This is a genomic window from Tessaracoccus antarcticus (assembly GCF_003688855.1).
GTDB lineage: Bacteria > Actinomycetota > Actinomycetes > Propionibacteriales > Propionibacteriaceae > Arachnia > Arachnia antarctica.
The window spans coordinates 1-112,397 of sequence record NZ_REFW01000001.1 but is presented as its reverse complement, the minus strand read 5'-3'; the positions used below and the strand labels follow the sequence as shown (position 1 = coordinate 112,397).

The 112,397-nt window shown below is 68.3% G+C and carries 109 protein-coding genes, 1 tRNA gene, 1 pseudogene and 1 riboswitch (1 of these 112 running past the window's edge); of the genes and pseudogenes, 62 read left to right on the top strand and 49 right to left on the bottom strand.

The features are described 5' to 3' along the window. A protein-coding gene (locus tag EAX62_RS00550; RefSeq protein WP_121899750.1) for a bifunctional proline dehydrogenase/L-glutamate gamma-semialdehyde dehydrogenase crosses the window boundary here: on the bottom strand, window positions 1–3,400 show its 5' portion. It extends 53 nt beyond the left edge of the window; only the first 3,400 of its 3,453 coding nucleotides appear in the window; the start codon lies at window positions 3,398–3,400; its stop codon lies beyond the left edge, outside the window. A gap of 126 nt (window positions 3,401–3,526) precedes the next feature. On the opposite strand from EAX62_RS00550, the gene EAX62_RS00545 reads away from it, so the two are divergent. From EAX62_RS00545 to EAX62_RS00535, 4 genes are all read left to right on the top strand, one after another. Next, entirely contained in the window at window positions 3,527–5,782 is a 2,256-nt protein-coding gene (locus EAX62_RS00545; RefSeq protein ID WP_121900912.1) for a DEAD/DEAH box helicase, read from the top strand. Window positions 5,783–5,950: 168 nt separating this feature from the next. Continuing rightward, entirely contained in the window at window positions 5,951–6,178 is a 228-nt protein-coding gene (locus tag EAX62_RS00540; RefSeq protein ID WP_121899749.1) for a DUF4244 domain-containing protein, read from the top strand. Window positions 6,179–6,243: 65 nt separating this feature from the next. Further along, entirely contained in the window at window positions 6,244–6,576 is a 333-nt protein-coding gene (locus EAX62_RS16600) for a TadE family type IV pilus minor pilin (RefSeq protein ID WP_158600418.1), read from the top strand. Next, a complete protein-coding gene (locus EAX62_RS00535) occupies window positions 6,560–6,958 on the top strand; it encodes an Rv3654c family TadE-like protein (protein ID WP_158600417.1) in 399 nt (132 codons plus the stop codon). Before EAX62_RS16600 ends, EAX62_RS00535 begins: the two co-directional genes overlap by 17 nt. Before the next feature lie 36 nt (window positions 6,959–6,994). On the opposite strand, the gene EAX62_RS00530 is transcribed toward EAX62_RS00535, so the two are convergent. Next, window positions 6,995–7,216 carry a hypothetical protein gene (locus EAX62_RS00530; RefSeq protein WP_121899747.1) on the bottom strand — a complete coding sequence of 74 codons (222 nt, stop codon included), beginning with the start codon at window positions 7,214–7,216 and terminating at the stop codon, window positions 6,995–6,997. A gap of 98 nt (window positions 7,217–7,314) precedes the next feature. On the opposite strand from EAX62_RS00530, the gene EAX62_RS00525 reads away from it, so the two are divergent. The 10 genes from EAX62_RS00525 (at window position 7,315) to EAX62_RS00480 (ending at window position 21,111) form a co-directional block, all read left to right on the top strand. Then, window positions 7,315–8,817 (top strand): DUF7059 domain-containing protein, encoded by a 1,503-nt coding sequence (locus tag EAX62_RS00525; protein ID WP_121899746.1) that lies wholly within the window; start codon window positions 7,315–7,317, stop codon window positions 8,815–8,817. A gap of 45 nt (window positions 8,818–8,862) precedes the next feature. After that, entirely contained in the window at window positions 8,863–11,589 is a 2,727-nt protein-coding gene (topA, locus tag EAX62_RS00520) for a type I DNA topoisomerase (RefSeq protein ID WP_121899745.1), read from the top strand. Window positions 11,590–11,599: 10 nt separating this feature from the next. Beyond that, the gene (locus EAX62_RS00515) at window positions 11,600–12,973 is read left to right on the top strand and encodes a hypothetical protein (RefSeq protein WP_121899744.1); all 1,374 of its coding nucleotides are present in this window, start codon (window positions 11,600–11,602) and stop codon (window positions 12,971–12,973) included. Then, window positions 12,970–13,584, top strand: a complete 615-nt coding sequence (tmk, locus tag EAX62_RS00510) for a dTMP kinase (RefSeq protein WP_121899743.1) — start codon at window positions 12,970–12,972, stop codon at window positions 13,582–13,584. The genes EAX62_RS00515 and tmk overlap by 4 nt, the downstream gene beginning before the upstream one ends. A gap of 40 nt (window positions 13,585–13,624) precedes the next feature. After that, a complete protein-coding gene (locus tag EAX62_RS00505) occupies window positions 13,625–14,776 on the top strand; it encodes a DNA polymerase III subunit delta' (protein WP_121899742.1) in 1,152 nt (383 codons plus the stop codon). A 91-nt stretch (window positions 14,777–14,867) separates the two neighbouring features. Further along, window positions 14,868–16,562 carry a DoxX family membrane protein gene (locus EAX62_RS00500; RefSeq protein ID WP_121899741.1) on the top strand — a complete coding sequence of 565 codons (1,695 nt, stop codon included), beginning with the start codon at window positions 14,868–14,870 and terminating at the stop codon, window positions 16,560–16,562. A 97-nt stretch (window positions 16,563–16,659) separates the two neighbouring features. Next, a complete protein-coding gene (locus tag EAX62_RS00495) occupies window positions 16,660–18,324 on the top strand; it encodes an alpha/beta hydrolase (protein WP_121899740.1) in 1,665 nt (554 codons plus the stop codon). A 54-nt stretch (window positions 18,325–18,378) separates the two neighbouring features. Then, window positions 18,379–18,451, top strand: a tRNA-Thr gene (locus EAX62_RS00490). Window positions 18,452–18,643: 192 nt separating this feature from the next. Continuing rightward, window positions 18,644–19,993: a flavin monoamine oxidase family protein gene (locus EAX62_RS00485; protein WP_121899739.1), complete on the top strand. Its 1,350-nt coding sequence runs from the start codon at window positions 18,644–18,646 to the stop codon at window positions 19,991–19,993. A 29-nt stretch (window positions 19,994–20,022) separates the two neighbouring features. Beyond that, on the top strand, window positions 20,023–21,111 hold the full coding sequence (locus tag EAX62_RS00480) for a winged helix DNA-binding domain-containing protein (RefSeq protein ID WP_121899738.1): 1,089 nt from the start codon (window positions 20,023–20,025) through the stop codon (window positions 21,109–21,111). On the opposite strand, the gene EAX62_RS00475 is transcribed toward EAX62_RS00480, so the two are convergent. The 4 genes from EAX62_RS00475 to EAX62_RS00460 form a co-directional block, all read right to left on the bottom strand. Next, a complete protein-coding gene (locus tag EAX62_RS00475) occupies window positions 21,112–22,566 on the bottom strand; it encodes an NAD-dependent succinate-semialdehyde dehydrogenase (protein ID WP_121899737.1) in 1,455 nt (484 codons plus the stop codon). 25 nt (window positions 22,567–22,591) lie between these two features. Further along, window positions 22,592–22,930 (bottom strand): P-II family nitrogen regulator, encoded by a 339-nt coding sequence (locus EAX62_RS00470; RefSeq protein WP_121899736.1) that lies wholly within the window; start codon window positions 22,928–22,930, stop codon window positions 22,592–22,594. Beyond that, window positions 22,927–24,255, bottom strand: coding sequence for an ammonium transporter (locus EAX62_RS00465; RefSeq protein ID WP_121899735.1), 1,329 nt, complete (start codon window positions 24,253–24,255; stop codon window positions 22,927–22,929). Before EAX62_RS00465 ends, EAX62_RS00470 begins: the two co-directional genes overlap by 4 nt. 238 nt (window positions 24,256–24,493) lie before the next feature. Next, complete coding sequence (locus EAX62_RS00460) at window positions 24,494–25,468, bottom strand: acetylxylan esterase (protein WP_121899734.1); 975 nt, start codon at window positions 25,466–25,468, stop codon at window positions 24,494–24,496. 179 nt (window positions 25,469–25,647) lie between these two features. Here EAX62_RS00460 and EAX62_RS00455 point away from each other — a divergent pair, with 179 nt between their 5' ends. Then, on the top strand, window positions 25,648–26,037 hold the full coding sequence (locus EAX62_RS00455; RefSeq protein WP_121899733.1) for a PadR family transcriptional regulator: 390 nt from the start codon (window positions 25,648–25,650) through the stop codon (window positions 26,035–26,037). After that, window positions 26,034–26,567 carry a hypothetical protein gene (locus EAX62_RS00450; protein WP_121899732.1) on the top strand — a complete coding sequence of 178 codons (534 nt, stop codon included), beginning with the start codon at window positions 26,034–26,036 and terminating at the stop codon, window positions 26,565–26,567. The genes EAX62_RS00455 and EAX62_RS00450 overlap by 4 nt, the downstream gene beginning before the upstream one ends. Here the strand turns inward: EAX62_RS00450 and EAX62_RS00445 are convergent. Together EAX62_RS00445 and EAX62_RS00440 are read right to left on the bottom strand one after the other, a co-directional pair. Next, a complete protein-coding gene (locus EAX62_RS00445; RefSeq protein WP_121899731.1) occupies window positions 26,559–27,251 on the bottom strand; it encodes an SDR family NAD(P)-dependent oxidoreductase in 693 nt (230 codons plus the stop codon). The two genes, EAX62_RS00450 and EAX62_RS00445, sit on opposite strands and share 9 nt — an antisense overlap. Window positions 27,252–27,460: 209 nt before the next feature. Next, complete coding sequence (locus EAX62_RS00440) at window positions 27,461–28,153, bottom strand: HAD family hydrolase (protein ID WP_121899730.1); 693 nt, start codon at window positions 28,151–28,153, stop codon at window positions 27,461–27,463. 82 nt (window positions 28,154–28,235) lie between these two features. Here EAX62_RS00440 and EAX62_RS00435 point away from each other — a divergent pair, with 82 nt between their 5' ends. Together EAX62_RS00435 and EAX62_RS00430 are read left to right on the top strand one after the other, a co-directional pair. Then, the gene (locus EAX62_RS00435) at window positions 28,236–29,252 is read left to right on the top strand and encodes a lactonase family protein (protein WP_158600416.1); all 1,017 of its coding nucleotides are present in this window, start codon (window positions 28,236–28,238) and stop codon (window positions 29,250–29,252) included. A 46-nt stretch (window positions 29,253–29,298) separates the two neighbouring features. Beyond that, window positions 29,299–30,549 (top strand): alpha/beta fold hydrolase, encoded by a 1,251-nt coding sequence (locus tag EAX62_RS00430; RefSeq protein ID WP_121899728.1) that lies wholly within the window; start codon window positions 29,299–29,301, stop codon window positions 30,547–30,549. Window positions 30,550–30,613: 64 nt separating this feature from the next. Here the strand turns inward: EAX62_RS00430 and EAX62_RS00425 are convergent, their stop codons facing one another. Next, window positions 30,614–31,216 (bottom strand): HAD family hydrolase, encoded by a 603-nt coding sequence (locus EAX62_RS00425; protein ID WP_121899727.1) that lies wholly within the window; start codon window positions 31,214–31,216, stop codon window positions 30,614–30,616. Window positions 31,217–31,327: 111 nt separating this feature from the next. Here EAX62_RS00425 and EAX62_RS00420 point away from each other — a divergent pair, with 111 nt between their 5' ends. Further along, window positions 31,328–32,143: a TSUP family transporter gene (locus tag EAX62_RS00420; protein ID WP_233557746.1), complete on the top strand. Its 816-nt coding sequence runs from the start codon at window positions 31,328–31,330 to the stop codon at window positions 32,141–32,143. 20 nt (window positions 32,144–32,163) lie between these two features. Here EAX62_RS00420 and EAX62_RS00415 read toward each other — a convergent pair whose 3' ends face one another. Further along, window positions 32,164–33,384 carry an alpha-amylase family protein gene (locus tag EAX62_RS00415; protein WP_121900910.1) on the bottom strand — a complete coding sequence of 407 codons (1,221 nt, stop codon included), beginning with the start codon at window positions 33,382–33,384 and terminating at the stop codon, window positions 32,164–32,166. Window positions 33,385–33,448: 64 nt separating this feature from the next. Then, window positions 33,449–34,006, bottom strand: coding sequence for a GNAT family N-acetyltransferase (locus EAX62_RS00410; protein ID WP_199711046.1), 558 nt, complete (start codon window positions 34,004–34,006; stop codon window positions 33,449–33,451). Window positions 34,007–34,091: 85 nt separating this feature from the next. On the opposite strand from EAX62_RS00410, the gene EAX62_RS00405 reads away from it, so the two are divergent. Continuing rightward, the gene (locus EAX62_RS00405) at window positions 34,092–34,706 is read left to right on the top strand and encodes a YczE/YyaS/YitT family protein (protein ID WP_121899726.1); all 615 of its coding nucleotides are present in this window, start codon (window positions 34,092–34,094) and stop codon (window positions 34,704–34,706) included. A gap of 44 nt (window positions 34,707–34,750) precedes the next feature. Next, entirely contained in the window at window positions 34,751–35,557 is an 807-nt protein-coding gene (locus EAX62_RS00400) for an MOSC domain-containing protein (RefSeq protein ID WP_121899725.1), read from the top strand. 55 nt (window positions 35,558–35,612) lie between these two features. On the opposite strand, the gene EAX62_RS00395 is transcribed toward EAX62_RS00400, so the two are convergent. Beyond that, window positions 35,613–35,834 (bottom strand): response regulator transcription factor, encoded by a 222-nt coding sequence (locus EAX62_RS00395; protein ID WP_121899724.1) that lies wholly within the window; start codon window positions 35,832–35,834, stop codon window positions 35,613–35,615. 83 nt (window positions 35,835–35,917) lie between these two features. Between EAX62_RS00395 and EAX62_RS00390 the strand changes: the two genes are divergently transcribed. Both EAX62_RS00390 and EAX62_RS00385 read left to right on the top strand, forming a co-directional pair. Further along, window positions 35,918–37,537 (top strand): DNA-3-methyladenine glycosylase 2 family protein, encoded by a 1,620-nt coding sequence (locus EAX62_RS00390; protein ID WP_121899723.1) that lies wholly within the window; start codon window positions 35,918–35,920, stop codon window positions 37,535–37,537. Continuing rightward, on the top strand, window positions 37,534–38,064 hold the full coding sequence (locus EAX62_RS00385) for a methylated-DNA--[protein]-cysteine S-methyltransferase (protein WP_121899722.1): 531 nt from the start codon (window positions 37,534–37,536) through the stop codon (window positions 38,062–38,064). The genes EAX62_RS00390 and EAX62_RS00385 overlap by 4 nt, the downstream gene beginning before the upstream one ends. Here EAX62_RS00385 and EAX62_RS00380 read toward each other — a convergent pair. Continuing rightward, complete coding sequence (locus EAX62_RS00380; RefSeq protein WP_121899721.1) at window positions 38,061–38,831, bottom strand: alpha/beta hydrolase; 771 nt, start codon at window positions 38,829–38,831, stop codon at window positions 38,061–38,063. The two genes, EAX62_RS00385 and EAX62_RS00380, sit on opposite strands and share 4 nt — an antisense overlap. A gap of 350 nt (window positions 38,832–39,181) precedes the next feature. Here EAX62_RS00380 and EAX62_RS00375 point away from each other — a divergent pair, with 350 nt between their 5' ends. After that, window positions 39,182–39,679 (top strand): SixA phosphatase family protein, encoded by a 498-nt coding sequence (locus tag EAX62_RS00375; RefSeq protein ID WP_158600415.1) that lies wholly within the window; start codon window positions 39,182–39,184, stop codon window positions 39,677–39,679. A 4-nt stretch (window positions 39,680–39,683) separates the two neighbouring features. Here the strand turns inward: EAX62_RS00375 and EAX62_RS00370 are convergent, their stop codons facing one another. The 5 genes from EAX62_RS00370 to EAX62_RS00350 all read right to left on the bottom strand — a co-directional run bounded on the left by EAX62_RS00370 (window position 39,684) and on the right by EAX62_RS00350 (window position 42,903). Continuing rightward, a complete protein-coding gene (locus tag EAX62_RS00370; RefSeq protein WP_121899719.1) occupies window positions 39,684–40,685 on the bottom strand; it encodes a TRM11 family SAM-dependent methyltransferase in 1,002 nt (333 codons plus the stop codon). 261 nt (window positions 40,686–40,946) lie between these two features. Then, a complete protein-coding gene (locus EAX62_RS00365; protein WP_121899718.1) occupies window positions 40,947–41,309 on the bottom strand; it encodes a fluoride efflux transporter FluC in 363 nt (120 codons plus the stop codon). Next, a complete protein-coding gene (locus EAX62_RS00360; RefSeq protein ID WP_199711045.1) occupies window positions 41,306–41,788 on the bottom strand; it encodes a fluoride efflux transporter FluC in 483 nt (160 codons plus the stop codon). Before EAX62_RS00360 ends, EAX62_RS00365 begins: the two co-directional genes overlap by 4 nt. Further along, window positions 41,779–42,315 (bottom strand): universal stress protein, encoded by a 537-nt coding sequence (locus EAX62_RS00355; RefSeq protein WP_121900908.1) that lies wholly within the window; start codon window positions 42,313–42,315, stop codon window positions 41,779–41,781. Before EAX62_RS00355 ends, EAX62_RS00360 begins: the two co-directional genes overlap by 10 nt. 57 nt (window positions 42,316–42,372) lie before the next feature. Continuing rightward, window positions 42,373–42,903, bottom strand: a complete 531-nt coding sequence (locus EAX62_RS00350; RefSeq protein WP_407703302.1) for an inorganic diphosphatase — start codon at window positions 42,901–42,903, stop codon at window positions 42,373–42,375. Window positions 42,904–43,019: 116 nt separating this feature from the next. Between EAX62_RS00350 and dacB the strand changes: the two genes are divergently transcribed. From dacB to tilS, 3 genes are read left to right on the top strand one after another with little or no spacing between them, the layout of a single operon-like run. Further along, window positions 43,020–44,441 (top strand): D-alanyl-D-alanine carboxypeptidase/D-alanyl-D-alanine endopeptidase, encoded by a 1,422-nt coding sequence (gene dacB, locus EAX62_RS00345; protein WP_147453955.1) that lies wholly within the window; start codon window positions 43,020–43,022, stop codon window positions 44,439–44,441. Next, window positions 44,441–45,412, top strand: coding sequence for a zinc-dependent metalloprotease (locus EAX62_RS00340; protein WP_147453954.1), 972 nt, complete (start codon window positions 44,441–44,443; stop codon window positions 45,410–45,412). The genes dacB and EAX62_RS00340 overlap by 1 nt, the downstream gene beginning before the upstream one ends. Beyond that, on the top strand, window positions 45,399–46,340 hold the full coding sequence (tilS, locus tag EAX62_RS00335) for a tRNA lysidine(34) synthetase TilS (protein ID WP_121899714.1): 942 nt from the start codon (window positions 45,399–45,401) through the stop codon (window positions 46,338–46,340). The genes EAX62_RS00340 and tilS overlap by 14 nt, the downstream gene beginning before the upstream one ends. A 9-nt stretch (window positions 46,341–46,349) precedes the next feature. On the opposite strand, the gene EAX62_RS00330 is transcribed toward tilS, so the two are convergent. Both EAX62_RS00330 and EAX62_RS00325 read right to left on the bottom strand, forming a co-directional pair. Beyond that, window positions 46,350–46,541: a hypothetical protein gene (locus tag EAX62_RS00330; protein WP_121899713.1), complete on the bottom strand. Its 192-nt coding sequence runs from the start codon at window positions 46,539–46,541 to the stop codon at window positions 46,350–46,352. Window positions 46,542–46,634: 93 nt separating this feature from the next. After that, a complete protein-coding gene (locus tag EAX62_RS00325) occupies window positions 46,635–47,867 on the bottom strand; it encodes an arginine deiminase (RefSeq protein WP_121899712.1) in 1,233 nt (410 codons plus the stop codon). A 195-nt stretch (window positions 47,868–48,062) separates the two neighbouring features. On the opposite strand from EAX62_RS00325, the gene hpt reads away from it, so the two are divergent. The 11 genes from hpt (at window position 48,063) to EAX62_RS00270 (ending at window position 59,659) form a co-directional block, all read left to right on the top strand. Continuing rightward, a complete protein-coding gene (hpt, locus tag EAX62_RS00320; RefSeq protein ID WP_121899711.1) occupies window positions 48,063–48,596 on the top strand; it encodes a hypoxanthine phosphoribosyltransferase in 534 nt (177 codons plus the stop codon). Window positions 48,597–48,615: 19 nt separating this feature from the next. Next, on the top strand, window positions 48,616–50,487 hold the full coding sequence (locus EAX62_RS00315; protein ID WP_233557745.1) for a DUF5107 domain-containing protein: 1,872 nt from the start codon (window positions 48,616–48,618) through the stop codon (window positions 50,485–50,487). Window positions 50,488–50,600: 113 nt separating this feature from the next. Next, entirely contained in the window at window positions 50,601–52,643 is a 2,043-nt protein-coding gene (gene ftsH, locus EAX62_RS00310; RefSeq protein WP_121899709.1) for an ATP-dependent zinc metalloprotease FtsH, read from the top strand. Beyond that, window positions 52,643–53,206, top strand: a complete 564-nt coding sequence (gene folE / locus EAX62_RS00305; RefSeq protein WP_121899708.1) for a GTP cyclohydrolase I FolE — start codon at window positions 52,643–52,645, stop codon at window positions 53,204–53,206. The genes ftsH and folE overlap by 1 nt, the downstream gene beginning before the upstream one ends. A 15-nt stretch (window positions 53,207–53,221) precedes the next feature. Continuing rightward, window positions 53,222–54,010 carry a dihydropteroate synthase gene (gene folP, locus EAX62_RS00300; RefSeq protein ID WP_121900906.1) on the top strand — a complete coding sequence of 263 codons (789 nt, stop codon included), beginning with the start codon at window positions 53,222–53,224 and terminating at the stop codon, window positions 54,008–54,010. A 77-nt stretch (window positions 54,011–54,087) separates the two neighbouring features. Next, window positions 54,088–54,465 carry a dihydroneopterin aldolase gene (gene folB, locus EAX62_RS00295; protein ID WP_407703294.1) on the top strand — a complete coding sequence of 126 codons (378 nt, stop codon included), beginning with the start codon at window positions 54,088–54,090 and terminating at the stop codon, window positions 54,463–54,465. Continuing rightward, a complete protein-coding gene (folK, locus tag EAX62_RS00290) occupies window positions 54,446–55,006 on the top strand; it encodes a 2-amino-4-hydroxy-6-hydroxymethyldihydropteridine diphosphokinase (RefSeq protein ID WP_121899707.1) in 561 nt (186 codons plus the stop codon). Before folB ends, folK begins: the two co-directional genes overlap by 20 nt. Continuing rightward, entirely contained in the window at window positions 55,003–55,506 is a 504-nt protein-coding gene (locus EAX62_RS00285) for a DUF3180 domain-containing protein (RefSeq protein WP_158600413.1), read from the top strand. Before folK ends, EAX62_RS00285 begins: the two co-directional genes overlap by 4 nt. A gap of 64 nt (window positions 55,507–55,570) precedes the next feature. Further along, window positions 55,571–56,191 carry a hypothetical protein gene (locus tag EAX62_RS00280; protein ID WP_147453953.1) on the top strand — a complete coding sequence of 207 codons (621 nt, stop codon included), beginning with the start codon at window positions 55,571–55,573 and terminating at the stop codon, window positions 56,189–56,191. Window positions 56,192–56,720: 529 nt separating this feature from the next. Beyond that, window positions 56,721–57,047 carry a histone-like nucleoid-structuring protein Lsr2 gene (locus tag EAX62_RS00275; RefSeq protein WP_121899704.1) on the top strand — a complete coding sequence of 109 codons (327 nt, stop codon included), beginning with the start codon at window positions 56,721–56,723 and terminating at the stop codon, window positions 57,045–57,047. A 113-nt stretch (window positions 57,048–57,160) separates the two neighbouring features. Continuing rightward, window positions 57,161–59,659 (top strand): ATP-dependent Clp protease ATP-binding subunit, encoded by a 2,499-nt coding sequence (locus EAX62_RS00270; protein ID WP_121899703.1) that lies wholly within the window; start codon window positions 57,161–57,163, stop codon window positions 59,657–59,659. 58 nt (window positions 59,660–59,717) lie between these two features. Here EAX62_RS00270 and EAX62_RS00265 read toward each other — a convergent pair whose 3' ends face one another. After that, window positions 59,718–60,074, bottom strand: coding sequence for a DUF202 domain-containing protein (locus EAX62_RS00265; protein ID WP_121899702.1), 357 nt, complete (start codon window positions 60,072–60,074; stop codon window positions 59,718–59,720). Beyond that, entirely contained in the window at window positions 60,071–60,433 is a 363-nt protein-coding gene (locus EAX62_RS00260; RefSeq protein ID WP_121899701.1) for a YidH family protein, read from the bottom strand. The genes EAX62_RS00265 and EAX62_RS00260 overlap by 4 nt, the downstream gene beginning before the upstream one ends. A 69-nt stretch (window positions 60,434–60,502) precedes the next feature. Between EAX62_RS00260 and pgsA the strand changes: the two genes are divergently transcribed. After that, window positions 60,503–61,105: a phosphatidylinositol phosphate synthase gene (pgsA, locus tag EAX62_RS00255; protein ID WP_199711044.1), complete on the top strand. Its 603-nt coding sequence runs from the start codon at window positions 60,503–60,505 to the stop codon at window positions 61,103–61,105. A gap of 24 nt (window positions 61,106–61,129) precedes the next feature. Here pgsA and EAX62_RS00250 read toward each other — a convergent pair whose 3' ends face one another. The 6 genes from EAX62_RS00250 to EAX62_RS00225 form a co-directional block, all read right to left on the bottom strand. Further along, window positions 61,130–62,113 carry an ABC transporter ATP-binding protein gene (locus EAX62_RS00250; protein ID WP_199711043.1) on the bottom strand — a complete coding sequence of 328 codons (984 nt, stop codon included), beginning with the start codon at window positions 62,111–62,113 and terminating at the stop codon, window positions 61,130–61,132. Then, entirely contained in the window at window positions 62,107–63,810 is a 1,704-nt protein-coding gene (locus EAX62_RS00245) for an ABC transporter permease (protein ID WP_233557744.1), read from the bottom strand. Before EAX62_RS00245 ends, EAX62_RS00250 begins: the two co-directional genes overlap by 7 nt. Then, entirely contained in the window at window positions 63,774–64,847 is a 1,074-nt protein-coding gene (locus EAX62_RS00240; protein ID WP_121899697.1) for a thiamine ABC transporter substrate-binding protein, read from the bottom strand. The genes EAX62_RS00245 and EAX62_RS00240 overlap by 37 nt, the downstream gene beginning before the upstream one ends. A 34-nt stretch (window positions 64,848–64,881) precedes the next feature. Then, window positions 64,882–64,989: riboswitch (TPP riboswitch) on the bottom strand. A gap of 134 nt (window positions 64,990–65,123) precedes the next feature. Continuing rightward, window positions 65,124–66,185, bottom strand: coding sequence for a DNA integrity scanning diadenylate cyclase DisA (gene disA / locus EAX62_RS00235; protein ID WP_121899696.1), 1,062 nt, complete (start codon window positions 66,183–66,185; stop codon window positions 65,124–65,126). Between the two features lie 7 nt (window positions 66,186–66,192). Then, window positions 66,193–67,584 carry a DNA repair protein RadA gene (gene radA / locus EAX62_RS00230; protein WP_121899695.1) on the bottom strand — a complete coding sequence of 464 codons (1,392 nt, stop codon included), beginning with the start codon at window positions 67,582–67,584 and terminating at the stop codon, window positions 66,193–66,195. A 75-nt stretch (window positions 67,585–67,659) separates the two neighbouring features. Continuing rightward, entirely contained in the window at window positions 67,660–68,295 is a 636-nt protein-coding gene (locus EAX62_RS00225; RefSeq protein WP_121899694.1) for a VOC family protein, read from the bottom strand. A gap of 78 nt (window positions 68,296–68,373) precedes the next feature. Here EAX62_RS00225 and EAX62_RS00220 point away from each other — a divergent pair, with 78 nt between their 5' ends. From EAX62_RS00220 to EAX62_RS17010, 14 genes are all read left to right on the top strand, one after another. Then, the gene (locus EAX62_RS00220) at window positions 68,374–69,168 is read left to right on the top strand and encodes a sugar phosphate isomerase/epimerase family protein (RefSeq protein ID WP_233557743.1); all 795 of its coding nucleotides are present in this window, start codon (window positions 68,374–68,376) and stop codon (window positions 69,166–69,168) included. 22 nt (window positions 69,169–69,190) lie between these two features. Next, entirely contained in the window at window positions 69,191–70,078 is an 888-nt protein-coding gene (locus EAX62_RS00215) for a proline dehydrogenase family protein (RefSeq protein WP_147453952.1), read from the top strand. Next, window positions 70,078–70,851, top strand: coding sequence for a CPBP family intramembrane glutamic endopeptidase (locus tag EAX62_RS00210; protein WP_121899692.1), 774 nt, complete (start codon window positions 70,078–70,080; stop codon window positions 70,849–70,851). Before EAX62_RS00215 ends, EAX62_RS00210 begins: the two co-directional genes overlap by 1 nt. Window positions 70,852–70,930: 79 nt before the next feature. Further along, window positions 70,931–71,950, top strand: coding sequence for an aspartate-semialdehyde dehydrogenase (locus EAX62_RS00205; RefSeq protein WP_121899691.1), 1,020 nt, complete (start codon window positions 70,931–70,933; stop codon window positions 71,948–71,950). Then, window positions 71,947–72,789 (top strand): pyrroline-5-carboxylate reductase, encoded by an 843-nt coding sequence (gene proC, locus EAX62_RS00200; protein ID WP_121899690.1) that lies wholly within the window; start codon window positions 71,947–71,949, stop codon window positions 72,787–72,789. The genes EAX62_RS00205 and proC overlap by 4 nt, the downstream gene beginning before the upstream one ends. Before the next feature lie 114 nt (window positions 72,790–72,903). Next, window positions 72,904–73,005 carry a 30S ribosomal protein bS22 gene (locus EAX62_RS00195; RefSeq protein ID WP_002550589.1) on the top strand — a complete coding sequence of 34 codons (102 nt, stop codon included), beginning with the start codon at window positions 72,904–72,906 and terminating at the stop codon, window positions 73,003–73,005. Window position 73,006: 1 nt separating this feature from the next. After that, window positions 73,007–73,303 carry a glutaredoxin family protein gene (locus EAX62_RS00190; RefSeq protein WP_121899689.1) on the top strand — a complete coding sequence of 99 codons (297 nt, stop codon included), beginning with the start codon at window positions 73,007–73,009 and terminating at the stop codon, window positions 73,301–73,303. Window positions 73,304–73,322: 19 nt separating this feature from the next. Next, window positions 73,323–74,918 (top strand): bifunctional uroporphyrinogen-III C-methyltransferase/uroporphyrinogen-III synthase, encoded by a 1,596-nt coding sequence (locus EAX62_RS00185; RefSeq protein WP_147453951.1) that lies wholly within the window; start codon window positions 73,323–73,325, stop codon window positions 74,916–74,918. 32 nt (window positions 74,919–74,950) lie between these two features. Next, window positions 74,951–75,610, top strand: coding sequence for a histidine phosphatase family protein (locus tag EAX62_RS00180; protein ID WP_121899687.1), 660 nt, complete (start codon window positions 74,951–74,953; stop codon window positions 75,608–75,610). Beyond that, entirely contained in the window at window positions 75,607–76,173 is a 567-nt protein-coding gene (locus EAX62_RS00175) for a TlpA family protein disulfide reductase (RefSeq protein ID WP_199711041.1), read from the top strand. Before EAX62_RS00180 ends, EAX62_RS00175 begins: the two co-directional genes overlap by 4 nt. Continuing rightward, a complete protein-coding gene (locus tag EAX62_RS00170) occupies window positions 76,170–76,925 on the top strand; it encodes a cytochrome c biogenesis CcdA family protein (protein WP_121899686.1) in 756 nt (251 codons plus the stop codon). The genes EAX62_RS00175 and EAX62_RS00170 overlap by 4 nt, the downstream gene beginning before the upstream one ends. Further along, window positions 76,895–78,535, top strand: coding sequence for a cytochrome c biogenesis protein ResB (resB, locus tag EAX62_RS00165; RefSeq protein ID WP_407703301.1), 1,641 nt, complete (start codon window positions 76,895–76,897; stop codon window positions 78,533–78,535). Before EAX62_RS00170 ends, resB begins: the two co-directional genes overlap by 31 nt. Then, entirely contained in the window at window positions 78,532–79,431 is a 900-nt protein-coding gene (ccsB, locus tag EAX62_RS00160) for a c-type cytochrome biogenesis protein CcsB (RefSeq protein WP_121899685.1), read from the top strand. The genes resB and ccsB overlap by 4 nt, the downstream gene beginning before the upstream one ends. Window positions 79,432–79,443: 12 nt before the next feature. Continuing rightward, a complete protein-coding gene (locus EAX62_RS17010) occupies window positions 79,444–80,904 on the top strand; it encodes a GerMN domain-containing protein (protein WP_233557740.1) in 1,461 nt (486 codons plus the stop codon). A gap of 41 nt (window positions 80,905–80,945) precedes the next feature. On the opposite strand, the gene EAX62_RS00150 is transcribed toward EAX62_RS17010, so the two are convergent. Further along, on the bottom strand, window positions 80,946–81,704 hold the full coding sequence (locus tag EAX62_RS00150; RefSeq protein WP_121899684.1) for an SDR family NAD(P)-dependent oxidoreductase: 759 nt from the start codon (window positions 81,702–81,704) through the stop codon (window positions 80,946–80,948). Between the two features lie 45 nt (window positions 81,705–81,749). Here EAX62_RS00150 and EAX62_RS00145 point away from each other — a divergent pair, with 45 nt between their 5' ends. Beyond that, window positions 81,750–83,162, top strand: a complete 1,413-nt coding sequence (locus EAX62_RS00145) for a mycothione reductase (RefSeq protein WP_121899683.1) — start codon at window positions 81,750–81,752, stop codon at window positions 83,160–83,162. Window positions 83,163–83,404: 242 nt separating this feature from the next. Further along, a complete protein-coding gene (locus EAX62_RS00140; RefSeq protein ID WP_121899682.1) occupies window positions 83,405–84,415 on the top strand; it encodes a glycoside hydrolase family 3 N-terminal domain-containing protein in 1,011 nt (336 codons plus the stop codon). Window positions 84,416–84,449: 34 nt separating this feature from the next. On the opposite strand, the gene pstB is transcribed toward EAX62_RS00140, so the two are convergent. The 8 genes from pstB to EAX62_RS00100 all read right to left on the bottom strand — a co-directional run bounded on the left by pstB (window position 84,450) and on the right by EAX62_RS00100 (window position 93,141). Continuing rightward, complete coding sequence (pstB, locus tag EAX62_RS00135; protein ID WP_121899681.1) at window positions 84,450–85,229, bottom strand: phosphate ABC transporter ATP-binding protein PstB; 780 nt, start codon at window positions 85,227–85,229, stop codon at window positions 84,450–84,452. Window positions 85,230–85,245: 16 nt separating this feature from the next. After that, the gene (gene pstA, locus EAX62_RS00130; RefSeq protein ID WP_121899680.1) at window positions 85,246–86,316 is read right to left on the bottom strand and encodes a phosphate ABC transporter permease PstA; all 1,071 of its coding nucleotides are present in this window, start codon (window positions 86,314–86,316) and stop codon (window positions 85,246–85,248) included. After that, window positions 86,316–87,275: a phosphate ABC transporter permease subunit PstC gene (pstC, locus tag EAX62_RS00125; protein ID WP_121899679.1), complete on the bottom strand. Its 960-nt coding sequence runs from the start codon at window positions 87,273–87,275 to the stop codon at window positions 86,316–86,318. The genes pstA and pstC overlap by 1 nt, the downstream gene beginning before the upstream one ends. A 115-nt stretch (window positions 87,276–87,390) precedes the next feature. Next, entirely contained in the window at window positions 87,391–88,497 is a 1,107-nt protein-coding gene (gene pstS / locus EAX62_RS00120; RefSeq protein WP_121899678.1) for a phosphate ABC transporter substrate-binding protein PstS, read from the bottom strand. A gap of 148 nt (window positions 88,498–88,645) precedes the next feature. Then, window positions 88,646–89,521, bottom strand: a complete 876-nt coding sequence (locus EAX62_RS00115) for an NUDIX hydrolase (RefSeq protein ID WP_121899677.1) — start codon at window positions 89,519–89,521, stop codon at window positions 88,646–88,648. Continuing rightward, the gene (locus EAX62_RS00110; RefSeq protein WP_121899676.1) at window positions 89,518–91,626 is read right to left on the bottom strand and encodes an RNA degradosome polyphosphate kinase; all 2,109 of its coding nucleotides are present in this window, start codon (window positions 91,624–91,626) and stop codon (window positions 89,518–89,520) included. The genes EAX62_RS00115 and EAX62_RS00110 overlap by 4 nt, the downstream gene beginning before the upstream one ends. A 10-nt stretch (window positions 91,627–91,636) precedes the next feature. Beyond that, on the bottom strand, window positions 91,637–92,491 hold the full coding sequence (gene mshD, locus EAX62_RS00105; protein WP_121899675.1) for a mycothiol synthase: 855 nt from the start codon (window positions 92,489–92,491) through the stop codon (window positions 91,637–91,639). Next, the gene (locus tag EAX62_RS00100) at window positions 92,488–93,141 is read right to left on the bottom strand and encodes a winged helix-turn-helix transcriptional regulator (protein WP_121899674.1); all 654 of its coding nucleotides are present in this window, start codon (window positions 93,139–93,141) and stop codon (window positions 92,488–92,490) included. The genes mshD and EAX62_RS00100 overlap by 4 nt, the downstream gene beginning before the upstream one ends. A 129-nt stretch (window positions 93,142–93,270) precedes the next feature. Here EAX62_RS00100 and EAX62_RS00095 point away from each other — a divergent pair, with 129 nt between their 5' ends. Further along, window positions 93,271–94,041: an NADase-type glycan-binding domain-containing protein gene (locus tag EAX62_RS00095; RefSeq protein WP_147453950.1), complete on the top strand. Its 771-nt coding sequence runs from the start codon at window positions 93,271–93,273 to the stop codon at window positions 94,039–94,041. A 14-nt stretch (window positions 94,042–94,055) separates the two neighbouring features. Here EAX62_RS00095 and dtd read toward each other — a convergent pair whose 3' ends face one another. Continuing rightward, window positions 94,056–94,493, bottom strand: coding sequence for a D-aminoacyl-tRNA deacylase (gene dtd, locus EAX62_RS00090; RefSeq protein ID WP_121899672.1), 438 nt, complete (start codon window positions 94,491–94,493; stop codon window positions 94,056–94,058). Window positions 94,494–94,617: 124 nt separating this feature from the next. Between dtd and EAX62_RS00085 the strand changes: the two genes are divergently transcribed. Together EAX62_RS00085 and ygfZ are read left to right on the top strand one after the other, a co-directional pair. Beyond that, complete coding sequence (locus EAX62_RS00085) at window positions 94,618–95,118, top strand: FABP family protein (RefSeq protein WP_233557739.1); 501 nt, start codon at window positions 94,618–94,620, stop codon at window positions 95,116–95,118. Between the two features lies 1 nt (window position 95,119). Then, a complete protein-coding gene (ygfZ, locus tag EAX62_RS00080) occupies window positions 95,120–96,067 on the top strand; it encodes a CAF17-like 4Fe-4S cluster assembly/insertion protein YgfZ (RefSeq protein WP_121899671.1) in 948 nt (315 codons plus the stop codon). Between the two features lie 19 nt (window positions 96,068–96,086). On the opposite strand, the gene EAX62_RS00075 is transcribed toward ygfZ, so the two are convergent. The 3 genes from EAX62_RS00075 to EAX62_RS00065 form a co-directional block, all read right to left on the bottom strand. Next, complete coding sequence (locus EAX62_RS00075) at window positions 96,087–97,037, bottom strand: N-acetylglucosamine kinase (protein WP_121899670.1); 951 nt, start codon at window positions 97,035–97,037, stop codon at window positions 96,087–96,089. Window positions 97,038–97,128: 91 nt separating this feature from the next. Beyond that, entirely contained in the window at window positions 97,129–97,626 is a 498-nt protein-coding gene (gene tpx / locus EAX62_RS00070; RefSeq protein WP_121899669.1) for a thiol peroxidase, read from the bottom strand. Between the two features lie 58 nt (window positions 97,627–97,684). Continuing rightward, window positions 97,685–98,317, bottom strand: coding sequence for a SatD family protein (locus EAX62_RS00065; RefSeq protein ID WP_121899668.1), 633 nt, complete (start codon window positions 98,315–98,317; stop codon window positions 97,685–97,687). A 180-nt stretch (window positions 98,318–98,497) separates the two neighbouring features. Between EAX62_RS00065 and EAX62_RS16795 the strand changes: the two genes are divergently transcribed. Genes EAX62_RS16795 through EAX62_RS00050 form a run of 3 tightly spaced genes read left to right on the top strand, consistent with a single transcriptional unit; the run spans window position 98,498 to window position 100,056 of the window. Then, window positions 98,498–98,959 carry a hypothetical protein gene (locus EAX62_RS16795; RefSeq protein WP_233557738.1) on the top strand — a complete coding sequence of 154 codons (462 nt, stop codon included), beginning with the start codon at window positions 98,498–98,500 and terminating at the stop codon, window positions 98,957–98,959. Next, window positions 98,956–99,561 (top strand): HD domain-containing protein, encoded by a 606-nt coding sequence (locus EAX62_RS00055; protein WP_147453949.1) that lies wholly within the window; start codon window positions 98,956–98,958, stop codon window positions 99,559–99,561. Before EAX62_RS16795 ends, EAX62_RS00055 begins: the two co-directional genes overlap by 4 nt. A 30-nt stretch (window positions 99,562–99,591) precedes the next feature. After that, window positions 99,592–100,056 (top strand): SRPBCC family protein, encoded by a 465-nt coding sequence (locus EAX62_RS00050; protein ID WP_121899666.1) that lies wholly within the window; start codon window positions 99,592–99,594, stop codon window positions 100,054–100,056. Between the two features lie 56 nt (window positions 100,057–100,112). On the opposite strand, the gene typA is transcribed toward EAX62_RS00050, so the two are convergent. From typA to dhaK, 6 genes and pseudogenes are all read right to left on the bottom strand, one after another. Further along, on the bottom strand, window positions 100,113–101,975 hold the full coding sequence (gene typA / locus EAX62_RS00045; RefSeq protein ID WP_121899665.1) for a translational GTPase TypA: 1,863 nt from the start codon (window positions 101,973–101,975) through the stop codon (window positions 100,113–100,115). Between the two features lie 141 nt (window positions 101,976–102,116). Then, window positions 102,117–102,551: a DUF3151 domain-containing protein gene (locus EAX62_RS00040; protein ID WP_121899664.1), complete on the bottom strand. Its 435-nt coding sequence runs from the start codon at window positions 102,549–102,551 to the stop codon at window positions 102,117–102,119. Window positions 102,552–102,608: 57 nt separating this feature from the next. Then, window positions 102,609–104,579, bottom strand: coding sequence for a phosphoenolpyruvate--protein phosphotransferase (ptsP, locus tag EAX62_RS00035; RefSeq protein ID WP_325048793.1), 1,971 nt, complete (start codon window positions 104,577–104,579; stop codon window positions 102,609–102,611). A 24-nt stretch (window positions 104,580–104,603) separates the two neighbouring features. Next, window positions 104,604–105,011 (bottom strand): annotated as a pseudogene (gene dhaM / locus EAX62_RS17350) (dihydroxyacetone kinase phosphoryl donor subunit DhaM); the annotation flags it as partial. Next, window positions 105,008–105,649: a dihydroxyacetone kinase subunit DhaL gene (dhaL, locus tag EAX62_RS00030; protein ID WP_407703293.1), complete on the bottom strand. Its 642-nt coding sequence runs from the start codon at window positions 105,647–105,649 to the stop codon at window positions 105,008–105,010. The pseudogene dhaM and the gene dhaL, both read right to left, overlap by 4 nt. Further along, window positions 105,646–106,641, bottom strand: coding sequence for a dihydroxyacetone kinase subunit DhaK (dhaK, locus tag EAX62_RS00025; protein WP_121899661.1), 996 nt, complete (start codon window positions 106,639–106,641; stop codon window positions 105,646–105,648). Before dhaK ends, dhaL begins: the two co-directional genes overlap by 4 nt. A 256-nt stretch (window positions 106,642–106,897) precedes the next feature. Between dhaK and EAX62_RS00020 the strand changes: the two genes are divergently transcribed. Further along, window positions 106,898–107,851 carry an SDR family NAD(P)-dependent oxidoreductase gene (locus EAX62_RS00020; protein ID WP_121900899.1) on the top strand — a complete coding sequence of 318 codons (954 nt, stop codon included), beginning with the start codon at window positions 106,898–106,900 and terminating at the stop codon, window positions 107,849–107,851. A gap of 39 nt (window positions 107,852–107,890) precedes the next feature. On the opposite strand, the gene EAX62_RS00015 is transcribed toward EAX62_RS00020, so the two are convergent. Beyond that, on the bottom strand, window positions 107,891–109,924 hold the full coding sequence (locus tag EAX62_RS00015) for a multicopper oxidase family protein (protein WP_121899660.1): 2,034 nt from the start codon (window positions 109,922–109,924) through the stop codon (window positions 107,891–107,893). 124 nt (window positions 109,925–110,048) lie between these two features. Beyond that, complete coding sequence (locus EAX62_RS00010) at window positions 110,049–110,951, bottom strand: cytochrome b5-like heme/steroid binding domain-containing protein (protein WP_158600410.1); 903 nt, start codon at window positions 110,949–110,951, stop codon at window positions 110,049–110,051. Window positions 110,952–112,397: the final 1,446 nt, after the last annotated feature.

Genomic DNA, 112,397 nt, shown 5'->3' with positions numbered 1-112,397 from the left:
CCGACTGCTCCCGCAGGACCGTGAGCAGCTCCCGACGCCCTGTGGCCAGCACCGGACCCGCCGATACGTCCACACCCGAGCCGGACAGCGCGTCGTACAGGCCGGTTGCATCACCGAGTCCGCGGACCCGGGTGCCGGGCGTCGAGTGCTGGACCCAGTCCTCCATCCGGCCGTCGGGAACGACGCGCTGGACCGCCAGGGCATCTGCGAGGGCACGCCCGGGGCCCGAGGACCCGAGCAGCGCGTCCAGCTCAGCCGCGACGGCTGACCCCAGGCTGAGCAGCACCGGGGTCCCTGCCAGTGACGCCGCGGCCAGTACGCGAGCGAGCTCCACGAACCGCGTCCCGTCCTCGCAGTGCAGCACCAGCTGCGGCACCGGGCAGTAGCGGAACTCGTTCTGTTCGCTGACGAGACCGGAATCGTCCCTCGCATGCCCGAACTCCGTTTCCCAGGCGTGCGCATCCGATTCCAGCGCCGCGTCGAACCACTCCTTCTCCGACGGGGTCCGCACCAGCGGCGCCAAGCTGCGGGAGAGTGCAGTGATCCGGGGAAGTGGGCGTCGACGTAGACGCGGGAGCCCGTCCGGGGCCCATCCACCGAGGCTGGCCACGTAGTTGGGCCCGCCAGCCTTCGCGCCCGGTCCCACGGACGAGTCCTTCCAGCCGCCGAACGGTTGGCGTCTCACCATGGCGCCGGTGGTGCCACGGTTGATGTAGGCGTTGCCCACCTCCACCCGGCTTGTCCAGGTGCGGATGTCGTCCGGGTCCAGGCTGTGCAGGCCGCCCGTGAGGCCGAACCTGGTCGCGTTCTGCCAGGTGATCGCCTCGTCAAGCGTGCTGGCATGCATGAGACCCAGCACCGGTCCGAACACTTCGGTGTGGTGGAAGAACGACCCCGGTGCCACGCCCTCCTTGAGGCCGGGAGACCACAGCCGACCCGAACCGTCGAGCTGGTGGGGCTCGACCAGCCACCGTTCCTCGCCGTCCAGGGTGGTGAGGGCGCGCAACAACTTGCCCTCCGGCGGCTCGATGACGGGTCCCATGGTGGCCCCGGGATCCTCCGGCCAGCCCACCCGGAGCGAGCGGACGGCGTCGACGAGCTGCCGGCGGAAGCGACGCGACCTGCCCACGGATCCCACGAGGATGCCCAGCGACGCGGCCGAGCACTTCTGCCCAGCGTGCCCGAAGGCCGAGGCGACGAGGTCCACGACTGCCAGGTCGATGTCGGCGGCCGGTGTGATGACGAGCGCGTTCTTGCCGGAGGTCTCCGCATGGACCCGGGGCCCCGAGCTGCGGCCGGTGCGCCACGAGGCGAACAATTCCGCGGTCTCGACGGCCCCGGTCAGTACCACGGCGTCCACCCCGGGATGGGCCACGAGGTGCTGGCCCACACCATGTTCGTCGGTCCGCACCACGTGCAGCACCTCGCGAGGGACCCCCGCGGCCCACAGCGCCTCCACCCCGATCTCGGTGCAGCGGGGGACCGCCTGCGCGGGCTTGATGATCACGCAGGACCCCGATGCCAGCGCCGCCAGCACCCCGCCCAGGGGGATGGCGACGGGGAAGTTCCAGGGCGGCGTCACGAGCGTGACCGCTGCCGGCTCGAAGCGGGCGCCGTCGGTCATGGCGTGGCCGGGGCCGAGGTCCTCGGCTGCGTCGGCATAGAAGCGGGCGAAATCGATGGCCTCGCTGACCTCCGGGTCGGACTGGGCGATGGTCTTGCCGCCCTCGGCGGCCATGGCGGTGACCAGGTCGCCCCTGCGGGCCTCCATCTGGCGTGCGCCCTCCCGCAGGATGGCCGCGCGCGCGCAGGGCGTGCGCCCCGCCCACCCCGGGGCCGCGTCTCTGGCTGTGGCCACCACGGCGTCGATGTCTGCTGTGGAGGCCAGCGGGGTGCGCGGCTCTCCGGGGCGCGCGGCCACGGCCGCCAGGGCCCACCGTCGGGTCTCGGACAGGGCGGGGTCGGAGTCTGGGGTGTTGGCGAAACGGTCGTCGACAGCCGGGCGTCCCGGAGTGCGCCGTCGACGGGAAGGCGTTGCATCCATGGCGGCCACGGAGTCCCGGAACCAGCGTTCCTGCCGGGCCATGGCGGGGCTGGAGCCGCCTTCGTCGCTGGCCATGGCGTGCAGGAAGTTCTGTGGCTGGGCGTTCTCCTCCAATCGCCGCACGAGGTAGGAGACGGCCACGTCGAAGTCCTTCGGCGCCACCACCGGGGTGTACAGCACCATGGTGTGGACGTCGGAGCGCACCACACGGGCCTGGGCCGGCGACATCCCCTGCAACATCTCCACGTCCAACCGGTGCCCCGCGCCACGGCGTTGCGCCAGGAGGTGCGCCGCCGCGACGTCGAAGAGGTTGTGGCTGGCCACCCCAAGCCGGATGACGTCGGTGGCGTCGGGCCGCAGCGCGCGCTCCACCACGCGCAGGTAGTTGGCGTCCACGTCCGCCTTCGTGTCGTAGGGGGCGGTCGCCCAGCCGTGCACTTCGGCCTGCACCGACTCCATGGCCAGGTTGGCGCCCTTGACCACCCGGACCTTGATGCCGGCGCCGCCACGATCCCGTCGCCGGGTCGCGAAGTCGATGAGTTGCTCCAGCGCGCCCAGCGCATCCGGCAGGTACGCCTGCAGCGCAATGCCTGCCTCCAGGTGCAGGAACTCCGGCTCCAGGAGCAGGGTCTCGAAGACCGCCAGCGTCAGGTCCAGGTCCGCGTACTCCTCCATGTCCAGGTTCACGAACCCATGAGGGCTGCGGGCGGCCGCTGCACGATAGATGTCACGCAGGGGTTCCGCAATTCTTGTCACAGTGCCGGCGGTGTCCCAGGGTGAGATCTGGGACACCAGCGAGGACACCTTCACCGAGACGTAGTCCACGTCGGCGCGCTGCAGCAGATCGATGGTCCGACGGACCCTGGAGGCGGCCTCGGCCTCCCCGAGGACGGCCTCGCCGAGCAAGTTGACGTTGAGTGTGACGCCGTCTGCACGGGAGCGGGCCAGGTGTCGCGCCAGGGCCGGGTCATTCGCGTCCACCAGCAGATGGCCCACCATCTGGCGCAGCCGCCGACGGGCCAACGGCACCACGAGCTGCGGCGCCAGCGGAGCCACCATGGCGCCCGCCCACAGCAGGAGACGGTCGGCGGGTCCAAGGAATGAGGCGCCACCACGGAGGGTGGCGAGCACCTTCGCGGCCACGTGCACGTCCTCGGCGCGGGCCACCTCGTCGACGAACCGCACTGCCAGCGCCAAACCGGCGTCATCCGACAGCATCCCCGCCAGCTGTCCGTTCGTGGCGCGTTCCCGGGGCGTCTCCTCGGACGCGGCCCGCCTTCGCCACTCCAGGGCGAGGGCGACGGCGCCGTCGACCACCTCGGCCACCGCGGCCTGACCGTGGGTGCACTGGGACATGGCCCCAGTCTGGTCCCGGAACGTGCCGGACGGGCGGGATACGGAATCGCTGCATGCCCGTGGAACACACAGGGGCGGCCGGGGCGTCGGGAAAATTCGTCTGGCCGTGGTGGCACAGTGGAGGCCGTGGACTGGGACTGGGTACTGGAGAGCGACGAGGTGGTGGCCTCGCGTCGACGCGAGGCGTGCGACGGCGTCCCTGCCGGATGGCCCCACTGGCTGCCGGCGGAGTGCGTCGGCTCCTTGCAGGCGGCCGGTATCGAACAGCCCTGGCAGCACCAGGTGGATTTCGCGGAGTTGGCCCACGCCGGCCGACACGTCGCCATCTCCACGCCCACCGGATCCGGGAAGTCCCTGGCGTACCTGATGCCCGTTCTGGCGGCCACCATGTCGGAGGCAGCGCTTCCGTCCGGCACGGCTGCCCGGCCGCGGTTCACCCGGGCCCGCCCCACGGCGCTCTACATCGCCCCCACGAAGGCACTGGCGCACGACCAGTTGCGCGCCGCCACCGCGTTGGCCCCTCGGACATGGAGGGTGGGGGCCCTGGACGGGGACTCCGACGTCGCGGAGCGACGGTTCGCCCGGGAACACGCCAGCCTCGTGGTGACCAACCCGGACATGCTGCACTTCTCCGTGCTCCCCAACCACCAGCGCTGGTCGTCGTTCCTCGCAGGGTTGCGCTACATCGTCATCGACGAGGCCCACCGCTACAACGGGATGTTCGGTGCCCACGTGGCGGCCGTGGTTCGTCGCCTGCGCCGGGTGGCCGGGCTCTACGGCGCCGCCCCCACCATGCTGCTGTCCTCGGCCACGGCACCGAACGCGGCCGCATTCGGCGGTGCGCTCGTGGGGGAGGAGGTCGTCGACGTGGTGGACGTCTCCACGGCACCGGTGGGTCCCCGCACCGTGGCCCTGTGGCAGCCGGAGACGTCGCTGCGCCATGACACCTCCCGACTGCTGGCGGGGTTGTCGGACGACGGGGCCCAGACCCTGGCGTTCGTCGCGTCCCGGGCAGGGGCGGAACTCGTGTCGGTGGGGGCGCAGGAACTCTCCAGCGATCCAGCCCGGATCGCGTCGTACCGCGGGGGCTACCTGGCCATGGAGAGGCGGGCGCTGGAGGCGGCCCTGCAGACAGGGGAGCTCGGAGGCCTCGCCACCACGAATGCCCTGGAGTTGGGGATCGACGTCTCCGGGATCGCCGCCGTCCTCGTGTCGGGCTATCCGGGCCGGCTGTCAGCGTTCTGGCAGCAGGCCGGGCGGGCTGGCCGCACAGGTCAGGAAGCGCTGGTGGTGATGCTGGCTCGGGAGAACCCGCTGGACGTCTACCTGTTGGAGCACCCCGAGCTCATCTTCGACGCACCCGTGGAACACCTCGTGCTGCACCCGTCCAACCCCCACGTCCTCGGGCCTCACCTGGCGGCGGCTGCGCAGGAACATCCGTTGTCGCCCGAGGACGTCCGGTGGTTCGGCCCGACGACGGTGGACCTCGCGGAGGCGCTGGCGCGGCAGAAGGTGCTGCGGGACCGCGGTAACCGGTGGTTCTGGACCCGGGCGGATCGCGCCGTCGACCACATCGACCTGCGCGCCGCCGGGCCGAAGCCGGTCGAGATCATCGAGCAGGAGACCGGGAGGGTGGTGGGGGTCATCGATCGTGACGCAGCGGATCGGACCGTCCACCCGGGCGCCGTCTACCTCCACCAGGGGCAGACGTGGCTGGTGACGTCGTTGGACCAGGACGACGGCCACGCCTTCGTCTCGGCCACCGCGGAGCCGTACTACACGCAGCCGCAGTCGCGTTTCGAAATCGATTCGCTGTCGGTGACCCGGCGGCGCGTGGTGTCGGGCATGGACCTCACCCTGGGGAAGGTGAGGTTGACCTCGCAGGTGACCGGCTACCTTCGGCGCGACGAGGTGACGCACGAGGTGCTCGACGCCTCACCCATCGACCTTCCCGCCCACCGCATGCTCACCGACGCCGTGTGGTGGAGCGTTCCCGCACGGCTGGAACGCGACCTGGGGTGGGCGCCGCTGGAGATGGGCGCTGCTGCCCATGCCATTGAGCACACGGCCATAGGACTCCTTCCCGCCTTCGCGCCCTGCGACCGATGGGACATTGGCGGTGTCAGCACCCCCCTGCACCCGGAGACCGGTCTGGCGACGATCTTCGTGCACGACGGTCTACCCGGCGGGGCGGGGTTCGCGGCGCACGCCTTCGATGTGGCGGAGCGGTGGCTGTCGGCAACTCTGGAGCGGCTCGAGGGGTGCGAATGCGTCAGCGGGTGCCCCGCGTGCATCGTGTCGCCCAAGTGCGGCAACGCCAACCAGGTGCTGGACAAGGACCGTGCCGCCCAGTTGCTGCGTGCACTGCTGCAGGACGGCTGAGACGGCGGGTCGGCGCGTGTCCACAGGAGAAGTGTTGTCCGTGTCCCGGCATCCGACGCGTCTCCACAGGGCCCCGTGGGATGGGTGATCCCTGCCGTCATCCGCCCAAGGTGGTGGGTGTCGCCGGGTGAGGAGCACCCGGGACTCCTACTACAAGGGGAGAGTCACATGAGTCACACCGAACTCGTCGAATCCGGGGTGGAGACGCCCGGGGCGGGCAGGGGGCGCCGCGGCCTCGCGGAACGCGGCCTCACCACCGTCGAGTACGCCATCGGGCTGGTGGCGGCAGCCACGGCCGCCCTCGTCCTGCTGAGGGTCTTCAACGACAACGCCTTCTTCCAGGCGCTCATGGACTGGATTCTCGCCATCTTCCAGAACTTGGTGGGAGTGCGGTGACCCCCCGGCGTGGGGAGGCGCGAACCGCAGCCCCGCGCCTCCGCCGTGCACACCACAGCCGTGGCATGGTCACCGTGGAACTGGCCGTGGGTGTCGTGACCGCAACGTTGCTTGCCGCCGCGCTGGCGGGGGTCGTCCTCCTGGGGGTGGTGCAGGCGGCGTGCCAGCGAACCAGCAGTGAGATGGCCCGTCAGTTGGCCAGGGGTGACGGGACTGCGTCACACGCTGCCGAGTTGCAGGGACCCCAGGGAGCCCGCTCAGAGGTCGACCGCGATGCCCAGGGGGTGGAGGTTCGGGTGTCCGCGGTGGTGCAGGTTTTCGGCATCGCCCCCCTCACTGTGTCCGCCCACAACTGGGCGGCGTGGGAGCCGGGGATGGGCGATGAGCAGCACAGGTGAGGCGCCACGAGGCGCTGCAGACGGCTCCCGGGGTCAGCGGGGCGCGGGGACGCTGCTGACCGCGGGCGTGTGCCTTGCGCTGCTCGCCACGGCGTCAATGGCGTCGGTGCTGGTGCTCTGGGTGGGTCAGGTGGGTGCGGCACAGGACGCAGCAGATCTGGCCGCTCTGGCGGCGGCAGGTGCTCACGCCGGGGGCGGCAAGTCCTGCGATGCGGCGCGCAGCAGCGCCGTTCACAACCACGCCACCCTGGTGGGGTGCCGGGTGGAGGGGGATACCGACTCCTTCGTGGTGGAGGTGACGATCAGGCGTGCCCTGGAACCCACGCTGCCGGGGGCGCCCACAAGTGTGGAACGGGTGGCGCTGGCCGGGTCACTCCAGTGAGCTGGCGTGTTCACCCCAGCCGGTGTGTCCGACGCATCAACGCTCCCGTTGTGGTGTCGGCAGGCTCACGGCCGACACAATCCCGGCCACCACCACGGCCACGCCGGCGCCGATGAACCCGGAGGTGCCCGACTGCAATTGGACAGCAAAGTACATGACGAGGAAGGTCACCACCCCAGCCACGACGGCGGCGATGACAGCGGTCACGAGAGATGAGCGCTTCTTGCTGCGCGCGGGCTTCGGATCAAGACGTTCCATTGTCGAATCATCTCATGGGGAGGGCCAACCGCGACATTGTTCTCGACGCGGGCTGTGCCAGGTGGGGATGGGGATGGGACGGGCCTAGTCTGGGTCGCATGACAGCTTCGGATCTGCTCGCCGATCTCCTGCGGGCGAACTACACCACCGACGCCGTGCTGGACCTCATTGGTGAGCTCGGCCAGGCGGGTCTGGGGCGCAACAGCACCATTCCTGCGGACGTGGCGCTCGCGGGCCGTATGGACCCGCTGCCGTGCCTCGTGCGGCTGTTCATCCTCCAGCAGTGCGTCCCGCTGGCGGCTGCGGCTCAGGCGCTGGACGTCCACGCAGCCGCCCATGCGGAGTGGGTGGCCATCGATGGCGATCAGGTCCGGGCGCTCGTCGACATCCGTCCCTACGGTTCCCCCGACGACGGCGCCTCAGGTTTTCTCGTGAGCGACCTGACACCCGGCATGGACCAACAGAGCACACCCACCCGTGCCGACTACGTTCTGGGGGCCTCACCCGCTTCCCTGACGCTGGCGCAGATCACGATGCGCGAGAGCGTCGGCCGGGCTCTGGACCTCGGCACCGGATGCGGGGTCCAGTCCCTGCACCTCGTGCGGCACGCCGACGACGTCGTTGCCACGGACCTGAACCCGAGAGCCCTCCACCTGGCACGGCTCAGCGCCGACCTCAGCGGTGCGGCCATCGACTATCGCGAGGGGTCACTGTTCGATCCGGTCGCGGACGAAGAATTTGACCTCATCGTCTCCAACCCGCCCTACGTCATGAGTCCGCCCGAGGGGACCCGTCTCACCTACAGGGAGGGTGACCTCGTTGCCGACGGACTGGTGGAGGCCATCGTCCGGGCGGCCCCGCACCACCTGCGCCCGGGCGGCAGCCTCCAGCTCCTCACCAACTGGGCCGTTCTGGAGGGCGTGGCATGGGAGGACCGGCTGCGGGGCTGGGTGGAGGGCACTGGCCTGGACTGCTGGGTCATCGAGCGCGAACGACTCGACGTGTTCTCCTACATCGAGATGTGGCTCACCGACGCCGGCCTCGCCGGCTCACAGGACTGGGAACCGGCCTACAGGCGTTGGCTCCAGTACTTCGCTGGGCTCGGCATCACCGAGGTCGGCATGGGCTGGCTGCTCCTGACTGCCTCCGGGCGAGCGCAGCCGCACCTGAGGTTTGAGTCGTGGCCCCACGCCGTCGCCCAGCCCGTGGGCGGCGTCTTCGCCCGGCATCATGCGGCAGTCGACGCCGCCACCCTGCCGCTCGCGGAACTGCTGGCCAGCAGGCCGCGGCTCGGTGATGTGGTGCAGGAGACCATCGGCGAACCCGGCGCCGAGGACCCCACCCACGTGGTCCTGCGGCAGCGCACTGGACTGCTCCGTGCCATCCGGGTGGGTACCGCCGACGGTGCCGTCCTCGGCGCCCTCGACGGGGAACTGACGTTGGGGCAGGTCATCGCAGCAGTGGCCAGCGTCCTGTCACTGGACGCCGCCGAAGTGGCGGCCCAGGTGGTGCCGGTGGTGCGCGACGCACTGCTCGACCAACTACTCCTGCCCGGCACCGGCGTTGACCGCGCGTCAAGCACCCCTGCGGGTGTGGGCTAGCATCGTCCCGTCCAACCCATCAGAAATAGCAGGAGAGAAGGTTGCATGGCCGGCACCGTCAAGCGTCTCGTGATCGTCGAGTCTCCCACGAAGGCCACGAAGATCGCCGGGTACCTCGGCGAGGGCTACATCGTGGAGTCCAGCCGCGGCCACATCCGCGACCTCCCCAAGGGTGCGGCCGACGTACCCGCCAAGTACAAGGGTGAGAAGTGGGCACGGACCGGGGTCAACGTCGACGACGGATTCCAGCCGTTGTACGTGGTGGCTGCGGACAAGAAGGCCACCATCAAGGACCTCAAGGCCAAGCTGGCCGGCGTGGATGAACTCCTGCTGGCCACCGATGGTGACCGCGAGGGTGAGGCCATCGCGTGGCACCTGTTGCAGGAACTGAAGCCGAAGGTGCCCGCGCTGCGCATGGTGTTCCACGAGATCACCCCCAGCGCCATCGCGGAGGCCGTGTCCCACCCCCGCGAACTGGACGTCGACCTCGTCGACGCGCAGGAGACCCGCCGCATCCTCGACCGACTGTACGGCTACGAAGTCTCGCCTGTTCTGTGGAAGAAGGTCATGCCGAAGCTGTCGGCGGGCCGTGTGCAGTCCGTGGCAACCCGACTGATCGTGGACAAGGAACGGCAGCGCATCGCCTTCGTGCCCGCCTCCTACTGGGACCTGGACGCCGTCCTGGACGGCGGCGAGGGTGCCGAGCCGCGGAACTTCCCGGCCCGTCTGGGTTCTGTCGGCGGCTCTCGCGTGGCACAGGGACGCGACTTCAGTGCCGACGGAGTGCAGACGTCGAAGGACGCTCTGGTTCTTGACGAGGCAGCAGCCAAGGCTCTCGCCGAGGCCCTCGGCTCAGCCACGCTGACCGTTTCGTCCGTGGAGGCCAAGCCGTACACCCGGCGCCCCTACGAGCCCTTCCGCACCACCACGCTGCAGCAGGAGGCCGGACGCAAGCTCGGCTTCACGTCGCAGCGCACCATGTCCGTTGCCCAGGAGCTGTACGAGAAGGGCTTCATCACCTACATGCGTACCGACTCGGTGACGCTGGCGGCATCGGCCGTCACCGCTGCCCGAGCCCAGGTGGCTGAGCTGTTCGGTGAGAAGTACCTGCCGGCCAAGCCGCGCGTCTACGTGTCGAAGGTCAAGAACGCCCAGGAGGCTCACGAGGCCATCCGCCCTGCAGGCGACACCTTCCGCCACCCGGACAGCACGGGCCTCCACGGGGATGCCAGCCGTCTCTACCGGCTCGTGTGGATGCGCACCATCGCCTCGCAGATGGCCGACGCCAAGGGCGAGCAGCTCACCGTCAAGATCGATGCCCGCACCCAGTCACCCGTTGCGCTGGCGACGGGGCCCGTGGAGACGGCCGAGCTCATCTCTTCGGGCCGCACCATCTTGTTCCACGGTTTCCTCAAGGCGTATGTCGCCGGCGTGGATGACGATTCAGCCTCCGACGACTCCCAGTCGCGCCTGCCGCAGCTGCAGGAGGGCCAGGAGGTCTACGCCGAGTCCATCACGGCAGCCGGCCACGAGACCAAGCCGCCTGCCCGCTTCACCGAACCCTCCCTGGTGGCGAAGCTTGAAGAGCTGGAGATCGGGCGCCCCTCGACGTACGCGTCGATCATCCGCACCATCACGGCTCGCGACTACGTGTTCAAGAAGGGCTCCGCGCTGGTGCCGACGTGGCTGGCCTTCGCGGTCACCCGACTGCTGGAGGAGCACTTCGCCGAACTGGTGGACTACAAGTTCACCGCCCAGCTCGAAGAACTCCTGGACGAGATTGCCTCCGGCAACGCCGACCGGCTCAAGGTCCTCACCGAGTTCTACCGCGGACCCGAGGGCGCAGAGAACCAGGGCCTCGCCGCTCTGGTGAGTGAGCTCGGGGACATCGATGCCCGCGGCCTGTCCACGTTCCCCCTCAAGGACTCGGGCATCGACGTGCGGGTGGGTAGATACGGCACCTATGTCGAGTCCTCCGACGGTCGCCGCGCCAACGTGCCCGAGGACCTCCCGCCCGACGCCCTGACCCCGGAGGTGGCCGAGGAACTGCTCAGCACACCGCTGGACGAGGAGCACGAGTTGGGCGTCGACCCGGACACCGGGCTCCTGGTGGTGGCGAAGAACGGCCGCTACGGTCCCTACGTCACCGAGGTGCTGCCCGAGGACGCGCCGAAATCCCGCAAGCCGAGGACGGGGTCGCTGTTCGCGTCCATGACGCTGGACACCATTGACCTGGAGGCCGCCCGGCAACTCCTGAGCCTTCCCCGCATCGTCGGCAACGACCCCGACGGGGCGGAGATCACCGCGCAGAACGGCCGCTACGGTCCCTACCTGAAGCGGGGTAGCGACTCGCGTTCTTTGACGAGCGAGTCGCAGATCTTCGACATCACGCTCGAGGAGGCGCTGGCGATCTATGCGCAGCCCAAGACGCGTGGTCGTGCCGCGGCGGCGCCGCCACTGAAGGAATTCGGGGAGGACCCTGTCTCCGGCAAGCCGGTGGTGTTGAAGTCCGGACGTTTCGGGCCCTACGTCACCGACGGCGAGACCAACGCCACCCTGCGCCGCGATGACTCCCCGGAGGACGTCGACCCGGCGCGTGCATTCGAGCTCCTTGCCGAAAAGCGGGCCAAGGGACCGGCCAAGAAGCCGGCCGCGAAGAAGCCCGCCGCCAAGAAGCCCGCCGCGAAGAAGCCGGCTGCCACCAAGGCGCCCGCCAGAAAGCCGGCCGCCACCAAGGCGCCCGCCAAGAAGTCGGGTACGACGAAGGCTTAAGTGAGATCCCATGCCCACCAAACGCGCCCCGGAGATGCGCTTCGACCTTGATTTCGGTGCCCCGTCGCCGGCCATGACCTCAGCGGCGGTGGGCATCGATCGGGTGTCGCACCGCTCCGTCACGGCGCAACACCGGGACATCACCATCTTCGACGCGCCGGACGAACGCCTCCTGAGGGCGGGCGTCGTGGTGGCTCACCGCATGGTGGGCGGTGTGGGGGAGTGGTACATGGCCGCGCCCACGTGGCACCCACGGCTCCCCGCTGAGCGGGTGGAACCACTGGATTCCTCCGCCGGGCTGCCCGAGCTCTTCGCGCGCCTCATCAGGCCGCTGACCAGGAATGCAGTGCTGGCCCCGGTGGCGGCACTCGACTGCGACAAGCAGGAATACCTCATGCGGGACAGTGCGGGCGGCACGCTCGGCGTCATCGTCGATGAGTACGTGACCCTCCGACGCGGTGGGTCCACAGTCAACCGCTACCGCGAGGTGACGGTGACCCCCGGCGCGGGCATGACGACTGCGCAGCGCGATCACGTCCTGGCGGCGATGGCTGCCGTCGACGGTTCCCTCGTGGAGAAGTTCCCGACACTCCAGCAGCGACTGGGGGCGCCCGCCACAGGCCGGACGGACTTCCCCACCCCGGCACCTCTGGGCCGCGGTGCCACCATGGAGGACCTCGTCACCTCCATCTTCACCGCCGACCTGTGGGCCATCACGGAACTGCTGCTGGACATCGAACGCGACCGGCGACCGCACATCGCCTCCCTGAACGCCCAGCTGGAGTCGGTGCAGCGCGACATCAGAGGTCTCGCGCACGTCCTCGAACCCGAATGGCGTGAGCGTGTCGAGGGCCTGCTGGCGGGACTTCCGCACCAGGACATGTCCGATGCCACCCAAGTTGCCCTGGATGTGGTGGACGAACTGGTCCGGGAGGTGCGGGCTCCGAAGCTGGGCGATGTGTCCTCGAAGGAGGCCGCTCCGCTGCTGCTGGAACGTGCACAGCAGGCCGCCCTCATCATGGCTGACCGGTGTCAGGCGTTGACCGTGGGCTCCACGGATCGGCAGTGGGAGGGTGCACTGGGTGCGGCGGACATGCTGGCCATCTCCGCGTCGGTCGCCGGTCCCGTTCTGGGCAAGCCACTGCGGCGCATCGTGCGCCGGTTGCAGGCCGTCACCGAACACCTGCGCGCCTGCAACACCCACTGGGAGAACGCGACCGTGGACCTCGACGGTCTCACGGTGGAAGAGGCCTACTCCCTGGGACGCCGGATGGAGCGGGGTCGCGCCACCACACTGACGGAGCGGGGACGCTTCGTCGCGCTGTGGCCGGACCGTCTCGACGAGCTGCGACGCCTGCTGGCCAAGGCCAAGAAGTCCGCATGAGTGGGGTCTTCATCGTCTTCGAGGGCGGCGACGGCGTGGGGAAGTCCACCCAGGTGGCCATGCTCGCGTCGCTCCTGGCGAGTAGGGGTGTCCACCACACGGTCACCCGACAGCCCGGTGGGACACCGCTGGGCGCCAAACTTCGGCGGCTGATCCTCGACCATGGCCACGGGGATGTGGCACCCCGCACCGAGGCTCTCATGTATGCCGCTGACAAGGCGCAGCACGTCTACGAGGTGGTGGCGCCGGCCCTGGAGCGCGGCGAGGTGGTGGTCTGCGACAGGTACGTCGACTCCATGATCGCCTACCAGGGTGCTGGACGTTCATTGGGACTCGACGAGGTGGCACTGGTGGCGGGATGGGCCACGGGCGGCCTGCTCCCCGACCTCACGGTGCTGCTCGACGCCGACCCGGCCGACGCCGTCGAGCAGATCAGCATCAAGGACCGCCTCGAGTCCGCAGGCGTCGATTTCCATCGACGCGCACGCGCCCATCTCCTGCACCTCGCGTCAAAGGACCCGGAGAGGTACCTGATTCTGGACGCCCGCCGCAGCCGCGAGGACCTCGCCGACGCCATCGCCGCCCGCGTGGCCGAGGTCACAGGACGGTGATGGGCGCCACGATGTCGGCGGCGGCTGGCAGGATGATCCCGTGACGCAGGGTGTGTGGGGTGAGCTGGTGGGCCAGGAGCGGGCCGTCGCTGTACTGCAGCGCGCCGTCAACGGCGGTCGACACGCCATGACGCACTCCTGGCTGTTCGTGGGGCCCCCCGGGTCCGGCCGTTCCAACGCCGCCCGTGCCTTCGCCGCGGCGCTCCAGTGCCCACGGGGTGGCTGCGGCCAGTGCAACGACTGCCGTACGTCGCGCTCCGGTGCGCACCCGGACGTGACCCTTCTCCGCACGGAACAACTGTCGATCGGGGTGGACGAGGTTCGGACGCTGGTGGGCAGGGCGAACGTGTCGCCCGTCGGCGGGCGCTACCAGGTGGTGGTGGTCGAGGACGCCGACCGCATCACCGAGCGGGGGGCCGATGCTCTCCTCAAGGCGCTCGAGGAGCCGGCTCCGAGGACGGTCTGGCTGCTGTGCGCCCCCAGCGCCGATGACGTGATCGTGACCATCCGGTCGCGGTGCCGCGAGCTGCGGCTCGTGACACCCGATGACGACGCTGTCACCAACCTCCTGATCCACCGCGACGGCATCTCCCCGGCGCTGGCGTCGCACTGCGCCCGCGTGGCCCAGGGCCACATCGGGCGGGCCCGAATGCTGGCACGCTCGGATGCGGCCCGCATCCGCCGACGCGAGGTCCTGACGTTGCCGTCCCGGCTCCGCACGCTCACGGACTGCCTCACCGCCGCCGAGAACCTCGTGAAGTCCAGCGCCGATGAAGCCACCCAGGCCACCCAGGACCTCGACGCCCGTGAGCTGGTGGAACTGCAGCAGGCGCTGGGCATCGGGACGCGGGGCGCGAAACCCCGCAACGCGCAGGCGGCCATTCGTGACATGGAGGAGCAGCAGAAGATGCGGGCAAAGCGCATGCAGCGTGACGCCCTCGACCGCGTACTCACCGAGCTGACCGGGTACTTCCGTGACGTGCTGGCGATGCAGAGCGCGCCGGACACGCCACTCATCAACCAGGACCTGGCCGACGAGATCCAGCCCCTGGCCAGGCGATCCACGGGAGAACAGACCATCCGGGCGCTGGATGCGATCCTTGGCGCCCGCACGGCGCTGGAGGGCAATGTGGCACCCCTGTTGGCCATGGAGGCGCTGATGGTGGGCATTGCCCAGGCAACGCGGGGCTGACCCGAACGTAGCTCCCCTGCGCGGCGACAGCGCGATTGGCCCCTGTGATGGAAAGATGGGGCCGAGCCATTCCAGCAGGAGGAGTAACCCCATGACATCAGGAGCCAACGGCGAGTGGGTGCGTCAAGGGACGCCGCATGACGACAACGCCGACTGGAACGAGGAGCAGAGCGAGTACGGCACTGCCATCAGCCCCACCGAGTGGGATGACTACTCCAGCGAACAGTCCGTGCCGGTGACCCCACGTGCACACGCGGACGGTGACGTCTCGACGGACGGGTCGCCTGCCTCGCCCGCCGTGGAAGAGCACTCCCCGGTCCCGGGACAGGAACCCGATGCTGGCGACGAGTACCGCTCCGGCGACGTCGACCCCACCTCTGGGAGTGCACCCCAGGGTGACGCCGACGAGCACGGCATGCAGCCGGCCCGGGTCGACGAGCCCGCCGACGCCCTTGGTGTCGATGAGGCCACCTTCGCGGGAGCTGACGAGTTCTCCGATGTTCCCGACGACGAGATCACGCGACCCAGGCCGATCGTGCCCGACGCGTCGATGACGGCCATGGGTGCCACCGCGGTGGCCTCGCCCGCCATGGTGCAGGCCACCGATGGAGGAGTGGGCCACGCTGAGACCGCCGATCTCGTGGAGGATCCGGCCGAGGACAGTGCCCTGGACCGGGAATTCGACGAGCCCGCTGATAACGACGCGCAGGAATCGGTGGCCATGGATGAGCGACACGTCGATGCCGCCGACTACCTCGCAGTGGACCCCGTGCCGCTGGAGGAGGCGGACACGCAGGCCGTTGCCCACGACGTGGCCGATGAGCCGGTGTCACAGGACATGGACCAGGAGATGTCCGAGCGTGTGGACACGAACTCCGATGCCGAGCCCACGCAGTACGTGGAGACGGACTCCGATGCCGAGCCCACGCAGTACGTGGAGACGGACTCCGATGCCGAGCCCACGCAGTACGTGGAGACGGACTCCGACGCCGAGCCCACGCAGTACGTGGACACCGACGACATGGAGCACACCCAGGCCGTGCCTGTGATTGCTCCGGTGGCCTCAGGCGGTACAGCCGCGACCCCCGGACACGCCGGCACCGTTCCGGACGGCCTCTACCGCGCCGGAGGAGCCGAGGAGACTGCAGGCATGGAGGAAACCGCCGTCATTGCCCAGGGCGAGTACCCGGACACGGACGCCGACGTCGAGGAGGAACGTCGCCAGGCGTCCCTGGACGCTGAGCGTCAGGCACGCGAGCAGCGCCTCGGCGCCGTCCCCACCTCCCCGGACAACGCCATGCGTGAGGACTTCGGTCCTCCCCGTGTGACCACGGACCGCTTCCTCCCCAGCTTCGGACTGTTCGTCATGCGCATCGTCCTGGCTGGCGTGCTGGGGCTCGCGAGCTTCCAGATCCTGGGCAGCGGCGTCGACGCCACGGCGAACTTCCTTGCCGGCTACCCGCTGATTCCGGAGCCGCGTCTCGTGGCATGGATTCTCGGATTCACCCTGGGTGCCATGGCCCTGCTGCTCGTGATCGGCCTCCTGCAGCGCGTCGTGGGCTTCCTGCTGCTGGTGATCTCCGTGGCGGCACTGGTGTTCATCCGCTGGGGCAACTTCCAGATCTTCACCTCCGGTGGACTCTGGGTCGACGGCTTCATCGGCGACAAGGACCTGCTCCTCGCGGCGATCGGCCTCGTGCTGCTCACCATCGGTGGCGGCGCCTGGGGCATCGACGGCGCATTCCGCCGTGCCCGGGCTGAGTCCAAGGCTGAGAAGCAGGGCTGACACACCCCCACCCCGCGACCCGTGGAGGACCCAAGCGCCCGTTCCCGTTGGAGCGGTTGGGTAGCGTTCAACTCCACGGGCGTGAGGGAGGCTGCGGATGCGGAACAACTGGGTGGGCTGGGCGCAGGGTGCCACGGTGGTGATTGCCGTTGTACTGGTGGCGTCATTCTTCGTGCTGGGCATGGCCGGTGGGTCCACGCCGTTCGATCCCCCCGCCACGAAGTCGTCGGCGGCGCCCTCCACGCAGACCCCGTCACCCGTGGATCCCTCCGATCCGCACCCGGGCGTACCGGCGGTGAAGGTGGCGGACCACGCCACCTGGAAGCCCACTGCCCCACTGAACCCCGACCGCCAGCTCGGCGGGGACCCCAACCCGGGAAACGTCCAGCTGCCCTCCGCGGCAGGGGACGACCTGGCTGCGTACTGGACCCAGCCCGTGGCCTGGAAATCCTGCGGGGAACAGTTGTGCGCCACCGTCAAGGCGCCCCTCGACTGGGACGATCCCGGCCGCTCGGCCGTGGACATCGCGATGCGCAAGGTGCCATCGAAGAACCCCACACGGGGTCCGCTCTTCGTGAACCCGGGGGGCCCGGGCTTCGGCGGCCAGGACTTCGCCCGCAACCTGGGGACAGACAAATGGTCCGGCTACGACATCATCGGGTGGGACCCCCGGGGCACGGGGAAGTCGACCACGGTGCAGTGCGGCACCACGGAGCAGACCGACGCGGTGTTCGAACTCGACGGGTCGCCTGATGACGCCGCGGAGGAGAGGGCGCTGGAGACGGGCTGGGCCGAGTTCGCCCGCCAGTGCCGGGCCGCCTCCGGTGAGCTGCTGGACCACCTCACCACCATCGAGAACGTGCGCGACCTGGACCTGCTGCGGCACCTCGTCGGCGCCGAGAAGCTGAACTATGTCGGTGTGTCCTACGGCACCTACGTGGGCGCCGTCTACGCCGAGCTGTTCCCCGATCGGGCAGGGCGGCTCGTGCTCGACTCTGCCGTCGACATCACCGACGACGAGGCGTCCGCCTCGCAGTCCGAAGGGTTCGAACTGGCGCTGCGCAACTACGCCACCTGGTGTGCCAAGACCAAGGCCTGCACTCTCGGCGACTCCGCCGACGAGGTGGTGGACGGCATCGCCACGTTCCTGGCCGGACTCGACGCCAACCCCATTGCGGTGGGGGACCGTTCGCTGACGCAGAGTCTCGGGGCCACGGGCGTCGCGCTGTTCCTGTACTCCGACGAGCAGGCCTACCCCGGGCTGACCTACGTGCTCACCGACGCCATGGACGGCCGCGCCGGCGACCTGCTGAAGGCCGCCGACGAACTCAACGGGAGGGGCGCAGACGGCTACGAGACGGTCGCCTACGCATTCCCTGCCACCCGCTGTGTCGACTGGGCTGATGAGGGCATCGAGGCCACCTTTGACTTCTGGGAGGAGAACAAGGCGAAATCGCCCGTCTTCGCCACCAACATGGGCGTCGACTTCGTCTGCGAGACCTGGACTGCCGACCCCGGCCCCCAACTGAAACTGACGGCCAAGGGCGCCCCGCCCATCCTGGTGGTTGGCACCACCGGGGACTCCGCCACGCCCTACGAGCATGCCGTGTCGATGGCCAAGCAACTGGAGTCCGGTGTGCTGCTGACCTTCGAGGGGGCCGGCCACGGGTCGGTCACCGGAGGCAACAAGTGCGTCAACGCCGCCGTCACGAAGTACCTGGAGGACGGGGTGCCACCCAAGGACGGCGCCACCTGCTCCTGAGCTGGTCCGCAGTTTTCGCATCGGTGGGCTCCGACGCTATAGTTTCTGCTTGCTGCCGCCCTAGCTCAGTTGGAAGAGCGACGCTCTCGTAAAGCGTAGGTCACGGGTTCGATTCCCGTGGGCGGCTCGGGTGAGAAGGACCCCGGCCCTCAGGCCGGGGTCCTTCGCGTCCCGGGGTGTTCACGAGACGTGGCGCCGGCCGTCCCGTGATGCGGGAAAGGCACTAGCCGGGGGCGTCGGAGGGTGGGCTCAGGTCGCCTTGTAGGCTGTTCCGTGCTGGTGTTCACTGAAGCGCCCGCAGCAATTTTCAGGAGGAATAATGCGCGACTGCGCGATCATCGGAGGCGGATTCGCGGGCCTGACCGCTGCCCTTGACCTGGTCAAGCGCGGTCTGGACGTGGTCGTCCTCGAAGCCCGTGACAGAGTGGGTGGGCGCGTCGAGAACGGTGTCCTCGACGACGGGCAGTACGTGGAGTTGGGCGGCCAGTGGATCGGCGCCGGCCATGATGCCGTCAAGGAACTCGTGGATCGCTACGGCCTCCACACCGTCGGCCTACCCAACAAGGGCAACCTGGTGGTACGGCTTCGCGGCCAGAATCTGGAAGTGCCGTCCGGCGATGACGGACCAGCGCTCAGCCCGTTCGAGGTCTCCGACCTCGGCCAGGGCCTGCTGCGACTGCGCCGTCTCGCGCAACGTCTCCGTGATGACCCGGCCTGGTCCGCCTCCAACGATGCGTGGCTGCGACAGGACCTGCGCCGCTGGATCCAGACCAACCTGCGCACCCAGGGGGCGCAGCTCCGCTTCATCGAGGTGTACTCCGCGGCGTTTGGCCCCATGAGCCGCACTGCGACGCTGCTGGAGGGCCTGCACCAGGTCAACTCCGGCCCGGACCTGGAATCGATGCTCGCCTCCAACGGCGGACTGAACCAGCGCCGCGTCGAGGGTGGCATGTTCGAGGTGTGCCGCGCCATGGCCGCGGACCTCGGCGACGTGGTGCGCACGTCGTCCGTGGTTGACAGGATCGAGCACGGTGAACGCTCCGCCACGGTGGTGCTGACCGACGGCACACGTATCGAGGCCCGTCAGGTGATCACGACCCTGCCGCCGCGGCTTGCCATGAAGATGACCTACGACCCGCCGCTGCCGCAGTGGCGCACGGAGACCGCCGCCAAGGTGGCCGCCGGCAATGTCATCAAGGCGTTCCTGGTCTACGAGAAGCCCTTCTGGCGCGATCTCGGGCTCTCCGGGCAGTCCAGTGCGGACGAGGGCTCTGTGCGGGTCACCTTCGACACCACCACCGGCGACGACGAACGCGGCCTGCTCATGGGCTTCTTCGAGGGAGCCGACGCCGACAGCCTCTCCAAGCGCTCCATCACGCTGCGCCAACGCTCTTTCGTGGACTCGGTGGTGCGCACGTTCGGTGACGTGGCCGCCAAGCCCATCGACTACATCGAGCGCGACTGGTCCGCCGAACCCTTCACGGCGGGCTGCCACGGCGCGCACTTCGCGCCGGGTGTCTGGACCACCAACGGCCCGGTCCTCGCCGAACCCGAAGGCGTCCTGCACTGGGCCGGCGCGGAGTACTCCGGCCGCTTCAACGGCTACATGGAAGGGGCGGTTCGCTCCGGCCTCGACGTGGCAGCGGCAGTCGCGCGCAACTGCGCCTGACTGTCACCGCGGCAGGGTAGAACTGGTCCATGCCCGATCCGCAGCTCGCCCGCACCCGACTGGTGGCGCAGTCCCTGACAACGCGCCCCCACGACAATCCCCACGCTGCCGTGGCGGCACTGCTCGCCATGCAGGGGCAGGATCTCCCCGGCGTCATCGCGTCCGCAGCCCTGCGCACCCGCAGCGGCGACGTGGACGACGTCCTGGCTGAACTGTGTGCAGGCCGACTGGTGCGCGGGTACCCCATGCGCGGCACCGTGTTCCTCATGGCCGCCGCCGATGTTTTGTGGGTGAGTGAACTCTGCGCGGCACCCGCCCTGCGGGCCGCCGCCAACCGCCGGCACCACCTCGGCCTGGACCAGGCCAAGGTGGACCGGGCACGGGAGCTTGCCGTCGAGGTGCTCTCCGTCGAGCCGAACGGACTCCCGAGATCGGAGTTCCTGGCCAGGTGGGAGGCAGACGGTCAGCCCACCGCCGGGGGAGTGGGATACCACCTGCTGGCCCACCTCATCGGGGAGGGGACGCTCTGCCACGGCGCCTGGAACGGCACTGACCAAAATATTGCATGGACCCGGACGTGGGTGCCGGAGGGGTCCGATCTTGCGGGCACGTTCAACGGTGACCGCACGGCCGGCATCGCCGAACTCCTGAGGCGCTACCTCGTGGGGCACGGCCCGGCCACCATCCGCGACTTCGCCTGGTGGACCAAGCTGCCACTGCGCGACATCCGCGCGGCGCTCCCCGAGGCGACCATGGACCTGGAGGACGACGGCGCCGACGAACCCAGCTACTGGCGTGCGGGGCTCCTGGATGAGGTGGCCGCCGTCGGCAAGGACGCCTCCCGGCCGCTGCTGCTGCCCGGATTCGACGAGTTCATCCTGGGCTACCAGGACCGGACGTTCGCCATGACGGCCGAGCAGGAAGTGCTCCTGGTGCCGGGCCGCAACGGCGTGTTCCGTCGCTCTGTCGTGGTGGACGGTGCTGTGAAGGGATTCTGGCGTCGCGCCGGGCGGCCCGGCAGCCGAACCCTCGAGGTGGAGGCGTTCACCCCCATCCCCGCGGCCACACAGGCCGGGCTGGAGCGACTCTTCGGCTCGTTCCCCGTCGTCACGGACTGATCAGGAGGGTTCCGGCAGAGCAAGGTAGATGGTCTCGAGGTACTCGTCGATGCCCACGAACCCTCCCTCCCGGCCCAGACCCGACTCCTTGACGCCGCCGAACGGCGCGGCCGCGTTCGACAGCACACCGGTGTTGACGCCGATCATCCCGGTCTCCAGCAGCGCACCCATCCGCTGGATACGGCCGACATCACGCGTGAAGACGTAGCCGGAAAGTCCCACCGACGCGGAGTTGGCGATCCGCAGCGCCTCGGACTCGTCGACGAAGGTGGTGATGGCCGCCACCGGTCCGAAGATCTCGTTCGCCATCACCTCGGCGTCGTGGGCCACATTGGTGAGGACCGTGGGTGGGTAGAAGTTCCCGGGACCCTCTGGCACCACGCCACCGCACCGCAGCGTGGCCCCCGCCTCGAGGGCGCCCGTCACGAGCGCGTGGACGTCCTTCCGTGCCTGGGCGCTGGCCAGTGGGCCCAACGTCGTGGACTCCTGGAGCCCGTCGCCCACCACCTCGTCGGCGAACCGTTCCACGAGCCGGTCGGCGAACTCGTCGGCCAGCGACTCGTGGATGATGAAGCGGTTGGCGGAGGTGCAGGCCTGCCCGATGTTGCGCAGCTTCGCCGCCCGGGCCTGGTCGACGGCGACGTCGAGGTCCGCGTCCTCGAAAACGATGAAGGGGGCGTTGCCGCCGAGTTCCATGGAGGTGCGCAGAACGTTCTTTGACGCCTTGGCCAGCAGCGATCTGCCGACGGGGGTGGAGCCGGTGAAGGAGACCTTGCGGAGGCGGTCGTCGGCCAGCAGCGCGTCGGTCACGTCGTGCTCGCTGGAGGCGATGATGTTGACCACGCCGTCCGGCAGGCCGGCGTCGCACAGCACCCGCCCCAGCAGCAGCGTGGTCAGCGGCGTGGACTGCGCGGGGCGCAGAACGACGGTGCACCCGGCGGCCAGCGCCGGGGCCATCTTGCGGGTGGCCATGGCCAGCGGGAAGTTCCAGGGTGTCAGCAGCAGGCATACTCCGACGGGGCGCCGCATGACGAGTTGCCGCAATGTCCCCTCCGGCAGTTGTCCGTAGAGGCCGTGGATCCGGACGGCCTCCTCGGAGAACCAGCGGAGGAACTCGGCCCCATACGTCACTTCCGCCTGCGATTCCGGTAGGGCCTTGCCCATCTCCAGCGTCATGGTGCGGGCAAAGTCGTCGCGCCGCTCCAGCACCATGTCGAAGATGCGCCGCAGCACGTCCGAGCGTTCCCGGGGTGGGGTGGCGGCCCAGGCCTGCTGCGCGTCGACGGCGGCCGTCAGCGCCTGACGCCCCTGGTCGGGGCTGGCGTTGGCGACCGCCGTCAGCGGCTCGTTCGTTGCGGGGTCCAGGACGTCGAAGCTGGCGCGTTCGCCGTCCACCCACGCGCCGTTGATCAACAGGCGGGTGTCAAGGTCGTCCGGAAGGCTGCGGTTGCTCATGCAGCCAACCTACGTCCGGTGGTGATCAGACCGCAGCCTGCCCTGTTTCTCCGGTGCGGATACGCACCACCTCGTCGATGGGGGTGGACCACACCTTCCCGTCGCCCACCGAACCGGTGCGGGCAGCCTCGACGATGGCGTCGATCACATCGGCCGCCTCATCGTCGGCGACCACCACCTCCAGGCGTGCCTTGGTGAGGAAGTCGATGGTGTATTCGGTGCCGCGATACATCTCGCGGTGGCCGTGCTGGCGGGCGTACCCAGCGCACTCGGTGACGGTCATGCCGGCCACCCCGTGCTGCGCCAGGGCGACGGCGACGGTGGTGAGCATGGTGGGTTGGATGATTGCTGTGACGAGCCTCATGCCCGGTCTCCTTCACGGCTGGGGACAACGATGGTGTGCTTGACGGAGTAGGCGCTGTAGCCGACGACGCTCAGGTCATAGCCGGTCTCGGCGTGCTCGACGCCGTCGATGCCGGCGGTCTCGGACTCGGCGTGGGTGCGCAGCCCCATGGTCCTCTGCAGGACCTTGGCGATGGCGAAGGTGACGACGAAGGAGTAGATCAGCACCGCGCCGGCGCCGAGGATCTGCGCCCACAGCACCGAGAAGCCGCCGCCGTAGAACAGTCCTGCAGCGCCCGTGGGGGAGGCGGGGTCGGCGAGGAAGCCGATGACAAGGGTGCCGATGAGGCCACCGCCCAGGTGGACGCCCACCACGTCGAGCGAGTCGTCATAGCCGAACCGCTTCTTGATGCCGATGGCGAAGGCACAACCCACGCCGGCGAGCAGGCCGACGCCCAGCGCACCCACAGGGCTGACGGCGGCGCAGGCCGGGGTGATCCCCACCAGGCCTGCCACGATGCCGGATGCGGCGCCAAGGCTGGTGGCGTGCCCGTCACGGATGCGCTCCACCACCAGCCAGCCGAGCATGGCGGCTGCGGCGGCGGCCAGCGTGTTGATCCATGCCACGCCTGCGGTGCCGTTGGCGCCCAGCGCGGAGCCGGCGTTGAATCCGAACCAGCCGAACCACAGCATGCCCGCGCCCAGCATCACCAGGGTCAGGTTGTGCGGTCGCATGGGGTTGGTCCTGAACCCGATGCGCGGGCCCAGCACGATGCACAGGGCCAGGGCGGCGGCGCCGGCGTTGATGTGGATGGCGGTGCCGCCCGCGAAGTCAATGGCGCCGATGGAGTTGGCGATGAACCCACCCCTGGCCGAGACGGTGTCGTCGAAAGCGAACACCCAGTGGGCGGCGGGGAAGTACACGAGCACCGCCCACACCGCGGCGAAGACGGCCCATGCGGAGAACTTCATGCGGTCAGCCACCGCCCCGCTGATGAGGGCGACGGCGATGATGGCGAACGCGCCCTGGAAGCCCACGAAGACGAGTGTGGGGATCGTGCCGACGACGGCCTCAGGGTCCATGAGGCCGCGCAGCCCGGCGAACTGCAGCGGGTTGCCGATGATGCCACCCAGGGAGTCCCCGAAGGACATCGAGAATCCCACGAGGACCCACAGGACACCGACGATGCCCATGGAGGTCACCGACATCATCAGCATGTTCAGCACGCTCTTGGCGCGCACCATCCCGCCGTAGAAGAAGGCGAGGGCGGGGGTCATCAGCAACACGAGCGCGGCACTTGTCAGTACCCAGGCAGTGTCACCGGCCGAGATCTCCAAAAGGTTCATGGGCGTAATCCTGTTGGACCCAGATGTCGGCGGAGTCGCTGTACGGTCACAACCTGCGGCCCGTGCGGTTCCGTTTGCGTGTCACGGTGTTACCGGTGCGTTACGGCCCCCCCGGAGGGCCGTCAGTGCCGAGCGGAGATGCCGCGTCGGATCCTTGCGTGGACGTGGGTGTGGGCGTCGTGGCGGGGCAGAGCATGAGGCGGCATGAGGCGCGCGTGCGCCACGGTGGTGGGCAGGGTCAGCGGTCGGCGAGCCAGCCGAGCTGTTTCCACGTCTGCACGTCGCCCCCGCCCTCGTGTCCGTTGTAGGGGTAGATCTCGATGTCCTTGTCCCCCTGCCAGGCGTTGTAGGCGGGAAACACCGTCGACGGGGGACAGGTGGGGTCCGCCAGCGCCACGGAGAAGTATCCGGGGCAGGTGGCGCGCCCCGCGAAGGACACACCGTCGAAGTGGCTGAGCGTCTCCCACACCTGGTCCTCCATGTGGGGCGCGGCCTTCAGGAGATCGGCCACCAGGGAGAAGGGTTGGTTGTCGGTGATCTCGACGCCGCGTCGGATGGTGCACATGAAGGCGACATCCGGCATCGCTCCGGCCAACTCGATGCGGAGCGACGGTGCCAGACCGGCCGCCGCGATGGTGAGGTAGCCGCCCTGGGACCCCCCGGCCACGAACAGCCGTGAGGGGTCGACGAGTCGGTGGCCTGCGGCGTACTGCATGAGGCGCGCCGCGTCAGTGATGAGGCGTCGGTAGTAGTAGGTCTCGGCGGAGCCGATGCCCTTGGTCATGGGTCCGGGCGGGCCGAAGGCGCCGGCGTCGGTGTGGTGGTCGGCGGTCCCGCCGAAGAGGTTGGACCCCCACCAGCCCTGGCCACGGGAGTCCATCACGAACTCGGCGTATCCGGCAGCCGCGTATTTCGCATTGAACGGCATGCCGCGAGATCCGGAGTACCCGCCGTAGCGCACCACGCCCGGCAACGGCGTGTTCGTGCCTGCGGGGACGTGCAGCCATGCCTTGATGGGGGCGCCGCCGAAGCCTGTGAAGGTGATGTCGTAGGTGTCGATCGTCGACAGCCGGTTCTCCAGCGGCTCCTCGGTGGCGCTCACCGCGGGGTCTGCTGCCAGCGTGCGCGCCCAGAACCCGTCGAAGTCGGGCGACTCCTGCACGTTGGGGCGGAACTCGCGAAGCTGGGACAGGGGGAGGTCGTATTGCGCCATGCCAACCAATGCTAGTTGTACGCACCGGTGACGGTGGCCCTCGTAGCGGCTGGCGTGGCGAAATGTCTGACAGTGAGGGTCGTGGATCGAGGAGCCGCGACATCGGCAAAGCTTCGATACCCACTACTGTTATCCCCGTACTACTTGTCAATGCAAGATAGCTGCCGTAGTCTGTATCCATGCAAGAAACCATTCGTGATCCGCAGCTCCTCAAAGGTGTTCTGCGCATGCTCGTGCTGAAGGTTCTCTCGGATGAGGAGACCTACGGCTATGAGTTGGTGACCAGGCTCACCCGCCGAGGGCTGGCCGGCATCTCCACGGGGACGGTGTACCCGGTCCTCAACCGGCTCGAGCGGGAGGGCCTGTTGGGTTCCCGGCTCGTCGCCTCCACGGCAGGGCCCGCGCGCAAGTACTACGGAGTCACCGCCTCCGGCGGGGCTGCCCTCGCCGAGGCCATCAGCGGCTGGGATGATCTGGCCGCCGCCGTCTCGTCCGTTCTCGGCTCGAGCCCCCCATCGGGCGCTCTGGAGCCGTCCGCCCACAGCACCACGAAGGGAAAGACCTCATGAGTGACACAGCACGCACCCGGTACCGTCCGGGAATCGCCGATTTCCTGCGACGCGAGTGGTACCTGACGCGCCTCGACTGGGGTCTGCGCAACCTTCCGTCGAAACAAAGTCGCCACATCCAGCGCGACCTCCGCAGGGACCTCACCGCCACCGCCGCCGACATCGGGATGAGCCCGGCGCTGGAGGGCCTGGGGAAGCCCGGCGACCTCGCCGAGCAGTACACCGCGGAGATGGATCCGGAGGGTCCGCGCTACGTGGCGGGCGCGGTCGCGGGGGGCATCGCCATCTGCGTGACCGCATTCCTGGTGATGGCCTATGCCATCGGCACACTGGACACCCTGCAGGCCATGGGTGGGGGCACCCGCACCGTCACCCTGTGGGGTTCACAGACGGTGTTCATCTCGACGGCGGAGCAGATCTCGATGTCGACCACCAACATCCTGCCCTTGGTGCTGGTGATCGCACTCATCGGGACCGTGGCGTACCTGGTGTTCTCCCGGATCTGGCGGCTCGCCCGCACGTCAGGCTGAGAAGTCCTCGGCGGGCACGTCGAACTGCCCCGCCTCGATGGCGTCAACAATCCTGCGGGCCGTGACTTCCGGAGGCAACCCCTCCGGGAGTTTCGGCGCGTCACCCGCCAGCGCGCGGGTCACCAGACCTGTCTCGGTGTGCGGGGGGCGGACGTCGTACACGTCGATGCCGGACTTGCGCAGTTCGCGCCCCATGGCGTGGTCGGCAGCCGTGAGAGCGGCCTTCGTGGCGGAGTAGGTGACCATGCCGGCCATGGGTTTGTCGGCGACGATGGCCGAGATGTTGGCCAGGAACCCGCCGGACTCCTGGAGCATCGGCGTCACACGGCGCATCAGCCACAGGGGCCCTATGACATTGGTCATGAAGAGTTCTTCGATGATGGCGTCCTCGGTCTCGGACAGCGCGCCGAAGGCGACGACCCCAGCGGCATTGATCACGCCGTCCAGCCGGCCATGGGCTCGGGAGGCAGCCTCGACGACGGCGTCCCCGGCGTTTGCGTCGGTGAGGTCAGCCAGGACGATGGTGGCGTCGGCCAGTCCCACGGCCTGAAGCTTCTCCTCGCTGCGCCCCACCAGCAGGACCTTGGCTCCTCGCTCCACGAGTTCCTGGGAGATGATCGATCCGAGGGCGCCACTGGCCCCGATGACGGCGACGACTGCGCCCTGAAGTGTGTGACCAGACATGGTGTAACTCTACGGAGCAGGGGGTCGAGTGGAGTCTCCCATCACACACCCATGCCGAGTCGCGTGCGAACAAGTGAGCTCCTCCACGTCACGAGCCCTTCGATACACCGCCGGCTCGTTCCCCGCGGGCGGCACTCAGGGAACAGAACTCACGGTGTGGTGCAGGATCTCCCGGGAAACGGGACGAACCCACTGGGTCCCGGGTCGTCTCAGCTGGCGAGGGCGTCGGTGCCCATCAGGAGCGCTGGCAGGTCATCCATGCTCGTGACGATGTGGTGGGCGCCGGCCTCCAGCAGGTGTTCGGCCAGGGAATAGGTTCGCGTCGGCGGTGCGAAGGCAAAGACCGTCGCCCCGGCGGCCACCCCGGCCAGCACGCCGGGCACTGAGTCCTCGACCACGGCGGTGGTGGCGGGATCGACGCCCAGCGCCGCGGCCGCGGCGAGGTACACGTCGGGGGCGGGTTTGCTGCGTGGTGTCTCCAGGCCGCTGAACACGCGGTCGCCGAACAGGCCGTCGAGCCCGGCGATGCGCAACTGCATCTCGATCTTGCGACGATCTGCCCCGCTTGCACAGGCGAACCGGCCGCCCATCGCCTCCGCCACCGCCCTGACCGCCGGGACGGCCCCGGGCATCGCCGCGAGTTCCCGGGCGAGCGCCGCGTCCCGGCGCTCACGGAAACCCACGAGCCAGTCCTGGTCGATGCGGAGACCTGTGCGCTCGTGGATGATGCGCCACTCATCGAGGAAGGACTTGCCGACGAAGAGGTCCATGCACTCCTGTTCGCCGATGTCCCAGCCCAACTCCACGAGCATCTGTCGGAACACCTTGCTGACGATGGGCTCGGAGTCGACGAGGACGCCGTCGCAGTCGAAGAGGATGGCGGAGAAGGGAAGTGGGGTCACGGTGATGCACCCTACCTTCGCCCGGGCGGGTGACTGCTGGCCGCGGCCGCGCGCGGGTTCGTACCCGCCTACGATGTGGGGCATGACGACACCATCAGTGGTCCTGGTTGGCAACGACAAGGGTGGGGACATCTCCGCCTTCCGGCTCATCGACGACGAACTCCGATTGCTGGCCAGCACGCAGGTCGGTGTGGGATGCAGCACGTTCGCGGTGGACGTCGACCGCGCGCTGGTCTACGTGGGGGTCAAGGATCCACACCCTGCTGTGGTGACGCTTCAACTGGACCGCGACACCGGTGCCTTGAGTGAGCTGTCGCGCCGCGACGTTGACGACCCGCTCGCTTACCTGGGTCTGAGTGGCTCCACGCTGCTGGGCGCCTCGTACCACGGGGGCTGGGGCGCGTCCTGGCCGGTGGTCGACGGTGTGCTGGGCGACGTCGTCTCCCGGCTGGAGTTCCGCAACCTGCACGCGGCAGTGCCCGGTCGAGACGGCAGGACCGCCTACTTCGCGTCGCTGGGCGAGGACCTCATCGCGCAGTACGCCCTCCATCCGGATTCCAGCCTCACCGAACTGCCGGAGGCCACCGTGGCGTGCCCACCCGGCTCCGGCCCCCGCCACCTCGTGCTGACCGATGACGGACGCAGCGCCTACCTCATCACCGAGTTCACGGGCGAGGCCATCCGCTTCGACCGCGCCGCCGACGGCAGCCTCACCCGCGCGGAGGCCGTGGCGGCCCACGCCACCGACAAGGGCTTGGGGGTGAGTGCCTACGGTCGTGATCCTCGCGCCGATCACCTCATCTGGGGCGCGGACCTCGGCCTCGCCGACGGAGGGCGGTGGTTGGTGTGTTCGGAGCGCACCGAATCCACCATTGCTGCGGTGGCACTCGACGGCAACGGCCACCTCACGGACCGCGTCGTCATCACGGGCACCGAGGAGCAGCCCCGGGGCCTGGCGGTGTCGCCTGAGGGCACCCGACTGGTGGTGGTGGGCGAGCGCTCCGGGTGCGCATCGCTGTACCGGCTCGATGAGGGTGCGCTCGTCCATCTCCACCGGGTGGAGACCGGGCTGGGCCCGGACTGGGTGCGCTTCATCTGACGGGGGTCCTCCACCCTGCGGTGCCGCCCCGGCATAGGCTCGACCCATGGCCTCAACCACGACACACCACATGCAGGACCTCACGGTGGAGAACCACACCATCGACGTCCCCCTCGTGTGGGGCGACCCGGATGACGGCCGCTCCGTCGAGGTGCACGCCTGCGTTGTCATCCGCGAGGACGGCGCAGACCTGCCCTACCTCGTGTTCCTGCAGGGCGGCCCCGGCTCCGAGGCGCCGCGCGCGCTGGCAAGCCCCACGTCGCCGTCGTGGCTGGGCGACGCGCTGAAGCACTACCGCGTCGTCCTGCTGGACCAACGTGGCACCGGCAGGTCCACCCCCGTCCGCGACGAGGACCTGGAGCGTGGCACCGACGCCGTCGTGGAGCACCTCACGCACCTGCGGGCCGATGCGATCGTGCGGGACGCCGAGGCGATGCGCGAACATCTCGGCGCCACGACATGGAACACCCTGGGCCAGTCGTTCGGCGGATTCACCACCATGGCCTACCTCAGCACCGATGCCTCCTCGCTGGATCGTGCCTACTTCACCGGTGGCCTCAGTGGCATAGGGCTCCCGGCCGAGGACGTGTACGCACTCACCTACGACAAGATGCGGGCCGCCACCCTGCGCTACTACCGTCGCTTCCCGGAGCACCGGGACGCCGTCGCGCGCCTCGTCGACCTCGCCGCCGACGGCGCCATCGTGCTTCCTGACCGGGAGGTGGTGTCGGTGTCGCGGATCCGATCGCTCGGCATGCTGCTCGGCAGCGACGACGGATGGCAGACGCTCTGGTCCCTGCTGGAGCAGGATCCGGCCACCAACGCCTTCCGTCACGACCTGGCCGCCGCCCTTCCCTACCGTGGACGCAATCCGCTCTACTACGTGCTCCACGAGTCCTCCTACGCCGACGGGGTGGTCACCAACTGGGCGGCGGAGCGTGCCGAACCCGACGACTTCCTCGCAGACCCCACCCTCCTCACCGGTGAGCACGTCCGACGGGAATGGGCGGAGACGGTCCCGGCATTCCAGCCCTGGCGGGAGGTGGCGGAGGCGCTGGCGCAGGTCCAGTGGCCAAGACTCTACGACGCTGAGGCCATCGCCGCCTCGGGCATCCGCGGCGCCGCGGCCGTGTACTACAACGACGTGTTCGTACCCGTCGAGCACTCCCTGGCCACGGCCGGTTTGATGCCCGATGTCCGGGTGCGCATCACCAGTGAGCACGAGCACAGCGGGCTGCGCACGGGCCAGGTGCTGCCCCGGCTCATCGACCTCGCGCAGGACCGCATCCTCCGCTGACCCGGACGGGGCGGCAGGCTGCTGGACAGGTCGGTTGAGGCTCCGTGAACCGGGGTCAGGAGGGTCAGCGTTCCAGGACGCCCACAGCCACGAGCCAGTCGCGGGTGTCGGCATCGTCGGTCCACAGGTGCGCGCGCCAACCGACTGCGAGTGCCCCGTCGACGTTGGCCTGCTTGTCGTCGATGAACGCGAGCTCCGCGCCCGGCAGGCCCAACTGGTCCGCGACGGCCCGGTAGATGGCGGGATCGGGCTTCATCATGCCAAGGGTGGCGGAGACGAACAGGTGGTCCACGTCGCGACGCCACTGCGCACCGTCCGCCGCGCTCTGCACGGCGTGCGGGGAGTTGCTGAGGATGGCGACGATCACGCCGGCGGAGCGGCAGTCGCGCAGCACCTGCCACGCTTGCGGGCGGAGTTCCGACCAGACACTGGCATCCAGCAGTGCGAGTTCGTCCAGCAGGCCCTCGCTGGCTGAACCGCCGGCGGCGGCGACGAGCGGTCCCCAGTAGTCCTGCGTGCTGCCACCGGCATCGTAGGCGTCGCGGCCACTCCAGTAGTGCTCGGCGACGCGCGCGTGGGTGGTGCCCATGCGCGCAGCCAGCAGGGGCAGGAGGGACGGTGGCGAGGCGAGCACCCCGCCGAGGTCGAAGACGACGGCCTTGATCATGTCCCGATGGTAGGCGGGACGGCAAGAGCCGGAGCGCCCAGGGCCAAAGCCGGGCCCGGCCGGTGATGATGGCCGTCGCCGGTGGCGGGGATCGGCCGCTAGATTGTGCTGGTGATTCCACTCGACGCGTTCCTCCCCGACGGGATGGGGGTCGAGATGCTCGCGCTGGTCATGCTCGTGGCCTTCGCGGCGGGTTGGGTTGACGCCGTGGTCGGCGGCGGGGGACTGCTGCAGTTGCCCGCCCTGCTGCTGGTTCCCGGCCTTGCGCCCGTGCAGGCACTGGCCACCAACAAGCTCTCCTCCATCTTCGGCACGGCCACCGCCAGCGTCACCTACGTGCGACGGATACGGCCGGACATGAGGACCGCGCTGCCCATGGCGGGCTTCGCGGTGGCTGGCAGCTTCGGCGGCGCCGCCGTCGCCACCGTCCTGCCGCCGGAGGTCTTCAAGCCCATCATCGTGGTGGCCCTCCTGAGCGTGGCGATCTTCGTGGCGGTCCGCCCCATGATGGGGGCGGCCACCAGCCTGCGCTTCGAGCGGGGGCGTCACCTGGTCATCGCCTGCGCGTTGGGCGTGGTCATTGGCTTCTACGACGGACTTCTGGGCCCCGGCACGGGCACGTTCCTCATCATCGCGCTGGTCAGCGTCCTGGGCTACGACTTCATGGCCTCCAGCGCCAAGGCCAAGATCGTGAACCTGGGCACGAACCTGGGGGCGCTGGCTCTGTTCATCCCCACCGGCAACGTGGTGTGGGGGCTCGGGCTCAGCATGGCGGTCATGAACATGGCAGGTGGCTACCTGGGGTCGCGGACGGCCATCGCGAAGGGGTCAGGCTTCGTTCGGGTGGTGTTCCTGATCGTCGTCGGTGTCCTCATCCTGAAACTGGGCCACGACGTCTGGGTGGAGTCCATCGCGGGTCGGATCTGACGGCGACGCGAAGCCGGCGCTCAGCCGTTCCAGCTGAACTGGTGCGCTCCGTCGACGAGGACGGTGAGGGCGTGGTGCGGGGCGCACTGCACGGACGTGCTCATGGTGTGGCCGTCGGCCTCCACGCGGTAGGAGATCGACGTCTGGTCGTTGGTCTCCACGATCAGTTCGCCACGGGTGATCCACGGGTTGCGTCTCCGCAGGCTGATGAGGTCCTGGTACAGGCGGTGCAGCCACTCGCCGTTGGGAACCAGGTCAGCGGGTGCGTTCGGCAGCGGCGGCCGCATGGGGTCGTCGGCCGCCTCGTCCGTGCCCTTCTCGCCGCGGAACCCCTGTTCGTCGCCGTAGTAGATGCTGGGCATGCCCGGGGTGGTCAGGAGGATGCCGGCCGCGAGTGCGGCGCCGGCGTCACCGGTGAGGCTGGCGATGCGTGACACGTCGTGGTTGCCGACGAATGTCTGCATGATGAGGTCGTCGGAGAACTCGGCGTGCCGCTTCAGCGTCCACGCGAGTTCGAAGAAGTTCTGGTCCTTCAGTGAGCTCCAGATGGCCTTCCACAGTTCGTACTGCGTGACGGTGTCCAGGGTGCCCGCGCGGGCGATCCCGGCGTAGTCGCCGTGGATGACCTCGCCGATGAAGATGGCACGGGGAAATTCGGCGCGCACACGGGCGGCGACGGCTCGCCAGAATTCCGATGGCACGGCGTAGGCGACGTCGAGGCGCCAGCCCGCGATGCCCCGGCGCAGCCAGTGCAGCATGATGTCGACGACCAGGTCGACCACGGCCGGATTCGAGTGGTCGAGGTTCGCCAGCCCCGTGTGGCCCTCCCAGTCCTCCGGGCGTACACCGTCGCCGTCTCGTTGGAGCCGGATGAGGGAATGCGCCGGGTCGGCGAGGGACTTGGCGACCATGGGATGGTCGATGCCGACGTGGTTGAACACCCCGTCCAGCACCACGGAGAGTCCTCGGCGGTTGCACTCGGCCATGAGATGGTCGAAGTCCTCGTCGTCACCCAGCCGCGGGTCGATGCGGAAGTGGTCGAGCGTGTCGTACCCGTGCGCCGTCGATGCGAAGATCGGCCCCAGCAGCAGCCCGGAGCAGCCGAGCTCAATGGCGTAGTCGAGCCAGGGGTCCAGCCGCCGCAGCCGGTGGGCCGGCTCCCCGTGGGTCTCGCGGATCGGGGCTCCGCAGGCGCCGAGGGGGTAGACGTGCCACCAGATGGCGTGATCGATGAGGCTCATGGTGCGTCCCTGGGAAGTGAGAGTGCAGTACGCCATAAACCGTACCGTCGGGTGGGGGAGTGCGTCAGTTCGTCGAGATCGTGGTGTGGCGTGGGCGGGGGGATTGATCGCCGCTGGTCCAGCGCACCTCGCCATTCACCAGGGTCGAGGTGGGGTGCAGTCCGACTGCTGTCGCGATCGCGTTGGACGCCACGTGCTCGGGATGGATGTGGGCGACGACGCGTCCGACCCCCGCGCTCCGGAGCCAGTCGGTCATGGCGGTGGCCGCCTGACGGGCCAGGCCGCGGGACTGATGCGCTCGTGCCACCACCCATGCGATCTCGGCGACGCTCACGCCGTTCTCTTGTGTGATGGTGGCCTGGACGTACCCGGCCGCCTCCCGCGTGTCGCTGCGGCGCATCACCCAGTTGAACCACAGCTCGGTGCCATCCGGGGATGCTCCCCCCACCTGAAGCGTGTAGATCTGCCTCAACTGATCGAGTGTCGCCGGTTCGCCACCGATGAAGGTGTGCAGCGCGACGTCGTCGAGTGCGGGCGCCATCTCCTGGGCATGCTCCACTCGCAAGGGCTCCAGCGTGAGGTCAGCGCACGCGATGGTGGGTGCCTCGGGCCATGTGTCCATGGGGGTATTCTCCCGCAGTCGGCGTCCCGGGAACTCGACGCTCTGAGTTCCTGGGCGTTCCGCCATCGCGGCTACGGTGGGGCGCATGCCCTTCCTGCCCGCCCGCGGAGATCGCCTGCCCGCTCGCTGTGCGCAGTTGCTCGGCGGACTTGCCCTGTTCGGCGCGAGCATCGCGCTCATCGTGCGTGCCGAGCTCGGAGTCATGCCCTGGACGGTGCTGGAGCAGGGCCTGACGAATGCTGCGGGCCTGAGCATCGGTGTCTGGTCGGTCCTGATCGGAGTCCTTCTGCTTGCAGTCTCCATGTGGTTGGGCCTGCGGCCCGGTGTGGGGACCCTGCTCAACATTGTGCTCGTGGGCCTGACGATCGACGCCGTCCTCGCGGTGCTGCCACCCCTGGAGGGATTACCGCTGCGCATCGGGGCACTCGTCCTCGGTATCGCACTGAACGGGGTGGCCACCGGTGCCTACATCGGCGCAGGTCTGGGACACGGGCCGCGAGACGGGCTCGTCACCTCGCTCGCCGGAAGATCCGGCCGGACGCTCCGGCTGACCCGGACCGTGGTTGAAGTCAGTGTCGTTGTCCTCGGAGTGGCCCTCGGAGGACAGCTGGGAGTGGGAACGGTGGCCTTCGCACTGGCCATCGGCCCGCTCATGCATTTTTTCGTGCCGTTGCTGGACATGCGGAGGAGAAGCGTCTGACGCGTGTCCTGTGCCAGGTTCGGGGTGCGAGCTAGCCTTCTGGCGTGCGAGTGACCAGGCTCCGGGTGTACCCGGTGAAATCGTTGGCGGGCGAGGACGTCGCTGGGGCCTGGGTCAACCCCTGGGGCCTGGAGCAGGACCGCCGCTGGGGACTCGTCGGCCGAAAGGGCGAAAAGCTCACGGCGCGCGAACACACACAACTCCTCGGCCTGACCGCGCGATCACTCGCCGAGAATGTTGTGCGACTCGCAGATCGTGATGGCGGAGTCATCGACGTCGACATGCGCGAGGGCGGCGAGATCATCGCCGTGGACCACAGCCGGCAGGGTTCGGCCGTGGCTGCCGGAAGCGATGTGAGCCGATGGCTGAGCGACCGCCTCGGGTTCCGCGTGAGGCTGGTGTGGCAGCCGGATCCCTTGCTGCGTCCCATCGCCGCTCAGGAGGGCGGCCAGCCGGGTGACGTGATGTCGTTGGCGGATGCCGCACCATTGCTCCTCATCACCGAGTCATCCATGCGTCAACTCGACGACTGGGCCGACTCCGGGGCGCAGCCGTTGGATCCGGTGCGTTTCCGTCCGAACGTCGTCATCGACGGCGGGGAACCCTTCGTGGAGGAGGGGTGGACGAGCGTGCACATCAACGGCGTCCCGTTCCGGGTGACGATGATCTGTGACAGGTGCTCCATGACCACGCTCGATCCTGTGACGCTGGCCCGCGGCAGGGAACCGATACGCACGTTGGCGGCGCATCGCAGGCGGGAGAACAAGACCTGGTTCGGCCTGCGACTGACCCCGCTCGGCCGGGGACGAATCCACGTCGGTGACCACGTGGAGCCATCCCTGTCTGCGTGATGCCGGTGGGCGTCCGACGTGCGCCGTCGGCCGGTGGGACGGCATCACAGCCTGCTCACGTTGCGGACCCGTCGTCCCCCATCGTCACGAGGCCGCTTGCGTGGGCCATCACGGCGATCTGCACCGTGTCCCGGAGGCCCAGCTTCGTGAGCAGGAGCCAGACGTAGGTCTTCACGGTCGCCTCACTGAGGAACAGTTCCGCCCCGATGGCGGCGTTCGACACTCCCGCCCGGCGTGCACCAGCGGCGGTGTTCAGGCTGGTGGGGCTTCTCGGCACAGCCCGGGGTGTCCGGGTCGCTGAGGCACGGTGGTGTCCGTTTTCCGCTAGTTTTCCGACGCGGCAGGGGGTTCACTGGTGGCATGACGTCGACGACAGCGCACCAGGGCCCCCGGTGTGGCCCCGGAGATCCGCTGTTCGAGCCCCGCTACCAGGCCATCGATGCGCGGGACCCCCGCTTCGACGGGCAGTTCTTCACGGCCGTCTCCTCCACCGCCATCTACTGCCGGCCCTCCTGCCCAGCCCGCACGCCCAAACGTGAGAACGTCACGTTCTACCTGACGTCGGCCGCCGCGCACGCCGCCGGATACCGCGCCTGCAAACGATGCCTGCCCGAGGCCAGCCCCGGCACGCCGGAGTGGGACCTACGGCGCGACGCCACCGGTCGGGCCATGCGCCTGATCGCCGACGGCGTCGTCGATCGTGAGGGTGTGGACGGGTTGGCAGCCAGGCTGGGCTACACGGCGCGTCACCTCCGACGGCTCATGACGGACGAACTCGGGGCAGGGCCGGTGGCGCTGGCCAGGGCGCGGCGCGCCCAGACGGCCCGGACCCTCCTCGCGGGCACGCAACTCCCCGTCACCGAGGTGGCATTCGCGTCCGGATTCGGGTCGATCCGACAGTTCAACGAGACGATGCGCGACGTGTTCGGCGCCCGCCCCGGCGATCTTCGGAGACGGGCTCATTCCCCTGCTGCGCGGTCCGGTGTGCTCACGGAGTCCGCGACTGTCCGGCTGGACCTGGCGCTCCCCGTGAGGCAGCCGTTCGACGCCCCCGGGGTGTTTGAGTTCCTCGCGGGCAGGAGTGTGGCCGGGATCGAGGTGGCCGACGTCTCCTCCGACAACCGGCTGAGGTACGCCCGAACCCTGGCGTTGCCGCGCGGTCCTGGTGCCGTGGACGTCGTGGCGACGCGTCGGGCGGGAGGGGGCTGGGAGGTGCGGGTGCTGCTGGAGACCGCGTCCCTGAACGACGTGGCACCGGCGGTGGCGCGGGTCCGCAGACTTCTCGACCTCGACGCGGACCCGGTGGCCATCGATGCCGCCCTGTCCGCCGATCCACAGCTGGCGCCACTGGTCCGACGCACGCCCGGGATCCGGGTGCCCGGGGCGGTTGATCCCCACGAGCTCCTCGTGCGGGCGATCGTGGGGCAGCAGATCTCCGTGGTGAGGGCGACGGCCCACCTCGACCGGCTGGTCGCGGTGGCGGGGGAGCACTGGAGCTCGTCGATCCCGGGCCTGGACAGGTTGTTCCCCACCCCGCAACGCATCATCGAACACGTGCCCGAACCTGTCGACGGCGCACCGCCGGACCCCCAGCGACCGCTACGGCTCCCGCGCAGATCCGTCCGCGCGGTAGTGGGTGCCGCCAGGGCGATCCTTGACGGCGACCTGGACGTCCACGTGGGCGCCGACCGGGACACCGTCGGTGAACAACTGGTCTCGCTCAAGGGCATCGGCCCCTGGACCGCTGGCTACGTGGCCATGCGGGTTCTCGGCGATCCGGACACGTGGCTGCCGGGCGACGTGGCGCTCGTGGCTGGAGCAAGGGCGGCGGGCATCCTCGAGGTCGGCGTCGTGAAGGCTGCGGCCCACCGCGCCCTGACCGAACGCGCGGCCGCATGGGCCCCCTGGCGGTCCCATGCCGTGATGCACCTGTGGCGCGCCGGCACGGCGCCCGCCCACACGACAAGGAACAACACATGAATGCCTACGTCTCCACCATGTCCACAGCCGACGGGCCGTTCACCATCGTCATGGTGGGCGACGACGTGATCGCCTCCGGCTGGACCAGCGACGTCGCATCCCTGCTGGCGCTGGTCCATCCCACCCTGCGCCCTGAACTGTGCACCCTTGCCGACGGTGGGGAGCAGGATCCATCCATGGCGGCCGCCCTCAGGGCAGTGGCCGCGTACTACGACGGTGACGTGGAGCACGTCGCTGCGGTGTCCGTGCGGCAGCGGTCAGGGCCCTTCCGGATGCAGGCGTGGGACGTGCTGCGCGCGGTGGACGCCGGTGGACCCATCACCTACGCGGAGTTCGCTGCCCGTGCCGGGACCCCGTCAGCGGTGCGGGCGGCAGCGGCTGCCTGCGCGAGGAACGCCGCCGCGCTGTTCGTGCCCTGTCACCGGGTGCTGCGATCCGACGGCTCCCTGGGCGGGTTCCGCTACGGACTCGAGCTCAAGCGACGCCTCCTCAAGCGGGAGTCGGAGGCTGCGCAACCGTCGGGCTAGGCCGCCTTGAGGAATGCGGAGATGTCCTCGGTGAGGCGGCTCCGCATCTCCTCGCTGCTGATGGTGGCGGTGCCGTCGCCGGACTGCACACCGTAGTCGCCGAAGCGCGCGTGGTTGGCGCCGTCGATCTGGATGAACTCCGCGTCCGCGGGCAGGCGGACGGACGCATCCTTGATCTTCGCGGGGGTGCTGAGCCCGTCGTTGCTGCCGCCGAGGCTCAGGACGGGCAGGTCCGAGCCCGAGAGGTCGTTGGCGCAGTAACTGCCGAACAGGACCAGTCCCTGGACGTCGGGTTGGGCGGCGAACTGGCAGGCCTTCACCCCGCCGAGCGAGTGACCGCCCACCCACCACTGGTCAACGTCGGGCGCCAGGGTGGTGAACGTCGTCAGGGGGCGCAGATCGAAGAAGGCCAGGTTCAGCGTCGGTTTGGTGATCACCACCGTGACCCCGTCGTCGGCCACGATGCCCGACAGGTTGGAGAGGTAGCTCTCCGCCGTCACCTTGGCGCCGGGGATGAACACGAGTCCCTTGGTGGACTTCTGGTCGGTGGGGGACATCACCACGGCCTCGGGGTTCTCGACGACGGTGATGGACGGGTCGGACTCCACGGCGGCGAGCGGCCCGGGTTCGGCCTGCATCACCCCCACGTTGGCCCACACGAGGAATCCGGCGGTCACGAGACCGAGCAGTGCGAACAGGCCGAGCAGCACGCGCGTGATGACGCGGCGCACCTTGGACCCCTTCGGTGGGACAGAGTTCGATGCCATGGACCACTTACCCTTCTCGGGTGCGCAACGGCGCGTCCGGAGCCAAAACGTAACACCGCCGTCCGTGCCGATCCGGCAAGTCCACGCCCGGGTAGGGGGACAGGGCCCTGTTGCCTCCCCGGCGGAGCATGGGCCTCACTCCGGCGACGTCAATGCGTCCCGGTCATCGCTGGCCGGACCACTTCATCGTTGGCCTCGAACGCCTTCTTCCAGCCCAGGACCGTGGCCCACCACGTGGCCTGGGCGGCAACGTCGTGGCAGCGATGACCGGGGCCGATTCGCGGCACAGCGTGGTGCGGGTGAGCCGGAACCCGATCGGGCAAGCCCCTCCCGTGGTTAGGGTGGATGTCATGAAACGACTCGTCCTGATGCGCCATGCCAAGACCGAGGGTCACAGCCCGGAGGGTGACCGTGCCCGAGAGTTGCTGCCGCGGGGCCGTGAGGACGCGGCCGCCGTCGGTCATCACCTGGCCGACCTGGGGCTGCAGCACGCCATGGTGTCCACCGCGATGAGGGCCCGGCAGACGTTCGAGGCGCTGGGGCTCGCCATTACCGCCGAGTTCCAGGACGTCCTCTACTCGGAGGGCCCCGACACGATGCTGCAACGCATCAGCGAGACCGACGAGGACATCACGGGTCTGCTGGTGGTGGGCCACGCCCCCACGATTCCCCATCTCAGTGCGGAACTGGGTCATGCCAGCAACCCGTCGGAGGCTGACGCGCTGCAGTGCTCGTTCCCGACGGCCGCCTTCGCGGAGTTCACCTTCGAGGGAGACTGGGCCGACCTGGACCGCGACAACCTCGCACACATAGCGCTGCAGAGGGTGGAGCGCCCCGTCCGGCACTGACCCGTCAGGGCTTGACGGCCACCATGAGGTCCCGGCGGATCGAGGCGTCGACGCGGTGCGCAAAACGCTCCCACGGGCCGTCGGTCTTCACGACGAGCCCTGCACCCTCCAGAATCTCGACGAGGTCCTCGCGGGCCAGGCCGAACGTGTTCCAGCTCAGTCCGAGCGCGCCACCGTGCATGAGCTGCGACGCCCAGACTCCGACGGCGTCCTGCAGGAGCCGCGCCGGCGTGCGGTCGCGCTTGCCGCCGCCCCGGACGTCGGTGGTGGACCCGTGGACCACGCCGTATGGGGCATCGGTCACGATGGCGTCGAACTTCTTCTTCCCGAAGAGATCGGCGGAGTCGCGCGTGTCGCCCGTGAACATGGTGAGCTGCATGATGCGGCCCTCGGGGCGGATGGTGGCGTCGAACCGCTTGCCCACGGCCTTGCCGTCGCGACGCACGGGGCGGACGTCCGCGGTGTGCTTCAGGCGCTTGCGGCGCAGCCACGTCTTGAGGAAGGCGGCCATCTGCTCGAATGCCTTCTCGTCGGCGTCCACGCCGTAGGCGTCGTGGCCCAGCAGCAGTGCGCAGGACAGTGTGGTGCCGCGCCCGGCCAGCGGGTCGAGCACCTGGCGGGGGCCGGTGGCCTCGCGTTCGACGGCGGCCAGGGTCACGTTCATCAGCAGACGTGTGAACTGCTCGTTGGTCTTGCCCTGGTACTTGGGAATGGTCACGAGGTCGTCGTCGAGAACCTCCACCACGGGCAGTTGCAGGGGGCGCAGCATGTCGCCCTCCCGCTCGAACAGCGCAAAGGCGCTGGACTGGGTGGCGACGATGGCCAGTTGGTCGGCGGTGAGTTCGTCGGTGCTGAAGCCGAGGTACCCGACGCCAGCCAGGTCCTGGTCGGCGACGTCCCGGACGAAGGGCGCGCAGATTTCGAGTTCGGCGGCGCTCAGGGCGGCGGCCTCCCCGGAGTAGACACGATTCGCAGAGGGGGTGCGCAGCAGCAGCAGTTCAGGCATTGCGCAAGTCTCGCATGCGGGTGGCGGAGAACCTCACACGGAGGCCGGTGTGTAGTGTCCCAGCCGACATGGACGGTGCGCGGATGAGACCGGTGGTGGTGGTCCTGGCCGCAGGCGTCCCGCATCTCCGCAGCCGGGGACGTCCTGGTCGCCTTCATCGAGGTGGCTTTCGGGCTCATGTTCGCCGGCGTCGGTCATCTCATCACCATGCGCGGGGGCCCCGACCTGCTGACGTGGGTGGTGCCGTGGTGAGGCGTGGGGTCAGGGGCCTGTGAGCCAGAGTCCGAGGACGGCGGCACCCAACCCCAGGCACACCATCATCACCGCGTGGAGGACAGCAGCCAGACCCCGTCCTCCGCGCGCCAGGCGTGCCGCCTCCACGCTCGCCGTGCTGAAGGTGGTGTAGCCGCCCAGGAACCCCGTCCCCGCCACGGCCAGCACCTCGCCGCCCGCGGCGCCGAGAGCCCACCCCGTGAGCAGGCCCAGCAGCAGTGACCCCGTGACATTGATGATCACGGTGCCCACGGGCAGTGGCGCCCGCCATCTCGACGTGATCCAGGAATCAAGGCTGAACCGCGCCATGGCGCCCAGCCCACCCGCCAGTGCCAGCAGCAGCGCGATCATGTGTGGGCCCACCTTCGGTGCAGGGCGGCCACTGCGAGCATGCCGGCCAGCGCTGCCGCAAAGCCCAGCACGAGACTGACGGTGGTGTAGCCGAACGCTGTCAGGTAGGCGCCGGAGCGGCCCAGCCGTGCCGCCTCGACCATGAAGGTGCTGTAGGTGGTGTAGCCGCCCAGCAGACCCGTTCCGACGCCGAAGCGGACCCGCCGACGCCATCCCTCGTCGGGGCCTGTCACGCTCAGGGTCTCCAGAAGAACGGCCAGCACGAAGGCGCCCGAGACGTTGATGAAGAAGGTGGCCCACGGCCACGCTCCGACAGCGGAGGGGTACGCGCCCTCGAGCGCGGCACGGATACTCGTGCCAACGGCACCGCCAAGCCCGATGAGCAGCAACGTCAGGCCACGACCCGTCCTTGCCGGACGCGTGCGTGCGGCCGGAGCGTCCGGGTCCAGCGGCTCCGCGCCCGGGGCAGTCACTGCCACGGCGTGGAGGCGTGCCAGTCGACCACCCGCAGAGGCACCACGAGCACGGGGCGGTGCTGGTGGTGCGACAACCTGGCGGCCATGGAGCCCTCCACGAAATCGTGCCAGCGCGCGGACGCGCCCGGTGCATGGGTGCCCACCACCAGGGCGGACGCGTCCACGGCCCGGGCCAGGTGTGTCAGCGACCGGTCCGGTCGGCCTGCCAGGTACCGGAAATGCCAGGTGATGCCGCTGTCAGCCAGCACCGCGTCGAGGAAGGAGGCGATCTGGGCGGAGCGTCGACGCCAGGAGTCGTCCTCGGCGTCGACGTTCATGCCGGTGTGTCGCACACTGCCGTCGGGGAACTCCTGGACGGTGATCCGGGTCTGATCGACGTGACCCACGTACAGATCGACGCCGAGAGCGGCCGCCCAGGAGGCAGCCGTCAACGTGACCAGCTCAGGCTGCCCCGGGACCACACCGACCACCACGGGGTGTCCCGCGAAGGGTGTGAGGCGTGAGGGGTGCGGTTGTGGAGCCTCCGCCATGGGTGTCACGTCCGCCCCCCGTCATGTCCGGCGCCCGGGTTTTCGGGCTTCAGCAGGTCACGCCAGGTTGACGTGATGGTGCGCGAACGGCGTGCCCTCGGCGCGCTCGTAGCTGTCCTTGACCTCCTGCTCGGCCTCCGTGCGGCCCACCCAGGTGGCACCTTCCACGGACTTGCCGGGCTCGAGGTCCTTGTACACGGAGAAGAAGTGCTCGATCTCCAGCAGCATGTACTCCGGTACGGAGTCGAGGTCGGACATGTGACGGCGGCGGGTGTCGGCCGTCGCGATGCAGAGCACCTTGTCGTCACCACCCATTTCGTCCTTCATGCGGAACATGGCGACGGCGTAGCACTCGATGAGGCAGCCCGGGAAGGTGGGCTCGGCGCCGATCACCATGGCGTCCAGCGGGTCGCTGTCCTGGCCGAGGGTGCCCTCGATGAAGCCGTAGTCGTAGGGGTACTGCGTGGAGGTGAACAGGGTGCGGTCCAGCCGGATCCGTCCCGTGTTGTGGTCCATTTCGTACTTGTTCTTCGTGCCCTTGGGAATCTCCACGGTGACGTCGAAAAGGATCCGACGCTCGTCGGGGATAAGTTCGACACTCGCGACGAAGTCTTCACTCACGGAGGCACTCCTATGATTGGCATGTCATCCGCGAGAGAGCGGATGGTTGTTGTCCCGAGCAGAATACAGCGTCTGGAGCATGAGTGAGCACTTCACGCCTCGCCCGCCAGTGGCTCATGACGTGGATCGCTCTTGGCGGCCTCGTGGTGGTGGCGGTGGCGTCCGTCGTGGCCTTCCACCCGGTGATGCGGGCTGTGGGTGCGGAGGTCACGGGTGCGCCGACGACGGTGTCGCCGTCACTGCTCCTGCCGCCGGAGGTTCCCGTGCCGACCCCCACGGCCGACGGCGGACCCGTGGGCGGTGCCGCCGTGGCCGCTCCCGGTGATGTGCCGGCCCGCGCCACCGTCGAGGCCCGACTGAAGGGGCTCGACACGGTGGCGCTGGCCGCGGGCGCCGAGTCCCTCCAGCTCGCCTATGAGGTGGTGGACACCGAGACGGGGGACGTGGTGGCTGCCAGCAACCCGTCGGCGCTGCTGATCCCCGCCTCCAACACGAAACTTCTGAGCATCACGGCCGTCATGCACGCCATGGACAGGCAGACCCGCTTTCCCACTCGTGTCCTCCAGCCCTCCGCCGGAACCATCACACTGGTGGGCGGTGGCGATCCCCTCCTCACGACGACACCCACCGGTTCCTACCCGCACCAGTCGTCACTGCAGGAGCTGGCGACGCTGACGGCGGCGTCGCTGAAGGAGTCCGGCCAGACCAGCGTGGCACTGACCTTCGACGCGAGCCTGTTCACCGACCCGGGCTGGAACCCGACGTGGCCGGCGAACTACCGCGACCAGGTCACCCAGATCAGCGCCCTGTGGGTGGACGAGGGGCGTGACCCCGCCGGGGGACGCAGCCGCACGCCCGCACTGTCGGCCGCGACGGCGTTCGCGGCCCAGCTCACGGCCCTCGGCATCACAGTCGCAGGGGCTCCCACCGCTGCGGTGGGGTCCGGGGAGGAACTGGCGCGCGTCGACTCCGCACCACTCCACGTCCTGGCGGAGCAGATGATGCTGCGCTCCAACAACTCGTTCGCCGAGGTGCTGGGGTTCCAGTTGGCGGCCGCCACCGGCCACCCCACCACGTTCGCGGGTTCCGTTGCCGCCATCGAGGAGCAGTTGCGGGGTCTGGGGTTGTGGACAGAGGGGGCCGTCCTGAAGGACGCATCCGGCCTGTCGCGCTCCAACCTCGTGTCGGCTGCCATGCTGGCGCTGGCCGTCGGGCACGCCGTCGATGATCCGCGGCTGTCGGTGATCCTTGAGGGTCTGCCGGTGGCCGGTGTCACCGGCACCCTTGCGAGCCGTTTCAGCGACGACATCTCCCGAGCCGCCCGCGGCGTCGCCAAGGCCAAGACGGGCACCCTCACCCGCGTTGCCTCACTGGCGGGCACCACCACCACCGCCGACGGGCGGTCGCTGGCCTTTGCGTTCCTCACCAACGGATCCGCGGACGGTTGGGCAGCCAAGGTGTGGGGCGATCAGGCCGTGGGTGTCGTCACGGCGTGTGGTTGCTGATGCACACCCTGCCCCCCATTGACTGGAGCCTGGCACGCAGGGTGGCGCGGCCGATCGCCGGGCCACTGCCCGAGGTCACCCGGCGGGAGGCGCTCTCGCTGGTGTCCTCCCTGCGACTGGCAGCGCGGCGGGCCGGACCACTGGCCGCCCAGGCCAGCGAGCTCAACGGAAGCCCCGCCGGGAAGGTCATCGTCTGCGACCGCGACACCTGGGCAGGGGGTGCCGGCGCCATGGTGGGGGGCCTTCTCGGCGAGCTGTCGCTCCTGGAGTCCGACGCGGGCGTGGTCCGCACCCTCCGCGCTGCCGGCCATGGAATCCTTGCCGGGCTGGCCTTCGGCGTGGTGGGACGCCACCTGCTGGGGCAGTACGACCCCGCCACGTCGCAGCTGTTCCTCCTTGCCCCCAACATCCTCCAGTTGCAGCGCGCACGGGGATTCGTGGCGGAGGACTTCCAGTTGTGGGTGGCCACGCACGAACAGACCCACGCCGTGCAGTTCAGCGCGGCACCCTGGCTGCGCGCCCATCTCCAGGAACGGTTCGACATCGTGGCGCTCGACGAGGTGGACGCCTCTGACGTGGTCCGGGGGCTGGTCGGCGGCCGGGGGCTCTCCTCCTCGATGGCCTCACCGGAGGCCCACGAGGCATTGTCCGAGGTGACGTCCACCATGACCCTGCTGGAGGGGCATGCCGACTACGTCTCCGACGTCGTGGGCGCCACCCACATCCCCAGCGTCCGCACGCTCCGCGCCGCTTTCGCGCGCACCGGCACTGCCTCGACGATGGCGCGGCTGCTCCCGGCGCTGGACAAGGGGGCGCAGTACCGTGACGGACTGCGGTTCTGCCGCAGGGTGGCCGCCCGTGCGGGCGCGGACGGGCTGGCCGCAGCCTTCGATGCCCCCGAGAACCTCCCGCGCATGGGCGAGATCGCCGAGCCCCACACGTGGCTGCGGAGGGTGCATGGCACGTCGTGAGCTGGGGCCCGCATCCCTGGAGGTGGCACGGGCCGTGGCCGCCATGTTGCCCGCCGGCCCCGTGGTGGTGGGCTGCTCCGGCGGCGCCGACTCGCTCGCGCTGGCGCTGGGGGCCACATGGGCGGCGGCCCGCAACGGGTCCGACGTGACGTGCGTCGTGGTCGACCACGGACTGCAGGACGGATCGGACGACGTCGCACTGCGCGTGGTGGCGACGCTCCGCCGGGCGGGCCTGTCGGCGGAGAGTCGCCGGGTCCAGGTGGCGGAGGGTGCCCCCGGTGGAATGGAGTCAGCAGCCCGCGATGCGCGGCTCGAAACCCTGGCCTCGGACGGGCACCCTGTCCTCCTGGGCCACACCCTGGATGACCAGGCGGAGTCGGTGCTGCTCGGGCTGCTGCGGGGATCCGGGACACGGTCGCTCTCGGGCATGGCGCCCGTCCGGGGACCCTTCGTGCGGCCTCTGCTCGGTCTCCGGCGCTCCACGACTGTGCAGGCCTGCCGGGAGTGGGGTGTGGAGCCCTGGCAGGACCCCCACAATGACGATCCCCGGTTCCGGCGCGTCCGGGCCCGCAACCACCTCGAGGGCCTGGCAGCTGGGCTGGGTTCCGATGTCGCCCCCGCGCTGGCCCGCTCCGCAACGCTCGCCAGGATGGACGCCGACCTCCTCGATGAACTGGCGGTGGAGGCCGCGGAAGGATGGGACACCTCGGACGGGTTGCTCGTTGCTGACGTAGCGCCTCTGCCTGCCGCGCTGCGTCTGCGTGCACTGCGGAACTGGGTGCTCTCCCATGGCGTTGCCCACCCGGGCATGGTGCACCTGCTCGCTGTTGACGCGCTCGTGACCTCCTGGCGGGGCCAGGGGCCTGTGCACCTGCCGCGGGGCTTGGTGGAGCGGCGCGGTGACCGGCTGCGCATCACCGCCCGCTGATCCACCGACTCAGGTCTGGGAGGCGTCGTCCTCGCGGTCGGCTTCCGTGTCGATGCTGGCCGGGTAGTCCTTGGGTCGCCCGTCGGCGATCTGCTCGGCCGCGTCGGCCGGCGGGACGCCGTCGTTCATTCCGACGCCGTCGTCACCATCGGTGTTGCCGTCGAGAGTCATCTTCGCGCTCTCCGAAATCTCACCTGACATGAATGTTGTGCCCTTCGTGGAAGTGTTCTCGTCCCCCAGTGGGAGTCGCCCACAATGCTGCCACGCGCTGCGGGGCGCCGGGGCGGGTGGGGGTCAGTCGAGGGGGTCGCGTTCCACTGGGCAGGACATGCACCGCGGTCCGCCGCGACCGCGGCCGAGTTCGGAGCCGGGCACCTCGATGACCTCCACCCCCTGGGACCTGAGATGGGCGTTGGTGACGACGTTGCGGGCGTAGGCGACGACAACGCCCGGCTCCAGCGCCAGAACGTTGCAGCCGTCGTCCCACTGCTCCCTGGCCGCACCATGCGCGTCCTGATCCGCGGCGAGGAAGCGCACTCCCGTCAGCCCCAGGGCCTCAGCGATGACGTGGCCCATGTCACCGGGCGCGTGGGACTCAACCACCAGGCGTTGCTCCCCGTGCCCCGCCACTCCCGACGTGATCGTCCAGGAGCGCAGCGGCGGCAACTCGCCGTACCGGACGAAGGTTTCCCGATCCACCATGGTCAGCACCGTGTCCAGGTGCATGAACGCACGGGCGCGGGGCAACTCCAGCACCACCACCCTCTGGACGTCACCGGACTCCAGCAGGCGCTCCGCCAGGCGTTCGACGCCGCGCGCGTTCGTGCGCTCGGACAGCCCGACGATCACCGTGAGCGGGTTCGGGACGAGGATGTCGCCGCCCTCCACCGTGGCCGGGCCCTCGCCCTTCCGGGGCGACCAGAACCCGACCTTTCCGGCGAACAACGGGTGGTGGCGGTAGATGGCGTCGTAGTGCAGGGTCTCGCGGCGCCGGACGTTGCGGTGCATCGAGTTCAACGCCACCTTCGAGCCCACCCAGGTGGAGGCGTCCCTCGCGAAGAGGTGGTTCGGTAGCGGCTCCAGGATGTGCTCGTGCGGCGAAAGGTGCTCCAGCACCACGGAACCGGGGCAGTCGGGACGCGATGCCAGTTCCGCGCGGGTCATCCCGCCCAGCAGGTGGCCCACCAGCGCAGCGTCGTCCATGTCCTGGAACATGTCCATGAGCCACCCCGCGGCCAGGGGCCCCACGTACCTCTCGTCCAGGGAGCGCCGCAGGATGTCGGTCCGTGCCTCCTCCACTGCCAGCGTCTCCCTCAGCAGATCCTCCAGGTGGTGCACCACCACCCCACGGTCCTGGAGCACCGACACGAACAGGTCGTGCTCCTCCTGGGCCCGCTCCACCCAGAGCAGCTCGTCGAAGAGGTAGCGCTCCTTGTTGAGGGGCCCCAGCGCCCGCAACTCCACACCGGGTCGGTGCACGATGACCTGCCTGAGGCGCCCAACCTCCGAACCCACCTGGAATGGCATGCGCGGTTCCCTTCTTCGCCGGTGCCGGCCAGCCTCGCATGTGCCGCGGTCGTCCGGGGCGGAATGCACAGCGGTGGGCCACGCGACACCGCCGGATCCGTCTGCCCGCGGGCGGCGCCGCGGGCGCACCGGTGACCGGCCTTCTGGTGGGTCCCGGGACGTACTAGGCTGGCGCCCGTGGATGCACCTGACGTGATGAATGACCTGTCCGAAGTTCTCTACACCTCCGACGAGCTGGCTCGTCGGGTCGGCGAGGTGGCAGCGCAGATCGACGCTGACTACGAGGGCCGCGAGGTGCTGCTCGTGGGTGTGCTCAACGGCGCCGTCATGGTGATGAGTGACTTGCAGAGGGCCATGAAGAGCCATGTCCAGATGGACTGGATGGCCGTGTCGTCCTACGGTTCCGGCACGCAGTCCAGCGGTGTGGTGCGGATCCTCAAGGACCTCAGCATGGACCTTGAGGGACGCCACGTCATCGTGGTGGAGGACATCATCGACACAGGCCTCACGCTGTCCTACCTGATGAGCAACCTTGCCTCCCGCAAGCCCGCCAGCCTCGAGATCATGACGATGTTCCGCAAGCCCGAGGCGGCCAGGATGGACGTCGCCGTCAAGTACGTCGGGTTCGAGATCCCCAGCCAGTTCGTCGTGGGCTACGGCCTCGACTACGCCGGCCGGTACCGCAACCTGCGTGACCTCGGAATCCTCGCCCCGCACATCTACGCCTGAGCCAGAGGAATTGGTGAGCGTGGTGATTCGCCATGTCGAGGTCACGATTCCCACGGCCACTCTCGGCCCCGAGGGGCTCCCAGTGCTGCAGGTGCAGCAGCCGCCAGACCTCAGCGCCGCCGACAGGATCCTGCTGGGCGAGCAACCGGGCCGGCCCCTGGCGGCGCGACCCGCAAGTGCGCTGCCGTACCGCCACCAGAACCATTACGGCCGCGACGTGGCACCGCAGACTCTGCCCGCCATCGAGCTGAGCAACAGCCACCTCCGGGCTGTGTTCCTGCCCGGCCTTGGTGGGCGCCTGTGGAGCCTGGAGGAGGTGGCGAGCGGCCGGCAGCTGCTTTTCCAGCCTGACGCCATCCAGTTCGGCAACCTGGCCCTGCGTGACGCGTGGTTCGCAGGCGGGGTCGAATGGAATCTCGGCATGACCGGGCACTGGGGGCTGACGTGCACGCCTGTCGGCGCCGGCGTCGTCGACGTCGATGGACAGCAGGTACTGAGGATGTGGGCGTGGGAGCGCCTGACGCGCATGGTGTGGCGGATGGACGCCTTCCTGCCAGAGGACTCGCCGTTCCTCTTCACGAGCCCCCGCATCACCAACCACGGCGACGACGCCGTTCCGTTCTACTGGTGGTCGAACGCGGCCGTGGCGATGCGTGCCGACTCGCGCGTGCTGGCGCCGGCGACAAGCGCCGTCTTCAACAACTACGCGGGCACCCTGGAACGCGTGGCCTTCCCCGACGACCCCGACCGGTCACGGCCGGCGCATGCACCCCAGGCGGTCGACTACTTCTTTGACACTGTCTCCGAGCAGGGCTTGGCGCACCCGTCGCCATGGGTGGCGGGCTGCGACGAGGACGGGACGGGGACGCTGCTGGCCTCCTCGTCGGACATGAGGGGGAAGAAGCTGTTCGTGTGGGGCAACACCCGGGGTGGCGGCAAGTGGCAGGACTGGTTGAACGGCACCGGCCGCTACTTCGAACTCCAGTCGGGCTGGGCCCGCACGCAGAAGGAACACATCGCGCTGGCCCCTGGCCACACTGCCACCTGGGTGGAGGCCTTCGGGTCCGTCGAGGCCGACCCGGCGGCGGACTTCGACGCTGCTGTCGCCCAGGTCGCGGACCAGGTCCCCACCGACGGCATGGCCCGGGCCGGTGACCTCTTCGAACGGGCAGCCGCGCTGCAGCCGACCATCTGGCACCAGGCTGACGGGTGGGGACGGGTGGAGACGGAGGCCGGTTTCCTGCAGGACGACCCCTCCGCCCCCTTCGGCGACGCACCCCTCGACGAGTCCCAGCGCGCCTGGCTGGGCGTGGCACGTGGAAGCGCTCTTGACTCCGCTCTGGAAAGGTCCCCGCAGACCGGCGCACCGTGGGCGGCGGCGGTGTCACGCACGCCACCCGGCGCGCACCGCGAACTCCACCTGGGATACCTGGCCTGGGCGGGTGGGCGCCGGGAGGAAGCCGAACAGCACTGGCGTCGGGCGCTGGCCGAGGACCCGCACAACTCCATGGCCCTGCATGCCCTGGCCACCTGCTCCGAGGACGGCTGGGACTCGTTCGACTTCGCCGAGCGTGCACACGAGGCGGACCCCCGCGACGACGACCTGCTCGTGGACTACCTGCAACGCTCCCACACGGTCCCCACACTGGTGCTGTCCGTGGTGGAGCGACTGTCCCCCCAGCGCCGGGCGCTGCCTCGCGTGCGCGTCGCGGAGGCCAGAGCACTGGTGACGCAGGGCCATCTGGCGGAGGCACGGGACATGATGGCGGACCTCGTCCTGCCCAACCTGCGGGAGGTCAGCACTGAGTTGGCCGACCTGTGGGCGGAGTACTCGACCGCTTCGGGGACCAGCGACCCTCTACCGGAGCACCTCGACTTCGCGATGCACTGAGCCGGCCCCGGTGTGGCCCCGGCTTCTTCGCCCGACTGCGATGTTCCGGCGCTGGTACTGTTCACTTGCCATACTCCTTACCCTGAGATCGCGGGATTGCGTTGCAGAAATTCATGAAGAGCCCCATGGGCTGGTTGGCGTGGGTGGTCATCATCCTCCTCGTCTTTTCGATCGGCTCGCAGGCGATCACTTCTGTCGTGGGCTTCAAGACCAAGCCCACGTCGGAGGTCCTTGCGCTGCTCAGCGGAGGTGAGAAGCTGCGTGAAGTGACGATGGTCGACGGCGAGCAACTCGTCCAGATCACCACCGACAAGGGCGAGAAGATCCAGACGGCGTGGGTGGGCAACCAGGACGCCGACATCGTCAAGCTCCTCGAAAAGCGGATGGCCGACAAGACACTCGAGAAGTGGGAGGCCACGAACCCCAGCCCGGGATTTCTCTCCACCCTGCTCTACACGGGCCTGCCGTTCATCCTGCTGGCCATCGGTTTCATCTTCGTGATGAGGATGATGGCGAGCGGCTCCTCGGGCGGCCCGCTGTCGTTCGGCAAGTCGAAGGCCAAGCTGGCCACCAAGGACACGCCCAAAACGACCTTTGCCGACGTCGCGGGCGTCGACGAGGCCGTCGAGGAACTGGAGGAGATCAAGGAGTTCCTGGCGGAGCCCGCGAAGTTCCAGAAGCTCGGCGCCAAGATCCCCAAGGGTGTTCTGCTGTACGGTCCCCCCGGCACCGGCAAGACGCTGCTGGCGCGTGCCGTCGCTGGTGAGGCCGGCGTGCCGTTCTTCTCCATCTCCGGCTCCGATTTCGTGGAGATGTTCGTGGGTGTGGGTGCGTCGCGCGTCCGCGACCTGTTCGAGCAGGCCAAGGAAGCCGCCCCCGCCATCGTCTTCATCGACGAGATCGACGCCGTCGGGCGTCACCGCGGTGCGGGCATGGGCGGCGGCCACGATGAGCGCGAGCAGACCCTCAACCAGTTGCTGGTGGAGATGGACGGCTTCGACGTGCGCGGCGGGGTCATCCTCATCGCCGCCACCAACCGCCCCGACGTGCTGGACCCGGCGCTGCTGCGCCCCGGCCGCTTCGACCGGCAGATCTCCGTGGAGGCCCCCGATCTGGAGGGCCGCTCCCACATCCTGAACGTGCACTCCAAGGGCAAGCCGTTGGCGGCCGACATCGACCTGACCTCCATCGCCCGGCGCACGCCCGGCTTCTCGGGGGCCGACCTCGCCAACGTCCTCAATGAGGCCGCGCTGCTGGCGGCACGCATGAACCTCGAGGCCATCGGCCAGGGGCAGCTCGACGAGGCCATCGATCGTGTCATCGCCGGCCCGCAGAAGCGCAGCCGACTCATGAACGACAGGGAACGTCTCATCACGGCCTACCACGAGGGCGGCCACGCCCTGGTGGCCGCGGCGATGCCGGGCAACGACCCGGTCCAGAAGGTCACGATCCTGCCCCGTGGACGTGCCCTGGGCTACACCATGGTCATGCCGGATGACGACAAGTACTCCCGCACCCGCGGTGAGCTCCTCGACCAGATGGCCTACATGATGGGTGGGCGCGCCGCGGAGGAGCTCATCTTCCACGACCCCACCACCGGCGCCCAGAACGACATCGAGAAGGCCACGAAGGTGGCTCGCGCCATGGTCACGCAGTACGGCATGAGTGAGCGCATCGGCGCCGTGCAGCTGGGCGGCGGCGATTCCGAACCGTTCATGGGGATGCAGGGCTCGCAGCCCAGCAAGGACTTCTCCGAGAGCAGCGCCGCCATCGTCGACTCCGAGATTTCCCAGATGATCCACACCGCCCACCAGGAGGCGTTCGACGTCCTCGTGGAGAACCGGGACGTGCTCGACGAGCTGGTGCGACAGTTGTTCGCCAAGGAGACACTCAACCGCCACGAGGTGGCCGAGGTGTTCAAGGCATTGCGTCGTCGCGACAAGCGTCCCGCCTGGACCGGCTCGGAGCTGCGGGTGCCATCGGGTGTTCCGCCCATCGAGGTGCCCCCGTCGCCCGTGCGGCCCATCGTCGGCCAGCCCGTGACTGCCCCGCTGCCACCCGTCAACGGCCCCACCGACCCGACGCAGCCCCCGACGCCGGGCCCCGACACCTGGGAACCGCCGGCCTGGGGTCCGCCGCAGGGACCCCGGTCCTGATGGTGGACCATGCCCGCATCGAGGCCGCCGTGCGGGAGATCCTGCTCGCTGTGGGGGAGGACCCCGACCGCGACGGCCTGCGGGACACACCCGGGAGGGTTGCCCGCTCCTACGAGGAACTGTTCAGCGGACTGGGGGCTGACCCTGCGGAGTTGCTGGCCACCACCTTCGACATCGACCACAAGGAGCTGGTGCTCGTCCGCGACGTGGAGCTGACCAGCTGCTGCGAGCACCACCTGCTGCCGTTCGTGGGTGTGGCGCACGTGGGCTACATTCCCGGACCCGACGGAAAAGTCACAGGGCTGTCCAAGCTGGCGCGCCTCGTCGACATGTACGCCCGCAGGCCCCAGATCCAGGAACGTCTCACCAGCCAGGTCGCTGACGCCCTCGTGGAACACCTGGGCGTCAGCGGCGTCATCGTCGTGATCGAGGCCGAACACATGTGCATGACCATGCGGGGCGTGCGCAAGCGTGGCAGCCGGACCATCACCAGCGCAGTACGCGGCCACCTGCGCAACCCGGCCACCCGCGCCGAGGCCATGAGCCTGATCCTGGGTCGCTGAACCGTGACGCTCGTGATGGGCGTCGTCAACGTGACGCCTGACTCCTTCTCCGACGGCGGTGCCCTGCGCAGCGCCGAGGCGGCTGTGGCCCACGGCCTCGACCTTGCGGACCGGGGGGCCAGCATCATCGACGTGGGCGGCGAGTCCACGAAGCCCGGTGCTGAGCGCGTCCCCCTGCAGGAGGAGTTGCGGCGCGTGCTGCCCGTTGTGGCAGCCCTCGCCCGCCGCGGACTCCACGTGTCCGTGGACACCATGCGTGCCACCACCGCCCTCGCCGCCGTGGATGCGGGGGCGCGGACCATCAATGACGTGTCCGGCGGACGGGCCGATCCCGCGATGATGCCGACCGTGGCGGACCTGGGGGTGGACTACGTGGTGATGCACTGGCGTGCCCATTCCCGCTCCATGCAGGCGGAGGCCGTCTACGACGACGTCGTCGCCGAGGTCACCTCTGAGTTGCTGGCCCGGCGGGACGAGGCTCTTGCGGCGGGGATTCCCTCTTGTCGAATCATCCTGGATCCGGGCATCGGTTTCTCCAAACTGGCGGAGCACAACTGGACGCTGTTGCGGAACCTTGACGGATTCACGAGCCTCGGACACCGGCTTCTGGTGGGGGTTTCCCGCAAGCGGTTCCTGGGTGACGCCCTCGGCGGAAGAGCGCCTTCGGGGCGTGACGCGGCGACGGCCGCCATCAGCGCGTGGTGCGCCCAGCACGGGGTCTGGGGAGTCCGGACGCACGAGGTGCCCATGCAGCTCGATGCCATCACGATGGGTGCGATGTTGCGGGTTCCCGGGTCCGGCTGAGCGCACCCGACTGGGCCGTCCCGGGGCGGTGTGGGGTACAGTCGCCTCGAATCACCAACAGACGTCCAAGCCAAGGAGTGCCCACCATCGACCGGATCACGATCGCGGGTTTGACCGCCACCGGCCGCCACGGGGTGTTCCCTGAAGAACGCCGGGACGGGCAGCCGTTCGTGGTGGATGTTGAGCTCTCCCTCGATCTGGACACGCGCTCGGATGACCTTGCCCGCACGGTCAATTACGCCGAGGTTGCTGATCAGGTGATTGACGTCATCACGGGGGATCCCTGCAACCTTGTGGAGACCGTGGCCGGCCGCATTGCGGATCGGTGTCTGGCCTTCGACCTGGTGTCCGACGTGATGGTCACCGTCCACAAACCGCACGCACCAGTAGCGCACAGCTTCACCGACCTGTCAGTCACGATCCACAGGAGCAGACATGATCAACGGCCCCTTTGACATTGACGTGGACACCCTGGGCAACCTGCGGCCCATCTCGAAAGTGGTGTTCAGCCTCGGATCCAACGAAGGCGATTCCCCGGCCATCCTGGCTGAGGCCGTCGAGTTCCTCTCGGAGACCCCGGACGTCATCATCGTCGACGTGTCGCCGGTGTACCAGACCACGCCCGTCGGCGGTCCGGACCAGAAGGATTTCCTGAACCTGGTGGTGGTGGCCGAGTCGACGCTGGAGCCGCTGACGCTCCTGGACAGGGCGCTGGCCATTGAGGACAACTTCGGACGCACCCGGGGTGTGGTCAATGGACCCCGCACCCTCGACATCGACATCATCATGGTGGGTAAACGGATCGGCGAGGACGCCCTGGAGTTGCCCCACCCGCGGGCACACGAGCGCGCGTTCGTGCTCGTGCCGTGGCTGGACATCGACCCCACCGGCATCCTGGAGGGTCGCGGAGCCGTGGCGGAGCTCGTGAAGAGTGTGGACACCTCCGGTGTTGCCCGTCGCGACGACATCGTCATCACGGCCGCCACGCGGTTTTGAACCATTCCGGGCGGCCACCCCGCAAGCTGAGCCTCACCACCCCGCGGCAGGTTGCACTGTCGGCGCTTTCCGGCGCCGTCTTCGCGGGACTCATCCTGGCTGCCTTCGACCTTTTCGCCACATTTCCGCCCGTTGTCCCCTGGAGCGTCCCGGCGGTCCTCCTGGTCATGGCCGTGGGCGCCTGGATCTACGCCCGGGGAATGCCGGACCGGCTGGAGAACCACACACTCAGCGGCCTTGAGGCCGTCAGGGCGCTCATCGTGGCCAAATCCATGGTCATGACCGGAGCGGTCCTGGCTGGGGGGCACGCGGTGTACGTGGGACGCTTCGTGGGCACCCTCATGGCGGAACAGCCCGCGGCACGCGCATTGCATGGGGCCGGCACCATCATCGCGTCGCTGCTTCTTGCGCTCGCGGGATGGACATTGGAGAAGGCTTGCATCATTTCCGTCGACGACGACTCCGACGAGGGTGGAATGCCCGCGGGCGACCCGGCCTGACCATTCGTGGACACGCCGCCCGCCGGGATGCTGAATACCCCCGACATGGCATAACCTTGCGCACATGGCTGGTCGACGAGTTGCACAAAAGTCCACTGAACGAAATCTTGCGCTGACGATTCTTGTCGTCGGCACCCTTGCAGCAGTCGCGTCGCTGTTCGGTGACATATGGTTTGTACGCGCTGGCGCAGTGGTGGCCATTGTCATGGCCTTCGCGGCCGCCGGGCTGGCATGGCGTGAGTTGGCGCGTGAGCGTGTCCTCCACCAGGAGGAGGTCCGCCGGCAGGTGGCGATGCGGGTTGAGCAGGCTGAGAGGCACCACGGCGACTCGATGGCGATGCTGGACCGCTTCAACGACCGCGTGGACAACCTCAAGTCCGTGATCGCGACGCTCCGCCGTCAGGTGGGCTCTGCCAACGCCGAGCTGAGCAGCATGCGTGGCAATTCCGTCTGGCTGCGCGGCGAGATCGCGGAGAGGCAGTCGAGGATCGACGCACTCACCGCACGCCTGGCGCAGGTGGAGGCTGAGAAGACGCAGGACAACATCATTGCGCTGCCCCGTCACGGCGCAGCCTCGCTGGACCCGAAGGTGGAGGACCTGTGGGACGCCGACGAGCACCCCACCATGGTCGATCTGGCCAAGCTGCAGCTTGACGTCTTCGATGAGGTCCGCCTCCAGGCCTGACGCCTGAACCATCTGTGCAGATCGCCGATGCCGTGGCCCGCCGAGGCCACGACATCGGCGATCTGGCGTTGGTGGGCACCCGGGCTGACTGCCCCAGTGCCGGGCCACCTAAGCGATGCCGTGCTCCACGGCGAGCATCACCGCACGTTCCCCTGGAGAGTCCTTCGCGTGTCTGGACGCCACCATGATGGGTCTGCGGGGGTCCCGGGCCCCGACGCGATTGCCTGCGGCACTGTGAAGGGAACTGGTTGCGCACGCCAATCCTGCGCACGTGCCGATGGCATTGTTTGCTCGGTCGTCGTGAGTTCGGGACCCGACGTCACGGCGGTGCGTGGATGCCGACATCGCAATGACAACGACGTATGCACGGGTAGTGGCAACCGGTCCACGACGAATTTCCAATATTCGTCACAGATAACGCTTTCGTGAACCGAATGACACGGTAAAGTACAGCAATGGCGCTTCAAAAGTTGTGCCAATTCTCCACAAGTCCACCGCGGTTTTGGGTGGCAAGGCGGAAAGGTGAACCATGGCACGGAAAGTGCAGATGATCTTGTTGGACGATATTGATGGATCTGAGGCGAAGCGGACCGTCACGTTCGCCGTTGATGGCAAGGGTTATGAAATTGACCTGAATGAGGCCAACCTGGACAAGTTGTCCGAGGCACTGGCCCCCTTTGTGGACAAGGCGCGCAGGACCACGGGGGCGCCGCGCCGCACCGCGGCCCGGCGTACAGGTTCCGGCGGAACCGACGCCTCGGCCGTGCGCACCTGGGCCCGGGAGCAGGGCCACGAGGTCTCTGACCGCGGTCGGGTGCCCAAGGAAATCCGGGATGCCTACGAGCAGGCCCACTGACAGGTTCGCCAAGGGTGAACGGCGGAACGCTGGTTCCTTGGTCAGCGTTGGTTAAGCTGTAGGAGCCGGGGTTCCGTCGTCACATGGCGAGACCCTGCAGGAGGGAAAAGGAAATGTTCGAACGGTTTACTGATCGCGCCCGCCGCGTCATCGTGCTTGCACAGGATGAGGCGAAGCTGCTGAACCACAACTACATCGGTACGGAGCACATCCTGCTCGGCCTCATCCATGAGGGCGAAGGGGTGGCTGCCAAGGCGCTCGAGTCGCTGGGCATCTCGCTGGAGGCAGTGCGCGAACAGGTGGAGGAGATCATCGGTCAGGGCCAACAGGTCCCCACCGGTCACATTCCGTTCACGCCGCGCGCCAAGCGAGTACTCGAGTTGTCGCTGCGCGAAGCGCTGCAAATGAACCACACCTACATCGGCACGGAGCACATCCTGCTGGGGCTCATCCGCGAGGGCGAGGGCGTTGCCGCTCAGGCACTCCTCAAGCTGGGCGCTGACCTCAATCGCGTGCGTGCCACCGTCATCCAGCTGCTGTCCGGCTACCAGGGCAAGGAGGCGTCGCTCTCGGGTGCCCCCGACAACGGCCCCGAGAAGTCCTCGTCGCAGGTGCTGGACCAGTTCGGCCGCAACCTGACGCAGGCTGCCCGCGAGAACCGACTGGACCCCGTGATCGGGCGCGTCAAGGAAATTGAGCGCGTCATGACGGTGCTCAGCCGCCGCACCAAGAACAACCCCGTGCTGATCGGTGAGCCCGGCGTCGGCAAGACGGCGGTCGTCGAGGGTCTCGCGCAGGCCATCGTCCGCGGTGACGTCCCGGAGACGCTCCGTGACAAGCAGATCTACACGCTGGACCTCGGCGCGCTCGTGGCCGGCTCCCGGTACCGCGGTGATTTCGAGGAGCGCCTGAAGAAGGTGCTGAAGGAGATCAAGACCCGCGGCGACATCATGCTGTTCATCGACGAGATCCACACCCTCGTCGGTGCCGGTGCCGCTGAGGGGGCCATCGACGCTGCCTCGATCCTGAAGCCCATGTTGGCCAGGGGTGAACTCCAGACCATCGGCGCCACGACGCTCGACGAGTACCGCAAGCACATCGAGAAGGATGCTGCGCTGGAGCGACGCTTCCAGCCCATCCAGGTGGCGGAGCCGTCCGTCAGCCACACCGTCGACATCCTCAAGGGGCTGCGCGACCGCTACGAGGCACACCACCGCATCACCATCACCGACGAGGCCCTCACGGCTGCGGCGACGATGGCTGCCCGCTACATCCAGGACCGGTTCCTGCCTGACAAGGCCATCGACCTGATCGACGAGGCCGGTGCACGGCTGCGCATTCAGCGGATGACCGCGCCGCCGGACCTCCGCGAGTTCGACGAGCAGATCGCCACCCTCAAGGTGGAGAAGGACGCGGCCATCGACGCCCAGGACTTCGAGAAGGCCGCAAGGGTTCGCGATGAAGTCCAGCGCCTCCAGGGTCAGCGCGCCGAGAAGGAGGAGGCCTGGAAGCAGGGCGACTCCGACATCCCGGCCGTGGTTGGCGAGGAGGAGATCGCCGTGGTGCTCTCGGGCACAACCGGCATCCCGGTGTTCAAGCTGACCGAGGAGGAGTCCGCGCGCCTGCTGCGCATGGAGGCCGAACTGGGCAAGCGCTACATCGGACAGGAGGACGCGGTGCACGCGCTGTCCCGCTCCATCCGTCGTACCCGCGCCGGCCTCAAGGACCCCAAGCGTCCCAGCGGTTCGTTCATCTTCGCCGGCCCGTCGGGCGTCGGGAAGACTGAGCTGACCAAGGCGCTCACGGAGTTCCTGTTCGGTGACGAGGATGCACTCATCACCCTCGACATGAGCGAATACTCCGAGAAGCACACGGCTTCCCGCATGTTTGGCTCGCCTCCCGGATACGTCGGCTACGAAGAGGGTGGTCAGCTCACCGAGAAGGTGCGCCGCAAGCCTTTCTCCGTGGTGTTGTTCGACGAAATCGAAAAGGCGCACCCTGACATCTTCAACTCGCTTCTCCAGATTCTGGACGAAGGACGTTTGACGGATGCCCAGGGCCGCGTGGTCGACTTCAAGAACACCGTCATCGTCATGACGACGAACCTGGGTTCCCGCGACATCAGCAAGAGCGTGAACCTTGGATTCTCCGCCGCGGGTGACGCAGCCTCCAGCTACGAGAAGATGAAGGCAAAGGTCTCCGATGAGCTGAAGCAGCACTTCCGCCCCGAGTTCCTGAACCGCGTGGACGAAGTGGTGGTCTTCCACCAGCTCACGCAGGAGGACATCGAGCGGATCGTGGTCCTCATGGTGGCCGAGATCGAGGGCCGTCTGCAGGACAGGGACATGGGTATCGAACTCACCGCTGCTGCCAAGGCACTCATCGCGAAGCGCGGCTACGACCCGGTCCTGGGTGCACGACCCCTGCGGCGTGCGCTCCAGCGCGACATCGAGGACACACTCGCCGAGAAGATCCTGTTCGGCGACCTGGCCCCCGGCCAGATCGTTCAGGTGGACGTCGCGGACGAGGGTTCGGAAGTCCCGTTCAAGTTCACGGGCGTCGCCAAGGGTGAGGTCCGTGACTTGGAGACGGTGATCACCGAGACCGACTGACCACGCTCACGCGAGTAGCCAGTGCGATGGCGCGTCCCCTTCGGGGGGCGCGCCATCGTCATTCCAGGCCGGGCGGGTGGCCCTGGAGACGCCACAGGATCACAACGACCAGCGAGAGCAACCCTGCTCCGAGGACGAACAAGGCCAGCGCCGCATTGAGGCGGCCGTCGGCCAGCAGGCCGTTGCCGCTCGTGAGCGTCCGGTGGTGGTGCGCGTAGCGATGGTTGCCCTTGAGGCCCAGGATGCCGGACAGGGCCAGTCCCGCGGCCATGGGCAGCAACGTCCACAAGCCCATGGGTGTGGCCAGGATGCGGCCGAAGATCAGCGATCCCACGGCGATCGACAACGCCGTGCGCTGCCACGCCAGAGCGCTGCGCTCCGGTTGCAGGCCGGGGTCGAACGGCCGGTTGCTCACTTGAAAAGGACCCCCAGGACCACCAGAACGCCTGTGAGGCCGACGGCGATGGCCACGGGTAGGGCCAGCGGTGCATTGGGCAGGGGTGTGTTCTCGCGCAGTGCACGCTCGTAGCGGCTCCAGCCGAGCCACGCCTGCAGCGCGGAGACGATCCCGGTGATCATGAGCATGAGGGAGGCGCTCAGCTGAAATGCCGGGTGCAGGCCCAACCCCAGTGCTTCCAGGGCCACACCGCCTGCCAGGAGGGCCAGGCCCGTGCGGATCCAGGCGAGAAAGGTGCGCTCGTTGGCCAGCGTGAACCGCGCATCGGGTTCGGTGCCGTGCGAGTAGACCGATTGGGGGAAGCGTTGTCTGGCCATCAAGTCCTTTCGGGGCTCGAACACACTGTAATGGGGACTGCACCGCGCGGCGTGCGCCAAGATGGACGCGTGTTGGGTGTCTTGCGTGGAGCTTTCGGGAGGGCGCTGAGCCCCGTTGCGCGGCTGCTGCTGCGGCTGGGGTTGAGTCCCTCCGCTGTGACAATCCTGGGAACGCTGGGGGTGGTGGGGTCGGCGCTTGCCCTCTTCCCGGGGGGCCACTGGGTGATGGGGACCGTGCTGGTGGGCGTGTTCCTGCTGTGCGACGGCCTCGACGGCACCATGGCGCGGGAGTCGGGGCGCCAGTCCCGTTTCGGCGCCTTCCTGGACTCGACCATGGACAGGCTGGCCGATGGGGCCGTGTTCGTCGCCATCGCGTGGGGGTGTGCGATCAGCGGTGACCGGGTGGGTGCGGGGCTGGCAGCGGCCGTCCTGGTGTTGGGGTTCGTGGTGTCCTACGCGAGGGCGCGTGCAGACGTGGAGGGCTGGGATGCCTCCGCCGGTGTCGTGGAGCGCACAGACCGCCTGGTGGTGTCACTCGCGGGCGTGCTGGCATTCGGTCTGGGGATGCCCGTGTGGGTGCTGTGGGTGTCGCTGGGTGTGGTCGCCCTCGGCAGCGCCGTCACGGTCCTGCAACGGGTGTCGGCGGCGCACCGTGCCAGCGCCATGGAATGATCGGGGTGCGGGTACCCGGGAACCTCAGGCGGGGGTCACCGCTCCGGAGACCAGCCGCACACGGACCTGAGGGGCTGTGGTCCTCTCGGCCGCGGTGAGGGTGGCACCCTGGCCGTCGGGCAGTCGGACGCCGATCTCCACCTCCCCGAGCGCGAACCCCTGGCTCGTCACGGGCAGGGGGACCCCGTCGTCGTGCAACTCGAGGCTGCGTGGACCGATCCCCAACACCTCATGGGCGCCGAGGCGGCCGACCCAGCCCAGCGCCGCGGCCTGGTCGTTGGTCAGGAACGCCGAGAAGCCCAGGAACCTGGCGACGTCACGGGAAGCAGGGTTGCGCCACAGGACGTCCGGTTCAGCGCGCTGCAGCAGGCGCCCGTGGTCCATCACGGCGACGGTGTCCGCGACGGTCGATGCCTCGTCCTGGTCATGGGTGACGTGGATGGCGGTGGTGCCCACCTCACGCAGGATGCGCGCCAGTTCGTCCGCGAGGTGCTCGCGGAGGGACCGGTCCAGCGCCGAGAGGGGTTCGTCGAGAAGCAGGGCGCGGGGTGAGGGCGCCAGCGAGCGTGCCAGTGCCACCCGCTGGGCCTGGCCGCCGGACAGTTCTGTCACCTTGCGGCCCTCGAAACCCTGCAGACCGACGAGGTGGAGCATCTCCCTGACACGCTCCTGCCGGCGATGACGGGGGAGTTTGCCGAGACCGTAGGCAATGTTGCGCCCCACGTCCATGGTGCTGAACAGTTGGGCGTCCTGGAACACGAAACCGAAGTTGCGGCGGTGCACCGGGGTGGTGCTGAGATCGATGCCATCCCACAGCACCTGGCCTGCGGCCAGGGGCTCGAGCCCTGCCAGCGCGCGCAGCAGCGACGACTTCCCCGAACCCGATGGGCCGAGCAGCGCCAGCACCGACCCCGGCTCCACGCTCAGGGTGACATCGTCGACGGCAACCAGATCCCCGTAGTGGATCGAGACGTTGCGCATCTGAAGGCCTGCCGATGCAGCTACCACGTGGAGACTCCCTTTCCTCGGGCCTGTTCCGCCGCGCCCATCACTATCGCGGTCACGCAGGCCAACAGCGCGGATGCGGCCAGCGCCATGCCGTAATTGTCGGGGCCGGGGCGCCCGAAGAGACGATAGATGACCACCGGCAGTGTGGGATTGTCGGGACGCGACAGGAACGAGGTGGCCCCGAACTCGCCGAGGGACGTTGCCAGGGCGAATCCCACGGCCAGGCCCAGGCCCCGCACGAGGTGTGGCAGCTCGATACGGCGCAGTACCTGCCAGCCACTGGAGCCCAGCGCACGGGCCGCCTCCAGCTGCCGGGGGTCGATGGCCCGCAGGGCGGGTAGCAGACTGCGCACCACCAGCGGCAGCGCCACCAGTGCCTGCGCGATCGGGATCAGCACCAGGCTGCTCCGCAGATCCAGGGGTCCTCGGTTGAGGGTGATGAGGTATCCGAAGCCGACGGTGACGGCGGACACGCCCAACGGCAGGAGGAACGCCCCCTCCAGAAGTGTCAGGGACAACCGCCCGCCGCGGTTGCGGGGTCGTCGCGACGCCACGAGGCTGACGAGCACACCCATGGTCACGGCGATGACGCAGGCCACAGCCGCGATCCAGGCGGAGTTCCACACGGCCTGCCAGACGGGGACGCTCAGCGCCCCGCTACTGCCGGTGGTGGCCAGGTTCGCGTAGTTCTGCAGCGTCCACTGCCCGTCGCGTCGGAGCGAGCGGATCACGAGGTTGGCCATGGGCAGCACCAGCAGCACCGAAACCACCAGCGTGGTGACGCTGAGCGCGAACCAGTCGCGAGCCGGGGACAACGGGTGCTCTGCGCTGTCGTCGACGTGCAGGCGCAGGGACTGCTGGGTGCGGCGCTGCAGGGCGGTGCTGGCCAGCAGGCTGCCGGAGACGATGACGAGTTGGGTGACGGACAGAGCAGCCGCGGCGCGCAGGTCCAGCAGTTGCGTGGTCTGGTACCAGATCTCCGTCTCCAACGTGGAGTACTTCACCCCGCCCAGCACCATGATGATCCCGAACGAGGTGGAACAGAACAGGAACACCAGCGACGCCCCCGCCGCGATGGCCGGGCCCAGGGCAGGCAGGGTGACCGTCCACAGTGTGCGCAGCGGGGACGCACCCAGCACCTGCGCTGCCTGCCCGAGGCGGGGGTCCAGGCGCGACCACACGGATCCGGTGGTCCGAACGATCACCGCCACGTTGAAGAAGCACAGCGCCAGCAGGATGGCGAGGTAGGACTCCTTCAACTGCAGGAACTCCAACAGCCCACCCGGATTGAACAGCGACCCGAACGCCACGGCCACCACCACAGTCGGCAGCACGAACGGCACGGCCACGATGGCCCGTAGCAGTCCCCGTCCGGGGAAGCGGCACCGGTGGAGTAGGTAGGCCACCGGCAGACCCAGCGCCACGCATGCCGCCGTGGCGAGCGTGGCCGTGTACAGCGTGAACCACAGGATGCGCCATGTCCTGGGCGCGGAGAACACCTCCGAGAAGCCTGCGAGAGTCCACGAGCCCCCGTCGTGGAACCCGCGCAGCACCAGGTTCGCCACCGGCACGAGGAAGAACACCGCCAGGAACAGGGCGGGGACAGCCCCGGCAACCACCCATGCGGCGCGTCCGGCCAGGGGGGCGCCGAGGCGTCGGATCAACCGATGACCTTCGCGGTCCAGTCCTTGGTCCACCTGTCCCGCCCCGCGCTGATCTCGTCGGGCTCGATGGTGAGGGACTGCTCCGACAGCGGAGCGAATTTCTCCCACTGGGCAGGCAGGGCGACGTCGGTCACCGGGTACATGTACATGGTCTCCGGAATGCTGGACTGGACGTCCTCGGAGAGCAGGAAGTCGATGAACTCCTGCGCCCCCTTCTGGTTCTGCGCACCCGCGATCACGCCGGCGTACTCCACCTGGCGGAAGCAGGTGCCGAGCAGAGCCACCGTTGTGGACTCGGACCCATCCTCGGTGACCGTGTAGGCCGGTGAGGTGGCGTAGGACACCACCAGCGGGCGGGGGCCCTTGCCGTCGGCGCCCGAGAACTCGGTGTAGTAGGCGTCTGACCAGCCCTGGACCACCTTCACACCGTTGTCGACGAGCTGTCCCCAGTAGTCGAGGTAGCCGTCGTCGCCCTTGGCGGAGATCGTGGCGAGGAGGAAGGACAGGCCCGGCGACGACGACGCAGGGTTGGTCACCACGAGAAGGTCCTTGTACTCGGGCTTGACGAGGTCCTCCAGCGTGGTGGGCACGGCGATGCCCTCCTTAGCGAACCACTGGCTGTCAGCGTTGAGGCAGACGTCCCCGAAGTCGATGGGGGTCAGGTCCGGGGTGTCGAACTGCTTCGATGTGGCGGGGAGGGCGGGGGAGTCGTAGTCGGTGATGATGCCCTCATCCACGGCGCGGCCGGAGAACGAGTTGTCGATGCCGAAGACGACGTCGCCCATGGGTGCATCCTTCGTGAGGATCAGCTGGTTGACCAGGGCCCCGCCGTCGCCGGGCGCCACATAGGTGACATCCAGTCCGGACTCCTTCGCGAACTTCGCCTTGAGCTCATCGGGTAGTGCGAATGAATCGTGCGTCACCACGGTCAGCTTCGTGGATGAGGTGATGGTGGCCGACCCCTCGGAGCCCGCCGTGGGTGTGCTGGAGCTCGCCGGTTGCGAGCAGGCGCCGAGCGCCGCCGCCACTGCCGCAGCCGCGAGCAGTGAGGTGAGTTTTCTGGTGAACATGGTTGTTGCCTCCCGTCGCCGGGTCCAGCAAAAGCTGGAGAGAATTCTCACTCCCTACGCCGGTGCGAACCGGATCAGGTATGAGGGTCTGCGGATGTCCGCACTCTCAGCGCCCCTTGTTGGCGCTCCCCTGTGTGTGGTCCAACCCTACACCGCGACGGTCGGTGCCCCCGCACTGCGGCGGGTGCCCCGTCCTCCACGAGGCGCATCCGCGTCCTTTCGTGGCCGCCGGGCCCCAGCGGCGGGACTGGCGGGCTCACAGCCCCACTGAGGATGTCAGCCGGCGGTGTCGGGACGGGAGTAGGCGGCCTCGGTGATGCGCAGCAGCGCGTCCCGCGTGAAGCGTGCCCTGGCCGCTCCGATGCCGTCGATCCCGAGGAGGTCGCTGACGGAGGCGCCGAACAGTTCCTGGAGCTCGAAACGGTCCACCAGCTTCGTCACGAGCGCCTGGGGGAGCCGCCCGACGTCGGTGAGCAGGCGGACACCGCGGGTCTTCAGCGGCGTCTCCAGGTAGACCTGCGGTCCGAACCCCATCCTGTCCGCGACCAGTTGCGCACTGAGTAACTCGTCGGGGGAAAAGTTGCGGAGGTTGTTGAGGGTGAAGGTATCGGGATCGGACAGGGCGTGGGCATAGTCGGCCACCAGAAGGTCCGCGAGGCCCTCGATGGAGGCAACGAGTTCTGCGTGTTGCAGGGCGATGAGGCGACCCTCGACCCCCAGCGTGTCCACGTGGAACTGCGTCTCGGCTGACAGGCGTCGCGTCATCTCGTAGCGGTGCGCCACCTGCACGAGGTCGCGGATGGTGACCTGCTCGCTGACCTCCAACGAGTTGAACTGGCCGATGACGTTGTCGAGGCGTGCCACGAAGCTGGCCAGGGTGGCGATGGTCTGGTTGGCGCGGCTGATCATCTGCGAGGACGTCTCCAGGACGTGGCGTTTGCCGTCCAGGAACAGGGAGATGGTGGACATCGAGGATGAGACAGTCGCCACGGGCACCGCGGCGGCCTGTGCGGTCTGGTCTGCGCTGCGGTGGCGCGTGCCCGTCTCGGCGGACGGATAGTCCCCGGAGGGTACGAGGTGGACACCGGCTGCGACGATGCGGCTGAGGTCCGTGGACAACACGATGGCGCCGTCCATCTTGGCGAGCTCACGCAGCGACTGGGGGGTGTATTCCACGTCCAGGTGGAAACCGCCGGAGCTCAGCTGCGCCACCTTGGCGTTGTGGCCCAGCACCACGAGTGCACCCGTCCTGCCGTGGAGGATCCGATCCAGCCCTTCGCGCAGCGGCGTGCCGGGTGCCAACAGCCGCTGGTACTGGCGCAATCTGGCTCGTGGCACGGAACTCCTACTGACTGGTGCTGGCTGTTCGGCGCAAGTCTAGAACCCCCAGGGCGTCAGCAAGGGATCCCACCTCCACCACCCGCAGCCCGGCGAGCCGTGGCACCTTCACGGTGACGTCGCGGGAACCGGTGGGGACGATGGCCAGTTCGAACCCGAGCCGTGCGGCCTCCGCCAGCCGGCGTTCAACACCGGGTACGCGACGAAGATCGCCGGCCAGACCCACCTCGCCGAGGGCCAGGAGCCGCTGCGGGTGGTTCCGGTCCAGTGCGGCGGAGGCGACGGCGATGGCGGTGGCAAGGTCCACTGACGGGTCGGTGACGCGCGCACCACCCACGGTGGAGACGTAGACGTCGCGCTGTGACAGCGGCAGCCGTGCCTTGCGTTCCAGCACGGCCAGCACCATGGCGATGCGGGAGGAGTCCAGCCCGTGCGTGGTTCTCTTGGGTGAGGACTGGTTGGGGGAGGGGGCCACCAGGGCCTGCACCTCCGCCAGGAGGGGACGGCGTCCCTCGAGTGTCACGGTGACGCACGTGCCCGGCACTGGCTCGGAGTGGGTGGTGGTGAACAGGCCGGACGGGTCCGTGACCTCGACGATGCCGGTCTCGCTCATCTCGAAGCAGCCCACCTCGTCGGCAGGCCCGAAACGGTTCTTGGTGGCGCGCACCATGCGGAAGCCGGAGTGCCGGTCGCCCTCGAAGCTGAGGACGACGTCCACGAGGTGCTCCATGGTGCGGGGGCCGGCGATGGACCCGTCCTTCGTGACGTGGCCGACGATGAGGACCGCCATGTTGCGTCGCTTCGCCACCCGGCCCAGGGCTGCCGTCACCTCCCGCACCTGCGAGGGGCCGCCGGGTGCGCCGTCGCCCTCGGCCGTGGCGATGGTCTGCACCGAGTCGATGATCAGCAGGCTGGGGGACACCTCCTCCACGTGCCCGAGCACGGTGCCCAGGTCGTTCTCGGAGGCGAGATACAGGTCATCGTGCATGGCGCCGGTGCGCTCGGCGCGCAGCTTGACCTGCGACGCGGACTCCTCGCCGGAAATGTAGAGCGTGGTCTCGCCGGTGCCTGCCCACTTCGCGGCGACGTCGATGAGAAGCGTGGACTTCCCGACGCCGGGTTCACCTGCCAGCAGCACCACGGCTCCGGGCACCAGGCCACCGCCGAGTACCCTGTCCAGTTCCCCGATGCCGGTGCGCTTGCGCTGCGCGGTATCGGTGGCCACGTCGCTGATCCGCTGCGCGCTGGCGGTGGGGGCGCTGGAGGCCACCTGCTTCAGCTTGGGTGCGCCGCGCTCGGCGACGGTGCCCCATGCCTGGCACTCACCGCACCGGCCCACCCACCGCACCGACGTCCAGCCGCACTCGCTGCACTGGTAGGTGTCCTGTTTGCTAGCCATGCGCCCAGCCTAGGCAGTGGCACCGACAGGAAACGGGGCGCGCCTCACGGCGACGCCCCGCAACAATGTTCCCGGTCAGATCGTGACCCGCCCCCGGCTGGTGTCGAAGGTGACGGTGTTGATACCCGGAACGCCGTTGGGTGACAGCAACCGGAGCTGGACGCCGTCGAGGTTGTCGACCACTTCGTGGCCGAGCCATTCCGACAGTCGCTCGGAGGAACCCGAGATCTCCACCTCGGCCAGCTTCACGTCGCCGGACAGGGCACCGGGGCGCAGCGCCTCGTCGGACTTCCATTCCAGGAAATAGGGCAGCTGCGGGTCCGCCATGAGGCCACGGATCCCGATCTGCGTCCATTCGAGCTTGCGGCCGTCGGGGAAGTGCCGGGAGCCCGGGACTGCGGCGCGTTCGAGGCGGGCCTCGTAGGGTGCGAGGTCGTCGACGCTCACCACCCATCCCAGCCAGCCGCCTCCCATTTCGGAGCGTGCACGGACCGCCTGCCCGAAGGCAGCCTTCTCCGCAGCGGGGTGGTCGAGAACCTCGACGACCTCGATGTAGCGCTCGTCAGCGAGCGGAATGATGTGGTTACGGGTACCGAAACGGGGGTGGAAGCCGCCGTCCTTGTACTCCGTGCCCAGTTGGGTTGCGAGCCGTTCGGCGTCAGCCTTGAGACCGTCTGGACCTGTCGCGAAAATCATGTGGTCGACATGCATGCCATCATTCTGCCCGTCCTGCTCCGGTTCCCCCAATCGGGACCCACTGGGAGCGGGGCCGCGCGCTAGTGTTGAGCTGTGCAGGTCTCCAAAGTGCTGTTGTCAACCACCTCGGTGTACCCGGAGTCAACGGCGAGCGCCTTTGAACTGGCGTCATCGCTGGGCTACGACGGCGTCGAACTCATGGTGGGCGTCGACCCCCTGACGATGGATGAGGAAGCGGTCGCCAAGCTCAGCGAGTACCACGGCGTCCAGGTCCACTCCGTCCACGCGCCGTGCCTGCTCGTCAGCCAGAACACGTGGGGATCCGACCCGTGGGAAAAGCTTGAGCGTTCCGCCCGTGCCGCCAAGAGACTGGGCGCCGACGTGGTGGTCGTGCATCCCCCGTTCCGGTGGCAGCGGGAATACGGTGAGGGCTTCGTCGACGGCATCCGCCGACTCAACCGTGAGTCGGGTGTGATGTTTGCCGTCGAGAACATGTTTCCGTGGCGCACACCGGCGGGCAGTTTTCAGGCGTACCTGCCCGACTGGGACCCCACCGACCTGCCCTACGAGCACCTGACGCTCGACCTGAGTCACGCCTCGACGTCCCGGCTGAAGTCCCGGGATCTGGTGCGCGCCTGGGGTGATCGTCTGGCGCACATCCACCTCACCGATGGCGGTGGATCATTCAAGGACGAGCACCTGATGCCGGGCGAGGGTGACCAGGAGGCATGGAAGCTGGTCGAGGACCTGGGGACCAACGGCTTCGGCGGCCACATTGTCCTCGAGGTCTCCACCCGTCGGGCACGGACGAGACATGAGCGCCAGGAGATGCTCGCCAATGCGCTGGCCTCCACGCGAGCGATGCTGAGCAAGGGTGTGAAGGGCTGACGTGCGGCGTTCCGGGAACGTGGTGACCAGACTCGTCTCGTCCCGTCCGCTCAAGAAGGCGGCGCGGGAATCGGAGAGCGTGCGTGAACTGGCGCAGCAGTGGTTCGCCGGTGAACTCATCACCGACGCCGTCTTCCTGGCGGAGAAACTGCGACGTCAGGGGTTGTCCCTCAGCTTCCACCACCTTCCCGCCCACGGTGATGAACTCGCCACCGTCACCCAACTCCCTTCCCTCCTGCGTGCGCTGGGGAGCGGCGCCGAGGGTGTGGAACTGTCGATCAAGCCGTCGACGATGGGTCTGCGGGTCTCCGCGGACCTGGCGCGGGAGAACCTGTCGAGCGTGTGTGCAGCCGCCGACGAGCACGACGCGTTCGTGACCCTGGAGATGCAGAGACCTGAGGAGTACGCCGCGACGCTGGAGTTGTTTCGTGCCGTGAGGGCGGATCGTCCCCACTTGGGCGTGACGATCCCCGTGAACGTGCGGCGCGCCGAGGCCGACTGCCAGGATCTGGCGGCGGAGGGGGCACGTGTCCGGGTGTGCGTGGGGTCCTATGCGGTGCCCCGTGCGCTGGCAGTCCGCGGTGAACACGCCAAGGCGCGGGCGCTGGTGCGGTGTCTCAGGGTTCTCATGGAGTCCCACGCCCATCCCATGCTTGCCACGCACGACCCCCGGGTCATCGCCATCGCCCAGGACCTGGCGCAGCGCAACAACAAGGGCCGGGACGACTTCGAGTTCCAGATGATGCTCGGCGTCAGGCCCCTGGAGCAGCGTCGTCTCGTCGACATCGGATTCCGGGCGCGCACCTACATTCCTTTCGGTCCCGCCTGGTACGAGTACCTGGCCACCCGGATCGCCGCCCGGCCGCGGACGCTGCTGAGCTACGGCCGCGCACTGCTGGACAAGCGCTGATGGAGACCTTGACGGCCCCCGTGACGCGGCAGTTGCGGGTGGAGATGCTGGTGGTACTGGGCATCTCGCTGGGGCAGTCGGCCGTGTATTCGCTGCTGTCGCTCATCAACAAGCTGACGCTGCCGGTGGCGCTCAACCAGCAGACCACGAGCATGAACACGAGCGCGACGCCGGATCGCCCGTGGCTCGACCTCGCCTATCAGGTGGCGGGGCTGGTGTTCCCGCTGATGCCGGTCGTCCTGGTGCTCTACCTCCTGTGGGCGTTGCACCGCCCCGAGGGTGGCCCGTTCCGCGCCATGGGGTTCACCCTGGAGCAACCCGCCAAGGACCTGGGCTGGGGGTTCGCCACCTTCGCCGGCATCGGTGTGGCCGGGCTTGCCTTCTACTTCGCCGCCCGGGAACTGGGCATCAACACCTCCATCTCCGCCGCCAACCTCACCGCCGCGTGGTGGACCATCCCCGTCCTGGTGCTGAGGGCCGTGATGAACGGCATCCTCGAAGAGGTCGTCATGCTCGGCTACCTCTTCACCAGGTGGCGGCAGAGCGGTGGCGGCGTCGTGGCCGTCCTGCTGGGCAGCGCGCTGATCCGTGGCGGCTACCACCTCTATCAGGGATTCGGCGGCTTCATCGGCAACGCCGTCATGGGTGTGCTGTTCGGATGGGTGTACCTGAAGACGAAACGGGTCATGCCGCTCGTCATCTGCCACGCACTCCTCGACATCTTCGCCTTCGTCGGCTACGCCCTGCTCAAGCCCTACATCGCCTGGCTCTGAACCACTCCTTCGTCACTTCGCGCAGGCGCCGTGGGCGCCCAATGGTCCTTTGCTCCCCACGACCGTAGAATCCTTGACCATGCGTGTTGGAGTGTTTGGAGCCACCGGTCAGGTGGGCGAGGTCATGCGTCGGTTGCTCATGGAGCGCGACTACCCGGTCGAGGAGATGCGGTACTTCGCATCCTCCCGGTCGGCGGGTCGGGTGCTGCCCTGGCAGGGTCGGGAGATCACCGTGGAGGATGCCGCAACGGCGGACTTCGCGGGGCTCGACGTGGCGCTGTTCTCGGCTGGCGGTGCGACGTCCAGGGAGGTCGCACCCAGGGTTGCCGAGTCCGGTGCGATCGTGGTGGACAACTCGTCGGCCTGGCGCATGGACGACAGGGTGCCGCTCATCGTTGCCGAGGTGAACCCGGACGACGTGGCGCTCGCCGAGATCGGCATCATCGCCAACCCGAACTGCACCACGATGGCGGCCATGCCCGCCGTCAAGGCGCTGCATGACGCGGCGGGACTGGCCGCCATGCAGATCACCACCTTCCAGGCGGTCTCGGGCTCCGGTGTCGCAGGGGTCAGCACCCTGAAGAACCAGCTCGCCGAGATCGACGATCCGTCCCGCCTCGCGACGGACGGTTCAGTGTTCGCTCCGCAGGACCTCGGTCCCTACGTGGCCCCCATCGCCTACAACGTGCTGCCGCTGGCTGGCGCCCTCGTGGACGACGACGAGGGCGAGACCGACGAGGAGAAGAAGCTCCGCAACGAGTCCCGCAAGATCCTGCACCTCCCGATGCTGAGGGTGGCGGGTACGTGCGTGCGCGTGCCCGTGTTCAGCGGGCACAGCCTCAGCATCCACGCCCAGTTCGACCGTCCCATCACGGCGGCCGAGGCGCGGGACGCCCTCGCTGTGGCGCCGGGCGTCGAACTCATGGACGTGCCCACGCCCCTGCATGCCGCAGGCCGGGACGCCTCGTTCGTGGGCCGCATCCGCCAGGACCAGTCCATCGAGGGCGGTCGGGGGCTGGTGTTGTTCCTCAGCAACGACAACCTCCGCAAGGGCGCGGCGCTGAACACCATCCAAATCGCAGAACTGCTGGTCCGATGAGTGGCGACCTGAACATCGACCGCCACGGAGCAGGTCACAGGGGCGGGCCAGGGCTGGCCGTCGTCGGTGCCGGCGCGATGGGGGAGGCGCTCCTGGCTGGCTGGCTGAAGTCCGGCTGGGAGGCCTCCGACATCGTCATCGTTGACGCCCACGCCCCCCGCGTGGCAGAACTGGAGCAGCGCCACGGTGTGCGTGGCGTGGAGCTGGCGGAGGCCGCTGCCGCGGACACCCTCGTCCTGGCCGTCAAACCCCACCAGATGTCGTCAGTCCTGGAATCCCTGTCCGGTGCGCTGCGCCCCGAGTCGCTGGTGGTGAGCATCGCCGCCGGCGTCACCCTCGACCAGTTGGCCGCGGGCCTGCCGCACGGGCAGGGGATCATTCGGGTCATGCCCAACACCCCCGCGCTCGTGGGGCAGGGCATGGCCGGCATCGCCCCTGGGGCGCAAGCCACCGAGATGCAGTGCGACAGCGTCATCGAGCTCTTCCGCGCGGTCGGCAAGGCCATCGTCGTGGACGAATCCTCGCTGCACGCGCTCACGGGCCTGTCAGGCTCCGGTCCGGCGTACCTCTTCTACATCGCCGAAGCCATGATCGAGGCTGGCGTCCACCAGGGCCTCTCACGCCCGCAGGCCACGGAACTGGTCCACCAGACCTTCCTGGGCGCCGGAACGATGCTCGAGGGCTCCGGGGAGTCCGCCACGGTCCTTCGGGAACGCGTCACGTCACCGGGTGGCACCACGGCCGCGGCCCTGCGCGCCATGGACGATCACGGAGTCCGCTCGGGCATGCTCGCGGCCGTCGAAGCGTGCGTCCAGCGCAGCCGCGACATGTCTCGCTGAGGCGACGATTGGTCGGGGGCCCGGCCACCGGGTTACCATGGGGAGTCGCCCGAGCCGGTGGTCCGCAGGACCGCGCCGGCGAGGGCAAACGTCAAAGATACCGAAAGGCACGAAGTGGGCTCTGTCATCAAGAAGCGACGCAAGCGAATGGCGAAGAAGAAGCATCGCAAGCTGCTGAAGAAGACCCGTATCCAGCGTCGTCGCGCCGGCAAGTAAGTTGTCCCTGCCCTCACGGGTCCTGCTCCTCACCCGCGTCAATTGCACTTTGTGTGATGAGGCAGCCAGTGTGGTCGCCCGGACCTGCGAGGATGCAGGAGTGGGATGGCGTGCCATCGACGTCGATACCGACGAGTGCCTGCGCGCCGCCTACACCGACCATGTTCCCGTGGTGTTCACCGATGGTGAACTCCACGGGTACTGGTTTGTTGATGCCGATAAGTTGAAGCAAGCGCTCGTTGACCGTCCAGCCCGTCCCATGGGGGACGACTGGCGGCCGGCGGAGCACCACCTTTGAGCTGGGGGACCTCTTTTCCGTGACTGAGTCCGAGGAAGCGTTGCTCGCCGAAACCGACGGCGCCGTCGGTTCCCTGACCGTTGTGGGCGCAGGCCCCGGCGACCCTGAACTGATGGCACTCTCCGGAGCCAAGGCGATATCCCGCGCTGATCTGGTGGTTGTCGACTCCGACGACGCCGTCGGCATCATCGCGGCCCTGGGGATAGACAGCCACGCCCAGGTGGTGGTGGCTGCGAAGGATCAGTACCGGCAGTTGGTGACCGCCATCGACGAGGGACGCCATGTGGTTCGCGTCACGGCCGATGACCACCTTCTCAACGGTTTCCATGCCAACTCTCTGCCCAGAGTCCTCGAGACGCACCGGAACCGGACGCATGTGGTGCCGGGCATCAGCCGGTGGGACTGCGCCCTGAACTTCGGCGCCGTGGCGCCCACGGCGTCACTGGCCATGCTGGATGCCAGCCTCCAGGTGCCCGACAAGGACGAGTGGCCCACGGCAGGCACCACCATCATCTGGACCACCGCGCGACTCCTGAAGGATGTCGCCGCCCAGGGGGCCCGACTCCACGGGGTGGCAGGGCAGGTCCTGGAGATCACGCGACTTGGTTCCACCTCGCAGGTCAGCCGCCTCGTGACGTGGGGCGAACTGGATGCACGCGACGTCGACCCCCACATCGAGTACTACCTGGTCACCGGCCCCGGCATCGTTGATGGTGCCCGCGGTCGCCTCGACTGGTTCGGCACCAAGCCGCTCTTCGACTGGAGCGTGCTGATCCCGCGCACCAAGGACGACTTCGACGACCTCATCGAACAGCTGTCCCGCTACGGCGCCAGCAGCGAAGTGGTCGCCACACTCTCGATCGAGCCACCCAGGACCGAGCAGGGCATGGAGAAGGCGATCCGTGGGCTCGTGGACGGTCGCTACCTGTGGATCATCTTCACCTCGCCGCACGCGGTGGAGGCCATCATCGAACGCCTTGCGGAGTACGGGCTGGACTCCCGCGCGCTGTCCGGCATCCTCATCGCAGCAGTGGGTCGCGGCTCCGTGGAGGCGCTTGGCCGCCACGGGCTCAAGGCGGACCTGGTGCCGGTGGGCGACAACACTGCCGGCGGCCTTGCCGTGGAGTTCCCGGCGCACGACATCCTCATCGACCCGCTCGACAGGGTGCTGGTCCCGAGCGCCGACGTCTCGGTGACCGCGCTCCTCGAGGGGCTGGGCAGGCTCGGCTGGGAGGCCGAGGAGGTCACGGCCTACCGCACCGTCCGGGCCGCACCGCCGCCCGCCGAGCTGCGCGAACGCATCAAGGACGGCATGTTCGACGCCGTCGTCTTCACGTCGTCCACGGCGGTGCGGAACATGATTGGCATCGCCGGGAAACCCCATGCGGCCTCGGTGGTTGCCGCCATCGGCCCCGCCACGGCGGCCGCCTGCGAGATGCACGGTTTGCGGGTGGACGTGGTGGCCGAGGCCCCCACCTTCGAATCCGTCGCGGAAGGGCTCGCGCGTTTCGCTGACCGCCGCAAGGCGGAGCGGTCCGAGCAGGGGCTCCCGGAGGCCAAGCCGTCGGAGCGCAAGCGCCGCAAGCGTCGCAAGGCCCCTGTCGACGGCGCATAGGCTTGCCCCACACGCTGACCAAGGAGCAATGCATGGCTGAGGAAACCCGCATCGTGCACGTGATGCGTCACGGGCAGGTCCAGAACCCCGACGGCGTGCTCTACGGCCGCCTGGACGGTTTCGGGTTGTCCGAGCTCGGACACGAGATGGCGGCCCTGCTTTCCACGCGGTGGGCCGGGGTTCCCCTCACCCACCTGCGGTGCTCGCCGCTGCAGCGCGCACGGGAGACCATGGCTCCCACGGCGGCGCTCTTCCCTGAGCTCGAGGTGGTGACCGACGAGCGTGTCATCGAGGCCGAGAACGTCTTCGAGGGAAAAGTGTTTGGTGCCAGCAACAAGGCGCTGCGCGACCCCCGCATGCTGCGCCACGTGCTCAACCCGCTCCGCCCCAGCTGGGGGGAGCCCTACGTCGACATCGCCGCCCGCATGCGTGCGGCAATCACCGATGCGGCCGAGGCTGCCGGACCGGGCGGGCAGGCGCTCATCGTGTCCCACCAATTGCCCATCTGGATCGCCCGCAGCGACGCGGAGGGTCTGCGCTTCGCTCACGACCCGCGTCGTCGCCGCTGCACACTTGCCTCCGTGACGTCATTCACGCTCAGGGAGGGCCGCATCACCGCCATCGAGTACGAGGAGCCCGCCAAGGACCTGCTGCCCAGCACCTCGCGGCGCAAGTTCAAGGTCGGCACGTGACCCGGTGGCCCGTCGCGGCACTCGCCGCGGTGCTGTGCCTCGTGAGCGCCTGCAGCGGCACGGGCGGCGGCACCGGCCCGGACGGATCTGTCGGCTTCGAGGGCGGTGACGGCTCCATCCTGGTCCTCCCGCCTGACGAGCGGCAGGTGGCGCCCGAACTGTCGGGGGAGACCCTGGAGGGCGACCCCCTGTCCACGGCCGACTACGCCGGCAAGGTGATGGTGCTGAACGTGTGGGGCTCCTGGTGCGCGCCGTGCCGCGCCGAGGCCCCCGCTCTGGTGGCTGCGGCGGAGCAGATGCCCGAGGTCCAGTTCATCGGCATCAACACGCGCGACAACGACCCAGCTCCGGCGCAGGCCTTCGTCCGTGCCTTCGGCGTGGAGTACCCCAACCTGTACGACCGGGACGGCTCGCTGCTGCTCGGCTTCGGACAGGTGCCACCCAAGGCCATCCCCAGCACGCTCGTCATCGACGAACAGGGGCGGGTCGCGGCCCGGATCCTCGGTGAGTTGAGCACGTCCACGCTGGTGGGCGTGGTCGAAGATGTGACCGCGAAAAAATGATTCTGCTCGAGGGCTGGATCAGCCAGGCGCTGGGTTCGTCGTTGTTGCTGGCCGTGCCGGTGGCGGTGCTGGCCGGCGTCGTGTCCTTCGCGTCGCCCTGCGTTTTGCCGCTTCTGCCCGGCTACCTCTCCTACGCATCGGGCCTGGGTGCTGCGCAGATCAGCGACGGTACCGGCAACCGGCGTGCCCTGGTGCTGGGCACCGTCGGGTTCGTGCTCGGTTTCGCCGCCGTGTTCGTCCTCACGGGAGCCCTCTTCGGCGGCCTGGGTGCTCTGCTGCTGGAACACCAACGCCTCATCACCGTGGTGGCGGGCATCATCATCATCGTGCTGGGCGCCGGTTTCGTCGGGTGGCTGCCGCTGCCCCCGCAGGTCCGGTTGTCGATGATGCCCAGGATGGGTGTGGCCGCGTCGCCGCTCCTGGGGATCGCGTTCGGGCTGGGCTGGACCCCCTGTATCGGTCCCACGCTGTCGGTGGTGCTGACGTTGGCCCTCTCCGAGGGGTCCGCCGTCAAGGGCGCCACCCTCGCCTTCTTCTACGCCCTGGGTCTCGGGCTGCCGTTCCTGGCGTTCGCCGTCGCCTTCACGCGGCTGAGCCCCCACCTGGGGTGGCTCATGCGGCACCAGCGGGCGATGCAGGTGGCCGGTGGAGTACTGCTTCTGGTGGTCGGCCTCGCCATGGTGACGGGGCTGTGGGACGGTGCCATGGCGCAGCTGCGCAACTGGGTGTCCTCGTTCGGGACGATCCTGTGAGCCCCCGGACAGGGGGCAGTGCCCCGGCCATGCGCACCGGAGAGTTCGTGCGCTGGTGCTGGACGCAACTGACCAGCATGCGCACCGCGCTCGTGATGCTGTTCATGCTGGCGCTGGCTGCCGTTCCCGGATCGATGATTCCGCAGGAGACCATCTCGCCCGTCGAGGTGGCCGACTTCAAGGCCGCCAACCCCGTCCTGGATGCTGTCTTCACGCCGCTCGGCATGTACAGCGTCTACACCTCGGTGTGGTTCTCCGCCATCTACCTGCTGCTGTTCATGTCGCTCGTGGGCTGCATCCTGCCGCGGATCGCGCTGTACTGGCGCACGTTGCGCAAACCTCCCCCCACGCTGCCGTCACGCCCCGACCGGTTGCCCGTCAATCGCAGGACCACCGTCGGCGGCACCGCCGAGGAGGCCCTCACCCGGGCGGAGACGTGGCTGCACGGCAAGCGCTACCGGACGCGGCGCGTCGCCGAAGGTGTGAGCGCGGAACGCGGGTATTCCCGTGAAGCCGGCAACCTGGTCTTCCACAGCGGCCTCGTGGTGCTGCTGTTCGGGCTCGCCTGGTCCAACCTGTTGGGCTTCCACGGCAGTGCCGTGGTGGTGGAGGGCAAATCCTTCAGCAACGTCATCACGCAATACGACGAGTTCACCGCGGGCGGATGGAAGAACAGCGACTCCCTGGAACCGTTCACCCTGAAAGTCGACGCCTTCCACACCAAGTTTGAGACGGGTGAGGTGCAGCGCGGCGCGGCGCGCCGCTTCGACGCGGACGTCACGTTCACAGACGACGGTGAAACCACCACGGACCTCATCCAGGTGAACACGCCGTTGATCACCAACGGTGGCACCCAGATCAACCTGCTGGGCCATGGTTACGCGCCGCTCATCACCATCACCGACGGCAACGGGGACGTGGCGTTCTCGGGGCCGGTGGTGTTCCTGCCGCAGGACGGGAACTTCTCCTCCGTCGGGGTGATCAATGCGCCGGACGCCCGGCCACAGCGGCTCGCGTTCGAGGGGTTCTTCTTCCCCACGGCCGTCCTCGACGACAAGGGTCCCCGCTCGGTGTTCCCCGACGCCGCCAACCCGGAATTGTTCCTCAACGCCTGGTCCGGTCCGCCGGCCAAGGAGACGGGGATTCCCCAGAGCATCTACTCGCTCGACACCACGGGCCTCTCACCCGTTCCCGGCGACGACGGTGAGGTGCTGCGCATGCGGCTCACACCCAACACCGGGCTGGCGCTGCCGAATGGCCTCGGCACCGTCACGTTCGACGGTTGGTCCAGGTGGGTGAAGCTCCAGGTGAGCCAGACACCCGGCAACACCCTGACACTGATTGCGCTCATGGTGGCGGTGGCCGGGTTGTGCGTCAGCCTGTTCGTCAGGCCGCGCCGGCTCTTCGTCCGGATCGACGGCGATGGGGCGGTTGTCGGCGGCCTTGACCGCACCGATGCGGCCACCGGCCTCGACGAGGAGGTGGCCCATCTGGCGGCCGCGGTCGCCGATGAGGAGCCGGACGCGGGCGACACTGTTGGGGACCCTGCGGGGCACGCGGCACAATGGGGGATGTCCGATCCCGCCGACCCGAAGGGAACAGGTGCATGACCGCATCCGCCTTGTCAGACCTGTCGATGGTGGCGGCGGCGGTGGGCTATCTCATCGCCTTCTTCCTCCACAGCCTTGAGTGGTCCGCCGCACGGGGACTCGCCCCCGTGCGTCCGCAGGACGGCTCCGAGGATGTGGCGCGCATCCGCGTGGACCTCTTCGGGCGCCTGGCCGTCGGCGTGACGGTGGTGGCGTTCCTGGTGCATGCGTTCGCGGTGGTCACCCGCGGGATCGCGGCAGGCCGCGCACCCTGGGGCAACATGTACGAGTTCGTGTCGGCGTCCGTGATGTTCGCAGTCCTGGCCTACCTCGTGGTGGTCTGGAAGCTGGGGGCCCGCTGGCTGGGCATCGGCGTCACACTGCTGGCGGCCGTGGGCCTCGGCGGTGCCGTCACGGTGTTCTACGTCGACGTCGCCCCGCTGGTACCGGCCCTGCACTCCGTCTGGTTCGTCATCCACATCGTGGCGGCCGCCATATCCGGCGCCGCCTTCAACCTCGGTGCCGTCGCCTCCGCCCTCTACCTCTTGCGCCGGCGCGCGGAGGCGGACGGACCGGTTGTCAGCGGCTACCTCGCGAAGGTTCCCCACTCCACCAAACTCGACCTGTTTGCCTACCGGCTGCACGCCTTCGCGTTCCCGCTCTGGACCTTCACCATCGCGGCGGGTGCCGTCTGGGCGCAGTACGCGTGGGGCCGTTTCTGGAACTGGGATCCCAAGGAGACGTGGTCCTTCGTGACCTGGGTGATCTACGCCGCCTACCTGCACGCCCGCGCCACAGCCGGCTGGAAGGGAACCCCAGCGGCCATCATCGCCATCGTGGGTGTCGTGTCCTTCTGGTTCAACTTCGTGGGCGTGAACCTGTTGTTCAGTGGCCTGCACTCCTACGCCGGGATCTGATGGGGCGACGATGTGAGCGAATCCGAGACCCAGTGGCTGGTCGACCTCTACGAGGAACAGGGCACGAGCCTGCATCGGCTCGTGGTGATGCTGGGCGCCGAATCGGAGTCCGGCCACATCCTGCGGGCAGCTCTCATCGGTCTCTCGCGCCGTGCTCACCGTCTCGTTGATCCGCTCGAGAGGGTGGAGTTCCTCGCCGAGGTGGTGGTGCATGACGCCAGGAGCGTACGTGGCCCGTCGGGCACCCTGCACCTGCCCGAGGTGGCTGAGGCACGACAACAGGAGATCCTGACCGCGATCGCCGCCCTGCCCATCCGGCTGGGCGAGGTGATGGTGATCAGCCACTACCTCAGCGTGTTCGGTCCGGAACTGGCCGGCATCCTGCGGATGACGGTCCGGTCCGCGAACCACAGGCTGGAGGAGTCACTGGACCAACTGCGTCGCGCCATCGGCGACCCGACGCCGGGTAGTTCCCCCGGCGTCATCGAATCACTGTCGCAGGAGGTCACGGCCGCGCTCCGCTCCTCCGCACGGCTGGTGCAGCCGGCGGGCACCGAGACGCTCGAGGCCGAGTTGCGCTCGCTCAACGAAGGCCGACGCAAGGGCGTGGCCCTGAAAGCGCTCATCCCGCTGCTCGTGGGTGCCCTCGCCCTGGGGTTCTGGCTCGCTGCCTTCACCACGCCGGGTACGAACATGGAGGCATCACCCACCGTCAGCCCCACGGTCGCTCCGATGGCGTCCGCGTCCCGTTCCCTGCCAGCCCAGGTCCGTGCGGTCCCCGTGTACTACGTGGGGCGCCAGAACATGATGCTGTACCGGGAACTGCGTGATCTCCCCGCAACCAACGACCTGGTCTGGGCCGCGATCTCGGCGATTCTCACGCCCCTCCAACCGCTGGACTCGGACTACGACTCGTTGTGGGGCGGCGGCCGGTTGAACGATGTCACGATGACGGGCCACAAGTTGACACTCGACCTGTCCGCCTCCGCCTTCGAGGACCTGACCACCCCGAGGAGGGCCCAGGCCGCCGTGGACCAGATGGTCTACACCGCCAGTGAGCTGGTCGGTGACCCCGAACTCCGGGTCCTGTTCAAGTCTGACGGCCGGGCGCCACCGGAGATGCTGCGCAGCGAGGAGGGCTTCGGCCGGCGCGGGCTTGACCCGATGCCTGCGCTGTGGCTGTCGTCGCCCAAGAATGGCGCCAAGCTGTCCGCCGGTCAACTGGTGATCGTCGGCACCCTCAAGCCGGACGCCTCGGCGCCGCTGCTGCGGATCAAGGACCAGGACGGGACCGTGGTGAGCAGCACCACGGCCCAGACCGCAACCGAGGCCAACCAGGATGGGTGGCGCGTCTGGTCCGTGACGGTGTCGCTGACCCCGGGAACCTACTTGCTGGAGGCGACGACCCAGATCCAGGGATCCGATGGACGCCTGCGCTCGGTGTCCGAGGACAAAACCGTCACGGTGTCCTGAGCCAGGGTGTCATGAGGGACGGTGCCGCACGCGGAAGCGTGTCAGCGGGTGGCAACCCAACTGGCCGCCTGCACCAGCAGGCTGGTGGGGATGAAGCGGGTGGCCTGCGCCGCCAGCTTGTTGCCTGCCCCGTCCACCACGTACGGCTTGCCGGCTCGCAACGCGGCGAACGTGGACGCCACCACCTGTTGAGGGCTGCGTCGCTGCACCATGGCGTCGCCATTGCCAGCGTTGTCGAAGAATGACGTGTCCGTGGGGCCCGGGCAGATGCACACCACTCGCACACCGGTGCCGCTGAGCTCGGCCCACAGCGCCGAGCTGAAGCTCAGGACATAGGACTTCGTGGCAGCGTAGGTGGCCATCTGGGGGATGGGTTGGAAGGCTGCGGTGCTGGCCACGTTGATGATGGCGCCGCGACCCCGGGTGATCATCTGGGGGATGACGGCATGCGTCAGCTCTGTGAGCGCGACCACGTTGAGGCCCACCTCCTGGCTGATCCGGGCCCGCTCCAGTTCGCCCAGCATGCCGAAGGTTCCGAATCCGGCATTGTTCACGAGCGTGTGGACGTCGAGGCCGTCCAGCCTCGCCACCAGGGCTGCCCGCTGAGTGGCGTCGGAGAGGTCGCACGGAATCACGAGCGTCTCCACGCCGTGCTCCGCGGAGAGCTCTGACGCCAGCCTCTCCATCTTCTCCGCGCTGCGTGCCAGCAGGACCACGTCGGATCCCTGGCCCGCCAACTCGCGTGCATACGCCTCACCCAGACCGCCCGAGGCGCCCGTCACCACTGCCCAGCTACTCATGTCGGCCACTCTAGTGGCGTTGTCCCGGCGTGCCATGATGGTCGCATGCAGCATTTCGATGTGGCCGTCATTGGCTCCGGCTCCGGTAACTCCCTCATCGACGAGAGGTTCGACGGCCTCCAGGTGGCCCTCATCGACGACAACGAGGAGTTCGGCGGCACCTGCCTCAACCGTGGCTGCATCCCCACCAAGATGTTCGTGCTGCCCGCAGACTTCGCCGTCAGCCCCCGGGATGCGGCGCGGGTCGGTGTCGACCTGCGCCTCGAAGGCGCCGACTGGGCGAAGATGAGGGACAGGATCTTCGGCCGCATCGACCCCATCTCGGTGGGCGGCCTCGACTGGCGGGAACGCAGCAACAACGTGACGGTGTTCCGGAGCACCGCAAGCTTCATCGACGCCCACACCCTCCAGGTGGGGGAGGACCGCATCAGCGCCGACCAGATTGTCATCGCCACGGGTTCGAGGCCCCGACCGCTGGGCATCGACGTCCCCGAGGACTTGCAGGACCGCATCCACACGTCGGACGACATCATGCGCCTGGACAAGCAGCCGAGGCGGCTCGTGATCCTGGGTGCCGGGTTCATCGCCGCCGAGTTCGCCCACATCTTCTCCGCCCTGGGGACGGAGGTGACGGTGATCAACCGCTCCGGGACCGTGCTGCGGGGTGAGGACGAGGAGATCAGCCGTGCGTTCGCGGGGCATCTGTCCCGCGCGGTGAGGCTGATCTTCAACCAGAAGGTGGACGTCGTCGAGCACGGTCCGGCCAACGACCTGCAGGTGGTCACCAAGGACCGCAACGGCGTCGAGTACGTGTACTTCGCCGACGCCGTCCTCGTGGCCACGGGACGGATCCGCAACTCCGAGAAGCTCAACCTCGAGGCTGCGGGCGTCGAGGTGCGCGATGAGGGGCAGATCCGTGTCAACGGGGCGCAGCGCACCAGCGTCGAGCACATCTGGGCCATGGGTGACGTGTCCTCGGACCACCTGCTCAAGCATGTGGCCAACGCGGAGATGCGCACGGTGCAGCACAACCTTCTGGCACTCGAGTCCGACCTCGTCGAGACAGACCACCGCTACGTGCCGCACGCCGTGTTCTCCCATCCGCAGATCGCCGCGGTGGGGGCCACGGAGCAGCAGTTGCTGGAGTGGGGGACGCCGCATGTTGTGTCGCGGCAGCGATACGGCGACGTCGCCTACGGCTGGGCCATGGAGGACCAGGGCCACTTCGTGAAGCTCCTGGCTGATCCCCGCAACTGGCGGCTGCTGGGGGCCCACATCATGGGACCCCAGGCCTCCACCCTGATCCAGCCGCTCATCCAGGCCATGAGCTTCGGCCTCAGTGTCCCCGACATGGCGCGCGGCCAGTACTGGATTCATCCGTCGCTCCCGGAAGTGGTGGAGAACGCGCTGCTGGGCCTGATGGCCAACCAGAAGCGCGAGGCGCTCGACGCGCGCTGAGGATCGCGGCCGGTAGCCTGAACCCCGTGCGCCGACTCCTTCCCTCACTTGCTGCCCTCGCCTGCCTCGTTGCCGGCTGTGCCCCCGGGCCCACCGCCGGGCCGGGCGTCAGCCCGGCCACGAACGCATCTGCGAGTTCGTCACCGACGGCACCCCACACTGAATCAGCGCCACCGTCTCCGTCACCGTCCCCGTCAGCGACGGAGGCGGATATTGCAGGGTGCCGCGACATTGTCGCCGGCATGACACTTCCCGAGCAGGTGGGGCAGTTGTACATGGTGGGCGTCTCCACGGCAGGTCTGGACGCGGCGACGTCCACGGCCATCCGCGACACGCACACAGGCTCTGTGGTGCTGCTCGGCAACTCCACGGCCGGTGCCGCCGCCATCACGAAGGTGACGAAGGCCGTGTCAGCGTTGGGGACCGATGCCATGCCCCTCATGGTGGCTGCCGACCAGGAGGGCGGCCGGGTCCAGCGGCTGAAGGGCCCGGGATTCAGCGCTATTCCCACCGCACTCGACCAGTCGGCCATGCCTGCTGGCGAGCTGCGTGATGCGGCGCGCGGCTGGGGCCAGGAGCTGGCTGCCGTGGGCGTCCAGTACGACTTGGCGCCGGTTGCCGACGTGGTGCCGCAGGCCAAGCAGTCGAGCAACGCCCCCATCGGCGCGCTGAAGCGCAACTATGGCAACGATCGGGAAGTTGCCGCCCGCGGCGTTGTCGAGTTCACCGAGGGAATGGCGGAGGCGGGCATCGCCACGTCGCTGAAACACTTCCCCGGGCTGGGGAAGGTCACCACCAACACGGACTTCGGTGCTGCCAAGGACACCGACGTTGTGCCGGGCGACGAGGACTGGTCCGTCTTCACGGCAGGGATCGAGGCGGGCGCTTCGTCGGTCATGGTGTCCTCCGGGGTCTTCATGAACCTCGACCCCGACCATGAGGGCGTCTTCTCCAGCATCATCATCACCGACATCCTCCGCGGTGAGCTGGGCTTCGACAAGGTGGTGATTGCCGACGACCTGGGCGCCGCCGTGGCCGTCAAGGACGTCCCCGCCGCAGAACGCGGCACGCGCTTCATCCAGGCGGGCGGTGACCTGGCCATCAACGCGGACCCCGCCCTGCTGAAGGCCATGGTGGCCGACACGCTGGCCGCCGCCGAGGCAGATGAGGCGTTCGCCACCCGGGTGGCGGGCTCCGCCGCCCGGGTCCTGGAGCTCAAAGCCGACGCCGGCCTGCTGACGTGCTCGGCGTAGGGCCCCGCGCACTGCCCCGACAGACCCAGAAGGATCAGCCGAAGCGACCCGTGATGTAGTCCTCCGTGGCTTTCTGGTCCGGATTGTGGAAGATCTTCTCGGTGGAGGCCACCTCGATGAGCTCGCCGGGTTTCCCCTGCTCCTTGAGGTTGAAGAACGCCGTCTGGTCGGACACCCGAGCGGCCTGCTGCATGTTGTGGGTGACGATGACGACGGTGTATTCCTCCTTCAACTGGTGGATGAGGTCCTCGATCGCCAGCGTGGAGATGGGGTCAAGGGCTGAGCAGGGCTCGTCCATGAGGACCACGTCGGGGGCGATGGCAATGGCACGCGCGATGCAGAGTCGCTGCTGCTGGCCACCGGAGAGGCCGGACCCCGGGCGGTCGAGGCGGTCCTTGACCTCCTTCCAGAGGTTCGCGGCCTGCAGCGACTTCTCCACGATTTCCTCGGCCTGTGGACGTGTGACCTTGGAGTTGTTCAATCTGACCCCGGCCAGCACGTTCTCACGGATGGACATGGTCGGAAACGGGTTGGGGCGCTGGAACACCATGCCCACCTGGCGTCGCACCCGGACCGGGTCGACGCCGGGGCCGTACAGGTCGACGCCGTCCAGAAGGACCTGCCCCGTGGAGTAGGCGCCGTCGATCACCTCATGCATGCGGTTGATGGACCGCAGCACCGTCGACTTGCCGCACCCCGACGATCCGATGAATGCCGTGACCGAGCGGGGCTGGATGGTCATGTTGACGCCACTGACGGCGTGGAACTTGCCGTAGTAGATGTCGAGATCCTTGATCTCGATGCGCTTGGACATTGCAGCTTCTCTCTTCTCAGCGTCCGGGCTTGGGAGCGAATTTCCAGGAAATGAGCCGCCCCACCAGGTTCAGCAGCATCACGATGAGGATCAGGGTGAGCGCACCGGCCCAGGCACGGGCGTGGTACGGATCCTGCGGGATGCCGGGCGTCACGTACTGGTAGTACACGAACACGGGCAGCGTGGCCATGGGGGAGTCGAACGGGTTGGTGTTCAGCGACTGGTTCATACCGGCCGTCACCAGCAGGGGTGCGGTCTCGCCGATGATGCGGGCGATGGACAGCACCACGCCGGTGATGATGCCGGCCAGCGATGTCGGCAGTACCACCTTGACGATCGTGCGCCATTTCGGCACACCGAGCGCGTAGGAGGCCTCGCGGAGCTCGTTGGGGACGAGCCGCAGCATCTCCTCCGTGGAGCGCACCACCGTGGGGATCATCAGCACGCTCAGGGCAACTGCGCCGGCGATGCCCACCTTGGTGCCCGGACCGAAGAACAGGGAGAACAGCGTGTAGGCGAACAGCCCGGCCACGATCGACGGGATGCCCGTCATCACGTCCACGAAGAACCGGATGGCGCTGGCCAGCCGGTGACGCGCGCCGTACTCCACGAGGTAGATGGCAGTCATGAGGCCGATTGGTACGGAGATCAGTGTGGCCATGCCCGTGATGATGAGCGTTCCCCAGATGGCGTGGACGGCGCCGCCGCCCTCGCCGATGACGTTGCGCATGGAATAGGTGAAGAACTTCACGTCCATGCGGGCAAGCCCGGCACTGACGGTGCCCCATGCGAGCGACACCAGCGGGGCCAGGGCGATGAGGAAGAATCCGGTGACCACATGGGCCGCGAGCCGGTCCTTGGCGTGGCGAACGCCCTCGACACTGGTGGCCAGGGCGAAGCTGACCAGCAGGAACAGCAGCGCGCCCACGATGATGATGACGCCCGGGTTCCCGGCATTCAGGACTGACAGGGCAGCGGTGGTGACCACGAGGCACACCACAAGAAGGGCCGGTTCGGTGAAGCGGGGAAGGCGACCGGCGGTGAGGGGGTTCACGACGCCCTGGAGAGGTGGCAGTGATCTCGGCATCAGTTGGCCCCCGAGAATTCCTTGCGCCGGGCAACAACCCAGCGTGCCGTCATGTTGACGGCGAGCGTGATGACGAACAGGACAAGGCCCGTGGCGATCAGTTGGTTGACACCCAACTGGTAGGCCTCGGGAAACGCCAGCGCAATGTTGGCGGCGATGGTGTTGGGGTTGCTGGAGGTCAGCAGGTGGACGTTGATGACGGCGGCCGGTGACAGCACCATGGCTACCGCCATCGTCTCGCCGAGCGCCCGGCCCAACCCCAGCATGCAGCCCGACACGATGCCGGGCATCCCGAAGGGCAGTACCGCTTGGCGGATCATCTCCCACCGTGTCGCGCCCAGCGCCAGAGCCGCCTCCTCGTGGAGGCGGGGCGTCTGGGTGAACACCTCGCGGCACATGGCCGTGATGATGGGGAGCACCATGACGGCGAGCACGACGGCTGCTGTCAGGATCGTGCGCCCCGTACCGGAGACAGGCCCGGCGAAGAACGGGATCCAGCCGAGGTACTGGTTCAGCCACACGAACAAGGGACGCATGAGGGGTGCGAGCACGTTGATGCCCCACAGCCCGAACACCACCGACGGCACGGCCGCCAGCAGGTCGATGATGTAGCCGAAGATCTGTCGGACCCGTTTGGGGGCGTAGTGCGTGAGGAACAGCGCAATCCCTACGGACAGCGGGACCGCGAACAGCATGGCCAGGGCGGCGGCCCACACCGTGCCGAATGCGTAGGGGGCAACGTAGGCCCAGAAGTCGCCGAAGGGCAGGTCGGCGGCGTCAGCGGTCAGCGCGGGGATGGACATGCCCACCAGGAAGGTGGCCACTGCTGCCAGCAGGACGAGGATCGTGATCCCCGACCCCGTGGAGAACCCCTTGAAGACCACATCGCCGATCTGGCGGGAGGTGCGTCGCAACGCCCCGGGTGCGCCGGGTGGATCCGTGACGGTGTCGGCGGTCATCGTGCTCCTGGGCAGGGGACATGCCGGTTCGGTGGCAGGCGCGGACCGAACGGGCAGACCACGCCCGGCCCGGGGATGCCGGGGCGGGCGTGGTCGACCATCAGGGTGGTCGGTGTCACTGTATCGAGTCGATGGCTGCGAGCACCTGCCCGCGGAGCGCTTCGGAGAGCGGGGCTGCGCCGGGACCATCCGCCGCCACCTTCTGCCCCTCCTCGGAGGCGATGTAGTTCAGGTACGCCTTCACGAGGTCCGCCTTGGCGTCGTCCTTGTAGTCGGTGCACGCCAGGGCATAGGAGACCAGCACGATCGGGTATCCCGACGCCTTGGAGTCCAGCTCCAGGGCCAGGTCGTGCTCGGCCCTGCCCTCGGCGATGGGGGACGCTTCGACGGCGGCGGCGGCGGCCTCGGCCGTGGGCTGCTCGAAAGCGCCCTCGACACCGATGCTGGCCTTCGTGGCCTCGCCGGCCTGTGACGCATCGGCGTAACCGATGGTGCCGACGCCATCCTTGACGGCCGAGATGACACCCGAGGTGCCCTTGGCCGCCTCGCCCTTCTGGTACGGCCAGGCACCGTCCGGCTCCGCGTCCCAGACCTCGCCGGCGGCGTTGCTGAGGTACGTCGTGAAGTTGTCGGTGGTGCCGGAGTCATCAGAGCGGTGCACCGCCGTGATGGCGAGGTCCGGGAGCGTCGCATCCGGGTTCAATGCGGTGATCAGCGGGTCGGACCAGTTGGTGATGTCGCCCTTGAAGATGGAGGCCAGCACGGCCGGGGTCAGGTTGAGTGACTCCACGCCGTCGACGTGGAACACCACGGCGATGGGGGAGATGTAGACGGGCAGGTCCAGGGCCGTGGAATCGGGTGCGCAGCTCTTGAATGCGCCGGCCACGTTCTCCTCGGACGTGAAGGCCCGGTCGGAACCGGCGAAGTCGGCACCGCCACCCATGAAGGCGTCACGGCCGGCGCCGGAACCGTCGGGGGAGTACAGGACGGTGACGTCCGGGTTGGCGGTCTGGAACTGGGCGATCCAGTTCTCCTGCGCCACGCTGACGGAGGAGGCCCCCATGCCGTTGAGCGTTCCCTTGAGGGGTGCGGCGCCGGTGGTTGCACCGTCCGAGACGGCACTCGTCGGGGTGGTTTCGGCGGTCTGGCCCTCATTGGCGGCGCACGCCGTGAGCATGAGGGCGGCCCCCAGACCAAGGGCTGCAGTCAGGCGCAACTTCATTGCGGTACCTTCCAGGGCTTGACGACGTTCTGGTGTGCGGGTTCTGGTGGAACCCGGAGATGTGTTTGCCACACCCCAGAAACTAGGCAGCCAAGGTGGCCTGATGCCCACCCATTGCGTGAACAACCGGTGAACAAGTGGCCATTTCTCAGGCCTTCGGCTTGAACACCTCGGAGCGGATGAGAGTGCCCGTGGCGTCCAGGTGCAGGGCCACGGCCTCCGCCACCACCATCGGTTTCGGCGCCATCCCCAGTCCCTCGTACATGGCGGGTAGGACAGGTCGGTGCCCGCAGACGACCGTGGGACGGTCCAGTCCGGCCATCAGTTCGGCCATGAAGCGCGCCACACGCTTGGGGTGCTCCGTCCCCTCCTCCTCCGTGAGGATGTCGACGTGGCGGATCGGCAACCGGCGTGACTCGGCATACGGCTCGAGGGTCTGGACGCATCGGGTTGCGGACGAGCTGACGAGACTCTGGATGCAGAACGCATCGAGGAGGTCCATGAGGTGTTGGGCCTGCTTGCGTCCCCGGCCTCCGAGGCGGCGGCGCTGGTCGGGGCCGGTCCAGTCCTTGCGCAGCATGGCCTTTCCGTGGCGCACCAACAGCAACACGTTGGTGGCGGGCAGTTCGATGGCGGCGGTCAGAACCGTGCGGTCGATGTCGTAGGAGAGCGTCGCCAAGGCCTCCTCGATGCTGAACCACTTGACCTTCTGCACCTCCGCATCCGGTTTGCGGGGACGCTGCTCCACCACGTGGGCCCGCCAGTAGTGGGTGGCCTTCAAACCCTTGGGGACGGTGTACTTCTGCGTCGGCAACCTCAGGTCGAGGCAGGCAGTGACACCGGTCTCCTCCCGGATCTCCCGAATGGCGGTCTCCGGCAGGAGTTCATCGGGGAGACCCTTGCCCTTCGGCAGCGACCAGTCGTCGTAGCTCTCCCGATGGATGAGGAGGACCTGCTGACCTTTGTTGTGGTGGGTGCGCAGCACCACACCACCGGCCGCGATGACGTCCGGCTTCCTGGTCATCGGTTGCGGCGCTGTCTCGACTGCCGGATCAGGTCCTCCTGCAGATCGACCAGCGGCTTGCCCTCGGCGTCCGTGGTGTGGGCCGTCCAGGTGTCGTCGAGCAGTTCCCAGTGGACCACATCAGGTGCAAAGGCCAGGTCGAACAGTTCCTCGATCTGCTGGATGTGCGCGGGATTGCTCAGCGAGACGATGGCCTCGACGCGGCGGTCCAGGTTGCGGTGCATCATGTCCGCGGAGCCGAGGCCCACCATGGGTGTGCCTGCGCCGGTGAAGGCGAAGAGTCGGGAGTGTTCCAGGAAGCGTCCCAGGATGGAGCGAACGCGAATGTTCTCGCTGAGGCCCGGCACCCCGGGCCGGATGGTGCAGGTGCCGCGCACCCACACGTCGATGCGCACCCCCGCCTGCGAGGCGCGGTACAGCGCGTCGATGATCGACTCGTCCACCACGGAGTTGACCTTGATGCGGATACCGGAGGGCAGCCCCTTGCGATGGTTCTCCACTTCCTTCTCGATGAGCCGCAGCAGACCTGCACGGATGCCGTGGGGGGCCACGAGCAGGCGGCGATAGTTCGTCTCCTGGGTCATGCCGGAGAGGTGGTTGAAGAGCCGGGCGATGTCGTCGGTGATGATGGGATTGCTGGTCAGCAGGCCCATGTCCTCGTACAGGCGGGCGGTCTTGGGGTTGTAGTTGCCGGTGCCGATGTGGGCGTAACGGCGTAGGCCGTCGCCCTCCTCGCGCACCACGAGCGCCAGTTTGCAGTGGGTCTTGAGCCCGACCATGCCGTAGACCACGTGCACGCCGGCCTTCTCCAGTTCACGGGCGAAGCCGATGTTGGCCTGCTCGTCGAAGCGGGCCTTGATCTCCACCACGGCCAGTACCTGCTTGCCCAGGGCGGCGGCCTCGATGAGGGCGTCGACGATGGGGGAGTCACCGGAGGTGCGGTACAGCGTCTGCTTGATGGCCAGCACGGCCGGGTCGCTCGCGGCCTGCTCGATGAAACGCTGCACGGAGGTGGCGAAGGAGTCGTAGGGGTGCTGGACCAGCACGTCGCGCATCTTCAGGGCCTTGAACATGTCCGCGGGGCGGGCGCTCTCCACCTCGGCAAGGTCCGGGTGTGTGATGGGCAGGAAGTTGGGGTACTTCAGGTCCTCCCGCACCGTGTCCTCCAGGGCGAAGAGGCCCGAGAGGTCCAGTGGTGCCGGCAGCCGGAACACCTCGGCGTCGGAGACATCGAGTTCGCGGATGATCCGGGAGATCATCCTGTCGTCGATGTCGTCCTCCACCTCCAGGCGCACGGGCGGGCGGCCGACGCGGCGGCGCAACAGTTCCTTCTCCAGGGCGAACAGAAGATTCTCGGCGTCGTCCTCCTCCACCTCGATGTCCTCGTTGCGGGTCACCCGGAAGGTGGTGTGGCTGACCACCTCCATGCCCGTGAACAGTTGGCCGAGGTGTCGGGCGATCACCTCCTCCAGTGGCAGGAAGCGACCTTCGCCGAGTTTGACGAACCGTGCCAGGACCGGGGGCACCTTGACGCGTGCGAACTGCCGGGCACCGGTCTTGGGGTTGCGGAGGATGACGGCCAGGTTGATCGACAACCCGGAGATGTAGGGGAAGGGGTGCGAGGGGTCCACGGCCAGGGGGGTGAGGACGGGGAAGACGCGCTCCGCGAAGAGCGTGCGCATCCGGTCCTTCTCCGCGGCGGTCAACTCCGCCCAGTGGAGGATCTCGATGCCCTCCGCACGCAGGGCCGGACGGACGTCGTCCTCGAACACGCGGGATTGTTCCGCCACCAGTTCTGCTGTGCGTTGCAGGATGGCGGCATGCACCTCACCGGGCATCTGGCCGGTGATCGTCGGCACGGCCACGCCGGCGTGGATGCGACGCTTCAGCCCGGCCACCCGGACCATGAAGAACTCGTCAAGGTTGTTGGAGAAGATGGCCAGGAACTTTGCGCGCTCTATGAGCGGGACGCGCGCCGAGTCCTTCGCCAGGTCCAGGACGCGGTTGTTGAACTCCAGCCACTGCATCTCCCGGTCTGAGTACCGGTTCGCTGGCAGGGGGGCGTCGGCACGGTCCAGGTCCTGCTCCAGGTACTCCACGGCCATGTCGGATTCCTCACAATTGGTAACTGGTGTCTGTGTTGCTGGTCACAAAGCTAGCGGATCGATACATCGCCACCACACGTTCCTCGCTGGCCTCCACGAACAGGACGACCTCGGTGCAGCCGACGGCCTCCAGATGCGCGAGGCCGGCCTCCAGAAGCGCCCGTCCGAGGCCGTGCCCCTCATGGTCCGGATGCACAGCCAGCACGTAGACCTCACCGGTGGCCTCGTCGTGGCGTTTCGTCCAGTGGAATCCCACCACCGGCGAATCCTCGTAGCCGCGGGTGGCCACCAGTAGCCCCTCCGCGGAGAACCAGGGTTGGGAGGTGAGCGCGTCGAACTCGTCACGGGTCAACCTGCCCTGCTCCGGGTGGTGGGCGAAGGCGGCGGCGTTGGTGGCGACGACGCCGTCGGCGTCGCTAGGACGAAACGCGCGGATCGTCCACCCCGCCGGAACCCGGGCCTCGGGCTCCTCCCCCAGCGGGCGGGCCATCTTCAGCAGTTCTCGCACCGGTGTCAGGCCCAGCGCCCCGGCCAGGCCTGCGGCACCCGGTTGGGTGCCGAATGCCCACAGCGTGTGGTGGGGGTGGGCCTCCAGCGCCGCGCGCAACAGGGATGTGCCGTGCCCCCGGCGGCGGTGCCCGGGCAGCACCCCCGCCTGGATGGTGCCGTCGCGCGCGTCGGCGACGGCGAACCCCACCAAGTCGTCCCCAGCCGTGGCGAAGAAGAAGCTGCCCGGTCGCTGCCCCGCGATGACGAGGTCCGCGGACTCGTTCGTGGGGGCGACACCGTCGGCCTCAGCAATGCGCTGCACCAGGTGCTGCACTTCGTCGCGCTGCTGCGGCGTGAGCTGCTCGAGTTCCATCATTCCGATCCCTTCCGGGCTGAGGTGAAGCGGTATCCGACGTTGCGGACCGTCCCGATGTACCAGTCGAACTGGCCCAGCTTGGCGCGTAGCCGCCGGATGTGCACGTCGACGGTGCGGGTTCCACCGAAGTAGTCATAGCCCCACACCTGGCTGAGGAGGACCTCCCGGGTCAGCACCTTCCCGGGGTTGGCCATGAGGTAGCGCAGGAGTTCGAACTCGGTGTAGGTCAGGTCCAGCGGATCGCCGGAGAGGGTGGCCAGGTAGGCGGCCTCGTCCACGCGAATGGGGCCGAACGCCAGCACCTGCCGATCGGTGGCGGAGCGCATCAGCATACGGATGCGCGCGTCGAATTCGGCGGGCTCACTGGTGTCGGTGACGAAGTCCGTGAAGCCCCATTCGCGACCGAGCAGCGACACGCCGTTCGGTGGCACCAGCAGCATGATGGCGACGTCGGCGCGGGCTGCCCGCAGCGTCGTGGTGACGGCCCGCGCCCACACGAGGTCGTCGCGCCCGTCCACCACGAGCACGTCCGCCGCGTCCATGCGGGCGATCGCCTCAGGTGTGGTGGCTACGGCCGAGGTGGCGTGGTTGAGCAACGACAGGGCACCGGGAATGGTGGCGCCGGGAGAGACGAACAGCACTGATCCCATGCGTCGCCTCCTCCTGATCATCCGGGCCTGTGCGCAATCGTAATGCGTCAGACCCCTCCCGTGGTTCGCTGACAACGGTCGTGGCGGGGCGCGGGCGGCCCGCAGGTGCCCACGGGTAGCATGTCGTGCATGCCCAAACGCCTGCCGGACAAGCTGTTCCGGGATCAGGGCACCACCGATTCCCCGGATGTGCTCCGGGGCGCTGAGGCTGCCGAGCGGTCCGCGTCCCAGCGTCGACGCGTGCCCTTTCGCTCACGCGACGCGAAGGGGTTCGCTCCGCCGCTCGTGGTGGCAGGCGTGGTGGGGGCCCTGCTGCTGGGCTTCGGCGTCGGCAAACTGGTGGTGGTGCAGGGCGGCGGGCCCGCCGCGCCCGAGGTGACCGTCGGCTCCCCGACGATGACGGCCACCGTCATGCCCTCGGCGGATGCCACTCTCGTGCCGTGGGACGGACCGGTGCGCGACGTACCTGCTCTGGCTGCGGAGGGTCGCTGCCTGAGTGGTACGGGATTCAGCCCGGATCCACCGAGCAACCTCGTCGACGACGACCCCGGCTCGCTGTGGCGCTGCTGGGGGTCGGGCACGGGGGAGACCATCACGTTCACGCTGGAGCCGGAGGTGGTGCTGGTGGGGGTGCGCCTCATCAACGGCAACACGGTCAGCACCGCCCGGTACCTGGCGGAGCGGCGGATCCTGACCGTGAAGTGGACGTTCAGCGACGGCTCGTGGGTGGTGCAGCCGCTGGCCGCCAATGACCGCCAGTTCCAGGAGGTGAGGTTCCCACCCACCACCATCAGCGGTGACGTCACCATGACGGTGCTCGACGCCACCGTCCCGGGCGAGACGTCCGAGAAGAACGATGCCGTCTCCATCAGCGCACTGGAGTTCCTCGAGGTGAGGTGACGGCCCGGGGATCCTCAGCGCCAGTCTTGTGTGTCGATGAGGATGGTGATGGGGCCGTCGTTGACGGACGCCACCTGCATCTCCGCCCCGAAACGGCCTCGTCCCACCTCGGCGCCCAGCGCCTCCAGTTCCCGGCAGAAGAGCTCCACGAGCGGTTCCGAGACATCCCCGGATGCGGCCGCACTCCAGGACGGCCGACGGCCCCTGCGGGTGGCCGCGTGGAGCGTGAACTGGCTGATGACAAGGATGGGGGCATTGGTGTCGCTGGCGGAGCGTTCGTCGCGGAGGATCCTCAGCGACCACGTCTTGGCGGCCACGGCACGCGCGTCCTGCGGGCCGTCGCCCCGGGCGATGCCGACCAGCACCAGTAGCCCGGGCCTGGGCAACTGGGACACCAGGTCACCGTCGACGGTGACGCTGGCCTCGGCAACTCTCGTGATGACGACGCGCATGACACCCTTGTCTAGGGCATCGGTGACACCGGGGGCAACCGGGGGTCCCTCGCTAGACTTGGCCCTGGGTGTCGGCGTCACGCGCGCCGGAGTCATGAACACCCTCAACGAAGGAATGACGCACATGCAGATGGACATTCAGGTGCCCAAGGGACTCAATCCCGCGCTGACGGCCCTCGGTTGGCTCGTCGGGCGGTGGGAGGGGACCGGCAACGGCACCGACCACGACGGCGGGGACTTCACGTTCGAACAACGCATCGAGTTCAACCACAACGGCGGCGAGTACCTCTATTACGTGTCGCAGACGTTCCTCCTCGAGGATGGCGAGACCGGCCGGCCGTTGGGCATGGAGACCGGTTTCTGGCGGCCGAAGTCCGACGCGTCGTTGGAGGTGGTGTTGTCGAACTCCGAGGGGTGGACCGAGATCCTCGTCGGGAAGATCCAGGTCACCCGCATTGATCTGATGACGGATGCCGTCGTCCGCGCCGAGAGTGCCGAGGTGACGCACTCCTCAGGCCAACGCCTCTACGGCAAGGTGGAGAATGACCTGATGTACGCCCTGGACCGCTCCACGGACGTGCATGAGCTGCGCCCGCACATGTGGGCCCGACTGACGAGGGTGTGAGATGGCGGTTCTCCTGGATGACGGCATTGACGCCGGATTGGTGTGGCACCACGGCAACCCCGTGGCCGAGGGCCGCGCCATCGCCAACGGCCTCGGCGTGGCGGACCTCGGTAACCGGGACGTCGTCGAGGTCAGGGGGCCGGACCGTTTGACATGGCTGCACGCGCTCACCACGCAGCACCTTGAGTCGCTGGCACCTGCAGTGGCCACGACAGCCCTGGTCCTGGCGCCCACCGGGCACATCGAACACGTCCTGCACGGCGTGGATGACGGTGAGAGTTTTCTGGCCTGGACCGAGCCCGGCAGGGGTGCGGCGCTCGTGGAGTGGCTGGACCGGATGCGGTTCATGTCCCGCGTGGAGGTGCGGTTGCGAGGCGACCTGCGCATGGCATGGTTCGGACACAAAATCGCGGTCCCAGAGGGGTGGACCGTCAGGGACAGCGAAATCGGTGGGTCTGACGTCTTCGTCCCGGTCGACGCTGTCCTGCCGGGGGACGAGTCCTCGGCGGTGCCCGTCGGCGTCTGGGCGTACGAGGCGGCGCGTATCGCAGCCGGGGTGCCACGGATTTTCGTGGACACCGACCACAGAACCATCCCCAACGAAATCGGCCTGCTGGGCACGCATCTGGAGAAGGGTTGCTACCGGGGGCAGGAGACGGTGGCACGGGTGCACACGCTCGGCCGTCCGCCGCGCCGGCTCGTGCAGTTGCACCTGGACGGCTCCCTGTCGTCGCTGCCCGATGGGGGCGCCCCCCTGATGCTGGACGGGCGTGCCGTCGGGTTCGTCGGATCCAGCGCACGGCATCACGAACTGGGGCCGATCGCCCTCGGACTCGTGAAGCGCAACGTCCCCGTCGACGCCCAACTGCTCGCCGACGACATCCCTGCGGCGCAGGAGGCGCTGGTGGATCCCGACGTCGGCCTGCACGTGAGGCCCGTCCTGCGCTGATCTGGCGCAGGCGGTCGTCTCAGCCGCGGAGGGCCTGCACGACCCTGGCCAGCGACGCGTCGTCGGTGCTGCCGCCGAGCTCCCGTATGGCGAGCATCGCCGCACCGGCCACACCGTCGGACACACGGCGGGCCCGTGCGCCCAGACATGCGTAGACCTGCCGACCCACGGGGCTGCCTTCTCCGAGGACGCTTCCGCCCATGACCACGGGTCCCTCCTCGGTGCCGGGGAGGGATGCCAGAGTGGCCAGGGCATACTCTGCGGCCCGGCCGCAGATGGACGCGGCCACCGGATCCCTCTCCGCCTCGCCGGCCGCCATCACCGCGAAGCGTGCCAGTTCCACGGGAGGCCTCGTCTGCGACCACGTGAGCAGAGCCGCGAGATCCGGTGTCCTGAGGCCGCTGCGGCGCACTACATCGTCGAGCCCTGCCAGCACACGCGAGGTCAGCGTGGTGGCGGGTCCGCGGCCGTCGAGATCGGCCGCCACCGCCCGGGCCACCTGGTGGCCGATCCAGAATCCCGATCCGTCGTCGCCCAGCAGCCAGCCGAGACCGTCACGCACGGCGCTGAGCCGGCCCCCTGTCACCCGTGCAGCCACGGCCCCTGTGCCGACGATCAGCACGGACCCCTCGGGTGCCGTGGTGCCGGAGAAGTAGGCGCCGAGAAGGTCGCTGACCATGACCACGCGGGAGGGGAGGCCCTGGTGGGCGAGTGCAGGCGGTAGTTGGGGGAAGTCACGGGAGAGGATGCCTGCGACCGTGGCCACCACGAGGTGCGGACGCTGGGTGCTGGCGCCTGATGCCGCTGCACACACCTGCGCGATGGTGGCGGCCGCCCTGTCAGGATCCGCCACGGGATTGCCGGGGCCGCCTCGAATCACGGCACCGCAGTTCCCGTCCCTGCTCACCACGACGGCGCGTGTGCTGCTGCCGCCAGCGTCGACGGCGATGGCTGAGGGTGTCACGTCCATGGGTCCTCCTCGTCGGGGCGATCCTACTGGCGGCGCGGACGCACAACGCCGGCCCACCCCCGTGCGGGGATGGACCGGCGTCGTCGGTTGATCAGTTCAGTGCGGCCAGGGCTGCGTCGTAGTCGGGTTCGGTGGTGATCTCGGGTACCTGCTGCGTGTAGGTCACGATGCCGTTCTCGTCGATGACGATGACGGCTCGGGACAGGAGACCCTCCAGGGGGCCGTCGATCATGGTGACGCCGTAGTCCTCGCCCAGGGTGGTGCGGAAGTCGGAGGCGGTGATGACGTTCTCGATGCCTTCTGCGCCGCAGAACCTGGCCTGCGCGAAGGGCAGGTCGCGGGAGATGCAGAGGACGGTGGCGTTCTCAAGGCCAGCGGCTTTCTCGTTGAAGGTGCGGACGCTGGTGGCGCACACGCCGGTATCCAGGCTCGGGAAGATGTTGAGCACCACTTTTCGACCCTTGAGGTCCGACAGCTTCACTGGCTGCAGGTCGGTGCCCACGAGAGCGAAGTCGAGTGCTCTGGAGCCCACGTCGGGCAGGTCTCCCTGGGTGGAGACGGGGGAACCCTTGAAAGTGATGTCTGTCATCCTTCGATCTTTGCCGATGGATCCAAACGCGGTGGTGGTATCCGCGGATTGGGCATGTTCAGGGAAGCAGTTGCACTGCGGTGATGGCGTCTGCGAGGACCCTGAGGCTGTTGTGGATGACACGTTGTGAGTTCGCGGATTCGGTGATCCCTTCCAGCCTTGCCACCTCTGCGTTCTCCAGGCCGTTCAGCAGGCCGATGAGGCTGCGACGTGCCCCGTCCCGCAGGGCGTCGACGCTCACATCGACGAGACGCACCATGCCGTCGGCTGCTGCCACGGCTGCTTGTCGCTGGTCCCGGACCGCGGTGCGGACTCCTGTGTACCCTGCCTGCCCTGCAAGCGCCTCGGCGGCGTTGATGGCGTCGCGTGCCAGCCACCAGGCGCTGCCGTCCTGGATGCCGCGCTCGTCGTCGATGATGCGGACGTCGCCCCCGCCGATGCCGAATCGCATGTCCGCGGTGCCGAACAGTGCATTGCGGAGGGCCACCGACGCGCCCAGTGCGTCCCCCACGCTCGCGTACAGGCCCTGGACCTCGTCGCCCACCGTGACCCGCAGGGCATCCAGCGCTGGGACTCTGGCGTTGGTCTCGTCGATGCCGCGCAGCAGGGCGGCGTGCACGTGGGACCGGTCCGTCGTACGCGACGCCACGAGGTCACCGAGCAGCGCCACGCATTCAGGCAATACCTTCATTTCTTCCACATGAAGACTATATCTACACTATCCGGCGAGCGGCGCCTCTCGCGAGTGGAAAATCGTCTGACGTGGTGGGGCATCGTCAACCCCCGCGCCGCCTGACCCCATGAGCGTGTGAACGCCCACGTTGTCAGGGTGGCATGACAGAGTTGTGCCTTCGACGAGGAGGTGGGCAACGTGTGGGTGTTCGTGGCGCAAGCGGCAATCGTGGCCGCGTGTTTTGCGCTCGCAGTCTTCGCCGGCACCCCCGTCGTGCGGCGGTTGCTGGTGCGGATCGAGAACCGTGACGAGGTGACACCCCCTGAGGTCGAGTCCGAGCTGACGGTGGGCGGCGAGCCGCCGTCAGTCGCCCCGGTGAGCCAGAGCGGAGCACTCCCGGGCCTTCAGGCGGCGGGGGAGCAGTTGAAGGGCGGGTACTGGATCGGCCTGCTGGAGCGGGCGGCCCTGTTCGCGTGCGTCCTGAGCGGATTCCCCGCCGGCATCGCCGTGGTGCTGGGAGTCAAGGGGTTGGGGCGCTACCCCGAACTGCGCACCCCCACGGGCAGCAAGGGGGAACTGTTCATCATCGGCACGTTCTCGAGCATGTTGTGGGCCGCGCTGTGGTCGGGCCTCGCCTGGGGACTGATCAGGCTGTGGTGAACCCCGACCCGGCGGGGCTGCTGCCCGACTCCGTCGCCGCAGAGCTCCTGCGGCGGTGGGCCGAGCCGCATCGTCATTATCACGACACCAGTCATCTGGTGAATGGACTCGTGGCCCTCGAAACGCTGGGGGGATCACGGTTGGAGCTCATCGCCTTCTGGTTCCACGACGCCGTGCACTCCAACAGCACGCCCGAGGACGAGCGTGCCTCCGCCGCACTGGTGGCAGACCTGCTGGAGGGCCACGAGGCCCCCTCGGACATCACGGAGATCCAGCGGCTGGTGATGCTCACCGCCGGACATCTCACGGCGCCGGACGACATCGCGGGACAGCGGGTCTGTGACGCCGACCTCAGTGCTCTGGGAGCCGATGGTGACGCCTACAGGCGCAACGTCGAGGGCATCCGTGCAGAACTGCCACACCTCACCGACCAGGAGTGGGTGCATGGGCGCAGCGAGTTCTTGGCGCGGTTCCTGGAACGGGGCCACTTCTTCGGCACCGACCGGGCGCGCGGGCTGTGGGAGGCAGCGGCACGTGCCAACCTGCGCGATGAGCTTGAAAACCTTCGGCTGGCGAACCATTCCGGCAGCATCGGTCCTTGAATTGACCCGATGTCGCGACACTATGGGGGGATGACCGATACAAATCGCATCAGTGTTTCACGCCGCATCGACGCCTCCGCCAAGGACATCTTCGCCGTCCTGACACTCCCGTCGCGCCACGCGGAGATCGACGGGTCGGGCTTCATCCGCTCGGTCGATCACGCCGACCGCATCCAGGAGACGGGCTCCAAGTTCACCATGAACATGGAGGGCGACCACATGGGTGGGGAGTACCAGACCGACAACTGGGTCAGCGCCTACTCGGAGAACCAGATGGTGGGCTGGAAGACCGCACCCGCAGGCCAGGAGCCCCCCGGTTGGGAATGGCTCTGGGAGCTCAAGTCCGACGGTGCCGACGCCACGGACGTGACCCTCACCTACGACTGGTCCAAGGTCACGGACCAGAAGCTTCTTGCCAAGCTCCACTTCCCGCTGGTCAAGGAAGAGGAGTTGGAGCAGTCGCTGGCCAACCTGTCGGCCGCCGTCTCCAGCTGACACACGACGAAAAAGGGGCGCCCACCAGGATGGTGGGCGCCCCTTTTTTGATGACATCAGCCCGACTTGGAGCTCCTGCGGGTCTTCGCCCGGTCGTTGGCATTCAGGGTCACCTTGCGGATCCGCACGATGTCCGGAGTCACTTCCAGGCACTCGTCGACGCCACAGAACTCCAGCGCCTGCTCCATGGACAACACCCTGGCCGGGATGAGGCGCTCCAGCTCGTCGCTCGTGGAGACGCGGATGTTGTTGAGCTTCTTCTCCTTGGTGATGTTCACGTCCATGTCCTCGGCGCGCGGGTTCTCACCCACCACCATTCCCTCGTAGACATCGGCACCCGGTGCGGCGAACAATGCGCCCCGCTCCTGGAGGTTGAACGACGCGAACGAGGTGACGGTCCCGGTGCGGTCGGCAACGAGTGACCCGGTGGGGCGGGTGCGGAAGTTCCCGGCCCAGGGCGCGTAGCCCTCGGCCTCATGGTTCATGAGCCCGGTGCCCCGCGTCTCCGTGAGGAATTCGGTGCGGAACCCGATGAGACCACGCGCGGGGACGACGAACTCCAGGCGCACCCAACCGGTGCCGTGGTTGACCATCACTTCCATGCGACCCCGACGGGTTCCCATGAGCTGGGTGACGGTGCCCACATGCTCCTCGGGAATGTCGATGGTCAGGCGCTCGATGGGCTCGTGGACCTTGCCGTCGATGATCTGGGTGACCACCTGAGGCTTGCCGACGGTCAGCTCGAAGCCCTCGCGTCGCATCATCTCCACGAGGATCGCCAGCTGCAGTTCACCTCGGCCCTGCACTTCCCACGTGTCTGGGCGCTCGGTGTCGGAGACCTTGATGGACACGTTGCCGATCAGTTCCGCATCGAGGCGGTTCTTGACGAGGCGGGCCGTCAGCTTCTTGCCCGAACGGCCTGCGAGCGGGGACGTGTTGATGCCGATGGTCATGGAGATCGAGGGTTGGTCGACATGGATCAACGGCAGGGGCTTCGGGTCGTTGGGGTCCGACAACGTCTCGCCGATGGTGATGTTCGGGATGCCGGCGATGGCAATGATGTCGCCGGGACCGGCCCAGTCGGTCGGGACGCGGTCCAGTGCCTTGGTGGTGAGCATCTCGGTCAGCTTGACGGTGGTGATGGAGCCATCGGCCCGGCACCAGGCCACCTGCTGGCCACGGTGCATCTCGCCGGCCACGATGCGGCAGAGCGCGAGGCGACCAAGGTACGGGGAGGCGTCCAGGTTGGTGACGTGCGCCTGGAGTGGGGCGCCCTCCACGTAGCTCGGAGCGGGTACCCGGTCCATGATGGTGGAGAAGAGAGCCTCGAGGGTTTCACCGTCAGGCATCGAGCCGTCGGCGGGCTGCGTCATCGATGCGCGGCCAGCCTTGGCGGAGGCGTACACGATGGGGAAGTCGAGGACGTCGGTGGCGTCGTCGTCGATCAGGTCCATGAAGAGGTCGTAGGTCTCCTCGACGACTTCGCTGATGCGAGCGTCAGGACGGTCGACCTTGTTGACGACAACGATGAGCGGCAGCTTCTTGGCCAGCGCCTTGCGCAGCACGAAGCGTGTCTGGGGCAGGGGGCCCTCGGAGGCATCGACCAGCAGGACGACGCCGTCAACCATTTCCAGACCGCGCTCCACCTCACCGCCGAAGTCGGCGTGACCGGGGGTGTCAATGATGTTGATGGTGACCTCGGTGCCGTCGGGCCGCTTGTGCTGCACCGCGGTGTTCTTCGCGAGGATCGTGATGCCCTTCTCGCGCTCCAGGTCCATCGAGTCCATCACTTGCGTCTTGACTTCGGAGCCTATGCGGAACGCTCCTGACTGCCACAGCATGGCGTCGACGAGCGTGGTCTTGCCGTGGTCGACGTGTGCGACGATCGCGACGTTTCGCAGGTCATTGCGGATGGGCATGCAGGTACTCCTCAAAATGGACAACGGGCCGAGTTTACGGCAAAAACGTCGTCTCTCATGACACACCCCTTGCCGGTGGGGTTTGCGGCGAGCGGGTTGTCACCCGTCCGGCCGACGATGTGGGGGCTCCGCCGCGAGTCGTCAGTCCTGGGTCAGGACGTCGAAAGCCTCTTCAGAGGAGTCGCGGAGGAACTGTGCACAGCGCTCTGCCTCGTCGGTCTCGCCGAGCCTTTTCGCTGCCTGGCTGAGCGCGAAGAGTGCCCGGAGGAATCCGCGGTTGGGTTCGTGTGCCCACGGCACCTGACCGCTACCCTTCCATCCGTTGCGCCGAAGGACGTCCAGGCCACGGTGGTAGCCGGTGCGTGCGTAGGCGTATGCGGCGACGGTGGAGCCGAGGTCGTCGGACCTGAGGCATCCCTCGGCCAGCAGCGCCCAGCACAGGGACGACTCCGGGTGCCGCTGCACCACGTCAAGGAATCCGTCCTTGCCGCTCTCGTGGATCTCGGTGAGCGCGGGATCCTCGGGCAGGTGCACGACGACGTTGGAGGCCATCAGGTTCGGGTGGGTCTTGTCCATGGGCACCACACTAGCCTCGGGCCCACACCACAGGCATTCGGCGTCGCCTCCGCGACGTCAGGCCAGGGCCGCACGGACCGCGTCGCGCGCCCCGGAGGCGGTGGTGGCGGCGACGGCGGCGTCGGCGGCCGCCCGGCACTGCTCGACGGTGACCTCGGACAGTGCCTCGGCCACGGACTGCAGGGAGCGAGGGCTCATGGACAGGCTGGAGACCCCCAACCCGATGAGCACCGGTGCCAGTGTCGGGTCGGCGGCGGCCTCGCCACACACCCCCACGGGTTTACCGGACGCGCGGCCCGCGTCGCCGATGATCTTCAGCAGTCGCAGCACGCCGGGCTGCCAGGGGTCCTGCAGGTCGCCCAGCCCGACGGCCTGCCGGTCTACGCCCATGCAGTACTGCGTGAGGTCGTTGGTGCCGATGCTGACGAAGTCCACTTCGGAGAGGATGTCCGCCGCCTGGAGCGCTGCCGAGGGTGTTTCGATCATCACACCCACGGTGGTGACGCCTCGGCTGCGTGCCAGGGCGGCGAAGTCATGGGCCTCGGCGGCCGTGGAGATCATGGGCGCCATCACCCAACCGTCGGTGCCGCTCGCAGTGCTGGCCGTGACGATGGCGTCGAGCTGCCGCTCCAGCATCGGCTGGTGGGTGCGGGACGTGCGGTAGCCCCTCACACCCAGGGCGGGATTGGGCTCCTCGGGCATGGGCAGGAAAGCCATGGGCTTGTCGCTGCCCGCGTCCAGTGTGCGCACCACCACGTGGGCGCCGGGGAAAGCCCCCAGCACCTCGCTGTAGGCCTGGACCTGGTCGCTCACCGACGGCTCAACGGCACGATCAAGGAAGCAGAATTCGGTGCGGAAGAGCCCGATGCCCTCGGCGTTGGCCCTCGCCGCGAACGTGGCGTTGCCGCCGGAGCCGACGTTGGCCAGCAGGGACACCGGCGTGCCATCGGCCGTGCGGCCGGGGGCCTCCAGCGGCCGCAGGGGTGCGCGACTGGTGCGGGCGCCGGCCCGCTGGTCCTCGTCGGGGTCCTCGATGACTTCGCCGGTGCGCCCGTCAACGAGCACCACCGTCCCGTCGGCGATGTCCAGGGCGCGGCTGCAGCCGACAACGGCGGGGATGCCCATGCTGCGGGCGAGGATGGACGTGTGCGACGTGGGGCCGCCTTCGGCCGTGACGATGGCGAGGCAGGTGTTGCCATCCAGTGTTGCGGTCTCGGACGGCGCAAGGTCACGGGCCACGAGGATGAACGGGTGGCCCGGGTCCACGACACCCGGCATCGGGATGCCCAGGAGGTGGCTGACCACACGGTCGCGGATGTCGGCCAGGTCCACGGCACGTTCCGCCACCATCCCGCCCACGTCGGTCATGGACTGCGCGACGTGGTTGGCGGCCTGCCAGAAGGCGTTGGGCGCGTCCATGCCGCGCGCGCGGATCAGGCCGGCGGCGGCGTCCACGAGGGTGGAGTCGCCAGCCAGCGTCGCCGTGGCCTGCAGGATGTCCGCGGCCTGGGGGGCGGAGAGTTCTGCCCTGCGCCGGTACTCGTCGATGACGGCGGACAGGGCGCCGCCGAGCGTGGCGATCTCGGCGTCGACGGCGTTGGCGGGAACCCTGTCGTGCTCGGGTGGCGCCGTCATCGGCTCCGTCAGTTTGTGCACCTGCCCCACGACGCGCCCGGCGCTGACGCCGAGAGGCTGCGCTGGTGCGGGCGCGGCGGGCGGCTGCGCGTTGGGGTCGATCTCCCCGAAGCCTCCCCTGATCATGGCGATGATGGCGGCCACGGCCTCCGCGGCCTGGGGCCCGCGGGCCTCGACGCGCAGGTCGTCCCCCATGCGGGCGTTCAGCGTGGCCAGGCCAATGGGGGTCGTGGCGGGTACGGACCCGCCGCGATGGTGGATCAACCGCACCTCGGCGTCGTACTTCGCCGCCTCGGAGGCCACTGTGGCAGCGGGCCGCGCGTGCAGGCCAGCCGGATTTGGCAGTGTGGCCTCGTCGAAGCTGTCTGCGTGCCAGTCGTCGTCGGTGTCCACGGATTCGGGGCCCGGGCCGGCGCCGAGCGCCTGGAGCTTGGGTGTGAGTGAGCGTGCGGCCTCGAGCGCCACCTCGTCCAGGGTGGCGCCACTGGCAGCGCGCACGGTGGCTGCCAGGAGGCCTTCCACGAACGGGGCCGGCACCACCCGCAGGTCGGGTGCCGAGTCGTCGAGCAACTCCACGGCCATCTCGGCGCTGAGCACGGCCGAGCCGAGATCCACGAGCACCACCACGCCAGCTCCTGCATCGGCGGCGGTGATGGCCTCCATCACCGCGGTGGCGTCGGTTCCGAGCCCCCCATCAGGCATGCCAGCGGCGATTCTGATGGGCGGGGGATCGCCGTGCACCATCTGCATGGCAAGCTCAACGGCCGCATCGGCGAGGCGTCGGCTGTGTGAGACGACGACCACGCCCACCAACGCCACGGTCACACCCCGTCAAGGGACGCGGCAAGGGCCTCGAACAGGTAGGTGGTGGAGGTGGCGCCGGGATCCTGGTGCCCCTTGGAGCGTTCTCCCAGGTAGCTTGCGCGACCCTTGCGCGCCACCATCGCAATGGTGGACTCCCGGCCCCGGCGTGCAGCTTCTGCACCAGCGCGCGTGGCATCGGCCAACGACTCCCCGGATGCCACCGAGCCCTCGATGGCGACCACAGCAGGAGTCATGGCGTCCACCATCGTCTTGTCGCCCAGTTCCGCCTTGCCGCGGGAGATCACGCCGTCCAGCCCCGCCCTCAGGGAAGAGACCAGCGCCTCCGGCGTGACCTCCGTACCGTCTCCGAGACCCGTGGCGAACCGCATGAAGAAGGTGCCGTACAGCGGCCCACTCGCGCCGCCGACACTGCTGACCAGCGTCATGCCCACCTTCTTGAACAACGCATCCGCGGCACCCGGGTCGGCCACCTGGTTCAGGACTGCCGTCATGCCCCGCGCCATGTTCGAACCGTGGTCGGCGTCGCCGATCGCCGAGTCGAGATCGGTGAGGTAGCCCTTGTTCTGTTCCACGAGGGAACCGAACTGGTGCAACCATTCGACGAGGGTCGCCACGGAGGCGGACTGGTTGGTGTTCACACGCCCCACCGTAGTCCGGCGGTCTTCACCGGTGCGTCCCAGAGCGCGAGGATCTCGTCGTCGGCCTTGAGGATGGTCACGGAGCAGCCAGCCATGTCGAGGCTCGTGATGTAGTTGCCCACCAGGTTGCGGGCGATGGTGATGCCAGCGTCGTCAAGCAGCCGAACCACTTCGCCGTACATCAGGTACAGCTCGATGAGCGGGGTCCCGCCCATACCGTTGAGCATCACGATGCACGGGGCTCCCGTGAAGTCGAGGTCGTGGAGGATGGGGTCCACGAGTTGTTTGGCGATGTCCCTGGCGCTGGACAGCGGCTCGCGGTGGCGCCCGGGCTCGCCGTGGATGCCGACGCCGATCTCCATCTCGTCGTCGGGGAGGTCGAAGGTGGGCTTCCCTGCGGCGGGGACGGTGCAGCTCGTGAGGGCCATTCCCATGGAGCGGCCTCCTGCGTTGACGCGGTGGGCAATCTCGAGGACTCCGTCCATGTCGCGGCCCTCCTCGGCCGCGGCGCCCACGATCTTCTCCAGCAGGACAGTGAGGCCCACGCCCCGTCGCCCTGCGGTGTAGAGGGAGTCCTGGACGGCGACGTCGTCGGCCACCACCACGGTCTCCACACGTACGCCGGAGTCGGCCGCCATCTCGCCGGCCATCTCAAAGTTCATCACGTCGCCCGTGTAGTTCTTGACGATGTGCAGCACGCCCGCGCCGCCGTCGGCCTCGCTCGTGGCGGCCAGCATCTGGTCGGGCGTGGGTGAGGTGAACATCTGCCCGGCGCAAGCGGCATCCAGCATGCCCACCCCGACGAATCCGCCGTGCAGGGGTTCGTGGCCGGATCCTCCGCCGGAGATGACGGCGACTTTGCCCTGCCGGGTCTTCTCGGCGCGGTAGATGACGCGGTGCTCGTGGTCGACCCGGACGTTGTCATCGGAGAGTTCGATGCCCTTGAGGGCGTCGGCGATGACGTCGTCAACGTTGTTGATGAGCTTCTTCATGGTTGGTGGCCTCCTGCTTCGTTGCGAGATGCGCGGTGTTGTTGCACTATGTGCGCGCCGACCACCCGCGAGGCGGCGCCTTGGCTTGATGCTGGCCTGTCGCGTCGGGTTCAGCAATGGGAATGGGCCTAAGTGCACGTTTGTTCCGGGGATGCGCAAGAACGTGCACTCAGGTGGCGTCCACGTGGGGCGACGGCCATGCATCCGTGGGGACACACGCCTGCACACCGGCTGGGAGGCGAACTACTCTTCCATCATGGACACCCATTCGAAACGACCCGTAGCCATCGTCATGGGGGCCTCGCGAGGCCTCGGACTGCTCATGGCGACCGAGCTTGCCCAGCGTGGTCACGACGTCGCGATCTGCGCACGCGACGCCGAGTCGCTGGAGCGGGCCGCCGAGCAGCTGCGCGTGCACGGCGGCACAGTGCTGCCGTCGACGTGCGACGTCACCGACGCCGATGACGTGGAGGCGTTCGTCGCGAAGGTGTCACAGGAACTGGGGCCCATCGACGTTGCCATCCACGTGGCGGGGGTGATTCAGGTGGGGCCACTGGAGGCCGTCACACGCGAACACTTCGAGGCCTCCATCAACATCATGTTGTGGGGGCCCATCAACATGGCGCTGGCGGTGCTGCCCAGCATGCGCGAGCGACGCAGCGGCCGCATCGGTGTGGTCACCTCGATCGGCGGCAAGCTTTCAGCCCCCCGTCTCCTGCCGTACTCCACCGCGAAGTTCGGCGCCGTCGGCTTCACGGAGGGCCTGTCCGCCGAGCTCGCCGGTTCCGGAGTCACGGCAACCACCCTGGTCCCGGGCCTGATGCGGACCGGTTCACACGGGCGGGCGCAGTTCTTCGGCGATGCCGAGAAGCAGTACGCATGGTTCGGCCCGGCGGCATCACTGCCGCTGCTGTCCATGGACGCCGAGCGCGCGGCGCGTCTGATGGTGGATGGCGTGTTGAAGGGCAAGCCGGTCAAGCTCGTCTCCGCGCTCAGCCACGTGGCCACACGGGCCCACGGCCTGGCGCCCAACCTCACGGTGCGGCTGAATCAGGCCCTCAGCCTTCTGCTCCCCAGGGGGACCAGTTCCGAGACAGTGGAGGGTGTTGACGCAGCCAGGAACCTCAGGCCCGACGGCATCGTGTCCCGCCTGACGAAACTGGGGGACCGCGCAGCTGCTCGCTTCAACGAGCACAGGCGGGACAGCTAGAGCACCAGCGGTACCGAGCCAAGTCGAGTGACCCACCGGTCAGTGGTGGTGGGTCATCAGTTCCCCGATGAGCTGGGGCGCAACCCAGAAGTGGCGCATCATGTCGTGGTCCTCATGCTCGAGGATGTGGCAGTGGTACATGAACCGTCCCAGCATGCCTGTGGGTTCGTAGGTGTTGGTGGCAGGGTTGAGCACCCCGAACGGCACGGCGATCTTGACCATCTCCCCGGGATCGACCCGGATGACATCCTTCCACGCCCGGTCGGCCTCCGTGATCGCCACATCCTCGTCGAGAGTCACCGAGACCGGGTTGGCCTCGGGATCGTGGGAGTCGAAATCCAGCCAATCGAGTGCGTCGGGGTCGGGGACGGTCCCTGCGGCTGATGCCCTGATCCGTCCAAGGATCTGCACCGCTGTCAGGTGCAGGTGCACCGGGTGGGTGTCCGGGGACAGGTTGATCAGTTTCCACACCTCGACCTGCCCCTCCACGCACGTGAAGACGCCTGCGTCATGAAACATCTTGGCCGCAGTGCGCCACAGCCTCGTGACCAGGGCGCCCGACCCGGACGGGTCGGGCTCCGTGAGTTCGATGAGGCGGTCCATCTCCTCGTCCCCCGGTGTGTGGGGCATCAGCTCACGCAGAGTCAGCATGGCTGGGTCGCCAGGGACCATCTCCTCCTCGACGAGCGCCACGTAGCGGTGCTGGTGATGGCCGGGGACTCCGGTGTCGGGGATCACCACCACCGCTTCGCCGGGGTCGCCGTCGGCAGCCTCGTGCACGATGCGCCTGAAGTCACCTGCCAGCGTAGGAAGCGGACGGGGAGTGTGCGGGTTGCCGACGAGGTCGAACCGCATGACCTCGGGATATCGGACGCGGGCCTCCCAGCCCTCGGAACCGGGGAGTGCCTCACCCCTGAAGGCCCTGATCGCGCTGCCGCCGTAGGGTGCCGCAGCCGTGTTGACCACCTCCAGATGCGCCGCGTCAACGAGTCCGAAGTCCACGATCACGTCCAGTCGTTCTGCGGGGGCCAGCACCAGGTCGGGCGCGGCAGTCATGGGCATCCCCCTCAGTCCACCATCGGTCCCGATCACCGTCGCAATGTCGGACCACGGGACGACTCCATCAGGTGACATCAACGTGAGGCTGAACGTGCGGGCGTTGGAGCCGTTGATGAGTCGGAGCCGGTACTGGCGGCGATGGACCGTCACCTTGGGCCAGATCTTCCGGTTGACCATGGTGTAGGGCCCGAAGAACTCCATGGGGCCCTCGCCCGACTCGACCTTGTGCAGCAACACCCCGGAGAGCCGTCCGTCCGCGGTCAGGTCGAGGTTCAGGTCCTGGATGAGCATGGGAAGTTCGTAGCGGTGACGGTAGGGAGGGTCGTCCTCCCTGTGGAGTCGGAGAGCGCGCATCACGCGACGGTCGTCGTCGTCGCGGACGATGTAGAGGCCCGCCATGCCCGCGTAGACGTTCAGGCGTGTGATGTGGGCGGCATGGTCGTGATACCACAGCAAGGTGGAGGGCTGATCGTTGCGGTACTCGTACAGGGAGGACTGTCCTGCCGCGAACAGCGTCTCCATCCAACCGTCCGATGCCGCCTCGGTCACCCCGCCGTGCAGATGCGGGGCGATCACCGGGGGAACCAGCGCCGTGGGCGCCCACGTCGCATCGGCTCGCCGAACGCCGAGGTCGGTGACGAAGTTCGGTTCCGGGCAACCCGTCCCCGGATGGTTGGACACGACCACCACCCCGTCAGTTGCGGGATCCGTGCCGTGCACGGAGGCGACGGTGATGGGAAGTTGCTGGCCGTGGAGTGCATTGGCCCATCTGATGCGGGACGGAACACCCCGCTCCACCTCGAGGGTGGGGTTGATCAGCGGACCGCCAGGCGTCGGCATCTCGTAGCACCACACCGGGGTCGGTGGCAGTAGGGGGTGCAGGCGCAAGGAATGCCGGGCGACCCGCACCTCACGTGTCTGATCAGTCAGGTGTGCGACGGGAGGAAAGGTCAGTTCGGCGGTGAAGCGGGCGGCGTAGAGGTCGCCTGTGGTGGGTGAGGATGTCGCGATCATGGTGCGTCTCCTGCTGGAACGCCGAACCCCCCACGGATTCTCGGGTGCGCACCAGAACACCCAATTCTGCGCTCATGTGCCTCGGACGCGCCAGAGCGTTGAACGGATTCCTGACGCAGGTTTCCTAGGGGGTCAGGGTGCCGATCCTGAACTCAGCGAGGGCATCGCTCGGCTCCTGCTGGGAGTCGTGCTCCTTGTGGAACGACGCGCTCCCATCCGTTCCGCACAGCGCCTTGATGGCCTTCTTGCCCCCGGGATGACGATCGATCCAGGTGGTCAGGTCGTAGACGCTGCCGTCCACCACCGCCCAGCAGCTGTCCACTGCGGCATGGCTTGCCACGTCAGCCATGGTGAATGCCGGCAGCGTCGCGGCGCTCGGGGAAGCGGCGGCAGGGGAGGGGCTGGCAGGTGCGGCGGAGGGGCTGGCCGGTGCTGTCGAGGGGGATGCCGATGCACCTGGTGTGGGCGAGACCTCGGGTGTCGGTGTGGCCTCAGGTGCCGGAACGGCGGATACCGGTCCCGCCTCCACAACGCGCCCCTCCCACACGGCTGTGGCGCCGCTGTGGCCCACCACGACGGTGAGGGCCAGGGCCGCGATCGCCACGCCAACGCTCAGAACAGCCAGGATGGCCTGCAGCGGGGGGCCGAGCAGGGCGGGTGTGATTCCCGGGGTGCGGGCGGCCGTGCGCCGCTGCACGAAGAACCAGATGGCGGCAATAACGAGGAGAGCGACCCCCAGCTTCTCGAGGAGGTCACCCCACCGTGCATGGTCCTCCGGTAGCCCGACGGTGCGGGCGAGGGCCTCGCCGGTTTGCGCTGAGAGCACTGCCCCGATGGTCCCCACCGCGAGCCCGCCCATCGTGAGCCAGCCGTACGCCGCCCGCCAGCGCGGCACGAGGATGATGATGATGAGGGAGATGGACGCCAGTGGCAGCATCACCACCGCGATGTGCACCACCAGGGGGTGGGTGGGCAGACCGGCCACGGTGTTGAGGAAGTCGGTGAGCGCTATGGCAGTGACATGCATGGGTCCAATAAAGCCCTGTGAACCTGTGAGTTGGCTGAGGATCCAGAACGGGAGTTGGCCATCAGACTGATGTGGAGAACCGCAACGGGTCGAGGGTCGGGGTTTCGGGTTCATCCACCACGTGGTGTGCAGCCCTAGTTTCGCTGATGCGGAGGTGGCCAACGAGCACGGGGGCGATGCTTCATGGGCCTGACCAACTCTGGAGCCCGTCTGGATATTCCATGAACGAGCCAGGCAACACCTCGGTTCAGCCGCCCAAAGTCTGGCAGTGAGTGCAGCGGGCAGGGCTGCCGGTGAGTTGCTCAATATCAGGTTTGAAATATACCCTGAGGATACCCTGAGGAAAATTCAGGTTCCCCCCGTGTAAGGATCTCCCATGATGCAAGCCTCACGGGCTGCCATCGAAGCTATGGCCGCCCCCGCTCACGCTGAACCTCGTCAGTGTGGCCGCTCCACAGGTGAGAGCGCGATGTTGCGCCGATCTGTGGCTCTCTGTAGCGCGACGCCTTTTCGTTCCCATGTGCGCGGGGAGCGCTCATGAGTTCCCAGAGGAAGTTTGGCATCCGCAGGATCCTCGGCACCCTCGTTGCTGTGGGTGTCGTGCTGCCCATGTGTTCGCCGACGCCCATCGCCCTCGCCGACCTCGCACCCATCGAGACAGTCGCGTCTGACAACTTCGATCGACCCAGCGCGAGCGGATGGGGCGCAGCCGTCTCTGGCGGACTTTGGACTAGTTCGCTACCGGCCAAAGTCTCGATCAAGTCTGGCCGCGGGCAAATGGCTCCAAACAGTGGCCAGGAGGTGGTCCAGACGCTGCCTGCTTCTGTCAGTAATACGAGGGTTACCGTTTCCACTGAGGTAAGCGCTCTACCCACCGCCGGCAACGGTATGAGCGCCGGCGTCGGTGTCAGGGCGTCGAGCGAGGGCGCCTACCTCACCACCCTTCGCTTTGGTAGAGCGGGAGCCGTGAGCTTGAGCATCAAGCGTCAACGAACTGGCTCTCCGGACGCCATATTGGTCAGCGACACCCTTCTGCCCACACGTGCCGCAGCGGGCCAACCCTACACAGTGCAAGTCGAAGCGACCGGTACATCTCCCGTCGCCATTCGTGCACGTGCTTGGCCGCAATCTGCCGCGGCTCCCGGCTGGCAAGTAACTGCCGCCGACTCCTCCTCAGCACGGTTGAACAGACCTGGGGGTCTTTCGCTCCGATCCTACTTGTCCGGGTCGACAAATCTGCTAACGGTGAGCTACGACGACGTCAGCGTGCAGAAGCTGTCTGACGCGGCCCCGCCGGCCCCGCCGGCCCCGCCGGCCCCGCCGGCCCAGCCGGTTCAGCCTCCGGCCCCGCCGGTTCAGCCTCCGGCCCCTCCAGTTCAGCCTCCGGTTGTTCCGGCTGCGTCGGCGCTTGGTTCTGTGGCGGTGGGTTCGGCGTCGTATCCCGTG

What these genes read in the sequence shown, in the direction of transcription:
- EAX62_RS00540 (WP_121899749.1), top strand. Translation starts at nt 5,951, where the DNA reads ATGAGTCACACCGAACTCGTCGAATCCGGGGTGGAGACGCCCGGGGCG.
- EAX62_RS16600 (WP_158600418.1), top strand. Translation starts at nt 6,244, where the DNA reads ATGGTCACCGTGGAACTGGCCGTGGGTGTCGTGACCGCAACGTTGCTT.
- EAX62_RS00535 (WP_158600417.1), top strand. Translation starts at nt 6,560, where the DNA reads ATGAGCAGCACAGGTGAGGCGCCACGAGGCGCTGCAGACGGCTCCCGG.
- EAX62_RS00530 (WP_121899747.1), bottom strand. Translation starts at nt 7,216, where the DNA reads ATGGAACGTCTTGATCCGAAGCCCGCGCGCAGCAAGAAGCGCTCATCT.
- EAX62_RS00525 (WP_121899746.1), top strand. Translation starts at nt 7,315, where the DNA reads ATGACAGCTTCGGATCTGCTCGCCGATCTCCTGCGGGCGAACTACACC.
- topA (WP_121899745.1), top strand. Translation starts at nt 8,863, where the DNA reads ATGGCCGGCACCGTCAAGCGTCTCGTGATCGTCGAGTCTCCCACGAAG.
- EAX62_RS00515 (WP_121899744.1), top strand. Translation starts at nt 11,600, where the DNA reads ATGCCCACCAAACGCGCCCCGGAGATGCGCTTCGACCTTGATTTCGGT.
- tmk (WP_121899743.1), top strand. Translation starts at nt 12,970, where the DNA reads ATGAGTGGGGTCTTCATCGTCTTCGAGGGCGGCGACGGCGTGGGGAAG.
- EAX62_RS00500 (WP_121899741.1), top strand. Translation starts at nt 14,868, where the DNA reads ATGACATCAGGAGCCAACGGCGAGTGGGTGCGTCAAGGGACGCCGCAT.
- EAX62_RS00495 (WP_121899740.1), top strand. Translation starts at nt 16,660, where the DNA reads ATGCGGAACAACTGGGTGGGCTGGGCGCAGGGTGCCACGGTGGTGATT.
- EAX62_RS00485 (WP_121899739.1), top strand. Translation starts at nt 18,644, where the DNA reads ATGCGCGACTGCGCGATCATCGGAGGCGGATTCGCGGGCCTGACCGCT.
- EAX62_RS00480 (WP_121899738.1), top strand. Translation starts at nt 20,023, where the DNA reads ATGCCCGATCCGCAGCTCGCCCGCACCCGACTGGTGGCGCAGTCCCTG.
- EAX62_RS00475 (WP_121899737.1), bottom strand. Translation starts at nt 22,566, where the DNA reads ATGAGCAACCGCAGCCTTCCGGACGACCTTGACACCCGCCTGTTGATC.
- EAX62_RS00470 (WP_121899736.1), bottom strand. Translation starts at nt 22,930, where the DNA reads ATGAGGCTCGTCACAGCAATCATCCAACCCACCATGCTCACCACCGTC.
- EAX62_RS00465 (WP_121899735.1), bottom strand. Translation starts at nt 24,255, where the DNA reads ATGAACCTTTTGGAGATCTCGGCCGGTGACACTGCCTGGGTACTGACA.
- EAX62_RS00460 (WP_121899734.1), bottom strand. Translation starts at nt 25,468, where the DNA reads ATGGCGCAATACGACCTCCCCCTGTCCCAGCTTCGCGAGTTCCGCCCC.
- EAX62_RS00455 (WP_121899733.1), top strand. Translation starts at nt 25,648, where the DNA reads ATGCAAGAAACCATTCGTGATCCGCAGCTCCTCAAAGGTGTTCTGCGC.
- EAX62_RS00450 (WP_121899732.1), top strand. Translation starts at nt 26,034, where the DNA reads ATGAGTGACACAGCACGCACCCGGTACCGTCCGGGAATCGCCGATTTC.
- EAX62_RS00445 (WP_121899731.1), bottom strand. Translation starts at nt 27,251, where the DNA reads ATGTCTGGTCACACACTTCAGGGCGCAGTCGTCGCCGTCATCGGGGCC.
- EAX62_RS00435 (WP_158600416.1), top strand. Translation starts at nt 28,236, where the DNA reads ATGACGACACCATCAGTGGTCCTGGTTGGCAACGACAAGGGTGGGGAC.
- EAX62_RS00430 (WP_121899728.1), top strand. Translation starts at nt 29,299, where the DNA reads ATGGCCTCAACCACGACACACCACATGCAGGACCTCACGGTGGAGAAC.
- EAX62_RS00425 (WP_121899727.1), bottom strand. Translation starts at nt 31,216, where the DNA reads ATGATCAAGGCCGTCGTCTTCGACCTCGGCGGGGTGCTCGCCTCGCCA.
- EAX62_RS00415 (WP_121900910.1), bottom strand. Translation starts at nt 33,384, where the DNA reads ATGAGCCTCATCGATCACGCCATCTGGTGGCACGTCTACCCCCTCGGC.
- EAX62_RS00410 (WP_199711046.1), bottom strand. Translation starts at nt 34,006, where the DNA reads ATGGACACATGGCCCGAGGCACCCACCATCGCGTGCGCTGACCTCACG.
- EAX62_RS00405 (WP_121899726.1), top strand. Translation starts at nt 34,092, where the DNA reads ATGCCCTTCCTGCCCGCCCGCGGAGATCGCCTGCCCGCTCGCTGTGCG.
- EAX62_RS00390 (WP_121899723.1), top strand. Translation starts at nt 35,918, where the DNA reads ATGACGTCGACGACAGCGCACCAGGGCCCCCGGTGTGGCCCCGGAGAT.
- EAX62_RS00385 (WP_121899722.1), top strand. Translation starts at nt 37,534, where the DNA reads ATGAATGCCTACGTCTCCACCATGTCCACAGCCGACGGGCCGTTCACC.
- EAX62_RS00380 (WP_121899721.1), bottom strand. Translation starts at nt 38,831, where the DNA reads ATGGCATCGAACTCTGTCCCACCGAAGGGGTCCAAGGTGCGCCGCGTC.
- EAX62_RS00375 (WP_158600415.1), top strand. Translation starts at nt 39,182, where the DNA reads ATGAAACGACTCGTCCTGATGCGCCATGCCAAGACCGAGGGTCACAGC.
- EAX62_RS00370 (WP_121899719.1), bottom strand. Translation starts at nt 40,685, where the DNA reads ATGCCTGAACTGCTGCTGCTGCGCACCCCCTCTGCGAATCGTGTCTAC.
- EAX62_RS00365 (WP_121899718.1), bottom strand. Translation starts at nt 41,309, where the DNA reads ATGATCGCGCTGCTGCTGGCACTGGCGGGTGGGCTGGGCGCCATGGCG.
- EAX62_RS00355 (WP_121900908.1), bottom strand. Translation starts at nt 42,315, where the DNA reads ATGGCGGAGGCTCCACAACCGCACCCCTCACGCCTCACACCCTTCGCG.
- EAX62_RS00340 (WP_147453954.1), top strand. Translation starts at nt 44,441, where the DNA reads ATGCACACCCTGCCCCCCATTGACTGGAGCCTGGCACGCAGGGTGGCG.
- tilS (WP_121899714.1), top strand. Translation starts at nt 45,399, where the DNA reads ATGGCACGTCGTGAGCTGGGGCCCGCATCCCTGGAGGTGGCACGGGCC.
- EAX62_RS00330 (WP_121899713.1), bottom strand. Translation starts at nt 46,541, where the DNA reads ATGTCAGGTGAGATTTCGGAGAGCGCGAAGATGACTCTCGACGGCAAC.
- EAX62_RS00325 (WP_121899712.1), bottom strand. Translation starts at nt 47,867, where the DNA reads ATGCCATTCCAGGTGGGTTCGGAGGTTGGGCGCCTCAGGCAGGTCATC.
- hpt (WP_121899711.1), top strand. Translation starts at nt 48,063, where the DNA reads ATGAATGACCTGTCCGAAGTTCTCTACACCTCCGACGAGCTGGCTCGT.
- ftsH (WP_121899709.1), top strand. Translation starts at nt 50,601, where the DNA reads ATGAAGAGCCCCATGGGCTGGTTGGCGTGGGTGGTCATCATCCTCCTC.
- folE (WP_121899708.1), top strand. Translation starts at nt 52,643, where the DNA reads ATGGTGGACCATGCCCGCATCGAGGCCGCCGTGCGGGAGATCCTGCTC.
- folP (WP_121900906.1), top strand. Translation starts at nt 53,222, where the DNA reads ATGGGCGTCGTCAACGTGACGCCTGACTCCTTCTCCGACGGCGGTGCC.
- folK (WP_121899707.1), top strand. Translation starts at nt 54,446, where the DNA reads ATGATCAACGGCCCCTTTGACATTGACGTGGACACCCTGGGCAACCTG.
- EAX62_RS00280 (WP_147453953.1), top strand. Translation starts at nt 55,571, where the DNA reads ATGGCTGGTCGACGAGTTGCACAAAAGTCCACTGAACGAAATCTTGCG.
- EAX62_RS00275 (WP_121899704.1), top strand. Translation starts at nt 56,721, where the DNA reads ATGGCACGGAAAGTGCAGATGATCTTGTTGGACGATATTGATGGATCT.
- EAX62_RS00270 (WP_121899703.1), top strand. Translation starts at nt 57,161, where the DNA reads ATGTTCGAACGGTTTACTGATCGCGCCCGCCGCGTCATCGTGCTTGCA.
- EAX62_RS00260 (WP_121899701.1), bottom strand. Translation starts at nt 60,433, where the DNA reads ATGGCCAGACAACGCTTCCCCCAATCGGTCTACTCGCACGGCACCGAA.
- EAX62_RS00240 (WP_121899697.1), bottom strand. Translation starts at nt 64,847, where the DNA reads ATGTTCACCAGAAAACTCACCTCACTGCTCGCGGCTGCGGCAGTGGCG.
- radA (WP_121899695.1), bottom strand. Translation starts at nt 67,584, where the DNA reads ATGGCTAGCAAACAGGACACCTACCAGTGCAGCGAGTGCGGCTGGACG.
- EAX62_RS00225 (WP_121899694.1), bottom strand. Translation starts at nt 68,295, where the DNA reads ATGCATGTCGACCACATGATTTTCGCGACAGGTCCAGACGGTCTCAAG.
- EAX62_RS00210 (WP_121899692.1), top strand. Translation starts at nt 70,078, where the DNA reads ATGGAGACCTTGACGGCCCCCGTGACGCGGCAGTTGCGGGTGGAGATG.
- EAX62_RS00205 (WP_121899691.1), top strand. Translation starts at nt 70,931, where the DNA reads ATGCGTGTTGGAGTGTTTGGAGCCACCGGTCAGGTGGGCGAGGTCATG.
- proC (WP_121899690.1), top strand. Translation starts at nt 71,947, where the DNA reads ATGAGTGGCGACCTGAACATCGACCGCCACGGAGCAGGTCACAGGGGC.
- EAX62_RS00180 (WP_121899687.1), top strand. Translation starts at nt 74,951, where the DNA reads ATGGCTGAGGAAACCCGCATCGTGCACGTGATGCGTCACGGGCAGGTC.
- EAX62_RS00170 (WP_121899686.1), top strand. Translation starts at nt 76,170, where the DNA reads ATGATTCTGCTCGAGGGCTGGATCAGCCAGGCGCTGGGTTCGTCGTTG.
- ccsB (WP_121899685.1), top strand. Translation starts at nt 78,532, where the DNA reads ATGACCGCATCCGCCTTGTCAGACCTGTCGATGGTGGCGGCGGCGGTG.
- EAX62_RS00150 (WP_121899684.1), bottom strand. Translation starts at nt 81,704, where the DNA reads ATGAGTAGCTGGGCAGTGGTGACGGGCGCCTCGGGCGGTCTGGGTGAG.
- EAX62_RS00145 (WP_121899683.1), top strand. Translation starts at nt 81,750, where the DNA reads ATGCAGCATTTCGATGTGGCCGTCATTGGCTCCGGCTCCGGTAACTCC.
- EAX62_RS00140 (WP_121899682.1), top strand. Translation starts at nt 83,405, where the DNA reads ATGACACTTCCCGAGCAGGTGGGGCAGTTGTACATGGTGGGCGTCTCC.
- pstB (WP_121899681.1), bottom strand. Translation starts at nt 85,229, where the DNA reads ATGTCCAAGCGCATCGAGATCAAGGATCTCGACATCTACTACGGCAAG.
- pstA (WP_121899680.1), bottom strand. Translation starts at nt 86,316, where the DNA reads ATGCCGAGATCACTGCCACCTCTCCAGGGCGTCGTGAACCCCCTCACC.
- pstC (WP_121899679.1), bottom strand. Translation starts at nt 87,275, where the DNA reads ATGACCGCCGACACCGTCACGGATCCACCCGGCGCACCCGGGGCGTTG.
- pstS (WP_121899678.1), bottom strand. Translation starts at nt 88,497, where the DNA reads ATGAAGTTGCGCCTGACTGCAGCCCTTGGTCTGGGGGCCGCCCTCATG.
- EAX62_RS00115 (WP_121899677.1), bottom strand. Translation starts at nt 89,521, where the DNA reads ATGACCAGGAAGCCGGACGTCATCGCGGCCGGTGGTGTGGTGCTGCGC.
- EAX62_RS00110 (WP_121899676.1), bottom strand. Translation starts at nt 91,626, where the DNA reads ATGGCCGTGGAGTACCTGGAGCAGGACCTGGACCGTGCCGACGCCCCC.
- mshD (WP_121899675.1), bottom strand. Translation starts at nt 92,491, where the DNA reads ATGATGGAACTCGAGCAGCTCACGCCGCAGCAGCGCGACGAAGTGCAG.
- EAX62_RS00100 (WP_121899674.1), bottom strand. Translation starts at nt 93,141, where the DNA reads ATGGGATCAGTGCTGTTCGTCTCTCCCGGCGCCACCATTCCCGGTGCC.
- EAX62_RS00095 (WP_147453950.1), top strand. Translation starts at nt 93,271, where the DNA reads ATGCCCAAACGCCTGCCGGACAAGCTGTTCCGGGATCAGGGCACCACC.
- dtd (WP_121899672.1), bottom strand. Translation starts at nt 94,493, where the DNA reads ATGCGCGTCGTCATCACGAGAGTTGCCGAGGCCAGCGTCACCGTCGAC.
- EAX62_RS00085 (WP_233557739.1), top strand. Translation starts at nt 94,618, where the DNA reads ATGCAGATGGACATTCAGGTGCCCAAGGGACTCAATCCCGCGCTGACG.
- ygfZ (WP_121899671.1), top strand. Translation starts at nt 95,120, where the DNA reads ATGGCGGTTCTCCTGGATGACGGCATTGACGCCGGATTGGTGTGGCAC.
- EAX62_RS00075 (WP_121899670.1), bottom strand. Translation starts at nt 97,037, where the DNA reads ATGGACGTGACACCCTCAGCCATCGCCGTCGACGCTGGCGGCAGCAGC.
- tpx (WP_121899669.1), bottom strand. Translation starts at nt 97,626, where the DNA reads ATGACAGACATCACTTTCAAGGGTTCCCCCGTCTCCACCCAGGGAGAC.
- EAX62_RS00065 (WP_121899668.1), bottom strand. Translation starts at nt 98,317, where the DNA reads ATGAAGGTATTGCCTGAATGCGTGGCGCTGCTCGGTGACCTCGTGGCG.
- EAX62_RS00050 (WP_121899666.1), top strand. Translation starts at nt 99,592, where the DNA reads ATGACCGATACAAATCGCATCAGTGTTTCACGCCGCATCGACGCCTCC.
- typA (WP_121899665.1), bottom strand. Translation starts at nt 101,975, where the DNA reads ATGCCCATCCGCAATGACCTGCGAAACGTCGCGATCGTCGCACACGTC.
- EAX62_RS00040 (WP_121899664.1), bottom strand. Translation starts at nt 102,551, where the DNA reads ATGGACAAGACCCACCCGAACCTGATGGCCTCCAACGTCGTCGTGCAC.
- dhaK (WP_121899661.1), bottom strand. Translation starts at nt 106,641, where the DNA reads ATGAAGAAGCTCATCAACAACGTTGACGACGTCATCGCCGACGCCCTC.
- EAX62_RS00020 (WP_121900899.1), top strand. Translation starts at nt 106,898, where the DNA reads ATGGACACCCATTCGAAACGACCCGTAGCCATCGTCATGGGGGCCTCG.
- EAX62_RS00015 (WP_121899660.1), bottom strand. Translation starts at nt 109,924, where the DNA reads ATGATCGCGACATCCTCACCCACCACAGGCGACCTCTACGCCGCCCGC.
- EAX62_RS00010 (WP_158600410.1), bottom strand. Translation starts at nt 110,951, where the DNA reads ATGCATGTCACTGCCATAGCGCTCACCGACTTCCTCAACACCGTGGCC.